The 115,343-nt window shown below is 70.7% G+C and carries 90 protein-coding genes (1 of these 90 cut by a window edge); 55 read left to right on the top strand and 35 right to left on the bottom strand.

Going from position 1 to position 115,343, the window contains the following annotated elements; genetic code table 11:
* Together WMF14_RS13680 and glgX are read right to left on the bottom strand one after the other, a co-directional pair.
* On the bottom strand, positions 1–1,258 hold the 5' portion of the coding sequence (locus tag WMF14_RS13680; protein ID WP_437801411.1) for a serine/threonine-protein kinase. Its footprint begins 311 nt before the window's first position; the window shows 1,258 of its 1,569 coding nt (coding positions 1–1,258); the start codon lies at positions 1,256–1,258; its stop codon lies beyond the left edge, outside the window.
* A 252-nt stretch (positions 1,259–1,510) separates the two neighbouring features.
* Positions 1,511–3,850 (bottom strand): glycogen debranching protein GlgX, encoded by a 2,340-nt coding sequence (glgX, locus tag WMF14_RS13675; RefSeq protein ID WP_437801410.1) that lies wholly within the window; start codon positions 3,848–3,850, stop codon positions 1,511–1,513.
* A 292-nt stretch (positions 3,851–4,142) separates the two neighbouring features.
* Here glgX and WMF14_RS13670 point away from each other — a divergent pair, with 292 nt between their 5' ends.
* Both WMF14_RS13670 and WMF14_RS13665 read left to right on the top strand, forming a co-directional pair.
* Positions 4,143–5,795, top strand: coding sequence for a 4-alpha-glucanotransferase (locus tag WMF14_RS13670; RefSeq protein ID WP_437801409.1), 1,653 nt, complete (start codon positions 4,143–4,145; stop codon positions 5,793–5,795).
* Positions 5,796–6,025: 230 nt separating this feature from the next.
* Positions 6,026–7,333 carry an ammonium transporter gene (locus WMF14_RS13665; protein WP_437801408.1) on the top strand — a complete coding sequence of 436 codons (1,308 nt, stop codon included), beginning with the start codon at positions 6,026–6,028 and terminating at the stop codon, positions 7,331–7,333.
* A 102-nt stretch (positions 7,334–7,435) separates the two neighbouring features.
* Here the strand turns inward: WMF14_RS13665 and WMF14_RS13660 are convergent, their stop codons facing one another.
* Positions 7,436–8,155 (bottom strand): hypothetical protein, encoded by a 720-nt coding sequence (locus tag WMF14_RS13660; RefSeq protein ID WP_437801407.1) that lies wholly within the window; start codon positions 8,153–8,155, stop codon positions 7,436–7,438.
* Positions 8,156–8,540: 385 nt separating this feature from the next.
* Here WMF14_RS13660 and WMF14_RS13655 point away from each other — a divergent pair, with 385 nt between their 5' ends.
* The 4 genes from WMF14_RS13655 to WMF14_RS13640 all read left to right on the top strand — a co-directional run bounded on the left by WMF14_RS13655 (position 8,541) and on the right by WMF14_RS13640 (position 13,714).
* Positions 8,541–9,092 carry a hypothetical protein gene (locus WMF14_RS13655; RefSeq protein WP_437801406.1) on the top strand — a complete coding sequence of 184 codons (552 nt, stop codon included), beginning with the start codon at positions 8,541–8,543 and terminating at the stop codon, positions 9,090–9,092.
* 115 nt (positions 9,093–9,207) lie between these two features.
* Positions 9,208–10,539, top strand: a complete 1,332-nt coding sequence (locus tag WMF14_RS13650; RefSeq protein ID WP_437801405.1) for a Dyp-type peroxidase — start codon at positions 9,208–9,210, stop codon at positions 10,537–10,539.
* A 193-nt stretch (positions 10,540–10,732) separates the two neighbouring features.
* The gene (locus WMF14_RS13645) at positions 10,733–11,986 is read left to right on the top strand and encodes a tetratricopeptide repeat protein (protein ID WP_437801404.1); all 1,254 of its coding nucleotides are present in this window, start codon (positions 10,733–10,735) and stop codon (positions 11,984–11,986) included.
* Positions 11,987–12,133: 147 nt separating this feature from the next.
* Positions 12,134–13,714, top strand: a complete 1,581-nt coding sequence (locus tag WMF14_RS13640; protein ID WP_437801403.1) for a DUF4331 family protein — start codon at positions 12,134–12,136, stop codon at positions 13,712–13,714.
* A gap of 204 nt (positions 13,715–13,918) precedes the next feature.
* Here WMF14_RS13640 and WMF14_RS13635 read toward each other — a convergent pair whose 3' ends face one another.
* The 4 genes from WMF14_RS13635 to WMF14_RS13620 form a co-directional block, all read right to left on the bottom strand.
* Positions 13,919–14,827 carry a sterol desaturase family protein gene (locus tag WMF14_RS13635; protein WP_437801402.1) on the bottom strand — a complete coding sequence of 303 codons (909 nt, stop codon included), beginning with the start codon at positions 14,825–14,827 and terminating at the stop codon, positions 13,919–13,921.
* A complete protein-coding gene (locus WMF14_RS13630) occupies positions 14,809–15,963 on the bottom strand; it encodes a 2Fe-2S iron-sulfur cluster-binding protein (protein WP_437801401.1) in 1,155 nt (384 codons plus the stop codon). Before WMF14_RS13630 ends, WMF14_RS13635 begins: the two co-directional genes overlap by 19 nt.
* A 236-nt stretch (positions 15,964–16,199) precedes the next feature.
* Positions 16,200–16,469 carry a LysR family transcriptional regulator gene (locus tag WMF14_RS13625; protein ID WP_437801400.1) on the bottom strand — a complete coding sequence of 90 codons (270 nt, stop codon included), beginning with the start codon at positions 16,467–16,469 and terminating at the stop codon, positions 16,200–16,202.
* Between the two features lie 95 nt (positions 16,470–16,564).
* Entirely contained in the window at positions 16,565–18,745 is a 2,181-nt protein-coding gene (locus WMF14_RS13620) for a substrate-binding domain-containing protein (RefSeq protein ID WP_437801399.1), read from the bottom strand.
* Between the two features lie 229 nt (positions 18,746–18,974).
* Between WMF14_RS13620 and WMF14_RS13615 the strand changes: the two genes are divergently transcribed.
* The 7 genes from WMF14_RS13615 (at position 18,975) to WMF14_RS13585 (ending at position 26,665) form a co-directional block, all read left to right on the top strand.
* Complete coding sequence (locus tag WMF14_RS13615; protein WP_437801398.1) at positions 18,975–20,057, top strand: hypothetical protein; 1,083 nt, start codon at positions 18,975–18,977, stop codon at positions 20,055–20,057.
* A gap of 35 nt (positions 20,058–20,092) precedes the next feature.
* On the top strand, positions 20,093–20,662 hold the full coding sequence (locus WMF14_RS13610) for an RNA polymerase sigma factor (RefSeq protein WP_437801397.1): 570 nt from the start codon (positions 20,093–20,095) through the stop codon (positions 20,660–20,662).
* Positions 20,659–21,420: a hypothetical protein gene (locus WMF14_RS13605; protein WP_437801396.1), complete on the top strand. Its 762-nt coding sequence runs from the start codon at positions 20,659–20,661 to the stop codon at positions 21,418–21,420. Before WMF14_RS13610 ends, WMF14_RS13605 begins: the two co-directional genes overlap by 4 nt.
* Before the next feature lie 529 nt (positions 21,421–21,949).
* A complete protein-coding gene (locus tag WMF14_RS13600) occupies positions 21,950–23,944 on the top strand; it encodes a hypothetical protein (RefSeq protein ID WP_437801395.1) in 1,995 nt (664 codons plus the stop codon).
* Between the two features lie 225 nt (positions 23,945–24,169).
* On the top strand, positions 24,170–24,736 hold the full coding sequence (gene ssuE / locus WMF14_RS13595) for an NADPH-dependent FMN reductase (RefSeq protein ID WP_272103182.1): 567 nt from the start codon (positions 24,170–24,172) through the stop codon (positions 24,734–24,736).
* An 11-nt stretch (positions 24,737–24,747) separates the two neighbouring features.
* Complete coding sequence (locus tag WMF14_RS13590; RefSeq protein ID WP_437801394.1) at positions 24,748–25,884, top strand: sigma 54-interacting transcriptional regulator; 1,137 nt, start codon at positions 24,748–24,750, stop codon at positions 25,882–25,884.
* A gap of 301 nt (positions 25,885–26,185) precedes the next feature.
* A complete protein-coding gene (locus WMF14_RS13585) occupies positions 26,186–26,665 on the top strand; it encodes a hypothetical protein (RefSeq protein ID WP_437801393.1) in 480 nt (159 codons plus the stop codon).
* A 49-nt stretch (positions 26,666–26,714) separates the two neighbouring features.
* Here WMF14_RS13585 and WMF14_RS13580 read toward each other — a convergent pair whose 3' ends face one another.
* Complete coding sequence (locus WMF14_RS13580; protein ID WP_437801392.1) at positions 26,715–27,224, bottom strand: hypothetical protein; 510 nt, start codon at positions 27,222–27,224, stop codon at positions 26,715–26,717.
* 260 nt (positions 27,225–27,484) lie between these two features.
* Here WMF14_RS13580 and trxA point away from each other — a divergent pair, with 260 nt between their 5' ends.
* Positions 27,485–27,877 carry a thioredoxin gene (trxA, locus tag WMF14_RS13575; protein WP_437801391.1) on the top strand — a complete coding sequence of 131 codons (393 nt, stop codon included), beginning with the start codon at positions 27,485–27,487 and terminating at the stop codon, positions 27,875–27,877.
* Here the strand turns inward: trxA and WMF14_RS13570 are convergent.
* The 5 genes from WMF14_RS13570 to WMF14_RS13550 form a co-directional block, all read right to left on the bottom strand.
* Positions 27,874–28,290 (bottom strand): GFA family protein, encoded by a 417-nt coding sequence (locus tag WMF14_RS13570; protein ID WP_272103177.1) that lies wholly within the window; start codon positions 28,288–28,290, stop codon positions 27,874–27,876. The genes trxA and WMF14_RS13570 overlap by 4 nt on opposite strands.
* A 96-nt stretch (positions 28,291–28,386) precedes the next feature.
* Entirely contained in the window at positions 28,387–28,779 is a 393-nt protein-coding gene (locus WMF14_RS13565; protein ID WP_437801390.1) for a DUF2809 domain-containing protein, read from the bottom strand.
* Positions 28,780–28,951: 172 nt separating this feature from the next.
* Positions 28,952–29,497, bottom strand: coding sequence for a hypothetical protein (locus tag WMF14_RS13560; protein WP_437801389.1), 546 nt, complete (start codon positions 29,495–29,497; stop codon positions 28,952–28,954).
* Positions 29,487–30,029 (bottom strand): RNA polymerase sigma factor, encoded by a 543-nt coding sequence (locus WMF14_RS13555; protein ID WP_272103174.1) that lies wholly within the window; start codon positions 30,027–30,029, stop codon positions 29,487–29,489. The genes WMF14_RS13560 and WMF14_RS13555 overlap by 11 nt, the downstream gene beginning before the upstream one ends.
* 13 nt (positions 30,030–30,042) lie before the next feature.
* The gene (locus WMF14_RS13550) at positions 30,043–30,174 is read right to left on the bottom strand and encodes a hypothetical protein (RefSeq protein WP_272103173.1); all 132 of its coding nucleotides are present in this window, start codon (positions 30,172–30,174) and stop codon (positions 30,043–30,045) included.
* Positions 30,175–30,409: 235 nt separating this feature from the next.
* On the opposite strand from WMF14_RS13550, the gene WMF14_RS13545 reads away from it, so the two are divergent.
* Positions 30,410–31,900 carry a L,D-transpeptidase gene (locus WMF14_RS13545; protein ID WP_437801388.1) on the top strand — a complete coding sequence of 497 codons (1,491 nt, stop codon included), beginning with the start codon at positions 30,410–30,412 and terminating at the stop codon, positions 31,898–31,900.
* Between the two features lie 49 nt (positions 31,901–31,949).
* Here WMF14_RS13545 and WMF14_RS13540 read toward each other — a convergent pair whose 3' ends face one another.
* The gene (locus WMF14_RS13540; RefSeq protein ID WP_272103171.1) at positions 31,950–32,825 is read right to left on the bottom strand and encodes an STAS domain-containing protein; all 876 of its coding nucleotides are present in this window, start codon (positions 32,823–32,825) and stop codon (positions 31,950–31,952) included.
* Between the two features lie 154 nt (positions 32,826–32,979).
* On the opposite strand from WMF14_RS13540, the gene WMF14_RS13535 reads away from it, so the two are divergent.
* The 5 genes from WMF14_RS13535 to WMF14_RS13515 all read left to right on the top strand — a co-directional run bounded on the left by WMF14_RS13535 (position 32,980) and on the right by WMF14_RS13515 (position 38,823).
* Positions 32,980–33,669, top strand: a complete 690-nt coding sequence (locus tag WMF14_RS13535) for an NUDIX hydrolase (RefSeq protein WP_272103170.1) — start codon at positions 32,980–32,982, stop codon at positions 33,667–33,669.
* A gap of 305 nt (positions 33,670–33,974) precedes the next feature.
* Positions 33,975–34,805, top strand: coding sequence for a protein phosphatase 2C domain-containing protein (locus tag WMF14_RS13530; RefSeq protein ID WP_437804203.1), 831 nt, complete (start codon positions 33,975–33,977; stop codon positions 34,803–34,805).
* Positions 34,806–34,938: 133 nt separating this feature from the next.
* Positions 34,939–36,879: a hypothetical protein gene (locus WMF14_RS13525; protein WP_437801387.1), complete on the top strand. Its 1,941-nt coding sequence runs from the start codon at positions 34,939–34,941 to the stop codon at positions 36,877–36,879.
* Between the two features lie 58 nt (positions 36,880–36,937).
* Positions 36,938–37,984 (top strand): nicotinamidase, encoded by a 1,047-nt coding sequence (locus tag WMF14_RS13520; RefSeq protein WP_437801386.1) that lies wholly within the window; start codon positions 36,938–36,940, stop codon positions 37,982–37,984.
* A gap of 14 nt (positions 37,985–37,998) precedes the next feature.
* Positions 37,999–38,823 carry a hypothetical protein gene (locus WMF14_RS13515; RefSeq protein ID WP_437801385.1) on the top strand — a complete coding sequence of 275 codons (825 nt, stop codon included), beginning with the start codon at positions 37,999–38,001 and terminating at the stop codon, positions 38,821–38,823.
* A gap of 84 nt (positions 38,824–38,907) precedes the next feature.
* Here the strand turns inward: WMF14_RS13515 and WMF14_RS13510 are convergent, their stop codons facing one another.
* Positions 38,908–39,876, bottom strand: a complete 969-nt coding sequence (locus tag WMF14_RS13510) for a hypothetical protein (protein WP_437801384.1) — start codon at positions 39,874–39,876, stop codon at positions 38,908–38,910.
* A gap of 270 nt (positions 39,877–40,146) precedes the next feature.
* On the opposite strand from WMF14_RS13510, the gene WMF14_RS13505 reads away from it, so the two are divergent.
* The 3 genes from WMF14_RS13505 (at position 40,147) to WMF14_RS13495 (ending at position 42,734) form a co-directional block, all read left to right on the top strand.
* Positions 40,147–41,634: a D-arabinono-1,4-lactone oxidase gene (locus WMF14_RS13505; protein WP_437801383.1), complete on the top strand. Its 1,488-nt coding sequence runs from the start codon at positions 40,147–40,149 to the stop codon at positions 41,632–41,634.
* Between the two features lie 168 nt (positions 41,635–41,802).
* On the top strand, positions 41,803–42,348 hold the full coding sequence (locus tag WMF14_RS13500) for an NUDIX hydrolase (protein WP_272103165.1): 546 nt from the start codon (positions 41,803–41,805) through the stop codon (positions 42,346–42,348).
* Positions 42,349–42,557: 209 nt separating this feature from the next.
* Complete coding sequence (locus WMF14_RS13495) at positions 42,558–42,734, top strand: hypothetical protein (protein WP_437801382.1); 177 nt, start codon at positions 42,558–42,560, stop codon at positions 42,732–42,734.
* A gap of 52 nt (positions 42,735–42,786) precedes the next feature.
* On the opposite strand, the gene arfB is transcribed toward WMF14_RS13495, so the two are convergent.
* Complete coding sequence (gene arfB, locus WMF14_RS13490; protein ID WP_272103163.1) at positions 42,787–43,218, bottom strand: alternative ribosome rescue aminoacyl-tRNA hydrolase ArfB; 432 nt, start codon at positions 43,216–43,218, stop codon at positions 42,787–42,789.
* Positions 43,219–43,346: 128 nt separating this feature from the next.
* Between arfB and WMF14_RS13485 the strand changes: the two genes are divergently transcribed.
* On the top strand, positions 43,347–44,906 hold the full coding sequence (locus WMF14_RS13485) for an SLC13 family permease (protein WP_437801380.1): 1,560 nt from the start codon (positions 43,347–43,349) through the stop codon (positions 44,904–44,906).
* An 84-nt stretch (positions 44,907–44,990) separates the two neighbouring features.
* Here WMF14_RS13485 and WMF14_RS13480 read toward each other — a convergent pair whose 3' ends face one another.
* From WMF14_RS13480 to WMF14_RS13460, 5 genes are all read right to left on the bottom strand, one after another.
* Positions 44,991–45,395: a hypothetical protein gene (locus WMF14_RS13480; RefSeq protein ID WP_272103161.1), complete on the bottom strand. Its 405-nt coding sequence runs from the start codon at positions 45,393–45,395 to the stop codon at positions 44,991–44,993.
* 225 nt (positions 45,396–45,620) lie between these two features.
* Complete coding sequence (locus WMF14_RS13475) at positions 45,621–46,439, bottom strand: SRPBCC family protein (protein ID WP_437801378.1); 819 nt, start codon at positions 46,437–46,439, stop codon at positions 45,621–45,623.
* Complete coding sequence (locus WMF14_RS13470) at positions 46,430–47,044, bottom strand: ArsR/SmtB family transcription factor (RefSeq protein ID WP_272103159.1); 615 nt, start codon at positions 47,042–47,044, stop codon at positions 46,430–46,432. The genes WMF14_RS13475 and WMF14_RS13470 overlap by 10 nt, the downstream gene beginning before the upstream one ends.
* A gap of 112 nt (positions 47,045–47,156) precedes the next feature.
* Positions 47,157–47,981: an N-formylglutamate amidohydrolase gene (locus tag WMF14_RS13465; protein WP_437801377.1), complete on the bottom strand. Its 825-nt coding sequence runs from the start codon at positions 47,979–47,981 to the stop codon at positions 47,157–47,159.
* Between the two features lie 91 nt (positions 47,982–48,072).
* Positions 48,073–48,609, bottom strand: a complete 537-nt coding sequence (locus WMF14_RS13460) for an RNA polymerase sigma factor (RefSeq protein ID WP_437801376.1) — start codon at positions 48,607–48,609, stop codon at positions 48,073–48,075.
* A gap of 100 nt (positions 48,610–48,709) precedes the next feature.
* Between WMF14_RS13460 and WMF14_RS13455 the strand changes: the two genes are divergently transcribed.
* The gene (locus tag WMF14_RS13455; RefSeq protein ID WP_437801375.1) at positions 48,710–49,081 is read left to right on the top strand and encodes a thioredoxin family protein; all 372 of its coding nucleotides are present in this window, start codon (positions 48,710–48,712) and stop codon (positions 49,079–49,081) included.
* 90 nt (positions 49,082–49,171) lie between these two features.
* Here the strand turns inward: WMF14_RS13455 and WMF14_RS13450 are convergent, their stop codons facing one another.
* Positions 49,172–49,567, bottom strand: a complete 396-nt coding sequence (locus WMF14_RS13450) for a hypothetical protein (RefSeq protein ID WP_437801374.1) — start codon at positions 49,565–49,567, stop codon at positions 49,172–49,174.
* A gap of 285 nt (positions 49,568–49,852) precedes the next feature.
* Here WMF14_RS13450 and rarD point away from each other — a divergent pair, with 285 nt between their 5' ends.
* Entirely contained in the window at positions 49,853–50,779 is a 927-nt protein-coding gene (rarD, locus tag WMF14_RS13445; RefSeq protein ID WP_437801373.1) for an EamA family transporter RarD, read from the top strand.
* A gap of 81 nt (positions 50,780–50,860) precedes the next feature.
* Here rarD and WMF14_RS13440 read toward each other — a convergent pair whose 3' ends face one another.
* Complete coding sequence (locus WMF14_RS13440) at positions 50,861–51,772, bottom strand: inositol monophosphatase family protein (protein ID WP_437801372.1); 912 nt, start codon at positions 51,770–51,772, stop codon at positions 50,861–50,863.
* Between the two features lie 134 nt (positions 51,773–51,906).
* Here WMF14_RS13440 and WMF14_RS13435 point away from each other — a divergent pair, with 134 nt between their 5' ends.
* Positions 51,907–52,998 (top strand): TauD/TfdA family dioxygenase, encoded by a 1,092-nt coding sequence (locus WMF14_RS13435; protein WP_437801371.1) that lies wholly within the window; start codon positions 51,907–51,909, stop codon positions 52,996–52,998.
* A gap of 321 nt (positions 52,999–53,319) precedes the next feature.
* A complete protein-coding gene (locus tag WMF14_RS13430) occupies positions 53,320–54,378 on the top strand; it encodes a lysylphosphatidylglycerol synthase domain-containing protein (protein ID WP_437801370.1) in 1,059 nt (352 codons plus the stop codon).
* A gap of 47 nt (positions 54,379–54,425) precedes the next feature.
* On the opposite strand, the gene WMF14_RS13425 is transcribed toward WMF14_RS13430, so the two are convergent.
* On the bottom strand, positions 54,426–55,265 hold the full coding sequence (locus tag WMF14_RS13425; RefSeq protein ID WP_437801369.1) for a Uma2 family endonuclease: 840 nt from the start codon (positions 55,263–55,265) through the stop codon (positions 54,426–54,428).
* A 705-nt stretch (positions 55,266–55,970) separates the two neighbouring features.
* On the opposite strand from WMF14_RS13425, the gene pepN reads away from it, so the two are divergent.
* Both pepN and WMF14_RS13415 read left to right on the top strand, forming a co-directional pair.
* Positions 55,971–58,586, top strand: coding sequence for an aminopeptidase N (pepN, locus tag WMF14_RS13420; protein ID WP_437801368.1), 2,616 nt, complete (start codon positions 55,971–55,973; stop codon positions 58,584–58,586).
* A gap of 35 nt (positions 58,587–58,621) precedes the next feature.
* Positions 58,622–59,269 carry a class I SAM-dependent methyltransferase gene (locus tag WMF14_RS13415; protein ID WP_437801367.1) on the top strand — a complete coding sequence of 216 codons (648 nt, stop codon included), beginning with the start codon at positions 58,622–58,624 and terminating at the stop codon, positions 59,267–59,269.
* Between the two features lie 275 nt (positions 59,270–59,544).
* Here the strand turns inward: WMF14_RS13415 and WMF14_RS13410 are convergent, their stop codons facing one another.
* Positions 59,545–60,135 carry a hypothetical protein gene (locus tag WMF14_RS13410; protein ID WP_437801366.1) on the bottom strand — a complete coding sequence of 197 codons (591 nt, stop codon included), beginning with the start codon at positions 60,133–60,135 and terminating at the stop codon, positions 59,545–59,547.
* 718 nt (positions 60,136–60,853) lie between these two features.
* On the opposite strand from WMF14_RS13410, the gene WMF14_RS13405 reads away from it, so the two are divergent.
* From WMF14_RS13405 to WMF14_RS13390, 4 genes are all read left to right on the top strand, one after another.
* Positions 60,854–62,728 (top strand): hypothetical protein, encoded by a 1,875-nt coding sequence (locus WMF14_RS13405; protein ID WP_437801365.1) that lies wholly within the window; start codon positions 60,854–60,856, stop codon positions 62,726–62,728.
* A gap of 34 nt (positions 62,729–62,762) precedes the next feature.
* Positions 62,763–63,944, top strand: coding sequence for a phosphatidylserine decarboxylase (locus WMF14_RS13400; protein WP_437801364.1), 1,182 nt, complete (start codon positions 62,763–62,765; stop codon positions 63,942–63,944).
* 250 nt (positions 63,945–64,194) lie between these two features.
* On the top strand, positions 64,195–64,725 hold the full coding sequence (locus WMF14_RS13395) for a hypothetical protein (protein ID WP_437801363.1): 531 nt from the start codon (positions 64,195–64,197) through the stop codon (positions 64,723–64,725).
* 81 nt (positions 64,726–64,806) lie between these two features.
* Positions 64,807–66,435, top strand: coding sequence for a tyrosinase family protein (locus WMF14_RS13390; protein ID WP_437801362.1), 1,629 nt, complete (start codon positions 64,807–64,809; stop codon positions 66,433–66,435).
* Positions 66,436–66,561: 126 nt separating this feature from the next.
* Here WMF14_RS13390 and WMF14_RS13385 read toward each other — a convergent pair whose 3' ends face one another.
* On the bottom strand, positions 66,562–67,002 hold the full coding sequence (locus tag WMF14_RS13385; RefSeq protein ID WP_272103138.1) for a CBS domain-containing protein: 441 nt from the start codon (positions 67,000–67,002) through the stop codon (positions 66,562–66,564).
* Between the two features lie 204 nt (positions 67,003–67,206).
* Here WMF14_RS13385 and WMF14_RS13380 point away from each other — a divergent pair, with 204 nt between their 5' ends.
* Positions 67,207–67,740, top strand: a complete 534-nt coding sequence (locus WMF14_RS13380) for an N-acetyltransferase family protein (RefSeq protein ID WP_437801361.1) — start codon at positions 67,207–67,209, stop codon at positions 67,738–67,740.
* A gap of 88 nt (positions 67,741–67,828) precedes the next feature.
* Here the strand turns inward: WMF14_RS13380 and WMF14_RS13375 are convergent, their stop codons facing one another.
* Positions 67,829–68,248: a hypothetical protein gene (locus WMF14_RS13375; RefSeq protein WP_437329064.1), complete on the bottom strand. Its 420-nt coding sequence runs from the start codon at positions 68,246–68,248 to the stop codon at positions 67,829–67,831.
* Between the two features lie 469 nt (positions 68,249–68,717).
* On the opposite strand from WMF14_RS13375, the gene WMF14_RS13370 reads away from it, so the two are divergent.
* The gene (locus WMF14_RS13370; RefSeq protein WP_437801360.1) at positions 68,718–72,731 is read left to right on the top strand and encodes a serine/threonine-protein kinase; all 4,014 of its coding nucleotides are present in this window, start codon (positions 68,718–68,720) and stop codon (positions 72,729–72,731) included.
* 21 nt (positions 72,732–72,752) lie between these two features.
* On the opposite strand, the gene WMF14_RS13365 is transcribed toward WMF14_RS13370, so the two are convergent.
* The gene (locus WMF14_RS13365) at positions 72,753–75,626 is read right to left on the bottom strand and encodes a PQQ-dependent sugar dehydrogenase (RefSeq protein ID WP_437801359.1); all 2,874 of its coding nucleotides are present in this window, start codon (positions 75,624–75,626) and stop codon (positions 72,753–72,755) included.
* A gap of 733 nt (positions 75,627–76,359) precedes the next feature.
* Here WMF14_RS13365 and WMF14_RS13360 point away from each other — a divergent pair.
* Genes WMF14_RS13360 through WMF14_RS13350 form a run of 3 tightly spaced genes read left to right on the top strand, consistent with a single transcriptional unit; the run spans position 76,360 to position 79,719 of the window.
* Positions 76,360–76,884: a hypothetical protein gene (locus tag WMF14_RS13360; protein WP_044964684.1), complete on the top strand. Its 525-nt coding sequence runs from the start codon at positions 76,360–76,362 to the stop codon at positions 76,882–76,884.
* Positions 76,865–77,242: a hypothetical protein gene (locus tag WMF14_RS13355; RefSeq protein ID WP_437801358.1), complete on the top strand. Its 378-nt coding sequence runs from the start codon at positions 76,865–76,867 to the stop codon at positions 77,240–77,242. Before WMF14_RS13360 ends, WMF14_RS13355 begins: the two co-directional genes overlap by 20 nt.
* 17 nt (positions 77,243–77,259) lie before the next feature.
* A complete protein-coding gene (locus WMF14_RS13350; RefSeq protein ID WP_437801357.1) occupies positions 77,260–79,719 on the top strand; it encodes a SpoIIE family protein phosphatase in 2,460 nt (819 codons plus the stop codon).
* A gap of 19 nt (positions 79,720–79,738) precedes the next feature.
* Here WMF14_RS13350 and WMF14_RS13345 read toward each other — a convergent pair whose 3' ends face one another.
* Positions 79,739–81,907, bottom strand: a complete 2,169-nt coding sequence (locus WMF14_RS13345) for a serine/threonine protein kinase (protein ID WP_437801356.1) — start codon at positions 81,905–81,907, stop codon at positions 79,739–79,741.
* Positions 81,908–82,084: 177 nt separating this feature from the next.
* Here WMF14_RS13345 and WMF14_RS13340 point away from each other — a divergent pair, with 177 nt between their 5' ends.
* The 3 genes from WMF14_RS13340 (at position 82,085) to WMF14_RS13330 (ending at position 84,823) form a co-directional block, all read left to right on the top strand.
* The gene (locus WMF14_RS13340) at positions 82,085–83,002 is read left to right on the top strand and encodes an SIMPL domain-containing protein (protein ID WP_437801355.1); all 918 of its coding nucleotides are present in this window, start codon (positions 82,085–82,087) and stop codon (positions 83,000–83,002) included.
* A gap of 148 nt (positions 83,003–83,150) precedes the next feature.
* Positions 83,151–83,849: a hypothetical protein gene (locus WMF14_RS13335; RefSeq protein ID WP_437801354.1), complete on the top strand. Its 699-nt coding sequence runs from the start codon at positions 83,151–83,153 to the stop codon at positions 83,847–83,849.
* 92 nt (positions 83,850–83,941) lie between these two features.
* Positions 83,942–84,823, top strand: a complete 882-nt coding sequence (locus tag WMF14_RS13330) for a tRNA1(Val) (adenine(37)-N6)-methyltransferase (RefSeq protein WP_437801353.1) — start codon at positions 83,942–83,944, stop codon at positions 84,821–84,823.
* 100 nt (positions 84,824–84,923) lie between these two features.
* Here the strand turns inward: WMF14_RS13330 and WMF14_RS13325 are convergent, their stop codons facing one another.
* On the bottom strand, positions 84,924–85,601 hold the full coding sequence (locus WMF14_RS13325) for a hypothetical protein (RefSeq protein ID WP_437801352.1): 678 nt from the start codon (positions 85,599–85,601) through the stop codon (positions 84,924–84,926).
* A 233-nt stretch (positions 85,602–85,834) separates the two neighbouring features.
* Between WMF14_RS13325 and WMF14_RS13320 the strand changes: the two genes are divergently transcribed.
* Both WMF14_RS13320 and WMF14_RS13315 read left to right on the top strand, forming a co-directional pair.
* Positions 85,835–86,272 (top strand): nucleotide triphosphate diphosphatase NUDT15, encoded by a 438-nt coding sequence (locus WMF14_RS13320; RefSeq protein ID WP_437329054.1) that lies wholly within the window; start codon positions 85,835–85,837, stop codon positions 86,270–86,272.
* Positions 86,273–86,781: 509 nt separating this feature from the next.
* Positions 86,782–92,277: an AAA family ATPase gene (locus tag WMF14_RS13315; protein ID WP_437801351.1), complete on the top strand. Its 5,496-nt coding sequence runs from the start codon at positions 86,782–86,784 to the stop codon at positions 92,275–92,277.
* Here WMF14_RS13315 and WMF14_RS13310 read toward each other — a convergent pair.
* Positions 92,246–92,617 carry a response regulator gene (locus WMF14_RS13310; RefSeq protein ID WP_437592446.1) on the bottom strand — a complete coding sequence of 124 codons (372 nt, stop codon included), beginning with the start codon at positions 92,615–92,617 and terminating at the stop codon, positions 92,246–92,248. The two genes, WMF14_RS13315 and WMF14_RS13310, sit on opposite strands and share 32 nt — an antisense overlap.
* 603 nt (positions 92,618–93,220) lie before the next feature.
* On the opposite strand from WMF14_RS13310, the gene WMF14_RS13305 reads away from it, so the two are divergent.
* From WMF14_RS13305 to WMF14_RS13285, 5 genes are all read left to right on the top strand, one after another.
* A complete protein-coding gene (locus WMF14_RS13305) occupies positions 93,221–93,451 on the top strand; it encodes a hypothetical protein (protein WP_437801350.1) in 231 nt (76 codons plus the stop codon).
* Positions 93,452–93,563: 112 nt separating this feature from the next.
* Positions 93,564–95,057, top strand: a complete 1,494-nt coding sequence (locus WMF14_RS13300) for a protein kinase domain-containing protein (protein ID WP_437801349.1) — start codon at positions 93,564–93,566, stop codon at positions 95,055–95,057.
* Positions 95,058–95,181: 124 nt separating this feature from the next.
* Complete coding sequence (locus tag WMF14_RS13295; protein WP_437801348.1) at positions 95,182–96,411, top strand: ATP-binding protein; 1,230 nt, start codon at positions 95,182–95,184, stop codon at positions 96,409–96,411.
* A 464-nt stretch (positions 96,412–96,875) separates the two neighbouring features.
* A complete protein-coding gene (locus WMF14_RS13290) occupies positions 96,876–100,196 on the top strand; it encodes a beta-propeller domain-containing protein (protein ID WP_437801347.1) in 3,321 nt (1,106 codons plus the stop codon).
* A gap of 389 nt (positions 100,197–100,585) precedes the next feature.
* Complete coding sequence (locus tag WMF14_RS13285) at positions 100,586–101,683, top strand: hypothetical protein (protein ID WP_437801346.1); 1,098 nt, start codon at positions 100,586–100,588, stop codon at positions 101,681–101,683.
* 136 nt (positions 101,684–101,819) lie between these two features.
* On the opposite strand, the gene WMF14_RS13280 is transcribed toward WMF14_RS13285, so the two are convergent.
* Entirely contained in the window at positions 101,820–103,787 is a 1,968-nt protein-coding gene (locus tag WMF14_RS13280) for a RecQ family ATP-dependent DNA helicase (RefSeq protein WP_437801345.1), read from the bottom strand.
* Positions 103,788–103,867: 80 nt separating this feature from the next.
* Between WMF14_RS13280 and WMF14_RS13275 the strand changes: the two genes are divergently transcribed.
* Positions 103,868–104,113, top strand: a complete 246-nt coding sequence (locus WMF14_RS13275) for a hypothetical protein (protein WP_437801344.1) — start codon at positions 103,868–103,870, stop codon at positions 104,111–104,113.
* Positions 104,114–104,623: 510 nt separating this feature from the next.
* The gene (locus WMF14_RS13270) at positions 104,624–106,534 is read left to right on the top strand and encodes an ATP-binding protein (RefSeq protein ID WP_437801343.1); all 1,911 of its coding nucleotides are present in this window, start codon (positions 104,624–104,626) and stop codon (positions 106,532–106,534) included.
* Between the two features lie 168 nt (positions 106,535–106,702).
* Here the strand turns inward: WMF14_RS13270 and WMF14_RS13265 are convergent, their stop codons facing one another.
* The 3 genes from WMF14_RS13265 to WMF14_RS13255 all read right to left on the bottom strand — a co-directional run bounded on the left by WMF14_RS13265 (position 106,703) and on the right by WMF14_RS13255 (position 110,004).
* On the bottom strand, positions 106,703–108,181 hold the full coding sequence (locus tag WMF14_RS13265) for an FAD-dependent monooxygenase (protein ID WP_437804201.1): 1,479 nt from the start codon (positions 108,179–108,181) through the stop codon (positions 106,703–106,705).
* A gap of 205 nt (positions 108,182–108,386) precedes the next feature.
* Positions 108,387–109,373, bottom strand: coding sequence for an RNA polymerase subunit sigma-70 (locus WMF14_RS13260; RefSeq protein WP_437801342.1), 987 nt, complete (start codon positions 109,371–109,373; stop codon positions 108,387–108,389).
* A complete protein-coding gene (locus WMF14_RS13255; RefSeq protein ID WP_437801341.1) occupies positions 109,363–110,004 on the bottom strand; it encodes a glutathione S-transferase family protein in 642 nt (213 codons plus the stop codon). Before WMF14_RS13255 ends, WMF14_RS13260 begins: the two co-directional genes overlap by 11 nt.
* A gap of 331 nt (positions 110,005–110,335) precedes the next feature.
* On the opposite strand from WMF14_RS13255, the gene WMF14_RS13250 reads away from it, so the two are divergent.
* The 4 genes from WMF14_RS13250 (at position 110,336) to WMF14_RS13235 (ending at position 115,330) form a co-directional block, all read left to right on the top strand.
* Positions 110,336–110,707: a cupredoxin domain-containing protein gene (locus tag WMF14_RS13250; protein ID WP_272103114.1), complete on the top strand. Its 372-nt coding sequence runs from the start codon at positions 110,336–110,338 to the stop codon at positions 110,705–110,707.
* A gap of 267 nt (positions 110,708–110,974) precedes the next feature.
* Positions 110,975–111,835, top strand: coding sequence for a BPTI/Kunitz domain-containing protein (locus WMF14_RS13245; RefSeq protein ID WP_437801340.1), 861 nt, complete (start codon positions 110,975–110,977; stop codon positions 111,833–111,835).
* A 151-nt stretch (positions 111,836–111,986) separates the two neighbouring features.
* A complete protein-coding gene (locus WMF14_RS13240; RefSeq protein WP_437801339.1) occupies positions 111,987–113,357 on the top strand; it encodes a sigma 54-interacting transcriptional regulator in 1,371 nt (456 codons plus the stop codon).
* Between the two features lie 221 nt (positions 113,358–113,578).
* Entirely contained in the window at positions 113,579–115,330 is a 1,752-nt protein-coding gene (locus WMF14_RS13235) for a hypothetical protein (protein ID WP_437801338.1), read from the top strand.
* Positions 115,331–115,343: the final 13 nt, after the last annotated feature.

The following is a 115,343-nucleotide window of genomic DNA, read 5'->3' as shown; positions in this document are numbered from 1 at the left end:
GCGCCACGAGAGCGCCGCGGCTGGCGGCGAGCACCTCGCCGCTCATCGCCCGCAGCCCGGCGGCGGCTTCCAGGCGCTGCGCGGGCAGCGCGGTGGTGAGCGAGAGCCCCAGCCCGAGCGCCACGACGACACCAGCCGCAGCGAGGTGCAGCCGCGTCCGCCGCGCCGGCGCGGCGGGCGCGGGCGCGGTCGCCGCCTCCGAAGCGCCGACCGCGGCAACGAAGGCGGAGATCATCGGCGAGATCGAGGGGAATCGCTCCGCCGGATCGAGCGCGAAGGCGCGCGCGAACCACGTCTCCAGCTCCGGCGGCGCGCCGGGGCACAGCGTCGACAGCGGGGGGCGCGCGCCCTGGAGGATGGAAGAGAGCACATCGGCGATGGTGCGGCCGGCGAACGGCTGCTGGCCGGTGAGCGCCACGTGCGCGACCACAGCGAGGGCCCACATGTCGAGGTGCGGGTCCGCGTGCCCGTCGCACGTGTGCTCCGGGCTGAGGTAGCCCGGCGTGCCCAGCACCACGCCCTCCGCGGTCTGGCGGGGGAAGTCGGCCGCCAGATCCTGGCGGATCCACTTGGCGATCCCGAAGTCGGCGACCTTGGCCCGCTGGCGCCCGTCGCGCCCCTCGCGGAGCAGGATGTTCGACGGCTTGATGTCGCGGTGCACGATCCCGAGGCCGTGCGCCACCGAGAGCGCCTCTCCGATCTGACGGAGGAGCGCGGCCAGCTCGGCCGCGGGCACCGGCCCGCGCTCGTGGATCAGCTGCCGGAGGGACCGGCCGCGCACGTACTCCATGACGAGGTACGGGCCTGCCTCGGCGTCCTCGCCGGCGTCGTGCACGGTGACGATGAAGTCGGTCTTCCGCCCGAGCTGGGCCGCGACCTGCGCCTCGAAGCGGAAGCGCTCCATCGCGTCGATGGCCAGGTTCTGGCGCGGGAGCACCAGGAACTTGAGCGCAACATCGAAGCGCCGGACGCTGTCGTGCGCGCACCACACCTCGCCCATCGCGCCCTGGCCGAGCGGATGCACGAGCCGGTACCGCCCCGCCACGACGCGGCCCGGAAGGAGCGCGGCGCGCGCCTCGTCCCGCCCTGCGCCGCCCGGAGCAGGTGGACCGAGCGGCGCAGGCTGCCCGCCCAGCGTCGTGGCGTCGCGCGCGGCGTCTCTCGCCGAGGAATCGGGCGGTCGACCGAGGGAGGGCGGCTGCAGCACGCCGGTGATCTTCGTGCCGCCACCGTTTCCCGGACCGGTCGATGCGTCCATGGGACAACGACCTGAGGAGAGGGGTGACGACATGCCCTCAGCGTATCGCGAATGCCGATGCCTTTGAACGGCGAAGACCCCGTCCTCCTCGCGCACGTGCGCCTGTTGGCCCACGCGGCAGCGTCGCGAGGCGCAGCGCTGCTGTACTTGTTGATGGTTGGCGCCGAGGGTACGCGCAGAGGTCCAGGGTAAGCCTTGCGAGCTTGTATGCCTGCTCGTACGACCTCAGCCAGCCGCACAGCGTCGGGACGACTACGCCCGCTGCGCCTTCACCCGCTTGACCTTCTTCTTCTCCTTGCGCTCCAGGAGCCGCAGCACCGCCACGGACCGGTCGACGAGCAGGTAGCGCTCTCCCCCTGCCCTCGCAGGCACCGTACGCGCCGGCTCCCCGGCGGTGCGGGTGTCGATGAGCACCTCCCACCGCTCGCCGAACTCGATCGCCGGCAGCACGAACTCCAGCGGCGAGTGGTTCGCGTTGATGAGCACGAGCAGCGTATCGCCGGAGATCGGCTCGCCGCGCGTCCCGAGCGCCGAGAGGGCGTCGCCCCCGAGCAGATAGCCGATCGCCCGCGCGTTCGGGTGGGTCCAGTCCTCCGGCGTCATCTCGGCGCCGTCGGGGCGGAACCACACGATGTCCTTGAGCCCGCTCCCGTGCACGTAACCGCCCGAGAAGAACATCCGCCGGCGCAGCACAGGCTGGCTCCGGCGCAGGGCGATGAGGCGGCAGGTGAACTCGAAGAGCTGCTTCCGCCGCTCGTCGAGGTCCCAGTCGTGCCAGGAGAGCTCGTTGTCCTGGCAGTAGGCGTTGTTGTTGCCGAGCTGCGTCTTTCCGATCTCGTCGCCGGCGTTGATCATCGGCACCCCCTGCGAGAGGATGAGCGTCGCGAGGAGATTGCGCTTCTGGCGCTCGCGCAGCTCGACGACAGCGGGGTCGCTGGAAGGGCCCTCGACGCCGTGGTTGTAGCTGTGGTTGTTGTTCGTGCCGTCCCGGTTGCCCTCGCCGTTCGCCTCGTTGTGCTTCTCGTTGTACGAGACGAGATCGTTCAGCGTGAAGCCGTCGTGCGCCGTCACGAAATTGATGCTCGCGTAAGGGCGGCGCCCGCTCGACGCATACAGATCGCTCGACCCGGTGAGCCGATACCCGAGGTCGGCCGCCAGCAGATCCCCCTTCCAGAAGCGGCGCACCGAGTCGCGGTAACGGTCGTTCCACTCCGTCCAGAGGACCGGGAAGTTGGCGACCTGATAGCCACCCTCGCCCACGTCCCACGGCTCCGCGATGAGCTTCGTGCGCGAGAGGACCGGATCCTGGTGGATGATGTCGAAGAACGAGCTCAGGCGATCGAAGTCATGGTGACCGCGGGCGAGCGCCGACGCGAGATCGAAGCGGAAGCCGTCGACGTGCATCTCGGTCACCCAGTACCGCAGGCTGTCCATCACCAGCTGCAGCGTCTGGTAATGACGCGTGTTCACCGTGTTCCCGCAGCCCGTGAAGTCCATGTAGTAGCGCGGGTTGTGCGGCACGAGCCGGTAGTAGGTCCAGTTGTCGATCCCCTTCAGCGAGAGCGTCGGGCCGAGGTGGTTCCCCTCCGCGGTGTGGTTGTATACGACGTCGAGGATCACCTCGATGCCGGCGGCGTGGAGCGCCTTCACCATCGCCTTGAACTCGGTCACCTGCTGACCGAGCCGCCCGCTCGACGAGTAGCGGCCCGCGGGCGCGAGGTACGCGAGCGTGTTGTAACCCCAGTAGTTGACGAGCCCGCGCTCCCAGATCTCGCGCTCGCTCGCCATCTCGTGCACGGGGAGCAGCTCGAGCGCCGTCACGCCGAGCTTCTTGAAGTGGGCGATCGCCGCCTCGGAGGCGAGCCCGGCGTAGGTGCCGCGCAGGTTCGCCGGGATGCCCGGGTGCCGCTGGGTGAAGCCCTTGACGTGGACCTCGTAGAGGATCGTGTCCTGCCAGCGCGTCGCCGGCGGCCGGTCGCCGTCCCACGCGAAGCGGTGGTCGACGACGACGGACTTCGGCGCGCCCCAGGCGCTGTCGCGGTGGCAGATCTCCAGGTCGTCGAGCGGGGCCGGCGGGGGCGGTGGCGTGGAGTCCTTCCCGCGCGCCTCGGCAGCGCGGCGATCGCTCGCCGTCTTGCCCCCGCGCCCGCCCTCGCCCTTCTCGGGCGCCGCGCCGTCCCGGCCCGCCTCCTTGGGCCGGCCGGCGCCGCCCTCGCCGCGCTCGGGGTGCCCCCCGCGGTCGTAGGCGAAGAGCGGCGCCTTCCAGTTCGGCTCGCCGGCGAGCGCGTACGCGTACGGGTCGACGAGGAGCTTCGCCGGGTTGAAGCGCTGCCCGGAGCGCGGGTCGTAGGGCCCGTGCACCCGGTAGCCGTAGAGCTGGCCGGGCTTGAGCCCCGGCACGTAGCCATGGAAGATGTGGGCCGTCCGCTCGGGGAGCTCGATGCGCTCGCGCTCCACGACATCGTCGACGGCCTCGAAGAGGCAGAGCTCGACCTTGGTGGCGGACTGGGAGAACAGCGTGAAGTTGACGCCCTCGCCGTCAAAGACGGCGCCGAGTGGGGTGGGCGTGCCGGGCCATATGCGTCTGGTCATCTGAAAAACCTGTGAAGCCGCCCTATTCGCGAGATCGGCGCCGCTGTCGAGACACAAGCGCGCGCGGCCTGATTTTTCGGTCGCCGCCCCCGGAAACGCCCGGCGCCGGGCCGCTCGGCGGGCCCGCCCTCGCGCCGTGCGCGATGTCGCGGCCCGCCTGTGCGAGCTCGGCAGCGGCCGCGGCGGCGGAGGCGCGACGGCGCTACCGCACGGTCGCAGAAGGAGCATCCAGGGCGGCGCGACCCGCGATAGACTCCGCCCCTGAACGCCTGGAGCCAAGCGAAAAACGCCCATGTCTTCCCCCTCTGCTGAAAATCAGTCCCAGAGCACGCCGTCCCCTTCCGGTCCCGCTTCCGGCGCGCGCCGCCGCACCGCCGGCGTGACGGTGCCGCTCTTCTCCCTGCGCAGCGATCGCTCGTGGGGCATCGGTGAGATCGGCGATCTCCCCGAGTTCGCCGCGTGGATGCGCACCGCGGGCCTGCGCCTCGTGCAGCTCTTGCCGCTCGGCGAGGTGTCGGGGGGCGAGACGTCGCCGTACATGGCGCTCTCCGCGTTCGGGATCGATCCGATGTTCATCTCGCTGTCCGCCGTGCCCGAGCTCCCCGAGGAGCGGCTCGGCGAGGCGCTCGGCGACGACCTCGGGGCGCTCGATCGGGCGCGGAGCAGCGCGCGCGTCGACTACGATCTCGTCCGCCGCGTGAAGCGGCGGGCGCTGCGCTTCGCCTTCGACGTGTTCGAGCGCGAGCACCACGCGAAGCAGACGCCGCGCGCGGCCGAGCTGGCCGAGTTCGTGAAGCGGCAGTCGGACTGGCTGCCCGACTACGCGCAGTTCCGCGCCTTCAAGGACGCCTTCGAAGGCGTCGCGTGGTGGGACTGGCCCGAGGCGATCCGCGAGCGCAGGCCGGAGGCGCTCGAGTCGCTGCGGCGCGAGCGCGCGCGGGACATCCTCTATTACGAGTACGTCCAGTGGCTCGCGCACGCGCAGTGGGAGGCGGCGCGCGCGGATCTCCGGGGCAAGGGCGTCGAGATCATGGGGGATCTCCCGTTCATGGTGGCGCGCGACAGCGCCGACGTGTGGGCGCACCAGGGCGAGTTCCGGCACGACATGACGGTCGGCGCGCCGCCCGACCAGTTCGACACGGAGGGGCAGCGGTGGGGGCTCCCGCCGTACTTCTGGGCCCGGATGCGCGAGAACGACTTCGCGTGGCTCCGGCGGCGCTGCCGCTACACCGGGCTGCTCTACGACCGGTTCCGCATCGATCACCTGGTCGGCTTCTACCGGACGTACATCTTCCCGGAGCAAGGGCGGACGGCCCCGGAGGGCGAGCGGCCCAGGGCGACCTTCGATCCGGCGGAGGAGCCGGAGCAGCGCGAGCACGGCGATCGGGTCGTGCGGGCGATGCTGGCGGGGGCGGCGGAGACCGGGGCGCAGCTCGTGGCGGAGGATCTCGGCGCGGTGCCGGGGTGGGTCCGGGAGTCGCTCTCGGAGCTCGGGGTGCCCGGCTACAAGGTGCTGATCTGGGAGAAGGACGACGTCGTGTTCCGCGATCCGGCGGAGTATCCGGCGCTCTCGGTGGCCTGCTTCGGGACGCACGACACCGACTCGGTGGTGGTGTGGTGGGAGTCGCGGGACGACCGGGAGCGCGCCGGGGTCCTCGAGCTGCCGCAGCTCGCGCCGCGCCGGCAAGAGCTCGGCCCGCAGTTCACGAAGGAGACCCACCGCGCGCTGCTCGACCTGATCCTCGGCTCGAAGAGCGAGCTCGTGCTGCTGCTCCTCCAGGACGTCCTCGCCACGCGCGATCGGATCAACGTCCCGGGGACCGTGGGGCCGCAGAACTGGTCGCTCCGGCTGCCGGCGCCGCCGTCTGCGCTCGATCGGGATCCCGAGGTGCGGGCCGCGCTCGATCGGGTGCGCGAGAGCGTCGAGGCCAGCGGGCGCGGTTAACGCGTCATCTCCCGCCGTCTCACGCCCCCTCGGGCCCACCGGCGATATAGTCTCACCAAAAATCCATCGATCCGCTGTAAGAGCGAGTCGGCCAGCGCGCTGACGGCGGAGGCGCCCACGCGCTGACTCGCTGCGTCGTCGGGGTATGTTTCGTGCAGTCGCGAAGTATATCCCGACGAAACATTCTGGAAAACTGCCTTCTCTTACTGTCGCGGTCGAGGAGGCCACCAGTGAACGAAATCAACGCCTCGGACACCACCTGGCTCCTGGTCTCGTCGGCAATGGTTCTGCTGATGACGCCAGCGCTGGCCCTGTTTTACGGGGGCATGGTCCGAACGAAGAACACGCTCAGCACATTCATGCACAGCTTTTTCGCCATGGGGATCGTGACCCTGGCGTGGGTAACGCTCGGGTACTCGATGGCGTTCGCCGAATCCAAGGGCGGGTTCATTGGCGGCTTCGACTACGCGTTCCTGAACGGCGTTGGCACCGAGCCGCGCGTCGGGACGACGGTGCCTCACCTCCTGTTCATGGCGTTCCAGATGATGTTTGCCATCATCACGCCGGCGCTGATCTCGGGCGCCTATGCGGAGCGCATCAAGTTCTCGTCGTATGTGGTGTTCACGCTGCTCTGGTCGCTCCTCGTCTACAGCCCGATCTGCCACTGGGTCTGGAACCCGGGCGGGTGGCTCCTCGCGCGCGGCGCGCTCGACTTCGCCGGCGGCACCGTCGTTCACCTCGCCTCGGGCGCGAGCGCGCTCGTGATCGCGATCGTGATCGGCAAGCGCAAGGGGTACCCGACGCGCAAGATCGTGCCGCACAACCTCACCATGACGCTGCTCGGCGCCGGCCTCCTGTGGTTCGGCTGGTTCGGCTTCAACGGCGGCTCCTCGCTCGCGGCGAACGGGCTCGCCTCCGTGGCGTTCGTGAACACGCACATCGCCGCGGCGATCGCGGCGCTCGCGTGGGCCCTCATCGAGGCCGTGCGCTTCGGCAAGCCGTCGCTCCTCGGCGTGGCGTCGGGGCTCGTCGCGGGCCTCGTCGCCATCACCCCGGCGGCGGGCTTCGTCGGGCCGATGGCGTCCGTCGCGATCGGGCTCGCCGCGGGCGCTGTGTGCTACGGCGCCGTGATGCTGAAGGGCAAGCTGGGTTATGACGACAGCCTGGACGCGTTCGGTATCCACGGCGTGGGCGGGCTGCTCGGCGCGCTGCTCACCGGCGTGTTCGCCTCCAAGGTGTGGAATTCGGCCGGCCAGGATGGCCTCATCAAGGGCAACTCGGCGCTGCTCACCGAGCAGGCGATCGCGGCCGCGGTCGCGGCGGCTTACGCTGGGGTGGTCACCTTCGTGCTCGTGAAGGGGATCAGCGCGGTGATGGGCTTCCGGGTCGACGAGGAGACGGAAGACGAGGGCCTCGACGGCGTCCTCCACGGCGAGGAGGCCTATTCGCTCGGTGAGGGCGGCGCTCACGCCGCCGAGAGCGAGCCCCCGGCCCCCAGGCCGGCGGCGGCGCCGGTCCTCGTGCGCGAAAGCGCCTGATCCAGCGCAGCGGAGGCTCGCTCATGGAGGCCGCCTGGCGGGTGCCAGGCGGCCTTCGTTGTTTTGTCCCCTTGGCCCCCTGCCCTTCCCGGCAGGGAGCAGTCACCTGCACGTGAAGGCGGGCTCGCCGGTCTCCTCGCAGCCGTGGTCGCACGTGACCTTGGCGCACCCGCAGCGGCGCAGCCTTCCGCGGTCGCCGTCGGCGCTGTGATCGCAGTCGTCGCTCAACGTGCGGCACTCGTCCTGGCAACGCTCCTTCTGCGCGGGCGACGGCGCGCAATCGATGACCGCCGCGCCGCCGGAGGAGCCCGCGTCGCTGCACAGCTCGACGGACGCGACCTGCTCGAGCAGCGGGATGATCCCCCCGATCATGCATTGAGCGTGCGGCTCGCAGACGTGGTCCCGCAGCACCGCCAGCACGCGGACGCGCTGCCCGGTCAGCTCGCGAAAGGAAGGACCGAGCCAGCGCTCGGCGTCCTCGCGCGACAGGATCCTCCCGGCGATGAGGGGCTGCGAGCCCTTCGTCAGCGTCATCGTGCCGACCCAGCGCTCGCGCGCCGGCGCGTCGCCAGGGCGCTCCCCCTCCGTCGGCGGCGACGCCGGCGGCGTGCCGGCGGGCGCGGCGCTCACGGCGAGCGCCGGCGCTGCGACCTGCGCCGTCGGGGCGACCCGCGCCGCCGGCACCGTCGAGGGGGGCGCGCCTTCCGCGCAGCCCATCGCCCCGGCGCAGCACGCGCCGGCCAGCGCCCTGCGAAGGCATCGCCGCAGCTCCGCCGCGACGGGGTGAAGCCGCGGGGCACGCACCGGATTCGTGAAATGCACAGGACATCTTACCATGCGCCGGCGTGCCAGCGCGCCAGCTCGCGCCGTGGAGAGCGCGTCCGCGGCGCGGCCAGCGCATCGTCCCCGCGAGACAGAGGCCGGGAACCATCGAGTACCGGAGGTTCCCGGATACCTTCGTCAAGGTGGTCGGACACTACCCTCCACGAGGCGCACCCCAAGTCGATACAAGAGGACCGCCTGCTCTTGCGCTTCTCGTCCGTGAGCTGCAGATCCTTCAGACGACGCCCGATGCATGGGATTGTATGCGATGGAATGCCTCCCGAACCAGCCGTTCGGCCGCCGCGGATAGCCGAACAGAAATGATGTACACCTCGAGGAAGCATTCTAGTATGAAAACAGCCACCGACCACGAAAGCGATACAACATGGACCGGACACGGAATTGCGCCGATATTCGACCGCGCGCAGAAGCGCTGCCAAGAGCGGGCGAAGAGATAGAGGCAGGGAGATTCGGCACGACGCTCCCCAGGTCACGCGGGTTCACGATCATCGCCAAGGTCATACCAGGACGGGAGGATGTGGTCCGCGCATACGGCAAGACCGTCGAAAACCTGATAAAGGATCAACCCCTGGCGCTCGCCCCGCTCGCGCTCCATTATCTGCGCTGGGCCACCTACAAGGAAGGTGACACCACGTGGTTCCTTTATATCGGATTCTTCGACACGGATTTTGACAAATATGTAGAGGACGCGGTGCTGCTCTTCAAACAGGCAGGCCTCAACACGATATTCGAGCAACTCGAAGGCTTTCCGTTAGACTGGAAGGAAAACCCTGCCTCGTTCGCCAAGTTCGCACGTGAGCACGCAGCCCAGCCATTCATGGAATACGCGGAGTATCCGGACGCCACCGGAGTCGAGGTGGTCAAGGCGCTCAAAGTCAAGTGCGCCCTTTCCACGATGCTCGACCAAATGCAGTAAGCTCATTCGCTGGTTGCGAGACAGGGAGCAGAGCTCCCGTTCCTGTCGCGACGAACCTGGAGGCGCTCTGGAGAAACATCGCGGCCAATAGGACCAATCGCGACGGAGGAGATCGATGCCCGAGTCAGTCAGCGGCCTGCTCGAACTGGATGACATACAGAGCGGGGTCTTGCGCCCACGGCCTGCGCCGTACGTGGCCACGTACCTCTTGCTCCGCATCGACGACCGCAAGGCAGGGCGGGAGTTGATGAGGCGGCTCAGCAATGTGGTGGCCTCGGCCGCCCACCGCGAGAGTCCGGCAGCCGATACTTGGGTGAGCGCATCGCTCACCTTCCAGGGCCTCAAGGCGCTCGGCTTGCCGCAGGAGTCGCTCGACAGCTTCGCGTGGGAGTTCCAGCAGGGGATGGCCGCGCGCGCGCGCCACCTGGGAGACACCGGCGATAGCAGCCCTGAGCACTGGGAGGCACCGCTCGGAACTCCAGACGTCCACGTCGTGATCACTGCGCTGTCGCCGGACGCGCACGGCCTGGAGGCGGCGCTTGAGCGCGCTCGAGAAGCGATCCAGGCGTTGCCGGGAGTTGCGTTGATCTGGCGCCAAGATTGCTATGCGCTGCCCGGTCCAAGGGAACACTTCGGGTTCCGGGACGGCATGAGCCATCCCGCGATCGAGGGCAGCGGCATTCCGGGAACCAACCCGGCGCAGCGTCCTTACAAGGCAGGTGAATTCGTCCTGGGCTACCCGGACGAGCTGGGCGGCACCCTGACGCCCCAGCCCGAGGCACTGGGCCGCAATGGGACCTACGTGGCTTTTCGTAAGCTGTACCAGCGCGTGGCGCTGTTCCGTCGATACGTGAAGGAGAACTCTCTCAGCCCGGACGACGAGGAGCTTCTAGCGGCGAAGATGATGGGGCGCTGGCGGAGCGGCGCGCCCCTGGCGCTCAGCCCATCCAGCGACAATCCCGAACTGGGAGACGACCCGCTACGCAACAACGCATTCCTCTATGGAGACGATCCGACAGGCTTCAAGACTCCTCTCGAATCACACATTCGCCGAGTGAACCCACGAGACTCGAATGTGGCGGGCATAGTCGGCCTGCACCGGATGATCCGGCGTGGAACGGTCTATGGTCCTCCGCTCGCGGAAGGGGTCCTGGAGGACGATGGTGTCGATCGGGGGTTCATATTTGCCTTCGTTGGAGCGCACCCGGGGCGGCAGTTCGAATTCGTGCAAACGGAGTGGATCAACAGCGGCGTCTTCATCGGGGCGGGCGACGCCAAGGACCCCATCGCCGGATCGAACGAGGGGGGCGGCGACTTTACAATTCCACGACGGCCGATCCCGCGGCGCCTCCACGGATTGCCTCGGTTCGTCGTGACAAGGGGCGGTGAGTACGCATTCATGCCGGGGCTGCGAGCTCTGCGCTGGCTCGCCGATCTCCAGACATGAGCTGCGCTTTCAGACTGAGGACCGTGTTTCCAGAGGCACCATGTCGACCGCCTGAATTCGTTCAGTACGGCATCGCCGATGTGCGCCGCCGTACCAATGATACTGGCGTGTGTTTTGCGGATGCTCGCGGATGGATGAGGCCACAAGGTGGCGCGGCGCGATCGCCGTCGGAACGTCCACGAGGAGGCAGTCGATGCCAGCCCACGCGATCAGGTCAATCGGGCTCTTTTTGGGGTTGCTCTTCTCGGGGATCGGGATCGTGCCGGGGGTACGCGCTTCGACCGTCGGGACAACGTCCGGAGACATCGCCGTCTCCAACCTGGAGAGCTCGCTCCGCGTGGCCTGGAGCGACTATCTCCGATCCCCCCGAAACAACGGCGCACCGGATCGCATCGTTCAAATCGAGCAGTTGAAGGCGCAGTTCCTGGGCGACATAGAGTCACCGGATCGCCTCGATCACCTCGCCGCAGAGCTTCGTCGCCATGAGCCCGAAGCCGGCGAGACCTACCTGCTATCGGCGAGGATCGCGGCGTACTTGCATCGATTCGAGGAGGCCGAAGCCGACCTCCGCCAAGCCGGGCGCCGCGGCGTCCGGGCGGCCATGATCGAGCCGGTGCGGCTCTCGATCCAGCAAGCGACCGGCAAGCGTTTGGCGGAGGTATTGGCTGTGCGTCGCAGAAGGGCGCAGACCATCTCCGGCATCGACGAGCTCCTCCCCCTTGCGGCCTTGCTCGTGGACCTCGGCGAGTACGAGGAGGCGGACCGTGTGTATGCACGGGCGCTCGCCCAGTACCGCGATGTCTCCCCGTTCCCGCCGGCGTGGGTCTGCTTCCAGCGCGGGGTGCTCTGGGGCGAGCGCATGCCCGCGCCGCAGCCCGAGAGAGCTCGGCGCTATTACGAAATGGCGCTGGCGTACTTGCCGGCTTACGTTCCGGCGCGCGTCCACCTCGCCGAGCTCTACGCCGGGCGCGGCGCCCTCGCCAAGGCGGAGGCCCTCCTCACACCTGGGGCACGCCGCGGCGACCCGGAGTCCAGGTGGCGCCTTGCCCACGTCCTGAAGGAGCAGGGCCGCGCTCAGGAAGCGCAGGAACAGTCGCTCGGGGCCAGGGCCTCCTACGATCGGCTCCTCGCGCGGCACGAGCTCGCCTTCGCGGATCACGCCGCCGAATTCTACCTCGGTGACGGCAATGACGTGCTCAAGGCGCTGTCGCTGGCTCGCCGCAACCTGGCCAACCGGCCGACGCTCCGCGCCTTCGAGTTGGCCCACGAGGCCGCCGTCCGCGTCGGTGAGCGACGACTCGCCGCCAATCTGCTCGCCGGGGCCCGGGCGCGCCTGGGCAACACGAAGGCCTTTCAGGTGTCTACTCTCTCTCTCGCGCGCGCAAGAACCGGGCACCCGACCGCGGCGCCGAGTGAAGGCGTGACTCGTCCGAGGAGAACTCCATGACGCGGTTGGACGACGCCTTGCAGGCCACAGCCGGCCGCGTCACCCTGCGCGGCGGTCCCGTGGACGCGTTACCGGCGGAGAAGAACCCCCATGTGTCATAGGCCCACATCGAGTGAAGCGGTCGCTCGGCGCCGGGGGAATACGGTCATGCGGCTCCTCCGTCTCCTGCTCGGGATCATCGGTCTCGGGCCCCTCGGCGTTCTTCCGGCCGTCGCATCGGATCACATCGACGGGCCGCGATCCATGGGCGATCCGGCGGCGGACCTGAATGATCTGTACGCTTTTCAGAGCCCGGAGCGAACCGACCACACGGTGCTCATCGCCAACGTCTTCCCGTTCGCGGGCGACTCCGCGTTCTTCTCCGACGCCGTGAACTACATCATCGCGATGCGCCGCGTCCATGTCGCCGGCACGGGGAACGAAGCCCGCTTTCAAGCCGCCAAGGAGGAGCTGAGGTTCACCTGCAGGTTCGGACCGCTCGAAGCCTCGACGAGCGGCGGCAAACCGCGCCAAAGGGGGGCGTGCACGTTGCCTGGCGGGAGGACCTTGCCGCTGGTCGTCGGCGACGCGCGAGGCGCTGCCACGCCCGATGGCGCCTTCCGTATCTTCGCCGGGCTGCGGTCGGACCCTTTTTTTTCCGGCTGGGGGCCGCCGCCCCGCAACGCGCTGCCGAAGGCCGTCCCCAATTCCCTCCAGGACAACAACGTCCTGAGCATCGTCGTCGAGCTCGACACGACCAAGGTGCTCGAGCCGCGCAAGGGGTCGCTGTTCGGGGTCATCGCGGAGACAACGCCCGGCGCCGCAGGGAGGGGGTTCACCAGCGACGTCCCGCGGATCGACCGGGTCGGACGGCCCGAGGTGACCAACCTCCACATGTTCGTCGATGGCGAGATCGACCTGCGGGACCTGTGGAATCAGGAGGATCCGTTCGCGGTCGACCCGAAGCGCCTGCCGCTCTACAGAGATCGCCTGCTCCTCTCGCTCGACCTCTGGGACAGGCGGGACGGCAAGATCGATTGGACAGAGGCCGGGCGCAGGGCCCTGGTGAACGTGCTCCTGGACGATTTCCTCCTGATTGATGTGACCAAGCCGACCACCGACGACAGCCATCGAGAGATCGAGCACAGCACGCTCGAGGGGCGGAAGTACGCCACGGGCGGGGGCAGGACCCTCGACGCCAATGTCATGAACATCTTCATCTCGTACGAGGTCAACCGTGGCAGAGGGCCTATGCTCCACGGCGGGGCCAAGGGCGCCACGCAGCCGGGGGGCAAGACGTTCCCCTACGTGCAGCCGCCCAACGTGACGCCGATCGAGATCACCCGCGCAGTCAACCTCGCCGCCAGCAGCAAGGAAGTATGGAAGGTGGTCGGGCGTTTCGACGGGCTGAGGGACTGGCACCCGATGGTCGTGCGGTTGAAGACGGTCGGGAGAGGGGTCGGCCAGCTGCGGAGGAGCTTCATGACGGACGGTTCTGAAGTCGTCGAACGGCTAGAGGAGCTCGACGACGCCCGGCGGCTCATGCGGTACACGATGGTGAGCGGGTTGCCAGCCTCGGATTACACGGGGGTCATCCAGGTCAGGGACAACGGCGCGGGTTCCACGGTGGAGTGGCGGGTGAGCTATCGGATCAAGGGCGCGGGTACCCCGTTCATCGGCGCAACGGTCAACACCATGATCTCGAAGGGCCTCGAAGGCTTGAAGACGCGCTTCGGCGTGCTCCAGTAAGGCCCTCCATCGTCTCCCGAGCTGAGCGAGCCAATCGGCCGGATCGACGGGGCCGTCCAGGCGCTGCGCACGATGAGCTGAGCTTAGACGCTCAACGCCCAGCCACGCAATAACCCGCGCTGGTACAGCCGTCGATGAGCAGCCCCACTGCGCCGTTGATGCAGACGTTCATCGGAAGATGACCGTAGCCGCCCGCCCGACGGCTCAGCTCACCACGACAGTGCGGCCATCGGCGGTGTAAATCACCGCCTTCGCCGCGGCGAGCGCGGCCGCCGGCGGCGTGGGCTCGATCGACGGGCGATGAGCCGCCACCTTCTTCGTCGGGCTCGTCGAGCGCACGAACGGCCAGAAGAGCTGCTCGGCCCAGGGCTCGACCGGCGCGTCGTCGGGTAGCCCGAAGCCCTCCTGCCGCGCGTGCGGGATCACGAGCGTGCCATGGATCACATCGAAGCAGATGAGGGCGACGCCATAGTTCTTCATGGCATTTCCGTAGCGACCGACGCCGTGGTGGACATGGTGGGTGTCCGGCAGCGAGATGACGCGCTCGATCACCCACATGAAAGGACGCGTGAAGCGGTTGCGCTGAAGCGGCAGATCCCAGCGAAGATCGCAGTGCTCCATCAACACCATCAGAGTCCTGAAGGCCAATCCAGCCGCGTAGGCACCAGGCTGGCCGAGCCAGATGACGGCCGGGCCCAACCACGCGCCCGGCACCAGCAGATGCCACAGCCAGTTTTGCCGGTAACCGACGCCGATATTCATATTGCGCGGGACGTGGTGCGGTTTGTGGATACGCCACAGCCACGGCCATTCATGGCTCTTGCGGTGGAACCAGTATACCGCGTACTCGTCGACGAGCACGTAGATCGGGAAGGCGAGCCAGAAGCTCACGCCCGCGAGCGCCCCCTCGGAGCGCGGCCAGAGAGCCTTGAACGCCCAGATCAAGGCTGCGAGGGACGCGCCGCGTACCAGCAGGAAGTTGCCGAGGCTCACGAGACTCGCGCCGAGCTCCCGCATGGTGAGCACACCGGGGCGCCGGTACAGGCCGAACGCGATCTCCAATGCGGCGAAGATCGCGATGAGAGCGAAGGCTATCAGAGCATTCCCGAGCATGATGACTCTCCTTCCGCGCGTCGTGTCCGGGCTCGTGCACCCGCCGAGGAGGCGAGGGCGATCGAGCCACGGTCCAGGAACCTGTCGCAATGCACGTGGTCCGGCGGGATCGTGCCGCGCAGCACGTCGAGCGCGGCGTCGATCATCCCGGGCGGCCCGCACAGGTAGGCCGCGCGATCGGCGTGGGCCACGGCGACTTCACGGAGGTAGTCGGTGACGTGCCCCTTTCGCCCTGTCCAGCTCGAGCCCTCGGGCTCTTGCGAGAGCACGGGCACGAAGGCGAACCGCCCTCGCCATCGCGCCTCGATAGAGGCGATGGCGTCGAGCGCGTAGAGGTCCTGCTGGGTGCGCGCGCCGACGACCAGAGTCACGTCGCGAGCAAGCCCGTCCGAGATCCCTTGCTCGAGGATCGCGCTTATCGGCGAAAGGCCAGTGCCTCCTGCCACACACAGGAGCGACCGCCCGCCTTCGTGGTAGCGGAAGCCGCCGTGTGGCCCCGAGAAGCAGAGGCGCGAGCCCGTGCGATCGGCGGCGAAGAGCCAATCGGTGAAGGCGCCGCCCGGGACGTGGCGGATATGAAAGAGCGCCCTTCGCGGCGAGGCCCGAGCCGGTGCCTCGGCGAACGAGTAGCAGCGCGGCTCGTGGAGCCCCGGGACCCCGGGCGCTGCGAGCTGCGCATACTGCCCGGCCACGTAGCGGATCTCCGCGGCGAGGCCGACTTCGATTGCGAGGATGCCGGGCGCGAGCGGCGTCACGCGCGTGATGTTCGCGTCCGTCTGCACTGGCTGCACCGGCGCAGGACCCGCCGAGCGCTCGCGGCCGGTGCCCGGGACCTCGACCGCCACGTCCTCGGACTCGGCCAGGCTCTGGCAGGCGAGGACGAAGCCGGCAGAGAGCTCCTCGGGCGTGACGTGGGGAGAGATATCCTTCTTGAGGCGGACATGCCCCTTGGTGAGCCGGCACTTGCACGTACCGCACTCCCCCACGTTGCACATCCGGGGGAACGGGATATTCGCGCGCGCGGCTGCGCTGAGCAGCGTCTCTCCGGGCTCGATGGTCGCTGCGCGCTCGCTTCCCAGGACACGAAGCGTCCCCCGTCGACCGCGCTCTCGGCGGACAGATGAAAATCCGAGCATGATGTGTTCTCTCCCTGTGGATGGCTACCCAGGTCCGCGGCACCTGGCCGCGAACTCGGGTCGCTCTTCGCTGGGCCGCCCCTCGCTCGTGCAGCCCTGAGCTCGCGGATTTCATGGGCGGCGATCCACGGAAAGCCCAATCAAGAAACGGTATGAGTCAGATGGCCTGCGCGAATATTCCGCTGAATCCGGGGTCGCGCGCCTCCTCCTGAACCAGCCCGCCCGCCGAAGACAGGTCAGACGCGGCTGCAGAGATCGATGAGCGATCGCATCGGGCCGGCGAGCGAGAGGGCACGCGGCGTCGGAGCCATCTCCTTGCCGCAACGCACGAAGAGATCGTCGTCGAGCAGGAGCCGCAGCCGGGCCAGCGCGCTGCTCACGGCTGGCTGGGTCATGCCGAGGCGCTCGGCTGCGCGCGTCACGTTGCGCTCGAGGATCATGACGTCGAGCACGGTCAGCAGGTTCAGGTCCACGGCGCGCAGGCGAGGAAGCGGCGGTGCGCTCATTCGACCCCCGCGGCCGCTGTCTGATCCGGCGCCACCGGCGCGCCGAGGGCGGGGGCCACAGCGCTGCGCGCGCGCTCAGCGCGGCGCGTAGAGCGTCACTCCGATCCTCCGCGACGCCGCAACTCCGAGATCGCGTTGCGCGACGACCGCAGCGGCGCTTCAGCCACGTCATTCCGTCTCGTGCGGAGCGAGGGGACCTCGGTCGACGCGAGGTCCTCGAGCGCCGACGCCAGCGACTGGTGGCAGGACAGATCGCCCAGCTGGATATCGAGGGCGACGAGGCGCATCGCGAGCTCGGGCCGCACACCGACGAGGCGGACGCGGGCGCCGAGCAGGGAGGCCGCGCGCTGCGTCTGCCCGAGCGCGTGGGCCACCTGGGCGTCGATGCTCGGGACGCCCGTGATATCGAGCAGCACGCAGCGCGCCCCGTGTCGGCTCACCCCATCGACCACCCGCTCGAGCATCTGCCGGGCACGATCTCCATCGAGCTCGCCGACGAGCGGGACGAGCAGCACGCCGGGCATGAGCGGGATGAGCGGGCAGCCGAGCTCGCGCACCGCGGCCGAGAGGGTGCGCTCGCGCTGATAGGCCTCCTGGAGGCTCGCGTGCTGCTCGGAGAGCGACTGCACGAGCGCGTCCCGCTCGAGCGCGGCGCCGAGGAGCGCCCCCCAGATGGAGATGGTGCCCTCGTCGCCGGCGACCTCGATCGAGCTCGGGCCGACGATCGCGAGGACCCCCCAGTCGTGGTGGAGCGTGCGGATCGGCAGGAGCGTCACCATGAACGGGCCGCCGGCGGTCGAGGGCGGCAAGTGCTCTGCGAGCGGGAAATCCTCCCGCGCGCAGAGGGCGCCGAGCGGGGGAGTCGGGCTGCCATCGCGGCTGTAGGCGCCTGCGATGACGAGGCGCGCGCGGGTCGTCGGGTCTTCCCAGAGCGCGAGGCAGCCCCAGACGGCGGCGGTCGAGTCGAGCCAGGAGAGCGAGCGCGACTCTTCCTGGGTGCCGCCGAGCAGCGCGAGGCTCACCTCGTGATCGGACCGCATGAGCGCCCCGAGGTCGTCGACGAACTGCCGCTCGGTCTCGACGCGAGCCAGCATGAGCGAGAGGCGTAGCCGCTCCTGGAACTCCTCGGCTCGCGCCTCCGCGGACTCCGCTGCTTCCCTGTCCAGGCGCGCGCGGCGTCGCATTCCGGACCGGCCGAGGAGGCGGACGATCCCCATGAGGCTCTCCACGTCAGGCGTGAGGCGGACGGCCTGCTGACAGGCCTCGTCGATCTCGGCCGCGGGCGGGGGCGCGGCGCCCTCGATCGCCGCGGCATACCCCGCGATCACGGCGGCGACGCCGGGCCACACCGACGCCGGGGGCGCCTCGGGCGGGAGCGGCAGGCGGAGGAGCAGCTCGACCATCTGCCGCTCGAGGTCGTCGTCGGGCGCCGCGCGCTTCGGGTGGAGCAAGCCATGGAGCGGGTCGCACCCGCACGTCCGCCGCCTGACGAACGTGGTCGGCGCGAGCACGGGCCCGGACGGGACGACCTGGCCCGCGACCTGCGCCAGCACGAGCTCGTACGCGAGCGCTCCGAGGGCGTCGAAGCGCTGGCGCACGGTCGTCAGCGGAGGGGCCGACCACTGCGCATCGGTGATGTCGTCGAAGCCGATGATCGCCAGATCGTCGGGGATGCGGTATCCGGCGGCCTGGAGGGCCGACATCATCCCGAGCGCGTTCTTGTCCGTGGCGACGACCGCGGCCGTGAGATCTCCCCTGCGCGCGATGAGGGCCTCTGCGGCGCGCTGGCCGCCGGAGTGCCAGTTGTTGTCGGCGTCGAAGACGAGGCCGGGATCGAAGGGGATCCCGCTCTCGATGAGCATCTCCATGTAGCCGTCGAAGCGCGCGCGGATGTCGTCCTGATCGATGCAGCCGACGAACGCGATGCGCCGATGGCCATGCTCGATCAGGTGGCGCACCGCGCTCCGGACGCCCTCGCGGTTGTCCGCCATGACGGTCGGACAGCCCGCCTCGGGGGCGCAGGAGCTGACCGTGACGAGCGGGACACGCGCCTGCGCGAGGAGCTCGATGCCATCCGTGGCGAGCACGACGATCCACCCGTCCACCTGGTCCCGGGCGAGCGAGGGCGCCTGGACGTAGGCCGGCGTGCCGCGCACCACCAAGACACGATGGCCGCGCTGCTGCGCCTCCTGATGGATCCCCCTGAGGACCGAGGTGAAATAGAAGCCGTCGAGGAAGGGCGTGAGGACGCCGATGGTGGTCGGGCGGGAGTGCATGGGCTGCGGGCTCGCGAATGGATGAATACCGGATCTCCGTCTCGCTCACCGACGGCCTTCACCGCCACCCGCCAGAAATTCCGGTGACTCGCGAATCGTCCGGGTGTACAGCATCGCCGATCCGTTTGGCCATCGATCGAAACATCCTCGCCGTCATGGCGCGCCCCCGTTACGAGCCCACGTCCTTCCCCGCAGAGGGATCGATCGGGCGAGAGGAAGGGAGCGGAGGGTGAGCGCGCCGGCCGTGCGTGCGCTCGTCTCGGCGCTCGGCGCCTGCGCGGCGCTCACGCCGGCCAGCGCGCGGGCCGAGTGCGATCGCGCGGCCGCGGACGTGTCGTGGGTGCGCCTCGCGGGCGCGGAGGGGCGGTGCCCGTCGGCGTCGCGGTTCCGCGCCGAGATCTCGCGGCGGCTCGGGCGGGAGCTCGTCACGATGGGCAAGGCCGCATCGATCGAGGCCGCGGTGCAGGGGCAGCCCGGGGCCTGGTCGGCCACGATCCGGACCGAGCTGTGCGACGGCTCCCCGCCGACGGTCCGCGAGCTCTCCGACAACACCCAGAGCTGCGATGGGATCGTGGCCGCAGCGGCGGTGCACATCCTGCTCACGATCGATCCAGAGGCCGGCCTCTCCCCCCCGACCGCCGAGGCGCCGCGCTCCCCGCAGGCCGCCGAGGCGCCGCGCCCTCCGGCCCCTCCTGCGCGCCCTCCGGCGGCGGAGCGGGCGCCGGAGCCGCCGTTCCCCTGGCCGGCGGAGGCCGAGACCACGCCGCCCCCGGCCGAGGGCCCGCCGCCCCCCGGGCTCTCGGTCGCCTGGCGCGGGCTCGCTTCCATGGGCATCGTCCCCTCGCCCGGGTTCGGCGCCGCCTTGTCGGGCGAATGGTCGATCCTGCCGCGGTGGACGCTCGAGACGGGCGTGCTGTGGCTCCCGGAGCAGCGCGCGGCCCAGCGGACGTTCGCCTTCGGGCTCACGGCGGGCTGGCTCGGCGCGTGCTTGGAGATGGTCCGGAGCCGCTCGGTCGCCCTCGGGCTCTGCGGCCGGGCGGTGGCGGGCGCCATCTACGCCGTCATCTACGGGGACGACGGCGTCCTCCCGACGATCCTGCCGACCGACGTCGGCTCGCGCGCGTGGCTCAGCCTCGGGGCCGGCACGCGGCTCGGCGTCCGCGTCCTCGGACCGCTGCGGCTCGAGACCGGCATCGACCTCTTCGTCCCCATGACGCGGTACGATTTCCAGCTCGAGGGCGGGCGGCCGACGGGCCTGGAGCAGGCCGCGCTCGCCGCCGCGGCGTTCGGGGGGGTCGGCCTCACGTTTTGATGAAGGATCCACGGGCTGCCGGCATTCAGTCTCCCGTGGAGCAGTGCTTACGAGCCGACGTCCTGCGCGACGCCAAGCAGCCGCCACGGAGCCTCGTCGCCCTGCACGCCGAGCACGGCAACTTCGTCTGGGCGACCCTCCAGCGGTTCGGCATCCAGCACCCTGACCTGGAGGATGCCTTCCAGGACGTCTTCGTCGTCGTCCAGCAGCGGCTCCCGTCCTTCGACTGGGCCTGCCCCATCACCACCTGGCTCTTCGCCATCTGCCGCCGCGTCGCCGCGTCGCACCGCCGCCGCGCCCACACGCGCCGCGAGCGTCTCGGCGAGGTGGTCGACGACGTGCCGGACCCCGCGCGCGGCCCGGAAGAGGTCACCTCCAGCCGCGAGGCGCGGCTGCAGCTCGAGGGCATCCTCGCGGCCATGGATCTCGATCGAAGGGCCGTATTCGTCATGTTCGAGATCGAGGAGATGCCGTGCGACGAGATCGCGCGCCTGGTCGGCGTCCCGATCGGGACCGTCTACTCGCGGCTCCACGCGGCGCGGAAGGAGTTCGCGACGCTCCTGAAGAAGTCCGAGGTCGAGCGCGCGCGCAGGGGGGCCAGATGAGCGATCCGAAGCGATGGAACCAGGAAGGAGGAGGCGCTCCGCCGGGCGCACGCGAGCTGCTCCGCGCCGCCGCGCCCATCCGCCCGATGACGTCCGCCGAGCTTACGCGCACCGCGGCCCGGGTGGCGCCGCTCGAGACGGCCGCGGGCGCGGCCGCCGGCGTCACGGTGCCGGCGTGGATCAAGGGGATCTTCCTCGCGGTGGGCATCGGGGCCGGCGGAGCAGGGCTCCACGCTGCCCTCGGCGAGGCCCCGAACGCCGCCGCGCCGATCGCGCCCCCTCCGGTGCTCACCGATCTGCCGCTGGAGCGGCTCCTCTCACGCGCGGGCGGCCGCGAGCCGGCCGGGTCGCCGGCGGCCGGGCCGCCGGCTGCCGAAGCACCGGTGGCCGAGGCGCCGCGCCCGCCCCCGTCCGCCCTCCGCCGCGAGGCGCCGCGGAGCCCCCGGCCGGCCGCGCCAGCGCCGGAGACGACCGCCTCGGCGGACGGCGACGACCTGGTCCGGGAGTCCAACCTGGTCGACGCGTCCAGAGCGGCGCTCGCGCAGGATCCGGAGGCCGCCCTCGCCGCGCTGGAGAGGCACCAGGCCGAGTTCCCGAAGGGGCGGCTGGCGGAAGAGCGGGAGTTCATCGCGATCCGCGCGCTGGTGCGCCTCGGGCGCGCCGATGAGGCGCGGGCGCGCGCGGCGGCGTTCTTCGCGCGGTATCCATCGAGCTCCTTCGCCGAGCCGCTGCGCCGCATCGTCGCTGCGGCTCGGTGATTGCTTCCACGACGACGGCTCCACCCGCGCACTCCACACGACGTTCGAGCAACCGAGCCGGATCGCCTCGCCTGTGCCAGCGGCGACGACATCGACGCTCACATGGACCACAAGAAATCGACATGAAACCGACGCAGACACGGACCGCGAAAAATTAACGCGAGTACAAACACGAGCGTTCATATCGCTTGCCCGGTACCTAAACAGTATTAACATACGCCCCACGTTCACGGGCGGCCGCGCCGAGAGGCGCCGGCGCCCTGGCGTTTCATCGAAGAACGGTGGATTCAGCGGCTCGATGAGGCCAGGCTGCCGTGGCAGCGCTGGCCGCGGCGAGGCACGCCGCCCATGCGGCGCGCGCCGAGCGTCGTCTCCTTGTGAACGACGCGCGCGCTCGCCGGCGGTCGTCCTCCTCGGGCCGCTCGTTCCATCCGCGAGCGCGCGTTCGCGCTCTCGCGCGGCTCCGCCGTTCTTCGTGGTCATCTCAGGAGGTTTCATGTCGTCGAAGCTGTCGAGTTCGAGCAGTCCGGTGCGCTCTCATTCTGATTCTGCCTCCCCCGGCGCGTGGCAGGGGGCGCGGCGCGCCGCGCTGGCCGCGCTCGCGATTCTGCCGATTTCTTGCGCGGATCTCGGGCCCACGGACGGCGCTCCTGCCGATCTCGCCGAGGGCGAGATCGCGGAGGCCGGCCAGGCGCTCTCGCTGACTTTCCCCATCAAGGAGCGGAGTTCGCTCGTCGTCACGAACACCGACATCGTCGGCGCGTTCAAGCTGAAGGACGTGCTCCAGCAGCTCATCGATCAGGCGGGCGTCAGCCTGACGCCCCTCCAGCTCTTCCGGCAGTTCATGGACACGAACCGGAAGGCCGCAGACGGGATCGGCCTCGGCCCGCACTGCGACGACGTGCTGATCCCCGGCTCGGCCGGGTCCATCAACGGGTGGCCGATCGACTGCCCCCGCGTCGTGGGCCTGGAGGCCGACAGGGATCCTTTCGCCGATGAGGAAGCCCCGAACGCCTACGTCGCCACGACCCTGTCGAACCGCTTCGACCTCGCCCCGCCGGACGGCGCCAACTGCGGCGAGTACCGCGTCGTCTTCGCCAGGCGCTCCGGCATCCCGGAGGGGGCGTTCCAGATGCGCAACTTCATCATCTTCGAGGGCCGGCTGCCCAACCCGACCCCGAGCCTTGGCCGGGAAGGGTGCCGCCCGGTCGTCGACTTCTGGTACCACCTGTCGGATCCGGCGAAGAGCCTGGCGGAACGGAGGGACGATCTGCTCGCCTTCTATTTCGACGGCCTGCCCGGGGGGTTCGAGCCCGTCTTCCACATCAATCATTACGGCCAGAACGCGGGGCCGTACGGCGGCCAGATCCGGACCAACGAGTTCCTCTTCGCCCCCGCGATCGACAACACTGCGCCCGAGCCCTTCACGACGTGGAACCTCCGGGAGTTCAGGCTCCTTCACAGCGGCTCGGGGAGCAGCGGCACGCTGGTCGTGACCCCGTCGTTCGTGAAGGACACCCCGGCCGCGCCGCTCTTCGATCCCGCCTCGACCGACGCGCGCGCCGTCGCCTTCAGGAGCACGTCGTTCCCGGGCCTCGTGGAGCGGCTCGCCGCGGCGGACGACATCAACCGCTTCGCCTTCGAGCCGAGCTATCCGACGACGATGAACGCCGGAGAGAGCCAGATGATCGGCCTCCAGAACAACTACTTCGCGCCGTTCGGCGCCGGGCCCTCGGCCCTCAGGACGAGCATCCAGAACAAGCTCACCGCGATGGGCAGCGCGCTCACCCCGGATCAGGTCGTGGGGCGCGCGTTCTCCCTGTCGTGCAGCGGGTGCCATGAGCCGATCGGCGACGCCACGGGCTCCCCGACCGTCGGGCTCGATCTCGGCACGACCGCGACGCTGGCGAAGCTGAGGCCGTTCACGCAGACCTCCGAGCAGCTGGAGGCCGATCCGGACGAGCCGGGCGGGCAGCGCTTCAAGATCTCGGAGGCCCTCACGGGCGTGTTCATCCCGTTCCGGAAGAACGTGATGGCGGACTTCCTCCTCAACAACCCGATCCTCGGGTTCGAGAAGCCGGGCGCGTGGACGTCGGCGCAGGCCCAGCTGTCGGTCCACACGGGCCGGGTTGTGGAGGGCATCTCGTCGCTCCAGGTGAAGACGCCCGCCGCGTTCAACGCGATCGTCAGCCCGAACTTCAGCTCGGCGAACCTCGCCCCGGTGGGCAACAAGATCACGCTCGATCTCTTCGTCTCTCCCGCCCAGCCGAACCCGAGCTGGGTCGGGAACATCGAAGTGCTGATCTCGATCCCTTCGGCCGGCATCTACAACCAGTGGGCCGGCAACGTCGCGCTCACCCCGCTCACCCGGGGCCAGTTCGTGAGGATCCAGTTCGCCCAGCTGCCGACGGCCACCAAGAGCGCGCTGAACGCAGGGGCCAGCGACGTGAAGCTGCAGTTCAACCTCAACGTGACCAGCAACTCCGGTCCGTACTACCTCGACAACGTGCGGTTCGAGAACTGACCGCGACGGGGCGCTCGTGCGCGTGAGAGCGAGCGTTCGGCCATGAAGAGGGCGCCGGCCCCCCACCGGCGCCCTCTTCTTCTCTTGCGCCCGGATACCGATCCTCCCACGCGCGCCCACACACGGCCCCTCCCCCGGGGCCGACCTCCAGCAGCATGATCCGCCCGGACGGATAATTCATCCGTTATAGTAGACATCGCTCTCGGGCCTTGGTATGCTGTGCTCATGTCAGGCATTGCCATCATCACCGGAAGCGTCTCTGCGCGCTCGAAGACCTCGGCGCTCGCGGCCCGCATCGCGGCGCGGCTCGTGCGCGAGGGGTTTCGCGTCACCACCATCCACGTCCGCGAGCTCCCGGCCGAGGATCTCCTGCACGGGCGCTTCGACTCCCCCGCCCTGGCGGACGCGGCGCGGGTCGTCGCGGAGGCGGCCGGGGTCGTCATCGCGACACCCATTTACAAGGCCTCGTACACGGGGGCGCTCAAGGCGTTCCTCGACCTCTTGCCGCAGTTCGGGCTCGCGGGGAAGGCAGCTCTCCCCCTCGCGACGGGCGGGACGCTCGCGCACGTGCTGGCGATCGATTACGCGCTCCGTCCGGTGCTCCAGTCGCTCGGCGCGCGGCACGTCGTCGCGGGGCTGTTCCTCCTCGACAAGGCGCTGCGGCTCGGGGAGGACGGGGTGCTCGACGTCGATGACGAGCTCGGGAGCAAGCTGGAAGAGATCGTGAGGCCCTTCATCGACAGCGTGATCCGGGAAGGCCTCCCGCTGCCGGCGCGCGAGGTGGCGGCCTGAGCGGTATACCCATGCGCTTGCTCACGCTCCCCACCCCCGAATCGACGGCGGCGCCGACAGAGCGCGCCAAGGCGCTCCTCTTCGAGGATCCCAGATCGCAAGAGCTGCTCCACCGCGCGAGGCAGGTCGCGGCGGGCGACGCGGCAGCGCTCATCACCGGCGAGATCGGCACCGGCAAGGAGATCATCGCGCGGCACGTGCATGAGCTCAGCGCGCGCCGCGGCCGGCCCTTCCTCGCCGTGAGCTGCGCCGCGCTGTCGCCCGCGCTCGCGGAGAGCGAGCTCTTCGGCCACGAGCAGGGGGCGTCCCCGAAGGCGCTCGCCATGAAGCACGGCCTGCTCGAGGCCGCCGAGGGCGGCACGCTCTACCTCGACGAGATCGGGGATCTCCCGCTCGGCGTGCAGGTCAAGCTGCTGCGCGCGCTGGAGGACCGCGAGGTCGTCCGGCTCGGCTCACGGACCCCGGTGCCTGTCGACGTGCGCATCATCGCGGCCACGAACGTCCCGCTGAACGACGTTGTCGCCGTCGGCGGGTTCCGTGAGGACCTGTTCTCCAGGCTGAATGGCGCCGCAATCCCTGTCCCCGCCCTGCGCGAGCGGCCGGGGGACATCCTGCCGCTCGCCCGCTATTTCCTTGGCACGTACGGGCGCCGCCTGGGGCCCACGCCGTGCGTGCTCACGTCGTCCGCGGTGGACCGGCTGCTCGCGCACTCGTGGCCGGGCAACATCCGCGAGCTCGAGAACGTCATTCACCAGGCGCTCCTCGTCTGCCGCGCAGGCCGCGTGACAGGGAAGGATCTGCGGTTCACGAGCCTCCGGCCGAAGGCGGCCGCGATCGAGCCGCCGGGCCGCATCGACGGGCTGATGGCGACGCTCGAGAACACGATCGCCGCCCTCTTCGACGCCAGCTTCCCGAACGTGCACGAGCGGGTCGAGGAGATCGTGATCCGCACCGCCTACCGCCGCTGCGACCGCAACCTGGGGCTGACGGCGGCGCGGCTCGGCGTCAGCCGCGATCTCGTGCGCGCGCGCCTCCTGCAATCCGGCGAGATCGCGCAGCCCTCCACGCCGGAGCCCCCAGCCGCGCCGTCGAAGGCCGGCGACGCAGCACGAGCGGCGGCGACAGCACTCCCGATCTCCCTGCCCTGATCGACGCCGCCGCGTCGCTCCTCCCCGCCAAGAGGCCCGCGCCTCGCACCGGACCAGCAAAGGTGCGAGATCGAGCGACAAGCCCCCCTACGCCCCCGGTGCGAGCGAGTCTCGCGGGCACGAGCCGATTGCGTGTCCTGAACAACAGATGCACCGATTGCGTGTCCTGCACAACAGACGCGCACGTGATGCGTGCTCCGAGCCTCGCAGAGCGCGTCGGGTCGCTCTTTTCACGTTGGCGCGCGGCGTGCGAGCCTGGGGATCGTGCAGGGCCGGACGGCAAGGCGAGGAGGGTGTTTGTATGAGCTCAATCCATCCCGGTGCGGCAACGAATGTAGTCGCAGCGTCCCTGGCGCGTCCCGCGGCGAGCGCCGGCGCGACCGTTGATCCCGGCGCAGGGGCGCCGGAGCTCTCCGGAGGGGAGCTCGAGCCGCCACCCAGCGTGACGCGCGCGCTGGCCGCCGCGGCGGAGTCGGAGGGCGCCGAGCGCGCCGCGTCCTGGGAGCTCTGTACCGCGATGCTCGCGATCGCCACCGGCTGGCTCGCGTGGACGCTGCCGGAGCCCAGCGCCCGCGACGTGCTGCTCGTCGCGCTCTGTCTGGCGCTCGTCACGATCGAGCGCCGCAGGGCAGGCGCGCACTTCAGGAAGGTGATCGCCGCGGCCGCGGGCGCGCGCGGCGCGACGGAGGGCGAGGCGTCGCGCGCGGCCTGGCGGCTGGACGCGGCCTTCTGCGCGGCGCGCGCCACGGGGCGAGGCGCGATGGGCAAAAGGCGCCGCTGAGCGGCCTTCCCCGCCGGAGAGGATCGGCGCGGCGGGGATCACCGGCGCATCACGAGCACGTCTCCCCTGGCGCTGACCCGCGCGCGCCTCCGGGCTCTCCCGCAGCGTCGAGCGCCGGGCCGGGCTGCCCGCACCGCGGGCGCCATCCGCCGCCCACGTCGCGCTCGCGGAACTCGGGGCGCAGCTCGCTGCGGGCGTCGGTCGCGAGCAGCTCGCACGGGTCGAAGTAGTGCGACGTCCGCGCCTGAGCGGCGATGGGCGGAAGGTCGCCAGAGAACTCCGGCACGCCGGGGCAGCGATGATGCCAGAGGGCATAACGCTCCGGGACATCGCCGAGGCAGAGCACTTCCTTGACCCCGCCGTTGCAGTTCGTGCTCACGACGAGCACCGGCGCCGGCAGCGGCGCGAAGCGGTGCACCCGGAGGACCACGTCGTGGTGGAACTCGCCCTGCTTCCAGTGGGCGAGGAGATCGAACTCGCCGTGTCGATCCCGGATCTCCTGCAGCAACGACCCGAGATCCATGGCATCGGCGAGGGATTGAACTGACGCGTTCGTCATGGCGCACTCTCCTTCGACGGTAAGCTGTGCCGATGGTGTAGCACGGCGCCCGCGCGGAGCCGGGACGCGGGGCTCTCCCTCGGTGGAGGAGCACGCTGGAGCGGTTCCGCCCGCGCCGCGACGTCGGGCGCGTACGCGTCGATCAGCTCCTCGTCGAGCCGATCGAGCCCATCCTCGCCTGCAACGCGCCCCGAGCGCCGCCGGCGGCGCCTGGCCGCTCGCTCCACGACACGGGCGTGCCCCGGGGGTATGCTCCGCGGATGAGTACCATCGAGCTCAGCGCGGAGAATTTCGAGAAGACGGTCGAGTCGAACGGCATCGTGCTCGTCGACTGGTGGGCGCCCTGGTGCGGCCCGTGCCGGGTCTTCGGGCCCGTCTTCGAGAAGGCCTCCGAGAAGCACGCGGACATCGTGTTCGGGAAGATCAACACGGACGACCAGAAGGATCTGGCGCAGGCATTCAACATCCGCTCCATCCCGACGCTCTTCATCTTCCGCGAGAAGGTGCTCCTTTTCGCGGAGGCGGGCTCGCTGCCCGCTTCGGCGCTCGATCAGGTGATCGAGAAGGTGCGCTCGCTCGACATGGACGAGGTGCGGGCGAAGATCGCCGAGGAGGAAGCGAAGGAGGCCGCCGGCGGAGACAGCGCCGGCTAGCTCTGGCTGCCGGCCTTGTCCCCGCGATAGTCCGTGGCCCCCTGGATGGGGGGCAGCCAGGGCACGCGGTGCACGGTCCAGAGCTGGAAGGACGGCGGCGGCACGTCGCCGGGCCTGTCCATCGTGCCGAGGAAGATGTCGAGTTCCCGCGCCCCGTCGCGGCGCCAGAACAGCGACGAGCCGCAGGTCGCGCAGAACTGGCGGACGGCGAAGCTGGATGAGCGATACGTCGCGGGCGCGCCCGAGAGCAGCTCGAACTGCTCGTCAGCGAAGGACGCGAAGGCCGGCATCGGCGCGCCGCTCTGGCGCCGGCACTGGCTGCAATAGCAAACATTGACGCTCACCGGCGCCCCGCGCGCGCGGTAGCGGATCGCGCCGCACAAACAGCCGCCGGTGTGGTGAGCCTCGGACATGGCCATCGCCTCCTGGTTCCTGGATCTCGCGATCGCCAGCCTGGCCCCTCACGGCATGCGCGGCAACCGGCGCGCGCGCTCGGCGCGGCGCTGGCTTCACGCGGGGGCCCGGAGCGGCCGGCAGAGCCCGTAACCCAGGACGCAGCCGAGGCCATACAGCGCGAAGTCCGCCGGATCGAAGCCGCCGTTCGCGCCGAGCAGGAGCCGCCCCGGGGTGGTGCTGCGCGCGGCCCACAGCCACGGCGCCTGGCTCAGCTGGAGCAGCTCGATCCCGCACGTCGCGGCGAAGACCGCGAGCGCCAACCGATGCGTGCGCGCGGAGATCCACACGATCTGCGCCGCGGCGATCCACACGACCTCGTAGAGCACCGCGCCGGCGCTGTTGCGCAGCCAGACCGGGCCGCCGTGGAACCGGGTGATCAAGCCGACCGGGATGACCGCGACGATCAGGAGGGCCAGCGCGAGGCGCTTGCGAGCGGCTTCCGGCATGCGCAGAGCCTACAGCGGTTTCCGCCCCCCTCTGCACCATGCCGAGCAGAGCGGCGGTCACCCGCACAGGAGACGGGCCCAGATCGGCGTTTTCGGCGCGCAAGCGCACTCCGGTGCGCTGAGCACCGAAAACGTCGAGGTGGGCCCGTATCCGAAGCGGGTGACCGCCGCTCTAGCGCGCAGGGCGGAGGGCGAGCGACGCGGTGCCGGTGAGCAGCCCCGCCGCGAGGGCGACGACGCCGCCGAAGCCGATGCAGGCGCAGCCGAGCGCGCCCGTCAGGGCGGCGATGCCGCACGCCGAGGCCCACGACGCCCCGAGCCGCTCCGAGCGGCGCAGCACCCGCGAGAGCAGCACGCCGGCGGCGACCCCGCCCGCCAGGCATGCAGGGACGCAGACGGATACGCACCCTTCCGGCGTGCACAGGTGACCGTAGATGCGCGCCGCGTGCGCCGCCGCGAAGGGCACGAGCCCCGCCGCGACGCCCGGGAGCACGCCTCGCCCGAGGTGCTGCCCGCGCCACGAGAGCAGCGCCGCCGCGACGTAGAGCGCCGCGCCGAGGATCGCGGTGGTGACCGGACGGTCGCTCATCAGCGACGCCACGAGCGCCACGGCGATCGTCGGTGTCGCTGCCCAGGCGGCCCTCCTCGCCCTCCCCCGCTCGTACGCGCGATAGGCCCTCTCCTTCAGGCTCAGACCCGCGAGCGCCTCACGTTCCATAGATCCTCCTCCACGCCTCCCGCAGGCGAGCAAATGCGCGCTCGCGGCGCTTGCGGAGCGCCGCGCCCGACACCGAAGGATCGCGCTCGCCCTCCAGCAGGGTCGCCCTCAGCGTCTCGCGATCCGCCTCGGCCAGCGTGCCGAGCACCTCGCGCGCCGCGTCGTCCAGATCCCTGGCGATCGCCGCCTCTTCCGGCGTCGGCGCGTCCGCCGCGATCGACGGGACATGCCCGTCCGGCGCCTCCCTCGACCGGGACCGCCGCCGCCGCGTCGTGCGGCACTCCCACGTCGCGATGGCGAGCGCCCAGGTCAGCGCGTCCCCGTCGGGATCGAACGAGCTGGCGCGGTCGAACACCTTCAAGAGCGCCTGCTGGGCCGCGTCCTCCGCGTCCGCTCCGCCCCCGAGCATGCGGCGGCAGAACGCGCCGATCGCCGGCAAGAGCGCGGCATAAACAGGCTCGAAAGCCGCGCGATCGCCGTCGGCGAGGCGCCTCATCGACGCGTTGAGCAGCGATCGCGCGCGCGGTTCCAAGGGCGCTGGGTCCTCAGCCGCAGGGGCAGTCCGGACACGGGCAATCCGCGCACGGACAGCCGCCCTTGAGCTGCGTCCCAGCATAGGCCACCGCCGGGATTCCGAGGACGGCCGCGATCAGGGTCACCTTGAGCCAACGACGCATGGGATCTCTCCTTGTCTTCTCTGGCCGGCTGTCCTCGCCGACCTTCCTCGGCTCTAGGCGCGAGCAGGGCGAGCGTGACACCCGCGGCGATCGAAATCCGGCGGCCCGGCGCCATGGCCGCAGATCGCCGCACGAGCGACGACCTCCTCTCCGCTCGCGTCGCGGCGCGAGCGCCTTCGTCCAGCCTGGCACGTCGTTCCGACGGGCGGGCTCGGCGTGCTAGGGTCTCGTGCCTATGCCTGGCCGCTCGTGGTTCGTTGCCCTCGGCGCCCTCTGGCTCGGGTGCACGCCGTCGCGGCAAGACGCCGGCTCGCGCGCCGACGCGGCCGCGAGCGCGGGCGTGGCGGTCGCGGAGCCCTCGCCCACCAGCGCGCCCGTCCCGCGCCCCGCCGCGCCGGACGCGCTGGCCGCCTCGACCTCGTCCGCGCCGGTCCCGGAGGTGGAGGCGGCGCGGGCGCGATCCGCGCGCGTGTACTCGAAGGGCCGCGAGGTGTGGATCCGGTCCGCGCCGCGGCCCAAGGCCCAGTGGATCGGCATGCTCTCGATCGGCGGCTCGGTCCGCCTGAAGAGCGTCGAGCCCCTCCGCGGCGCCGACGGCTGCCCGGCGTTCTACGCCGTGGAGCCGCGCGGTTACGTATGCGTCGACGGCGAGCGCGCCACCCTGGACACCGCCGATCCCGTGCGCCAGGCGCTGATCCCCCATGCCCCGCTCGCCGATCGGCCGCTCCCGTACCGCTACGGCGAGTCGCTCGGCCTCAAGCGCCTCCTGCGCGTGGACGGCTTCGACGCGCCTGCGTGGCCCGAGGGGATCCACGATCTGCGGCACATGCAGGTCCGCCCGCGCTCGTCGGTCGCCTGGACCGAGGAGGTCGAGGCCGGCGGGACGACATGGCTCTGGGCGTCGGATCTGACGTTCGTACCGAAGGACAAGGTCAAGCCGTACGAGCCCACCACCTTCGAGGGGGTGTACCTCGGCGCCGAGGCGCGCCTGCCGATGGCCTTCTTTCGCCGCAAGGCGCGCCCGAAGCACCGCCTCACGGAGGGAGGCCAGCCCGCGAAGACGGACGCCGTGTGGGACCGCCTCGCCCGGGTCGGGCTGACGGGCCGATCGAAGCGGGTCGGCGAGCTGACGTACCTCGAGACCCGGGACGACGGGCACTGGGTGCTCGAGCGAGACGCGGTGGTCGTCCGGCCGCGGAGGGCGCGGAACCCGTGGGGCCGCCCGATCCAGCTCGGCGGCGAGCCGCCCTCGGCGCCGGCCAACGGGCCCAGGAACACGTGGGTCGAGATCGCCGCCCTCGACGGCTGGCTCATCGCCTACGAGGACGACCGCCCCGTGTTCGCGACGCTCATCTCGGCCGGGCGCAACGGGGCCGAGGAGCCGGAGAAGATCGAGCCGTTCGTGCCGCCTTCCACGACCCCGCTCGGCCAGTACAGCATCGGCCGCAAATGGGTGACGAAGACGCTCATCACGCCCCACGTCGACGCGGACGACTGGATCGAGGCGGAGGTGCCGTGGAGCCAGCACTTCTTCAGCAAGTACCTCCTTCACGCGGCCTACTGGCACGACCGCTGGGGCGAAGGGCAGAGCGGCGGGTGCGTGAACCTCTCGCCGGTCGACGCGAAATGGCTCTTCCACTGGACCGAGCCCTCCGTGCCCGATGAGTGGTACGCGGTCCAGGCCACGCGCGACGACCCGTCCACGCGCGTCGTGATCCATCGCTGAGCCGCCGCCCGGCGCGGGGGCGCGCCTCGCGCGCGCCTGCCGCAGCCCGCTATTTCGCCGGCGCGCTGCCCGCCGCGGCTCGCTCGACCCCCTCGCCCGCCGCGGCCATGCGCCGCATGCAGAGCTTGAGTCCGGCGCGGAGGTTGCCGACGGTCGTGACGCCGGAGAGGTCGAGTCCGAGCGCGATCATCGTCTGCGCCACGTTCGCCCGGATCCCCGTGATGATCCCCTCCGCGCCGAGGAGCCGGATGGCCTTGATCATCTCGATGAGGTACCCGGCGGTCTGCGTGTCGACCGCGTCGACGCCGGTGAGATCGAGGATCGCGTACCGCGCATCCTTGTTCACGATCGCCGAGAGCAGGTTGTCCATCGCCTCGGAGATCCTCAGGCTGTCCACCACGCCCACCATGGGGAGGGTCAGCACCTTGTCCCAGACCTCGATGATGGGCGTCGAGAGATCGCGGATGACCTCCTGCTGCGTCTCGATGAGCTCGATCTTCGCCCGGAGCTCCTGCTCACGCCGCTTCGCCGCGGAGCCGTCCAGGCTGAGGGTGATCATGCCGTCGGGCTCCCCGTTGCCGTCGCGCACGGGGACGTGCCATGACTCCCAGGAGGCGCCGTACGCGTCGTAGACGTTGTATGCGCCTTTGCCCGCGAGCGCCTGCCGGTTGGTCTCCAGGGTCTCCGGCTCGTTCGCGAAGAGCTCGAGCACGTTCGCTCCGAGGAGCTGCCCCGGCTTCACGCCGACGGCCTCGAGCCCCTTGCCGTCGTGAAACGTGAAGACGCCCGCGCGGTCGTACCTGCACACGGTGATCGGAACGTGGTCGAGGATCGCGCGGAGGAGCAGCTGCGCCTCACGGAGCTTCGCCTCGAGCTCCTCCCGCGTCTCCGCCCCCGCCGCGCCCGACTCCGCGTCCCCCTTCATGGGAGCCTTCTACCGCGCACGCGCGCTGGCCGTCGAGGGGCTGTCGGTCGGTCGATGACGTTTCCCCCGCGCCGAGGAGCCGAGCCCCGCGGCGCGGGTTGACATGGTGTCCGATCGACACCAAGATTCATGTGCAAATTACACGGAGAGTTGAATGTCCGTCTCCTACGAGCACCCGCGGCCGGCGCTGACGGTGGATTGTGTCGTGTTCGGCCTCGATGAGGCGGATCTCAAGGTCCTCCTCATCCGGCGGGAGCTCGATCCGTTCCGCGGCAGGTGGGCGCTCCCGGGCGGGTTCGTGCGCGTCGAGGAGGCGCTCGACGACGCCGCGCGGCGGGAGCTCGCGGAGGAGACGGGGCTCTCCGGCGTGTTCCTGGAGCAGCTCTACACCTTCGGCGCCCTCGGGCGCGACCCGCGCGAGCGCGTGGTCTCGGTGGCGTACTACGCGCTGGTGAAGCTCGGGGATCACCGGGTCAAGGCCGCGACCGACGCGCGCGAGGCGGCGTGGTTCGCGGTGGACGACACCCCGGCGCTCGCCTTCGATCACGACGAGATCCTCGCGGTCGCGCTGGAGCGGCTCAAGGGCAAGGTCCGATACCGGCCGATCGGGTTCGAGCTCCTGCCGCCGAAGTTCACGCTGTCGCAGCTCCAGCGGCTCTACGAGGCGATCCTCGAGCGCCCGCTCGACAAGCGCAATTTCCGGAAGAAGGCGCTCGGCACCGGGCTGCTCGTGGAGCTCGACGAGGTCGAGCAGGACGTCGCGCACCGCGCGGCGCGGCTCTACCGGTTCGACCGCCGGAAGTACGAGCGGCTCGAGAAGGACGGCTTCAGCTTCGAGATCTGAAGCGGGCGCCGGCTCGTGTGTCGGCGACGCGCTCGAACGCCTCCGGAAGCGAGGCCGGAATGCCGGCGACCGGGTTGACAATGTGTACTACGAACACTAAGCTTGGTGTGTAGGATACACGAACGATCGGGTGCTCGCCTGGCGCGGGCGCTGACGGTCGGCGTTGACCGCCGAGCGGACGATGGAGCTCCGGCGCCGGGAGGACCGCGCGCCCCGGCCTCCGTCTGCCCGGGTCCGGCCGCAGCGCGCCCTCGCCGGGCGCAGAAGGGAACTCCATGCTTCGGGACGTCGCTTTCTTGGCTGACATGGGAGGGGGCTCGGCCTTCGAGGTCGCCGGAGGGACGGTGACCGGGACCGATCACCTCGCCGCGGGGCGGCCCAACCAGGACGCCTATGCCTTCCGGGCCGAGGGCGGCTCGCTCGTCGCCGTGGTCTGCGACGGCTGCGGCAGCGGCGCGCGCAGCGAGGTGGGCGCGGCGCTCGGGGCGCGGATCGTGACCGAGCAGGTGCTCGGCGCGCTCTGGAGCGGCGGAGACCTCGATTCGCCCGCGACGTGGGAAGAGGTGCGGCGCGGGGCGCTCGCGCCGCTCCGCACTGTAGCCGCCGGCATGGGCGGCAGCTTCGCCGAGGTCGTGTCGACCTTCTTCCTCTTCACCGTGGTCGGCCTCGCGATCTCCGGCGACAGGGCGTGCGCGTTCTCGCTCGGCGACGGCCTCATCGCGCTCGGCGACGAGCTCCTGCGGCTCGGCCCCTTCCCGAGGGACGAGCCCCCCTACCTCGCGTATGGCCTGCTCGATCGGCCGCCCGGCGGCGAGGCGCCGCGCTTCACCGTGCACCGCGCCTTCCCGTCGAGCGCGCTCCAGACTGCCCTTCTCGGAACCGACGGCGCGATCGATCTGCTGGAGTCGTCGTCACGGCAGATCCCGGGGGGCGGCGAGGTCGGCCCGCTGTCGAGGTTCTGGCAGGACGACCGGTATTTCCGGAACCCAGACGCCGTGAGACGGCGGCTCGCGCTCATCAACCGATCCGTGGCGCGGCCCGTGTGGAAGGAAGAGCGGATGGAGCGCGAGGGCGGGCTGCTCCGCGACGACACGACGGTGATCGTCGTGCGGAGGGCGCAGGGCGCCCGCGATTGAGGCGCGGCCCTGCGCGGAGGCGCAGGAGTCGCGGAGGGAAACGACAGGGCGACTGCGCTCGATTGCGCTCGACTGCAATCGAATGCATTCGATTGCGCTCGATTGCATTCGATTGCGTCCGGAGGAGGCAACGGTGGACGTAGTTCTTGGTTCAAAGCGGGTTCGGCTCGACCCTCGGTCCTCGATCGGCAAAGGCGGGGAGGCCGACGTGTTCGACCTCGGCGACGGCCGCGCGCTCAAGGTCTGGAAGACGCCCGATCACCCGGATTATGCCGGGCAGGACGCCGAGCAGCGCGCCGCCCAGGCCCGCATCGAGCGCCACCAGGACAAGCTGCGCGCGTTCCCGCCGGCCCTGCCCGATCAGGTGATCGCGCCCCTCGAGCTCGCGACCGACAGGACCAGGAAGCGGATCGTGGGCTACGCCATGCGCCTCGTGCGCGGCGCGGAGCCGCTCCTGCGCTACGGCGAGCCGTCGATGCGCCACGGCGGGCTGTCGTCGGCCGCGGTCTCCGAGGTGCTCGCGCGGCTGCACCGGGCGGTCGCGGCGATCCACGACCGGGGCGTCGTGATCGGCGACTTCAACGATCTCAACGTGCTCGTCGCCGGCGGCGAGGTGTTCGTCATCGACGCCGACAGCTTCCAGTTCGGCCCGTACCTCTGCCAGGTGTTCACCGAGCGCTTCGTCGATCCGCTGCTCTGCGACCCCTCCCTCCCGAGGCCGCTCCTGTCGAGGCCGTATTCGCAGGAGTCCGACTGGTACGCGTTCGCCGTGATGGTCATGCAGAGCCTGCTCTGCGTGGGGCCCTATGGCGGCGTCTTCCGGCCGCGGTCCGCGTCGGCGCGGGTGCCCGAGAGCGCGAGGCCGCTGCGCCGCATCACCGTGTTCGACCGCGAGGTGCGGTATCCGAAGCCGGCCATCCCGTACCGCGTCCTGCCGGACGATCTCCTGGACGCGCTCTACCGCATCTTCGTCGAGGACCGGCGCGGCGTGTTCCCGCGCCGGCTGCTCGACGCCCTCGCCTGGACGAGGTGCCCTTTGTGCGGCGTCGAGCACGCGCGCCCGGCCTGCCCGGCCTGCGCCGGCGCCGCGCCGGCCGCCGTGAAGGAGTCGACGGTCGTCCACGGCGAGGTGCTGGCGACGCGGATCCTGACCACGCGCGGGGTGATCCTGGCCGCGGCCCTCGGCCCGGGCGGGCTCTCGTATCTCGTGAACGAGGGCGGCCGCTTCCTGCGGGAGGATCGGTCCGTCGTGATGTCCGGCGCGCCACACCCCGCGACGCGCTTCGCGGTGCACGGGAGAGCCACCTTGATCGGCCGGGGCGGCGATCTCGTGGTGCTCTCGCCGGGGGCCGCGCCCGAGCGGATCCAGGTGGACTGCGTCGGGACGAGGCCGATCTTCGACGTCAACGCGCGCGCCCGTTACTGGACGCGCGGCGGGCAGCTCCTGCGCAGCGGGAGGCCGGGCGCCGCCGCGCTCTCGGGCGAGGCGGACGCGGTCCCGATGGGCGAGGTCCTCGCCGGGCAAACGCTGTTCTGGGTGGGCCAGAGCTTCGGGCTCGGCTTCTACCGCGCCGGGAACGTCTCGATAGCGTTCGTCTTCGACGCCGAGCGGCCCGGCCTCAAGGACACGGTCAAGCTGCCTTTCCCGGGCGGCAAGCTCACCGCGGCGACCTGCGTCTTCGACGCCGGCCCGAGCTCTCCGTCCCACGAAGGCCGCGGGCGCTCCCGCGCCGGGCGCGCATGGCTGTTCCTCGCCGCCGAGCAGGCCGGCCGGACCGTGCACCGGTGCGTCGTCGTGAGCGAGGACGGCGCGGTCGAGGCGGTCGCCGACGGCGACGGGGAAGGCGGCTCGTGGCTCGGCGCGCTGACCGGCAAATGCGCGGCCTCGGGGTTCCTGCTCTCGGCGACCGACAGCGGCGTCGTCCGCGTCGAGGTCCGCGGGGGCGCGCTCGTCGAGACGCGGCAGTTCCCCGGCACCGAGCCGTTCGTCACCCAGGCTTCCCGGCTGCTCGTCGGGCCAGAGGGCCTGTTCGTCGTCGACGCACAGGCGATCACATTGCTTCGCATCTCGTGAATCCACGCTGAGCTGACGGCCCGCGCTCACGGGCCGATCGAGAGGAGAGAGAGAGACCATGAAATCGACAGAGCTCCCCCTGCCCGCCTTCTATGACGCCAAGAACGCCGAGCGGTGGGGCTATCACCCCAATGAAGAGGCGCTGCACGGCGCCGCCGCCGCGTGGCGGAAGGCGCATGGCGTGAGGCCGTCGGCCGCGGACGCGCAGAACGTCCACGTCCTGCTCATCGACGTGCAGAAGGACTTCTGCTTCCCGCAGGGCTCGCTCTACGTCGCCGGCAGGAGCGGCACGGGCGCGGTCGACGACAGCCGCCGCATCGCCGAGTTCATCTACAGGAACCTCGCCTCCATCACGAACATCACGGTCACGATGGACACCCACTTCGCTTACCAGATCTTCTTCCCGGCCTTCTGGGTGGATCGCGAGGACCGCCCGCTGACCGCGCACCGCGAGATCACGACGGCGCAGATCGACGCGGGGGAGGTGCGGCCCAACCCCGCGGTGGCGAAGTGGCTCTGCGGCGGGAGCTACCCGTGGCTCATGAAGCAGGTCCGGTATTACTGCGAGGAGCTCGAGAAGGCTGGGAAATACAAGCTCTACCTGTGGCCGCCGCACTGCATCCTCGGGAGCGACGGCCACGCGCTCGCGGGCGTCGTGCACGAGGCGCGGATGTTCCACGCGTTCGCGCGCGGGGTGCAGTCGTGGGTCGAGGTCAAGGGCGGCAACCCGCTCACCGAGAACTACTCGGTGATGCAGCCCGAGGTGCTGACGCGGCACGACGGCCAGCCGCTCGCGCAGCGGAGCACGGGCTTCCTGAGGACGCTGCTCCACGCCGACGCGGTGATCATCGCCGGCCAGGCCGCGAGCCACTGCGTCCGCAGCTCGATCGAGGACATCTTGACGGAGATCGCGCTCACCGACCGCGCGCTCGCCAAGAAGATTTACGTGATGACCGACTGCATGTCGCCGGTCACCGTGCCCGACGGCAAGGGGGGCTTCGCCGTCGATTTCACCGCCGAGGCGGACAAGGCGCTCGCCCGCTTCGCCGCCGCCGGGATGAACCTCGTGAAGAGCACCGACCCGATTCCGTGTCTGGGCGCATGACCGTGGAGGATCCGATGAGCAAGAACAAGGAGAACGACAGCGGAACGAGCCGCGATGGCTCGCTCGACATCGAGCAGCTCTTCGAGGCAGCGCGGGACGACGGCGCGCTCTCGCCCGAGGCGATGCAGGCGCTGCACATCACCGACCTGGGCGCGCAGATCCAGGCCGGCTTCGGCGTGCAGGTGGACGACGTCGCGTCGTCGGAGGTGGTGCTGGTCACGGTGATGCCCGACGACTCGGGATCGATCAAATTCGCCGGCAACGCCCCGTCGGTGAGGGACGGGCACAACCTGGTCGTGGGCGCCCTCGCCGACTCCAGGCAGCGCGACTCCATCCTGGCGCACAACCGTTACCTGAACGGGGCGGTGCTGTATCCATACTGCCCGATCGCCCAGGCCGTGAAGATGGACACGAAGAACTACGATCCCATGCTCGGCACGCCCCTCTACGATCAGACGGTGGTATTGCTCGGAACGGTGATCGCGAAGGCGCAGGAGTTCGCGCTGAGCGGCGTCCCGGCGCGCACCGTCACGCTGATCATCTCGGACGGCGCCGACGCGGGCTCGACGTGGGCCAAGGCCAAGGACGTGTGCGCCCTCGTCCGTGACATGCGGCGGGCCGAGGCCCACATCGTGGCGGCGATCGGCATCGACGACGGAAACACCGATTTCCGCGCCGTCTTTCGCGACATGGGGATCGAGGACCGCTGGATCCTGACGCCGAAGAGCGACGCGGCGGACGTCCGCAAGGCGTTCGCGCTGTTCTCCCAGTCGGCGGTGCGCGCCAGCCAGGGCGGCGCGTCGTTCTCGAAGACGGCCGCCGGCGGCTTCGGAGGGTGAAGCGCGCGCCCCGGGCTCGCCGCGCGCCCCCTGCGCCGCGGCGAGCCCTCCACACCTCTCGGTGGATCCAGCGGAGGACCCGGATCAGGCCGCGGCCTCCCAGGGGACGACGCCGTAACGGCGGCGCAGCTCGTCCAGATCCACCGCCATGTCCGACCAGAAATCCCAGTCGTCCATCAGGTCGATGCTCATCTTCGTTCCGCGAACGAACGATCGCACGAGCTCGTCGGCGAGCCCGGGTGTCGCGAGCATCCCCTGCTGCGACGGCGCCAGCACGGTGAGCTGGATGCCCTGCTGGAGCTGCACCAGCAGGAACACGAGGATACCGAACGGGTTCTCGCGGCGATACCCCGCCTGAAACGCGATCGTCATCGCCTCTCCGCGCAGGTCGGTGCCGTAACCGGCGAGGATGTGGCTCAGGTCGTGGGTGAGCACGCCCTCGGGCACGCCGCGCTTCTCGCCGGGGAACGAGAAGCCGTTCTCTCGATAGAAGGTGAAGAGCGCCTTGCCGAGGGTGCCCTCGCTGTACGCCTCGAGCGAGCGGTAGCGCGCGGCGACTGGCTCGTTCTCCAGGATGCCCGCGAAGCTCGCGACGTTCCTTGCGAGCCCGTAGAGGCCGCCCTCATCGAGCATGCGCCGCACGTTCTTGCCGAGCAGCGAGCTCCGGCTGATGTCGATGCGCAGCAGGAGCAGCCGCCGCTCGTAGAGGTGGTGGAGCTGGCGGACCGCGTTCGGCCGCGCCCCGAGCGCCGCGGCGAAGCGCTCGACCTCGAGCAGCTCGCGCTCCTCGACGCGCTCGCCGCACAGGGTCATGGCGCAGAGACCGTTGACGAGCTGCTCGCGCAGAAGAGGGTCCTCGACGGCGCGCGCGAGCTCCTCGGGCGCTATCGGGGCGAGCGCGTCGATGTCGAAGTCGGTGTGGAGGAGGTGCCGCTGCACCGCGCCCATCGCGTCGCGCCGCGACCCGTCGAGGGGGCTGGCCGAGGTAAGGACGACCTTGATGGCACGCAGGCCCGCGTGCGCCTGTTCTTGGCTCGGGATGAGGTAGGTCATGCAGGGGAGGATGATGCCGAGCGCGCGTCCCGTCCTTGACCGGCGGCGCCAATGTCTTGACCGAGCGCGCCGCCTGGCCGAGGAGCAGGGTCCGCGGCGGCTCGACGCCGCGGACGCTCGACTCCGATCCACCTGCCATGCGCTGCGCGAACAGCGTCCGGGACATAGCCCGTCTCGATCTCCCGCTGTGCCCAAGGTTCTCGCTGGCCGGCCGCTCGCCGCTCAACTATTTGCGGGTGGGTGAGCCCGAGGGCGCCTCGCGGAGGTCTCATGCAGCCGAGATTCGTTGAAGGACACCAGAAACGTCTCGAAAACATCAAGCTTCCGAGCGCGATCACACAGGGCATCAGGAGGTTCTTCGCGACGTCCAATGCGCTTCGTCCGGATGGAACCTGGCGGAACTGGGGAGCCAACCATCAGTGCAAACCCGAGAGCTTCCATGAGCCCGGGTCGATCGACGAGCTCGTGGCGATCGTCGACGGCGCGAGGGCCAGGTCCAAGAAGATCCGGATCGTCGGCGCGGGACATTCCTGGTCCGACATCGTGTGCACGGACGAATGGATGGTCAGCCTCGCGCGCATCAACAAGCTGATCGAGCTCGATCGGAAGAACAAGACCGTCACCGTCCAGGCAGGGATGCGCGTCGCGGACCTCATCGATCACCTCGACGCCGCCGGCCTCGCGCTCGTCAACCTGGGAGAGGTCGACGCGCAGCACATCGGAGGTGTCATCGCGACCGCGACGCACGGCTCCGGAAGAACCGGCTCGTTCTCAAGCGCCGTGCTCTCCGCGAAGCTCTTGCTGTCGTCTGGCAAGGTCATCGAGATATCCAGCGCGCGCAACGCACAGTACCTCGATGCGGTCAGGACCAACCTTGGCTGCCTCGGGATCGTGGTCGAGGCGACGCTCGCGGTCCGCGAGTCGTTCAACGTGCTGAAGCATCAGAAGGTCTTCGAGACGAAGGCGGCGATCGCGAACGCCCCCCGCTTTCTCTCGCTCTCCGACCCGTACGCGATGAACAAGGTGTTCTTCTTCCCGTACGGCAGGCAGCACATCTACGCTGCGAAGGCGGAGGAGCTGTCGGAGCCGTCCCTCTGGGACAGGCTGCGCAACCCGGTCCTCGCCGTGGGCGACAGGCTCACGTTGAGCGTCTTGATGAACGCCGCGCGGCTGGTCCCGATCGACCTGAAGCCGCGCTTTTTGAAGGCGGCGCTGGCCGCGGTGAGCACGAGCTCCTACCAGGTCGGAAAATCGTACGATCTCCTGCTCTTCGCTCACGATCCTCGCTTCAAGGTCGTCGCTGGCCACATCGAGTCCGAGATCGCGATCCCGATCGAGGGCCTGGGGCCGGCGATCGCCTCGCTGTTCGAGCTCATGGAGCGGAGGACGTTCAAGATCAACGGGTACATCCTGGCGCGGACGGTCACCAAGGAGACGGCGTGGATGAGCCCCGCTTACGGTCGCGACTCGGTGTTCCTGACCTTCGCGCACTTCCCTTCCGAGGCGGAAGATTGGAAGGCGATCTTCGCCGAGATCGAGACCTTCATGGTCGAGCGCCATCAAGGCCGACCGCACTGGGGGAAGATCAATTTCACGAATCGAGAGTACGCAGAGAAGGCATATCCTCGCTACGCCGACTTCGCCGGCATCCGGAAGGAGCTGGACCCGATCGGCATGTTCGCGAACGACTTCATCCGGCGGCACTTCACCGTCGCGAGCGAGGCCGTTCCCATGAGCGCCCGGCCGGCCCCCCTCTGAGCGAGGGCGCCGGGGCCCCGGACGGGCTCATGCGACAGGGGCCCTCGCGCTCGCCCTCTTGATGTCCGCTGTCGCGCCTGGTAGCCGTCCTCGCCGTGCGGCCGTCCGTGCTCCTCGCCCCTCCGAGCGGCGGCGCCGGAGCGGTCGCGGCTGCGAGGTGGGTTGGTCATGACGGTCGTGCGGTGGAAGGCATTGGAGCGGCGCGTGGTCCAGCACTCGCCGTGGCGGAGGATCGAGGACGTCACCTTCGAGCTCCCGGACGGGCAGGTCCGCACGTTCTCGCTCAAGAAAGAAGGGCGAGTCGTCTGCGTCCTCGCGATCTCCCGCGAGAAGAGGGTGATCCTGGCGCGCCAGTACAGGCCGGGGCCCGATCGGATCCTCGACGAGCTCCCAGGGGGCGGCGTCGAGCCCGGCGAGGCCCCGGAGGAAGCGGCGGCGCGCGAGCTTCTCGAGGAGACGGGGTATGTCGCCGGGCGGCTCGTGCCGCTCGGCCGCCCGCTGGAGTGCGCTTACTCGACCATCGAACGACACGCGTTCCTGGCCGTGGATTGCGTGCGCGAAGGGGCGCAAGCGCTGGATGAGACGGAGTTCATCGACGTGGTCGAGAAGCCGATCGAGGACTTCGTGGAGCAGCTCAGGGAGGGCGCCTGCACCGACCCGGAGGTCGGGTGGATGGGGCTTTACGAGCTGGGCTGTCTGAGGGCGAGCGCCTGAGCCTCGCCGCGGGGCCGCGCGGCGGAAGCGCGCACGCCGGCGCCGCGATGCCCGCCGGTCGCTGGCTGCGCTATGGTGGAGCGCATGCGCAGGCACGACCACGTCCTCCGCGCTCCCGGTGGGCAGCGCTCGCGGAGGGCGAGGCGCGCGGCGAGGCGCGCGGTGAAGCCCGCGGCGAGGCGCGCGGTGAAGCCCGCGGCGAGATCAGGATGGCGCAGGAGGCCATCCTCACGGTGCTGAAGTCGCGCGGGATCGCCACGCCGGCCGAGATGGCCCGCGCGATCGCCGGCTGCGAGGATCTGAGCAAGCTGCGGCGATGGCTCACCCGCGCGGCGACCGCGACGACCGCCGCCGAGGTCGTCGCCGGCTCCCGGCGCAAGCGCTGAGCGAAGACCGCCGCGGCGAGGGCGCGCCGGGCGCCCTCCCCCGCGCGCCCCGTCACTCGTGATCGCCCCCGCCGCGGCGCACGTGCTTCTTCTCGCCCGTGCGCCGCTTCTCGTCGAGCCGCCGCGCCTTCGACGCGCGCGTCGGCCGCGTCGGCCTTCGCCGCACCGGCACCTCCAGCGCGCGCAGGATCAGCGCGCGCAGCTTCTCGCGCGCGTCGTCCAGGTTGCGCAGCTGGTCGCGGGTCAGCTGGCTCACGATGAACAGCCGCCCCTCGGCGTCGAGCCGGCCGCGCGCCAGCTCGCGCAGCCTCGCCTTGGCGTCATCGGCGAGCTCCGGCCACGCGCCGAAGTCGAAGCGCAGCTCCACCTTGGAGGCGACCTTGTTGACGTTCTGACCGCCGGGCCCCGACGCGCGCACGGCGCTCCAGCTGAGGAGCGCGGCCGGAGCGGTCAGCGCATCGTTGACGACGAGGGGATCGGACACGGCGGCTCTCCTGCCCTGCGGGCGGCGCGTGCGCCGTGCGGAGCGCCTGACGCCTAGCACGCGCCCGCCGCGCCCGCCGCGCTGCGCGCGCTCTGCCGGGGAGGAGGCGCGTGTGCGATAGAGTCGCCATGCAGTGCCCCCCCGATCCCGCCGCCGCGCCGCCGGGCGCCCCTCACCGAGGCCGGCCGCCGCCTGCGCGGCTCAGCATGCTGCGCTGCCTCGGCGTCGCTTCCGGTCCAGCCGCCGCCCTCGCGATCGCGCTCGTCCCGAGCGGGCTCCACGCCGTCCCCGGCTTTGGCCACCGCCCTGCGTACGCGGCCGCGGTCGCCGCGTGGATGGCGCTGTGGTGGCTCTTCGAGGTGCTGCCCGTCGCGCTCACCGCCTGCTTGCCGCTCGTGCTCTTCCCGCTGCTCGGCGTCTTCGGCCGCGGGCTCGCGGGCGACGCCGCCCGCGCCGCCGCGCCGTTCGTCGACGCGTACATCTTCCTCTTCCTCGGCGGCATGGCGATCGGCGCCGCCATGGAGCAGTGGAGCCTTCACCGCCGGGTGGCGCTCCACATCATGCGGGCGGTCGGCACGGACCCGAAGCGGCTCCTGCTCGGCATGCTGGTCGCGACGAGCGCCATCTCGCTCTGGATCTCCAACACCGCGACCGCCGTGATGATGGTCCCGATCGGGCTCGCCCTGCTCGCGCAGCTGGAGTCGGCCGCCGGGGGGCGCAGGCTCACGCACTACGGGACGGCGATCATGCTGGCGGTGGCCTACGCCTCCAACGTCGGCGGGATCGGCACGAAGATCGGCACCGGCACGAACTCCATCTTCTGCGGCTTCCTCGCCGACAAGCTGGGCCACGACCTCGGTTTTCTTCGGTACATGGCGATCGCCCTGCCGTTCGTGGTCCTCTTCGTCCCGCTGCTCTGGCTCGCCCTGTGGCGCGTGGGCAAGCGGGACGGCCTCGGCCCCGGCCACGCGCGCGACGCGCTCGACCGCGAGCTCGCGGCCATGGGCCCGATGAGCCGCGGCGAGAAGACCGTCGCCGCCATCTTCGCGGCGTCCAGCGTGCTCTGGATCCTCGGCGATCCGCTGCGCGCCGCGCTCGCGCCCCCTCTCCAGGCCGCGCTCAGGGGCCTCGGCGCCGCGCTCGGCTCGGGCGCCGCGGCCGGATTCAAGGTGCAGGGCAAGCACTACGAGGCGACCGTGGCCGTCCTGGCGGCGCTCGGCCTGCTCGCCCTGCGCGCCCTCTCCCTCGCCTCCCTGCGCCGGATGCCCTGGGGCACGCTCGCCTTGCTCGGCGGCAGCTTCGCGATGGCGGCCGGCATCGAGGGCGGCGGGCTCTCGGCGTGGATGGCCGCGAAGCTCGCGGTCGTCGCCGAGGCGCCGCTGCTCGCGCAGCTCGGGCTCGCCAGCAGCGGCACGATCGCCCTGTCGGCGCTGGCCTCCAACACCGCCACGGTGAACGTGGCGCTCAACGTGCTCCCGCAGGACCTCGGCGTGCTGTTCGCGGCCACGATCGCCGCGTCCTGCGACTTCATGCTGCCGGCGGGCACGCCGCCCAACGCCATCGTGTTCGGCAGCGGGTACGTGCGGCTCCCGGTGATGATCCGGACAGGCTTCCTGCTCGACGTGGCCGCCGCCGCGCTCATCACGGTCTACGTGTACGGCTACGCGCGGCACCTCATCGGCGGCTGAGCGCAGGGGCGCAGCGGCGTCCCGCGCGCCGTCGCCGGCCTGGTCGCCCGCGTCTCGCGGCCGGGGCCGGCGCCCGGGCGCGGCTCAGGAGACCTTGCGCCGCGCCGACTCCCACCCGCGCCGCACGGCGCTCTTGGCCTCGTCCCAGGTGCGCCCGCTCTTGAGGTCGTTCCACTCCTCCTTGAGCTTGCTCTCGACCCGATCGTCCCAGTCGGTGTGATCGCTGTAATGGCTCGCCGCGCCCCAGCCGTAGCGCAGCCCCGGCTCGACCTGGTTCCAGTCGGTGTTCGGCGCGTAGCGCGGCGGGATCGGCTGCTTGCCGAGCGCCTGCTTCACCGTATCGCCGACGTCCTGGTTGAGCTCCTGCCCCTTGGTGTCGGTGAAGTCCGCCTTGGTCTGCTCCCAGTCGCGGCGCAGCGCCTCCTTCACGCGATCCCAGCCGGACGTCTTGTGATCATCCCACCACCTCGGATTGACTGCATGGTTCATCGGTACCTCCATCGACTCCGTTGAACGAGCGCCGGCGCGAGGGCCGATCGCCGCGGTGAGCCCGGCGATACACGAACGGTGCCGCCCCGAGCATTTGCCGGAAACCGATGTGAATCGGGCTGTTCTCAGTGGCGTGTGCGGTCCCGGACTGACCCTCTCCACCGTCCCCGGCGGAGGCTCGCCTGCGTCAGGCCGTCACACATGAGACAAGGTGCCTCGGAGGTGTCAGCCGGGCGGGCGCACTGGAAAGCGCTCGGCCATCCATGCCTGCCACGCGGGCTCGTCGCGCACCGCCGCGGCAGGCGCCCTGTCGCCGTACAGGTACAGCCGGATCGGCAGGAAGATCTGCCCGGCCATGGGGAGGGCGAACAGGTGGGCGATGCCCGGCGCCGGCGCATCGAGCCGGAGGAGCAGCTCCGGGTGCTCGCTCGGGCCGACGCGCTCGACCACCCCGGCGAACGGCGGCGCGCCGGCGGCGGAGCTCACCCGCTGGCCCTCCGCGGCGCCGGCGAGCCCGAGCGGGCCGATCAGCGCGTCCCATGTCGCGGATCGAGGCTCGGATCCGGCGCCCATCAGCTGGAACGCCGCGCAGGGCTGGCCGCGGAAATGCGACAGATAGAGCCGAAGGATGCGGAAGAAGGCCGCCCAGCCGTGCATGTGGCCCTCGAACTGGTTGTCCCAGTCGTCCGTGCTCGCGAACCAGCTGTGCACCACGCGCACGACGCACGTCCCGCCGGACCGCGCCTCCACGATCCACTCCGTGGCGACCTTGGGGCCGCCTGGTCCCATGTCCTCCGGGGCCTCGGCGGAGAACCGGCGAGGCGGCTCCCAGGCCGTGATGGTCGCGACCGCATCCATGCTCGTGCCCGGGCCGAAGTGAGAGACGGTCGCGCCGCCTTCGCGCTCCTCGACCTCGCTCGGCACGAACCACGACGAGATCCCGGGCCCGGTCGCGATGGCGCTCCACACCTCTTCGGGGCTGCCGGGGACCTCGACTTCGGCCTCGACGCTGCGACGGCCGGACGCGTCTTTTCTCACGGGCATGATGACTCCTTTCGTGGTGCTTCGTTCGGTGTGGGTGTGGGGTGAGCGACGATCACCAGGCGGTGCGATCGCCCGCCTGGCGCCGAATCATCGTGGTAACGCGCGACGAGCGCCGTCACCGCGCGGGTGAGCTCGCCGGTGAAGGCGGCGCGCTCCGCCGGGGAACGGAAGCGGACCTCGGCGTCGATCGACAGCGACGCGAGGCGCTTGTCGGCCTCCCGCGAACGCCGAAGGAGATCGCTGACCTCGCGCACGACGCGCGCGCCCAGGGCGATGAGGTAGGTCGCGGAGAGGCGGTCCGAGGCGCGCTCCGGGTCCGCGGCGACAGGCCCGAGCGCGCCGGGCGACACGACGTAGGAAGCCGCGCTCGCGACCAGCAGGCGCTCCGTCAGCCCGCCCCATTTGCGCGTCCCGGCCATGCGCACGAGCCCGTGCGCCTCGAGGGCGCGCAGGTGGTAGTTGATCTTCTGGCGCGCGATCCCGAGGCGCGTGGCCAGCGTCGCGGCGGAGGCGGGCGCCGAGAGCTCCGAGAGCAGCCGGCTCCTGACAGGCTCGAGCGCTGCCGCAGCCGCGGCTGGATCCTCAATGACGTCGACGTCGAGCACACCGCCGTGGGTATCATTGACAATTTTTTTTGTCAATGACCGCAGGCCGTACTTTCCCCGCCACGGCGAGGGGCGCGATCCCCTCGCCGTCGGGCACCGAGCCCCGCCTACGTCACCCGCCGGTGGCGGCGTCCGGGGGGAGAGCGTTCAGATCGCCACTTGCCTCGATGGCCCGGTAGCTCGCCGCGAGGCGCTGCGCCCAGACCTCCACGCCCTCGTCGCTGATCAGGCCATCCTGGCGGATCTCGAGGAGCACGCAGGGCAGGCCGCGGGCCTCGCCGTGCGTGGGGATCCCGTAGTCGCCGCCCTCGGTCACGCGGTAGGGCTCGTTGTCGCCGACGCAGAGCCCGGGCTCGCGCCGCAGCGCCTCGAGGAACGGCGCGGCGAGCCTGCGGTCGCGCCCGTAGAGGACGGCCGCGTGCCACGGCCGCTCCTGACCGGGCATCGCGGGCGTGAAGCTGTGGATGCTGAGGATCGCGGTGCGCTTCCGGCGTTCCCGCCGCGCGTCGAGGAGCGCGGTGATCGCATGGTGGTAGGGCCAGAAGCACGCGTCGGCGCGGGCGCTGGCCTCCGCGGCGTCGATGGCGTTGCCGGGGATGGGCACGCCGCAGCTGATCTCGGGGATGGACGTCGGGGAGCCCAGCGGCCGGTTGCAGTCGATGACGAGCCGCGAGTAGCCGGAGAGCACGAGCGGCGCGTCGAGGAGCGCGGACATGCGGCGCGAGAGGCGCGCCGCGCCGATGTCCCAGCCGGTGTGCTCGCGGAGCGCCTCGTGCTGCCTGCCCAGCTCGGGGAGGCTCCTCGGAACCGCGTTGGACGCGTGGTCGCAGAGCAGGACCGCGCTGGAGCGGCCCTCGGGGTTCACCACCTCGAACGCGGGCGGCTCATCGGGCGCGAGGAGGCGCAGGGCTGGCGAAGCGGACGAAGAAGAGCTCATGACGTCTCGGCCAAGACATAGCAGACACCGGCGCGCCCGCGCCGCGCGCGCTCTCGGCGAGGGCGCGCGGCGGCACGCGCGGCGCGCGGGCTCAGTGCGGCGACGTCATGCACGCGCGCAGCGCGAGCTTGGCCCGGTGCAGGAGCACCGCGACGTGGCCGGCCGAGATGCCCAGCGCGCGCGCCACGTCCTCTCCGGGTTGCTCCTCGAGCATGCGCAGCGTCACGACGGCCTTCTGGATCTCGCAGAGCTCCTCGACGCACGCGCGCAGGCGGACGTGCTCCTCGGCCCGCGCGATCGCCTCGTCGGTCGCCGGCGCGTCCCCCACGGCCTCCGGGTGCGCGTCCACGTCGTCGTGCGGCCGGGCGCGGAAGTGACGGCGGCGCCGGTTGCGCGCGGCGTTCCGCACCGTCCCCGCGAGCACGCCGCCCCACGCGCCGACGTCCTCCGGGAGCGCGCCCCGCTGCGCGAGCGTGAGCAGCGTGCAGAGGCCCTCCTGCACGCAGTCGACAGCGTCTTCCGGCGTCACCCCCTCCGCGCGCGCCAGCGCCGCGAGCGCCGCACGTTCGGAGCGCACAAGGTGCGACACATGGTTCAGGATGTCGTCCGCGTCCTTGATGGCGTCCATGGTCCAGGAGGTCAGGTGTCGAGCCGCGCCCACATTACAACGGGCGACCGCTGTAATGGAGGCCGCCCTCGAGACCTGCCAGGGCATGGAGGTTCACGCCATGTCCACGAATGCTGTCCGCGAGATCGATGAGGCGAGCTTCGACGCCGAGGTGCTGGAGGCGGGGGTGCCCGTCCTCGTCGAGCTCACCGCGCAGTGGTGCCCCCCGTGCCGCGCGCTCGCGCCCATCCTGCACAAGCTGGCGGAGGAAGGCGCGGGGCGCCTGAAGGTGGTGGCGGTCGACGGCGATCGGTGCCCGGCGATCGCCCGCCGCCTCGGCATCCGCGCGTTTCCGACCGTCGTCGCGTTCGCCGGGGGCAAGGAGGTGGCCCGTCACGTGGGGCTGACCACGAAGGACAAGCTCCTCCGGCTGATCGAAGGGAGCGGGCTCCCCGGCGGGGCGGGGAGGGACCGGGCGCCCTCGCCGCCGTGAGGGCGGCGCGATCGGGCTCCTCCGCCGGCGTGCGGCAGAGATCGGCGCGCGGATCTCCTACGGCGCGCCGATCTCGGGCTCACCCGTGGCCTATCGTCGTGGCCTCTCGTGACGCCGGTGCGGTTCGCGCTGCCCCTCGGCGGGGAAGGTGACCTTGCGCGTCGTCGCTTCGGACGCGGAGACATCGAACGGCCCCACCGGCAGCGGCTCGCTGACCGCCTTGCCGTTCTCATCGACGAGCGAGATCGTCCCGACATACTTGTCGGCGGCGACCTGCACGCTCGCGTCGAATCGATCGCAGGGGACCACCTGCCGCGTGACCTCGTTGTTCTTCGTGTTGATGAGGACCAGCTCGACCGCTTGCGCGCCGCGCGCCTTGCACTGCGCGGCGTCGGTCTTGTCCCCGATGGACCACTGGACGGTGGCGAACCCCATCTCTTCAGGGTGCGCGCCTCCAGGCTCCGTCTCGCCGGTCGTTCTTTCCATGCACGCGACCATCATCACTGCACATAGCCCTGCCAGACCGTAGACACTTCGCATACCTACCTCGCTGTGCTCGGTGCGGACTCCAACGCCGCGCCCCGCGTCCAGCAACGCGAGTGCCATGCGACCTCCCGGCGAGCCTGCGAGCCCGGCCCTCTCCGCAGGGCTTGAAATGGCCGAGCAGGTTCGCCATGTTCGCCGTCCGATCGAACGCGAGCGGCGCCCCGCAACGGCGGCGCCGGGCGACGGGCGGCGTCGAGCGACGCCCGCCGAGGAAGCACGACCCCGATGCGCACGCCCGAAGATGCTCGCGACAGCCCCCGGGAGGCCGCGTGGGGCGTGGCCTACGGGATCGCGGCCTACAGCTCCTGGGGCGTCGTCCCTGTCTTCTGGAAGCAGCTCCGTCACGTCGGCGCGGTCGAGCTCCTGGCCCATCGCACCGTGTGGAGCCTGCTCTCGTTCGTGGCGCTCACGCTGGCCGCGGGGCAGGGCCGCGCGCTCGGCGCGGCCCTGCGCGACCGGCGCGTCGTCGCGGCGATGGCGGTGACCGGCGCGCTCGTGTCGGCGAACTGGGTCCTCTTCATCTACGCCGTCGCGGTGGGGCGCGTGCTCGACGCCAGCCTCGGCTACTTCATCAACCCGCTGCTCAGCGTGCTCCTCGGCATGCTCTTCCTGCGCGAGCGGCTGCGGCCCGCCCAGTGGCTCGCGCTCGGCCTCGCCGCCTCGGGCGTCGTGTACCTGGCGGTGCGCGCCGGCTCGATCCCCTGGATCGCCCTGGGCCTGGCCGGCACGTTCGCGGTGTACGGCCTGCTGCGGAAGGTCGTCGCCGTCGGCTCGCTCCCCGGCTCCACCCTGGAGACGTCGTTCATCGCCCCGCTCGGCGCGGCCTACCTGGCCGCCCTCCACGCCGAGGGCGCCGGCGCCGCCGGCCACGCCGATCTGCGGACCCACGTCCTCCTCGCCGCGACGGGCATCATCACGGCCCTGCCGCTCGTCTGGTTCACGAACGCGGCGCGCCGCCTGTCGCTGACCACCGTCGGCTTCCTCCAGTACCTCGCGCCGAGCGGGCAGTTCCTGCTGGCCGTGCTGGTCTATGGCGAGCCGTTCACGGCGGCCCAGGCCGTGAGCTTCGCCTTCATCTGGACCGGGCTCGCGGTGTTCAGCGCCGACGCCGTGCTTCGCGCGCGCCGTACGGGAAGGACGAGCCCATCCTGAGCGCGCCGAAGGCGACGCAGGAGGACGTTGAAACGCCGAGATGCCAAGCGAGAGACGCGCTGTCGTGGCGGACTGGCCCCTTCAACGTTTTTCCTTGAGCACGCTGACGCCTGGCAGGCCTTCGCCTCCGGACGGGCACGACCCGTCCTGGCCGTCGCCTCCGGCGCAGAGCACCCGCCGGACCCGTTCGGCGATGTCCCGGGTCCGGGCGACGATCGTCACCCGGCTCTCGCTGGTCACCGCATAGCTCGTCCCGTCGAGGTGCTCGACCACGCCGTTCACCTCGCGGAGGATCTGCGATCCTGGGGCGTGGTCCCAGGGAAGCACGCGATAGTAGACGTAGAAGTCCTTCTCGCCTCGCGCGACGCTCGTGTAGTCGACGCACGCGCTGCCCGCGTTGCTCGCGTCGCCCGCGTCGTTCGTGACCGGCAGCCGGCCCCGCGCGCGGGCCTCCACCGTCGCGCGCACCTCGCTCGGCATGTATCGCGCGTAGATCGTGCCCGCCAGCTCCTCCGCGCTGGCCGCAGGATCGGCGCGGAGGCGCGCGCCGTTCAGGAAGGCGCCAGCCCCCTCCTCCGCGAAGAACGTCTGCCCCCGCGCCGGCAGGTGGATCCAGGCCGCGCGCGCCCTGGCGGCCCTCACCAGCGTCACCATGATCCCGAAGCGGTCGTTGCCTTCGACGAAATTGCGCGTCCCGTCGAGCGGATCGACGAGCCAGATCCAGCCGTCGCCGCCGAGCGCGTCGAGCACCCGCGGGTCGGCGTGAGCCGCCTCCTCGCCGACCATCGCCGACCCCGGCAGGAGCGCGCGCAGGCCCTCGGTCAGGCGCCGCTCCACCGCGAGATCCACCGTCGTCACGACGTCGCCGGGGTCAGCGACCGTCGCCTTCGATGTCACGTCGCCCGGCGCCAGGCGGCGCCAGAACGGCAGCATGTGCTCGCTCGCGACCTCCTCCAGGAAGGCGCCCACGCGGGCCAAGTCGGGGATCGGCATCGCGGCAAGATACCTCTGCTGGTACCGTCCCCTCCAGGCAAAGCCGCGCGAGGATCGCCTCGCAGCGAAAGCCGCAGCGCGCCGGGCGCTCGCCCGCGGCTGGCGCCCCGAGCGCCGTGGCCCGAGGCCAGACGATGAGCTCCGAAGAGACCGCACCGAGCACCGACCTCTCGCAGATCCCGGCGCAGATCCCCGGCCCCGCGGCCTGGTACGGCCCCGCGATGGCGCAGAGCGACGGCTGGATCGAGCACATCACACAGGCGGAGCTCGAGGAGGTCGAGGCCGCGGTCCGCCGCTTCGCCGAGACGGGCAAAGACCCGGCGCACCTCGGCAGCGAGGCCTTCCCGCTGCCATCGCTCGCCGCGCGCCTCCGCCGCGTGCTCGCGGAGGTGCTCGACGGCCGCGGCTTCGTTCTGCTCCGCGGGCTGCGCGGCCCGTGGCTCGACCGCGGCGACCTCCGCGCGGCAGCGATCGCGTTCCTCGGCATCGGCAGCCACCTGGGGAGCGCGCGCTCGCAGAACGCGCGAGGGCACATCCTCGGTCACGTGAAGGACCTCGGCCTGTCGAGCCAGGATCCGAGCGTGCGCATCTACCAGACGCGCGAGCGGCAGACCTTTCACACCGACTCGTGCGACGTCGTGGCGCTGCTCTGTCTGCGGACCGCCAGGGCGGGCGGGCTCTCGGCGCTGGTCAGCTCGGTCACGCTGTACAACGAGATGCGGCGGGCGCGCCCGGACCTGGCGGAGTCGCTGTTCGCGCCGATCGAGACCGATCGCCGGAGCGAGGTGCCCGCGGGCGAGCGGCCCTATTTCCGCATCCCGGTGCTGAGCTGGCACGCGGGGCTCCTGTCCGCCATCTACCAGCGGCAGTACATCGAGTCGGCCCGGCGCTTTCCCGACGTCCCGCCGCTCACCGCGCGGCAGATCGAGGCGCTCGACCTGTTCGACGCCCTCGCCGACGACCCCGCGCTCCACATGACCATGGAGCTCCGCCCGGGCGACATCCAGCTCGTGCACAACCACGCGCTGCTCCACGATCGCACGGCCTTCGAGGACTGGCCCGAGCCGGATCGCAAGCGGCACCTGCTCCGCCTCTGGCTCGCTCCGCCCGGGGCGCGGCCGCTGCCGCCGGTGTTCCGCGAGCGCTACGGCTCGCTGACCCCCGGGGACCGCGGGGGCATCGTCGTGCCCGGCACGCGGCTCCACGCCCCGCTCGATCCGGCGTGAGCGGCCGCGCCCGCGAGCGCCGGGCGCTCACCGCGGCTCGTGCGGAGGTCCCCACGTGAGCTCCCGCTCGCCGAGGAGCTCGACACCTCACCGCCGCGTGCGCGCGCTGCATGCCCATGGCGCGCGCGCTCCGCGAGGCAGCCCACCGCCGCGTGCGCGCGCTGCATGCCACGGCGCGCGCTCCGCGAGGCAGCTCACCGCCGCGTGCGCACGCTGCATGCCATGGCGCGCGCTCCGCGAGGCAGCTCACCGCCGCGTGCGCGCGCTGCACCCACACGGCACCGGCACGCTCCTCGCAGCACCCCCCTTCCCATGGCTCCCTTGCCTCCGGCCCGAGCGGCAGAGGAATGCGCCGGCGGCGATCCCGGGCCCGCGTCCAGCGGCGAGGCGCGCGTCCATGCCGCTCCGCCCGCCGCCCCGGACGCGCCCGTCGCCCGCCGCGCACGGCGAAAGGCGCTGCTCCACGCGGCGCTCGGCGGCCTCGGCCTGGCCGCCCTGGCCGCGCTCATCCGCCACGTCGGCGCGGCGGAGATGCTCGCCGCGGTGACCCGCGCCGCGCCGTTCGTGCCTTTTCTGATCGTGCTGGAGGCGGCGCGCATCGGCTGCGAAACGCTCGCGACCGGCGTGCTCTGCGCGCCGCGGCGCGTCCCGATTGCAGAGCTCCTTCGCATCCACGTCGTCACCTACCCTGTCATCACGCTGATGCCGGCCGGCCGCCCCGCGGGTGAGGCGGTCAAGGCCGCGCTGCTCTCCCCCCACGTCGGCGCCGCGCGCGCGGCAGCGATCGCCACGGCGAACCAGTCGCTCGCGCTCCTGTCCTCGGCCCCGCTGTCGCTCCTCGCGGCCCTCGCCCTCTTCCACCTCGGCGGCGGCGCCTCCCCGCTCGCCCTCGGCGTGCTCGCGCACGCCGCCCTCCTCGTCGTGAGCGGCCTCGGCATCGCCTTCGCCGCACGGCAGCGCACCGCCTCGGCGTGGATCACCCGGCGGTTCGCCCGGGCCGGCCAGCTCGCCGCCGCCTTCCAGGAGGCCGTCCACGAGCGCCCGCCCGTCCCGGCCTGGCCGTTCGCCGCCTGCCTCGCGGGCCGCGCGCTCCAGGCAGTGCAGTACGGCGTGCTGCTCGCCGTCGTCGGCGCCGAGAGCGGCCCCCTCCGCGCGCTCGCCGCGTACGGCGTGGGCGCCGCCGGCACGGCGGCCGGCGACCTCATCCCGGGCCAGGTCGGCGCCACGGACGGGGCCTTCGCGCTCGCCGCCTCGCTGCTCGGCCTCACCGAGAGCTCCGCCATCGCGATCTCGCTGCTCGTCCACCTCCTCCAGGCGGCCTTCGCGCTCGCAGGGATCGCCGCCGCGCTCGTGTGGCGCCGCAGCCCTCCGGCGCCCTGAGCCGAGCTCGGCTGGGACCAGGGGAGTCGCGCGCCTCGGGCGTGCGCTCAGCCGCGCTCGCGCTTCAGGCGCTCCAGCTCAGCCAGGGCCTCGGCCAGCCGCCGCTCGGCCTCGTCGGCGCGCTGCCGCTCCGCATCGAAGCGGCGCCGCTCTTCATCGAAGCGGCGCCGCTCTTCGTCGAGGCTCGTCTCGGTCTCCTCGATGCGCGCCTCGAGATCGCCCACCATCGAGCCCAGCCGGGCGAGCAGCTCGTGCGTCTCCGGCAGCGGCGCCAGCCCGTGGAAGAAGCGCAGCCGGTCTCCCTCCAGGCTCAGGTCGAGATCAAGCACCGTGCTCGCGAGCCGGCCCTCCTGCGGGACGATCGGCTGGTACCGCGCGCTGCCCTCGGCGAGCCGGAAGCCGCGCAGCCGCCTGCGCTTGCGGTCGAAGACGAAGTACTCGGAGATGCCCAGCGACGCGTAGCGGGTGACGTTGTCCTCGAGGTCCTTCTTGCTGCTCCCGCTCCAGAGGATCTCCAGCGCGAAGTCGATCCCCTTGCCCTCGGCGCTCACCGACCAGCGGGCACGCTCCTTCACCTCGACCTCGAGCACCGCGATGACGTCGGGCGCGAAGATCCGCTCGGCCGGGTAGTAGACCGGCAGCTCGCATGCGAGGTACACGCGCCGGCCGATGCGCTGGAAGTACCCGCCCAGCGCGTCCCTGGCCGCCACCTTCGGGTTGAAGTGGAAGTCGCCCTCGGGAGGGCACGCCTCGGAGATCTCGAACTCCGACGGGAGCGTGTCGAGGACGCGCTGCCGTTCCTCCGGCGTCATGCGGTCCCAGAGCTCCTGCGGAGGGGCCCGCGGATCGTCGGGGTCGATCACCCAGGACGTCGGCGCGCGCTGCATGGTCCGAGCATAGCGGGCCCGCGCAGGTGCAACCACGGCACACGCACGGCATCGGCCCCTCGAGGGCGCTCCAGGTCCAGGCGCGCTCCAGACCACGCCGAGCCGCGCACCCCCGCTCGCGCGCCTTACGCCCGGGAGGAGCTCTGGCACCCTGGCAAGCGCTCTGCTCTGCGGTCCGGAGGGGTCCGGCACCCCCTTGTGGCACAACGAGGAGGGTGCACGCTGGGTCATTGGCACAGAATTTCGCCGAGAAATGCGTTTTCTGGCACAACCTTGCCCTGAAAATCGCTGGACCAAGCGTTATCGAGGGGTCCGGACCCCGGTGTGTCGCAGTGCACTGCGTTTGAGCCAGTGCCGGACCCCCTCCCCCCGGCACAGCGCCGCCCCGTTCTGGCACAGAACCAGGGCGTACGGCTCTCTCCGGAGGCCGCCCGCGGCGTCGGGCATCCCGGCGGCACGGGTGAGGCCGACGCCCCGGGATCGCTCCACGCCCCCTCGAGCATGCGACGTCGGCCGTGCAGGGCGGCCTAGTCGCCCGGTCGCTCCCTCGCACTTCGCCCGGCCGCCTGGCAGGCGCCCCCCTCGTGCGCCTCGCGGCCATGCGGCAGCCGGACACGCGGCGCGGCGGTCGCCCGACGGCGCAGCGACCGCGACCGCGGCAGATCGCTGGCCACCCTCCGGCGGTTCGTCCTACGGTGTCCAGTCATGACGGAGACGACCGGCGGCCCTGGACGGGACGTGCTCACCCAGACAGAGGCCGAGGAGCGCGCCGCGCGCATCGGCAATGCGCGCTACGAGCTCTCGCTCGACCTCTCGCGCGACGCCCGCGGTTACCGCGGCGAGGCGATCGCCTACTTCGACGTCCGCGGCCACGGCGACACGTTCATCGACTTCCGCGGCCGGCGCATCGAGCGGCTCGAGATCAACGGCGCCCTGGTCGAGCCCGCGTGGTCCGACTGCCGCATCGTCCTCCCGGGGCGGCTGCTCGCCCCGGAGACGCGCGTGCGCGTCGTCTACGAGAACGACTACGATCACACGGGCGACGGCTTCCATCACTTCCGCGACCCGGAGGACGGCGAGGACTACCTCTACTCGGACCTCGAGCCGTTCAGCGCGCACCGCGTGTTTCCCTGCTTCGATCAGCCGGACATCAAGGCGAGCTACCGGCTCTCCGTCACCGCGCCCGAGGACTGGGAGGTCATCGGCAACGCCCGCGTCAGCCGCACGTTCGGCGCGGGCCTCGGCCGTATGACGCGGGTGTTCGAGGAGACGACCCGGTTCAGCACCTACGTCTTCGCGCTGATCGCCGGCCCGTACAGCGGCGTCCGCGACGAGCACCGCGGGATCCCCCTCGGGCTCTACTGCCGCAGGTCGCTCGCGAGGCACCTCGACGCCGAGGAGCTCTTCACGATCACGAAGCAGGGCTTCGACTTCTACCCGGAGTTCTTCGACTACCCCTACCCCTTCAGCAAGTACGACCAGGTCTTCGTCCCGGAGTTCAACGCCGGCGCCATGGAGAACGTCGGCGCCGTGACCCACAGCGAGCGCATGATCTTCAGGGACCCGCCGACGGACCACCAGCGCCTCACGCGCGCGGAGGTGCTCCTCCACGAGATGGCCCACATGTGGTTCGGCAACCTCGTGACCATGCGGTGGTGGAACGATCTCTGGCTGAACGAGAGCTTCGCCACGTACATGGCCTTCCTCGCGATGGACCAGGCGACCCGGTTCCAGCCGGCCGTGTGGAAGGCGTTCAACGTCATGAAGAGCTGGGCCTACCGGCAGGACCAGCTCGTGACGACGCACCCCATCGCCGGGGAGCTCGCCGACACGGAGCAGACGTTCCTCAACTTCGACGGCATCACGTACGGCAAGGGCGCCGCCGCGATGAAGCAGCTCGTCGCGGCGATCGGCCTCCCGGCCTTCCGCGAGGGGATGCGCCGGTACTTCAAGCGCTACCAGTACGGCAACGCGACGCTGCGCGAGTTCCTGTCCGCGCTGGAGGAGGGCTCCGGCCGCGACCTCGGCGCGTGGTCGCGCCTCTGGCTCGAGCGGGCGTCCCTCAACACGCTGACGGCCGAGTGGGAGCCCGAGGGCGACCGCATCGGCCGGCTCCGCGTGCTGCAGACGGCGCCGGCCGACTACCCGATCCTCCGGCCGCACCGCATCGACGTCGCGCTGGCGCGCGAGGAGGACGGCGCGCTCGTCGTCGACTCCGTCCCCGCGGAGATCGACGGCGCGGCGACCGAGATCGCCGCCGCGCGGGGGCAGCGGGCGCCGCTCCTCGTGTTCCCCAACCACAACGATCTCACGTTCGCGAAGATCGCGCTCGACCCGGCCTCGCTCGCGTTCGTGCGCGAGCACATGGGCCGCGTGGAGGATCCGCTCCTGCGCCAGCTGCTCTGGTCGTCGCTCTGGAGCATGGTGCGCGACCAGAAGCTCGCCTCCCCCGCGTACCTCGCGCTGGTGAGGGACAAGCTGCCCGCCGAGCCGGACCTCTCGCTCGTCGACCCGGTGCTCACGAACGCGGCGACGGCGCTCGCGCGCTACGTGCCGGATCCGCTGCGCGAGGCCGAGGCGAGCGCGTTCACGGGCCTCGCCCTCGCGGCCCTGCGGGCGGCCCCCCGCGGCGACGCCCAGATCGTGTGGGCGCGGGCGCTCTTCAACGCGGCGTACTCCGCGCCGGATCTCGCGCTGGCCGCGCGCCTCGCGGACGGCGAGATCGAGGTGGAGGGCCTCGAGATCGACCAGGAGATGCGCTGGACGGTGGCCGTGAAGTGGATCGCGCGCGGCATGAAGGGCGCGGAGGAGCGGCTCGCGGCCGAGCGCGAGCGCGACCCGTCCGATCGCGGCCAGCGCGCCGCGCTGCGCGCCGAGACGGCGCGGCCGGATCCGGCGGCGAAGGCCGCGGCGTGGGCGCGCTTCCACGAGGACGGGTACGGCTCGCTCCACCTCACCGGCGCGGCGATGTCGGGCTTCAACTGGTCGTTCCAGCGCGCGCTGCTCGAGCCGTACGCGCAGGCGTTCTTCGAGCGGGTGCAGCAGGTCTTCGAGACGCGGACGCACGAGCTCGCGTCCGCGTACTTCACCCATCTGTTCCCCTCGTACCGCGTCGATCGGGACCTCCTCGCCCGCGCGGAGGCGCGGACCGCGGCGCTCGGGCGGGCCCCGGACGGCGCGCCGGCGACGCCGCGGCTGCCGATGCTGGTCCGGATGCTCCGCGAGGCGAGCGACGACCTCGTGCGGGCGCTCGCCTGCCGGGAGCTCGCGGCGGCGAGCGCCGCGGGGCACCGCCCGGGGGGCGGGGGCGCCCCCGGCTGAGCGAGGAACCCAGGAGAGCGGCGCTCGAGGCGACGATGATCGTGCAGTTCGGCAAGACGTCCCTCACGTGGACGCGCGCGGACCTCGAGGCGAAGCTCGCCGGCCACGCGCGCGTCCTCATCGACGTCGGTACGGGCGACGGCCGCTTCGTGTACCGCTCGGCCGGCGCCCACCCCGACACGTACTGCATCGGCGTCGATCCCGCGGGGGAGCGGATGCGCGAGGTGTCGTGGCGCGCCAGCCGCAAGGTCGCCCGAGGCGGCCGGCCGAACGCGCTCTTCGTCGTCGCGTCCGTGCAAGCGCTGCCGGCGGAGCTCACCGGGCTCGCCCACACCCTCACGCTCAATTTCCCCTGGGCCTCGCTGCTCTCGGCCCTCGTGCTGCCCGAGGCGCCGGTGATCGAGGCGCTGCGCCAGCTCGTCCGGCCGGGCGGAGAGCTCATCGCGCTGCTCAACCAGAGCGTCTTCGACGACCGGCCCTACGCGGCGCGACTCGGGCTCCCCGAGCTCTCGGACGCGTGGGTCGACGACACGCTGCGCCCCGCCTACCGCGCCGCGGGCTTCGAGATCCGGGCGAGCGAGATCGTCGAGGGGGACATGCCGCACCAGACCAGCTGGGGACAGCACCTCACGCTCGCGTCGGGCCGGAGGACGCGCCTGCTCACGGCCGAGGCGATAGGCTGAGCACCGGCAGCCGTTCACCAGCTCGAACTCGCGGAGCAGCCGCCTGCGCTCGATGAACGAGCTGGTGCGGATCTGCCCCGTCGAGTCGCCGTACCCGCCGGAGCTCAGGTTGGCGCCTTGGCGGTCGATCTGGACCACCGGCCCGAGCTCCGGTGGTCCATCGAAGTAGAACGCGCGCAGCAGCTTCGCGCGTCGCCTCGTCGTCGATCGTGGTCAGGTCCGACCAGAAGCAAGGGGGAGTCCTCGGGCGGCCCGGCTGACGCCGGCGCCCGTGGTCACTGCGGTGCTGCGATCGTGATCGAGGGATCGAACCAGTAATTACCGATATATTCTCCGCCGATCGCGCAATAGAACTCGAGACCGTACTGCAGCGTACCCGCAGTGGTGAGCGCCGGAACGAGGACGTACGGGTTGCGCTTCACGGGCGAAGTCAGGTTCGCGTCATGGCGAGTGACCAGGTATTGGCCGTCATTCTCCGGCCCCCACGGAGAGTTCGAACCGACGACATAGTCATAACCATACGAGTTGACGCGAGTGTCCCGGAAGCTGATGTCTCCGATGACCGCATCCCCGCCGGTGAGGTCACCGAGGGTAATCGCAGCGCGCTCCCAGGCCATCGCGACGAAACCCACCGGGGCGCAAGCCACACCGATGTTGGAGTTCGAGTCCTGGACGGAGATGAGGACCTCCTCGTTGAAGTACACAGTCACGGGAGTGTCCCCGCTTTGGTTGGTGTAGGTATTGGGGTCGTTTCCTCTCCCGTACTTGAGAGGAGGGTGCGCCAGCGGCTGGGGATTGCCAAACTGGCCTCCAGGATTCTGCTTGAGAGCATTGCTATCGACCAGAAAAATGATGTGCATTGTCATGTTGTTCTCTTCTGTTCCTCGGGGTTTACCGCGCAGACCTGGTACGTAGGCGCGGCAGCAGCGCTCCCCTGAGCCAGGTAGCATCGCCTGCGCGCCTCGCCTCGCTGGCGCAGCGTCGAGAGCAAGACGAGCAAGCGACGTGCCACTCGACCTGCTCTTCGGGCCCCGAGCAAAAGGGCGCTTCCTCCCCAGGAGCCACCCACAGGCGCCAGGTCGTCCGACCTTCCGGGCACGCCTCGCCGCCGTCGTCGCGCTGCCGGCCTTACTTCCCGTCGGGAAGCGCCGCTTCATTTCGGGACGCAAGGCCTCGTCGCCCCCGCGCGGGTCCCGCTCGATGCGCCTGCCGCATGTCCACCTGGATCCATGGCGGCGTTCCACCGGTCGGATCGGCCCGAGATCGCCATGAAGCCTCCCAGAGGGCCGCGCCGAGCTGTCCAACGGCGGCTGGCATCGTCATTGCAACATTCACATCACGGTGGTTGCCCTCGGCCAGGACCCGAACCTCGGCCAATCAGAACCCGAAACTTCAAATCCTCGATATGCAGGAAGCGCAGCGATCATGACAAGATTCTCTCGAATGCTCAGGGCGGCGACGGCCTTTCCCTTCATCGCGGGTGGAGCGATGGCCACGATGGATTGCTCTTCGAGCGGCCTGACGAAAGACCCCCAGCAGCCGCCGCGGTCGGATGCAGCGGCGCAGCCGGGCGCTCATGCAGACATGGCGAAGAACGTCCTGGCGGCGGCTCAAAATGGCTTGCCTCAGTCGCTGCCGCGGCCAAGCAGCCTGGTGTACAGCGCCCAGTTTGCCTGGCAGCAGTTCCTCGCATTGAACCGCGTAGCTGCGCAGCCGGACGGCCAGACCATCCGGCGAGGGACCGCCCAGAGCGATGCTCTCGGACAATCGAACGATCTCCTGGTCTGGCAGACCTATGCCCACAAGACCGAGCTACGGCCCAATGGACCGCTCACGCTCCCCTGGGACAAGCTGGGCACGCCCACGTATACGAATGCTTACCAGGTGACGCTCTCGAAGGGGACCAGCGACGCACAATTGGGTCTCTGGAATAACCTCGACGAGGATAGCGAGATCGCCTCCTGCCAGATCTTCGGCCAGTACGCGCAACAGCCGCGCGCTCGGAGGCAAGATTCGCTGATCTTGTTCGAGGCGAAGGTGAACCGGGACGAGTACGAGTACATCCGCAACAAGTACCCTGATCAGAACACGGGCAACGTCGGCGATCCCGCAAATTGCGATGGAACCGGAGCCCACGGGAGCCTGTGCGAAGCCCAGCTCAACGGGCGGAACGACATACGGAACGGGAAGTACGACCATGCGGCTCAATGCAGCTGCCCGCCAAGTCAAGCGATCTGCCTCCCCTGCGGCGACGGCACGAACGAGGGGGCGATCGAGATCAAGGCCGCATGGCGAAAGCTGCTGCCGTCCGAGAAGGCCACCCAGTATTACACCTCCAAGGCCGTCTACTATCAAGACGAGTACGATCCGGCGTCGCAGACCTACAAATACAAGTACCACAACGATACGTTCGCGCTGATAGGGCTTCATATCATCAGAAAGCTGCAGAATTACCCGGACTTCGTCTTCACCTCCTTCGAGCACGTCGGAGAGTCGAATGCAGGCGATGAGTACGTCACGCTCGACGGCGACGGAGCGGAGACGTCAGCGCCGACGCCCGCGACGCGGCAGAGCCCTGACCCCAATACGGATCGCACCAAGAACCACGCGATCCCCGGGGATATCCAGAAGGTGAACGATCTCATGCGCCAGCAGCTGCAAGGCTTCAGCTCGGTCTGGGCGAACTACCAGCTCATCGGCGTGCAGGCCGACGTGACCGACTGCGAGATCACCGGCGCCCCGCCCCCGAAGGCGAACCCCACCGACTCGGATGCCACAAAAATGGCCGCAGGGCTGGCCTGCATCAGCGCGCAGGACGGCAGCGCGGCCAAGTGCCTGCAGGACGATGCCAATTACTACATGGCCAACCTGTTCGTCGAGTCGGACAAGTTCCTCAACAACTTCAGCGGCCCAGGCTTCGGCGGCAACACGTTCGGGAACTGCGACAACACCGTGTACAACAAGACGACGTACGACATGGGGGGCTGCAAGGGATGCCACGGCGTCGCGCAGACCGCGTTCGGGACTGATTTCAGCTTCCTGCTCGACTTTGGCAACGGCAAGCCGGGCGTGGCGCCGGATACGCTCCAGCCGCCGTATGCCGACCTCCAAGGGTTGAGGGTCTCGTCGAGCAAGGCCAGCGTCACGCCCGTACCAGGCTCCGGGCAGGTGTGTGCGTCCTTGACCGACTCCTTGACCGACCCCTCGACCGACAAGTGCCTCGACTACTGCAGACACCAGTGCGACACGAAGGCTTGCATCGCTTACAACGCCAGCAAGGCGGGTTGCGAGCTCTTCACCCCGGACGTGCCGATGTCGTCGCTGTCGCTGGCTGACGCTCAGGGGTACTTCGCCCTCCTCGCGCCGGGGACGATCCGTCCTCCCACGATCAAGACCGGACAGCCGCAGAAGGCGGTCTTCCCCGGGGGGTATCTCCATCGCTCCAGTCGCAAACATTGAGTCCAACTTCGACAACGTTCCCAAGGAGCCAGCCATGGCGATCCAGCAGACCCATCAGCAGATTCCGCTCACGCCCGCGATGCGTGAATTGATCGACGAGCTCAAGCGCCTCATGGCCAACCCCGTGATCGAGGCGGCGTTCAACGAGGCCGTCGCGCACGTGCAGCCCTTCGTGGAGGACGGGTCGAAGAACCCGTGGGTCGGAGCGACCGCCGAGTACTTCGTGCGCTACTTCGAGCAGTGGTTCACGTTTCTGCCCGAGCCCACGGGAGGCCTGGGGAAGATCGTACCTTTCACCTACTTCTACCTCGACAACAAGTCCGCGTTCGCCTTCCTGAACACGTTCAAGAGCCGCACCACAAGCAGGGAGTACACGACCGAGATCTTCAACTGGACCGTCAAATTCATCAAGGAGCGGGGGCGGTTCATGGACTCTCCGGAGTCGCTCAAGTTCATCGAGGCCTGGCTGAAGGATCCGGGGACTCACATCGAGGACTTCATCGTCCCCGAGGGTGGCTTCAAGTCCTTCAACGAGTTCTTCACGCGCAGGCTCAACCCCGCGAGGAATCCCCGGCCCATCGCGGCGCCTGACGACGGTTCGGTGCTCGTGGCGTCCGCCGACTCGGAGATCAACTTCATCCTCTCGGACCTCACGCTGACGAAGAAGCTCGACGTGAAGTCACGTCAGCTCAACATCACGCAGCTCCTGAACGGGTCGAAATACGCAGCGAAGTTCGAGGGCGGCACGGCCGTCTCCTGCGTCCTCATGCCCCCCAACTACCATCGCTACCACGCTCCTGCCTCCGGCCGGATCGTCGAGGGGGTGGAGGTGCCTGGAATTTACAATGGCATCATGGACGGGGATCACTGGTTCAACACCATCTTCAACGTCGGCGAGAGCACGACGGACTTCAGCATCTTCGAGGACTTTCATCGCTCCTACTTCGTCATCAAGACCGAAAAGCACGGGTACATCGCCGTCATCCCGGTCGGCCTGAACACGATCAGCGCGATGTACCCGTCGCTCGTCAACAACCGGTCGACCCTGGTCCCGGTCGGAGGCGAGCCGGTCCCGGTCAAGAAGGGCGACGAGCTCGGGCACTTCGCGTACGGCGGCTCTCTGAACATCCTGCTCTTCCAGAAAGGCGTGTTCAACGCCGTTTCGGTCCTGATGGGGAGCCGCCTTGGCTCTCTGGGCACACCATCCACCCCCTGAGGCACTCCCAAGGACTTGAGGAGTTGAGCAGAGCCGCGCTCTCACGACGGCGCACGTGAGACAACCGAACTCCAGCGCGGCCCCAGGGCGGTCTCGGGGCTGTCGAGCAGGACCTCGAAGATTGAGGGCGTTCGAGCGCGTTCTTTGCGGGACGTGCAGCAGCGCACGGCGAAGCCCTTGCGCTCGACGCGCACCGGAAGGCCGCCTCGCGACGCCGGACCACCCGCGAAGCACCACCGGGAGACCCACGATGGCGATCAATGAGAGACCGAGCCTCACGGATTCCTCGCCCCCGGCGTGCACCTGCGGGCGCGCTGCTCCTTCGCCGCGCTCGTCCGGCGCCTCCACGCTGGCCAAGCGCGCCGGCCGGCACATCCCGCTCTTACCCGCCATCGCGCTGGTGCTGCTCCCGAAGTGCCCTTTGTGCGTGGCGGCCTATCTCGGGATCTTGGGCTCGCTCGGCGCCAGCGCCTGGCTGCGCGACGCATGGGGGCTGCCGCTCGGCGCCGGGCTGCTCGCCTTCGCGCTCAACGCGCTCGTGCTGCGCGCGCTGGCGAGCCAGGACTACCGCCCCATGCTCGCAGGCCTCGCCGGCGCGTCGGCCGTGCTCGGGGGCAAGTTCTGGCTCGACGCGCCGCCTCTCCTCTACGCGGGCGCTCTGCTCCTCATCGGCGCCTCGCTCTGGAGCGTACACCTCGCCTCCCGGACGAAGGGGCCGTCCCCCTCACAAGGCGGTGCGGCGGAGGGAGCGCAGGGCTCGTCGCTGCCTTCGCCGCCGTGAAGCACGGAGCGCGCGGAGAGCCCCGCGCCGCTCCGATACCGTACAGATTAGGCTCGCTCTGACAGAAGAAAAGGCGCTGACATGACCACAGGGATACGGCAGTCCATCTATGTCCTCCAGCAAGAATACGCCAAGGGAAACACGAAACCCCTTGAAGACGTGCTCTATGCCTGGAGGGGCATCCAGCGGCTCGACCCGCGTGAATGGAACTCGTTCTTCGCCTTGGGGGGCCTCCACGGAGAGCCTTTCTTGCTGCGACGCGCGGTCGATCGACTGCCGCCGGAGGATACATACGCCTACTGGGGAGGGTACTGCAACCACGGCAACATCCTGTTCCCGACCTGGCACAGAGCATACCTTTACTGCATGGAAAAGGCGCTGCAAACCATCGTACCGGGCGTGATGCTGCCTTTCTGGGACGAGACGGACGACTATTCTCTCCATCAGGGCGTCCCGGCCATTTTTACCCAGCCGACGGTCGACCTCCCGAGCTACGGCCTGATGGGTATCCCCAACCCGCTGCGGTCGTTCACCCTGCCCATCTCGGTCTCCGACAACTACTGGGGGGACCAGAACGCAAATGCCGACGAGGCGCACCCGTACTACAAGCGGGCCGGCTACACGACCGTGCGGTACCCGCTCTCGGGGCTGGTGGGCAACTTCGGGGACTCCGAGCTGACGTACGCCCACAACCAGAAGTATCCCGACCAGAACACGAACGACACGCTGCTCAACAACAACATCATGGCCTGGCTGAACGGCCCCGAGCCCACGGTTCCACCTCCTCCCGAGGGCGCCAACCTCTACGCATCGTACAGGGCGTGTCTATTCGCGCCGAACTACGTGGTCTTCTCCAACACGACCTCGGCGGCGGCCTGGAACGCGGATATCCCCCCCCATCAGCCCATGGTGGTGCCCCTGGAGGACCCCCACAACGACCTCCACCTGGCCGTCGGCGGGTTCGACGCACCGCAGATAGCTGCTGGTGGCACGGGGCTGGTCACCGGCTCGAACGGGGACATGGGAGAGAACAACACGTCCTCCTTCGATCCGATCTTCTTTTTTCATCACTGCAACATCGACCGCATGTTCTGGCTCTGGCAGAAGCTGCATGGCCAAACCACGGCGCTCGAAGTCTCCGACGACATGGCAGACTACCCGGGCACCAGCTCGAACGACCTGCAAGGGCCGACCCCCGGCGTCCCGCCCGGCGCTCCGCTGACCCTCGATGGAACCGCGCTCAAGCCGTTCAAGAGCCCGCTCACGAGCAAGCCCTACGTCAGCACGGACTGCGTGGACATCGAGAACCAGCTCGGCTACACGTATGGGCCAGGCTCATTCGACGATCTATCGCTCAATGACCAGGCCCGCGAGGCAGCGGTAAAGCCCGGGTTCAGCGCCAAGAAGCTCATGGTGAGGGGCATCGATCGCGCCCTGTTCCAGGGGTCGTTCCTGCTGACGGCGCACGCGACCGTCGCGGGCGACGGCGGCAAGGCCAAGGAATACTACCTGGGCTACCACTCTGTCTTGAGCCGTTATAGCGTGAGCAACTGCGCGAACTGCCGCACTCACCTCGAGGTCATCGCCCACTTCTCCCTGAAAAACATGCCGGAGGACGAGGTCGATCGCGCGATCTTCACCGTGAAGGTTCACCACCGCGGGTCGGTGCTCCCTGCCGGCTTGAAGACCGTTCTCAAGATCCGCGGCTAAGCGCGCCGGCGGCGCCGCGGCACGCGCGGCCGCCGCGGCGGACGATGCGCGGGGCGAGGGCGAACGTCGCAGGTTCGTCGCCCGCGCCGCGCGCCGCCGCGAAGCTCGGACTATCGCCCGGCGAGCCTATCGCGTGCTCTCGTGCTGCACCGCCTCCCGCTCGGTCACCCGGCGGACGGTCTGCGCGGTGTGCCTGTCGTCCTCGCTCTGCGCGATGTCCGACAGGCTGATGATGCCGACCAGGCGGCCGTCCGCCTCGGTGCACAGGACGCGCGACTTGTGGTGCTGCCCCATCAGCTGCTCCGCGCGCTGCACGTCGTCGTCGGGCCGGCACGCGACCACCCCGCGCGTCATGACGTCGCCCGCCTTCGTGCTCAGCGGTCTGCTGTGGGCCAGCACCCGGATGGCGAGGTCGCGGTCCGTCAGCGCCCCCAGCACCCTCCCGGCGCTGTCGCAGACAGGAAGGAAGCCGACGTTCGCGTCGCGCATCTTGCACGCGGCCGTCTGGATGGTGTCGTCGGCCAGGACGCTCTGGATGTCTTGCTTCATGATCTCCTTGCACAGCATGGTTCCCTCCTTCGGTTCCTTTTGCAGCGCCCGGTAGCGTCACAGCGCACAAAAGGACCTTAGGGGACCATCGCCGGCGAGGGATGGAGCATCATGATGAATGCGGCGTCGGGCACCGCTTGATCGCGCCTCCGGCCGGCGAGCGCGCCGGGCGGCGGCCTGGCGGAGCGCCGCGGCGCCAGCCAAGCTGAGGTGCGAGACACCATGTCAGAGCGGATCACAGGGGCGGTCATCCGCCGGGCGCAGCCGGCAGACGCGGCCGTCATCGCGCGCATCGAGGTCGACTCCTGGCAGGCGGCCTACCTGGGCCTCATCCCGGCGGCCGATCTCAACGCCCTCTCCGTGCCGGCGCGCGAGGCGAGCTGGCGGCACATCCTCAGCCGCGACCCCGCGACCGGGACGCGGACCTGGATGCTCTGCGCCGAGGACGCCGGGCTCGGCTTCGCGAGCGCCGGGCCGACGCGCGACGACGACGGCCCAGGTGACGTCGGCGAGCTCTACACGATCTACCTCCTGCCCGCCGCGTGGGGGCGCGGGCTCGGCGCCGCGCTGCTCGACACGGCGCAGGCCGACCTGGCCCGGCGCCGCCACAGGACCATGACGATCTGGGTCCTCGAGGGGAACACCCGCGCGCGCCGCTTCTACGAGCTCTCCGGCTTCACCCGCGACGGCGCGCGGCGGTGGGCGCGGGTCGGCGCCGGCAGCCTCCCGGAGATCCGCTACCGGCGAGCGCTGTAGCGCGCCCCGGATGCCGGATGCCACGCCGAGGGCGGCGCCGGCGCGTGGACCGGCGACCAGCGACGCCCTGGGCCCCAGCGCGCCGGCGCTAGCCGAAGCGCACGACGATGCTGCTGTAGCCGCCCCGCGGGTCGTACTGGGAGGTGATCTTTCCCCAGGGATACTCGTAGGGCGGCGCGCCGAGGATCGACGCCAGCCAGGCGTCGTGGCTGGCCTTGCGCTCCGCCTCCTCCTTCTCGGACCAGTCGTTCCAGAACGCCTTCGACTCGGCGCCGACCTCGAACAGCTCGACCCACGCGATCTTGCCGCTGCAGAAGTGCAGCGTGATGCGGAAGGTCCGGAAGCCGATGCGCTGGCGCGACGTCCGGTATCCGCTCCACGGCTGCGTCTCGCTCAGGGCGTTGGCCATCCGCGCGAGCGGCGACGACAAGAACTGCGCTTCCGAGTACGAGGGTCCGATGCGAAGCCCGGATGTGAGCTCGATCTCGCCCGTCTGTCGATGGATCATCCAGCCCTCCGACCGCTCGGAGCAGCATACACCACGGCTCGCGGATCGGCGCGGCTCTGCCGAGCCCCGCCGACGTCCGCGCGCGACAGTCACGCGAAGACCCGATTCCACGTCTCCGAAGGTGGGTGTTCGACGGAGATTCACCCCCTGCCGTTCGCGCGCCCGGCTTCTCGGAGGACAAGAGCCGCGGTCCCTCCCACGGAGCGCGACGGAGGCCGCCGCTGTCCTCCGGTGTCGACACGACGCCCACGATGTCGCGGGTGACCGAGCAAACCGAGCAAACCGAGCAGGCCGAGCAGACCGAGCACGCACTTTCGCTATGGGCATAAGGCGGTGTGGCGCAATGCGGTTTTCCTGCTCGTGACAACCCCGATAACCGGTAATATCGGTCACGGATCGCGCCGGGCCCCACCCGAGGTCATCCGAGGTCTTCTTGCCGCGTTGCCCTTCCTGCCATCGCCGACTCGCAGTGCTCACCTCCTGCCCGACGGACGGAGCCACGGCGCCGTCCCGCCCAGCGCCGGTCGATCTCGGCGCCGAGACGCCGCCGTCCGTCGCGGGCTTCCTCGTCGGCCCGCCGCTCGCGGCGGGCGCCTTCTCGGTCATCTGGGCCGCGACGCGCGCGGAGGACGGCGCCCCCGCCGTGCTCAAGGTCAGCAGGGCCCACTCGCTGCTCGCGCGCGAGCGGTTCCGCAGCGAGGCGTGGGCGCTCGAGCAGCTCGGCCCCCCGGCCTCGCCTCGCCTGCTCCAGAACGGCGTGCTCGAGGACGGCCGCGCGTACATCGCGATGGAGCGGCTCCGCGGCGAGACGCTGGCGGCCCACCTCGAGGGCCTGCCCACCGGGCCCGACCTGCGCTCCGCCCTCGACGTCGCGCTCGGCGTGCTGAGCTGCCTGCAGGTGGTGCACGAGCGCGGCCTGGTCCACCTGGATCTCGCGCCCGAGAACGTCTTCCTCGAGCCCGACGGCGGCGTGCGGCTCCTCGACTTCGGCCTCACGCAGCGCGAGCGCGGCGTCGTCTGCCACCCGGCGGACAGCGCGCTCACAACGCTGGGCGCCATGCTCGGGACGCCCGAGTACGCCGCGCCCGAGCGGCTCCGGGGCGAGCCGCTCGACGCGCGCGCGGACCTCTACGCGTTCGGCGCGCTCCTCTTCGAGCTGCTCACGCTGCGCCCTCCGTTCGCGGGCGATCGCGCGAACGTCGCGCAGGGGCACCTCGGCCGGCTCCCCCCGAGGCCGAGCGAGATCGCCCCGGTCCCTCCGTCCATCGAGGCCCTCGTCCTCGCCTGCCTCGCCAAGGAGCGCGCGCTCCGCCCGGCGGACGCCGCGGGCCTGCGGGCCGCGCTCGCGTCGGCGGGCGCCGAGGCGCTCGCCCTGGCCGGCGGCGCCGCGGCGACCGCGGGAGACGACGTCGCCACGGGCTCCACGGACCGGCACGACACGGTGGTGCTCGCCCTGGAGGCCCGCGGCGCCGAGGCCGAGGTCCGCGCCGCCGTGGCCCGCCACGACGGGCACCTCGCGCGGCAGCGCGGCTACCGCTTCGTCGCGATCTTCCCCGGCCCGAAAGAGGCGGCCGCGGAGCGCGCGCTCCTCGCGGGGCGGGAGATCGTCGCTTCGGTCGGCGCGCCCCTCGCGATCCACATCGCGCCGTTGAAGCTCCGCCGTGACGCCGAGAGCATGCACGCCGCCGGGATCGCCGTGGAGCGGCCCGAGTCGTGGCTCCCCGCGGATTCGTGGCGGGGCATCGCGCTCAGCGCCGAGCTCGTCACCGCGCATCCCGGGTTCGACGTCGTCGCGGCGAGCGAGGACGGCCGCTACTTCTTCGCCCCGGACGCGCCCCCGCCCTCGGGCCATCGCGGCGCCGCGCGCGCCGCGCCGCCGCTCGTCGGGCGCGGCGACGCTCAGGGCGCCGTCGAGGAGAGCCGCGAGCGCGCGCTCGCGGGCCTCGGGCCCGGCCTGTGCGCGCTGATCGGCGAGCGCGGCGTCGGCAAGTCGCGGCTCGCCGAGGAGATCGCCGAGAGCAGCCGCCGCGCCCACCCGGGCGCGCTCGTGATCTCGCTGCGCGCCGAGCCGGAGCTCGGCGCGCGCCCCGGGGGCGGCTTCGGCCAGACCGCGGCCGCCTTGCTCGCCGAGGTGCTCGGCGCGAGGGACGGCGCCCCCGCGGCGCCCGACGACCCGCGCGCGTTCTGCGCCGAGCGGCTCGGAGAGCCGCTCGGCGGCGAGGTGTGGCCGGCCGTGGCCGCGATCCTCGGCTGGACGGGCGGCTCCGCAGGCCGGCCGCCGCCGCGCCGCGGGAGCGTGATCCGGGCGCTCGCCGAGGCGCTCCGCCGCCGAGGGATGGAGCGGCCCGTCGTCGTGATCGTCGACGACGCGCACCTCGCCGACGGCGCCACGCTCGACGCGCTCGACCTCGCGACGCGGCGCGAGGCGTCGGTCGCGCTCTGGGTGCTGCTCGCCGGCGCGCCGGCGCGCTGCTCGCCGACGCCGCGGCGCCACGCGCTGAGCGCCCGCGGCCACGCGCGCGATCACGTCGCGCTCCCGCCGCTCGACGACGCCGCCGGGCTCCTGCTCTGCGCGGAGCTCCTCCGGCCCGCGGAGCCTCCGCCGAGCGCGACGCTCCGGCGCATCTGCGCGTGGGCCGGCTACAACCCCCGCGGCCTCGTGGAGCTCACGCGGGCGATCAAGCGGGCGGGCCTCGTGCGGCTGCGGGCGAGATCGAGCGGCCACCAGCTCGCGACCGCCGAGCTGGAGAGGCTCCCGCCGTCGCCCGCGTGGCAGTGGTTCGCCGCGCGGCAGCTCGAGGCGCTCCCGCCGGAGCTCGCCGCCTGCGCGAGGCTCTGCGCGGTGCTCGGCTTCGAGGTCTCGGAGGACGTGGCGGCGAGCGTGCAACGCGCGTTCGAACGCGAGGGCGCGCCGGCGTACGTCGACCACGTCGACGTCCCGAGCGCCCTGCGCGCGCTGGTGGCGCGAGGGCTCCTCGTGCCCCGCGGCGCGCACGACGCCGCGCCGCGCGAGGGCGCCCTCTGCGGCGGCGCCAGCTACGCCTTCCGGAGCGCGCTCTTGCAGGAGGCCATCTACGCGCTGCTCCCGGAGGAGGAGCGCGCGGCGATGCACCGGCACGCGCTCGCCGTCTGGGAGCTCAGGGCCGAGGCCCGGCCGAGGGCGCCGGAGCTGCTCGAGCCGATCGCGCGCCACGCCGCGGCCGCCGGGGCGCGCGCGCGCGCGGCGCACGCGTACCTGCTCCTCGGCGATCTCCAGCGCGACCGGCACAACAACGCGGTGGCAGAGAGCCACTACGCGTCCGCGCTCCTCTGGGCCGACGGCGACGATCAGCGCCAGCGGTACCTCGCGCTCCTCGGCCGCGCGCGCGTGCGCTACCGCGTCCTGCGCACCGGCGAGGCGCTCGACGATCTCCGCTCCGCGGGGGCGCTCGCCCGGACGATGAAGGACCCGCGGATGATCGCGGAGGCGCTGCTCGAGGAGGCGACCGCGCTCGACTGGGCCGGCTCCTGGGAGGAGTCGGCGGCGCGCGTCGAGGAGGTGATCCCGCTGCTCGACGTCCGCGAGGGCCGCGCCGACGCCGCGCTCGCCGCGCGCTTCGAGGTCGCGGCAGGCCGCTCGGCGTTCCGCAAGGGCAACCTGGACGACGCGCTCGAGCGGCTCACGCAGGGCGTGGAGCGCGTCCGCGAGGCCGATCACGACACGCACGTGACGGGGCTCACGCTGCTGGCCTGCGTGCTCGCGCGGTCCGGCCAGCTCGAGGAGGCGGAGCGGCGCTTCGACGACGCCGTGCGCAGCTGCGAGGAGCGCGGCGACCGGGGCCACCTCTGCGCGGCGCTCGTCCGCCGCGCGGAGCTCTGGCCGGCGCTCGACGCCCCGGATCGCGCGATGGCGGACCTCCGGCGCGCGGTCCAGCTCGCCCGCGAGGAGGCGAGCACCCTGGCGGAGCGCGACGCGACGATCAAGCTCGCGGAGCTGCTCTACCTCTGGGGGCACGAGGACGAGGCGCTGCCCCTGGTGCGGCAGGCGCGCTCGCTCGACGAGCAGCTCAAGGACAGGCCGGCTTACAGGAGCGCGCTCCTGCTCGCGCGGATCCATGCGATGCGCGACGAGCACGCGGACGCGAGCCGGCAGCTCCGGTGGCTGAGGGCGCAGGGGGCGATCGCGGATCTGCCGCCGTACGCCCAGGCCCTCCTCGGCGTCATGCAGCTCGCCGTGAAGGATCCGAGGTCCGGCATGGAGAGCCCGCGCACGCGGGCGACGGTGCGCGAGGAGGGGGAGCCGCCCGGCGAGCTGGGCGGCGGCCTCAGCGCCGATCAGCGGGTCGAGCTCCTCTACTGGCGGGCGCGCGCCCTGCTCGACGCCGGCCGCCCCGAGGATCTGGCGCTGCTCCTCGCGCGCACCGCGCCGCTGCTCGCCGAGAGCCGGGCCTGGCGCCCGCGCTTCGCGAAGCTCCGGGCGGGCGACGGGCAGCTCGCGGGATAGCGCCGCTCGGGCGCGGGGCCTTCACCTCGGATCGACGCGGAACACCTCGCCGGTCAGCATGACGACGTAGAGCTCGCCGGCGGCGTCCTCGCCGAACGAGGCCGCGGGCAGGCGCGACTCGAGGTCCGCCGTGATCTCGACGTGATCCCGCACCCGCGAGCCGTCCCACCGCAGCGTCCAGAAGCGGTGCGTCCCGTAGTCGCCGTAAACGTACCTTCCCCGGAGGCACGGGATCGCCGACCCGCGGTAGACGTAGCCGCCCGTGATCGAGCCGCCCTCCCCGCTCGAGTGGCTGTGCTCCACGGCGGGCGCGACGCCGACGCGGGAGCACCCGGCGGCGACGCAGTGGTCGCCCTCCATCGCCGGCCACCCGTAATTGCGCCGCCCGGTGCGCGCGGGCTCGATGTCGAGCTCTTCCCACGCGTTCTGTCCCACGTCGGCAATGTAGAGATCCCCGGTGCTCCGGTCGAAGCTGATGCGCCATGGATTGCGCAGGCCGTAGTCCCAGACGAGCGGGTTCACGCCCGCGCCGGAGAGGTTGCCTGACGGGCCGAGCCCGCTGTCCACGTCGATCCGCAGGATCTTGCCGAGCGGAGACGAGAGGTCCTTGGCCGGAGAGGCCGAATACGGCGTGACAGCCGAGTCGCCCACGGACGCGTAGAGGTAGCCGTCGGGGCCGAACGCGAGCGTGCCGCCCACGTGGTTCCAGCCGCCGTGATTCGCGTCAAGGAGCGTCCGGACAGGCACGCTCCCCGCCGACGTGTCCGCGACATCGGGGTTCGAGGCCGAGCGGCGGAACTCGGCGATCGTGACGTTGCCCCTCGGCGCGGCGGTGTAGAAGAGCCAGAACCTGCCGTTGCTCGCGTAGCCCGGGTGAAACGCCATCCCGAGCAGCCCGCCTTCCGCGGTCGGGCTGGGCGCGCACACGAGCGGGTTCGCGCTCGCCGGCCGCGCCGGCGGGCACGAGGCGCCGCCCCGGAGTTCGAGGAACGGGGTGGACCGGAGGACACCGTCCTTGATCAGGCGGACGATGCCGTCCTTTTCGAGGACGAACATCCTCGATCGGTCGCCCGGCGGGCTGGCGAGGAAGACGGGGGTCGCCAGGCCGGCCGCGACCTGCGTGAGCTTCAGGCGCGGCACCCCGGCGCACGCGGCGCCGGAGCCGCCGCTGCTGGCGCCGGAGCCGCCGCTGCTGGCGCCGGAGCCGCCGCTGCTGGCGCCGGAGCCGCCGCTGCTGGCGCCGGAGCCGGAGCTCGCGCTCGTGCTGCTGACGCCAACGCTCGCGCCGCCTGCGCCGCTGCCTGCGCCGCTGCCGCCGCTCCCTGCCTCGGGCGGCGGCCCGAGGCCCTCGATCCAGGAGCGGACAGCCGCGAGGCCCGCCGCGTCGGCGGCGTCCGACGCGATCGGGGGCATCTGGGCCCTGGAGCCGCGGTTCTCCATCCGGCGCACGACGGCGCTCGACTCGGGATCTCCCGGCGTGATCCGGTAGAGCGCGCCGGGCTCCCAGAAGCTGGGCGTCACGCGCACGCCGGTCGTGTACGTATCGGTGCTCTCCACCGTGGTGTTCGCCGCGAGGAGGCGTGTCCGCAGGGTCGCGACGCCTGTGCTGTTGTGGCAATTGCCGCAGTTCGCATGGAGATAGCCGAGCGCGGCGGCCGCCCGGGCGTCGCCCGGCGGGCGCACCCCTCCCCGCATCGGGACGGTGAGCCACCCGGCGTCGCTCAGGGACACGATCGTCTCGCCCGGTCCATCGTGGCTCAGCTGCAGCGCGCTGAAGCCGAGGACGCGCTCCGGGAGCTTGCCGTGGCACTCCCAGCAGTCCGCGGTCCGGGGGATGTCGTGCGCGGTCCCGCGCGCGTCCTCGACGCCCTCCTCGACGAGGAACGCGTCGTTCCTCGTAGGATCCCACGCGTACGCCGCGAACAGCCAGTCATCGATGCCCGGCCCGAACCGGTGGATGAACCGCGTCTCCACGGCCACGCCCTCCGCGCGGAACTCCTTCCAGAAGCGCGCGCCGACGGGCAGCGACCAGTGATCCATGTCGCTCGTGTCGACGGTGGAGCAGGGCGGCAGGTACACGAAGCGCCGCTTCGCGGCCCCGTCCGACCAGAGCTCGTAAGCAGGACGAAACTCGCGCGTGCCCGCCGCCCGCGATCGGGTCGTGATGTCGGCGTAGAGCCCGGTCTCGGAGAGCCGCGCGGGCGGCAGCGGATCGGGCGGCAGCGCGGCCCCGTCGGCGCACGGATCATCCCCCGCCGCGCTCGACGCGCCGGTCGAGCTCGACACGGCGGCGCTCGACACGGCGGCGCTCGACGTGCCGACCGTCGCGCCCGTGCAGGGAGCGCAGCGCGGCCCTCCGCAATCGAGGCCCACCTCGAGGCCGTTCATCACCCCGTCCGAGCAGGTCACGTAACAGACGTCGAGCCTGGGGCGCTCCTGCGCGCTGCCGATCTCGCTGCTCCTCAGGTAGGTCGTGTGGGCGCGCTCCTCGTCGCCCTCGGCGAGCAGCACGCCGTCGTTCCGCGCCGTCCCGAGCGCCCACGACTGCACGAGCGCCGACACGTCCGCCGCCCGAGCGCCGACGCCCGCCTCGGCCGCGATGGTCGCCGCGCTCTCGCCTTCAAAGCCGCTGTCCCCGAGGCTCGACCAGGTGACGGTGCGCTCGTCCCACGGGATCGTGACGCGGTGTACGCTCACAGCGCTGCTCTCCACCGCGTACGTCTGATGGAAGACCAGCGAGGCAGAGAGGACCGTCGCGCCGACCGGCACGGGAGAGAGCCCGAAGTACACGACAGACCGGCGGCGGCCGGCGCCCGCGGCCCACCCCGTCGAGAGGTTCGGAGATGCGGAGTCGTTCCACCCCGGAGCGTTTTGCCACAGTGTCGCATCTCTCACCGTGCCGAGAGCTCCACGCTGGATGGTGACGCACACGGCACCATCGCTCGAGAGCGCTGCTGGGGCCGCTCCGAGCGCCACCGAATCGCCCTCTCCGACACCGTGACTCGCGCCGGCGGGGCGCCCGGGCTCGCCCTCCGTCCCGGGCGCGGTGCTGCAGCCGATCGCCGCTGCCGCCGCGGCGGCGCCGGCCAGGACGCCGCGCACCACGAGAAAAGGGAGGCCCGTCATCGCCGCCAAGCGACGCGGGCGGCGGCGCGACAGCCCGAGTGGCCAGGGCGGCCCGAGCGAGAAGCATCGTTGTTTCATTCAGCAATACCCTCCTTGCAGGGTCGCCCGGCGGGATCTTTCCCTCAGGTGAAGGCGTATGTGCGCGAGGGGCGCGGTGGCCGCACCGGATCCATGGACACACCTGGGCGCCGATGGACGCCACGTTCGTCATCGACGAGCAGGATCAACGAGCATGCCACTCCGCCTCGGACAACGCGTCGCGTTATGCCCTGGCGCGAAGTGCGCCGCCGCGCGAACTGCGAAGCGCATCACATTCCGAGGTGAGAACCGCATCACATCGGAAGCTCAATGGCGAAGGCGGAGCTCGCTCCGGGCGCCCTCTCCGTTCCGCGCTCACGCTCTCACGGGAATCACGAGAGCCACGAGAGCCACGGGAAGAAGCCGCGCCGCCCGCGGAACTAGTGGTTGGATCCTGCGCCAGGGCGGCGTAACATAACAGATTGTGTCATCCCCCGAACCGACGCAGAGCGCCTCGCTATTCCTCTGCATCACCTTCTTTCCGAGCGAGCGCCTGGCGACGGCGGTGCTGCGGCTGGTGTCCAGCTTCTGCGGCGCCGTGCTGGACGACGCGAATGTGAGCTCGCGGTTCTACATGGCCGCGCACGAGCTCGCCGAGAACATCACGAAATACTCCACCGGCCCTCGCGTCAGCCTCGAGCTCGCGCTGGAGGAGGACGAGAGGTCGCACATCATGAAGATCCGCGCGCGCAACGAGGCGTCGCCGGAGCGGCTGCGAGAGGTCGAGAAGCGGCTGCTCGACCTGAAGACGGCGAGCGACCCGCTGAAGCACTACGACGACCTCATCACGGAGACAGCGATGGTCGAGGGCGTCTCCGGCCTGGGCCTCGCGCGCGTCCGCGCCGAGGGCGGGCTCGACGTCGACTACAAGATCGAGGGCAACGAGCTCACGATCATCGCGCACGCGCCGCTCGAGCGGTGGAGGATGAATGGACAGCCTAAGGGTTGATCGCGTCACCACGGACAGCTTCGGCATCGAGCCGGCGCTGCTCGGCGATCGCCTGAGTATCAAGCTCACCGGGACGGGCGACATGGCGGCGGCCGCGCCGCTCGGCGCCTATTGCAAGGAGGTCCAGCACGAGGTGCGGCGCCTCTCGCTCGCAGCCGTGGAGTTCGACATACGCGCGCTGTACTTCCTGAACTCGAGCTGCCTGAAGGCCTTCATCGCCTTCATCGCCGGCGTCACCGGCGAGGGCCCCAAGTGCAAGGTTCGGTTCATCACGGACGCGAGGCTCGGGTGGCAGCGGCGGAGCCTGGCGGCCCTGGAGCGCATGTCCCCCGGCCTCGTCTCCATCCACGACAAGTGAACGGGGAGCGATAGATCATGGCGGCGAAGCGCCACACGATCGCCCTCCTGACCGACTATCTTTGCGGCGAGTACCAGTCCGAGGCGCGCTTCGGGGTCGAGCGCGCGGCCGAGGCGCACGGCGTCAACCTCATCGTGGCCTTCGGCGAGACGCGCGCCCGCCAGGGCTACACGCTGGACGCCCGGGGCGGGATCTATTCGCTCATCGGCGCGACGACGGTCGATGGGGCGGTGATCATGTCGTCGGCGCTCACCAACTACGTCGGCTCCGAGGGAGCGCACGAGTTCTGCCGAGCGTTCGCGCCCTTGCCCGTGTGCAGCGTGGGGCTCGCGCTGGACGGCATCCCGAGCGTCATCGTCGACAACGCGGTCGGGGGGGAGGCGGCGGTCGCGCACGTGCTCGACGATCACGCGTGCAAGCGCGTCGCCTACATCAGCGGGCCGGCCAACAACGAGGAGGCGAAGCTGCGCGCCGGGGCGTACCGGAGGGCCCTCGAGGCGCGCGCGCTCCCCTATGACGAGCGCCTCTTCGTGTACGGCGATTTTCTGATCGACGGCGGCCGCCGCGCGATGCGCGAGCTCCTCGGGCGCAGGGTCGAGTTCGATGCCGTCGTCGCCGGCAACGACAACATGGCCCTCGGCGCGATGGACACGCTGAAGGCGCACGGCGTCGACATCCCTGGCGACGTCCTCGTGTGCGGGTTCGACGACGTCGCCGTCTCGCGCGTCACCAGGCCGTCGTTGACGACCGTCCGCCATCCGATCAAGGAGCTCGGGGCGCTCGCCGTCGAGACGGTCGTGCGCCAGCTCCGCGGCGAGCGTGTGCCGGAGTGCAGCCTCCTTCCCGTCGAGCTCACGCGGCGCGAGTCGTGCGGCTGCGGCTACTATGCTGCCCTCCCGCGCCCGACCGGGGCGCCTCCGCGCCGCGAGCCGCTCTCCGTCGCCGCGCAGCAGGAGCCCCTGGAGCGCGCGCTCGCGCGGTGCGTGACGGTCCCAGCGGCGTCGCTTCAGGCCTGGCCCCGAGAGCTGCTGTCGGCGCTCGAGGAGGAGCTGACGGGGCGGGAGGACCGCTTCCTGACGGCGCTCCAGGACGTCCTCGACGCGGCGGCGCGCGAGGGCGTCGCCCTCGACCAGTTCCAGGGCGCGATCACGCTGCTCCGCGCGAAGATCGGCCGGGCGCCCGGCCGCGCCTCCGACGACCGCCTCGAGCGGCTCTGGCACACGTGCCGCGTCCTGATCAGCAACGCCTCCGTGCGCGCCGAGGGCGAGAAGCGGCTGTACCTGGAGCGCGCGTCGGTCAACCTCAGCTGGACCGGCATGTTCTTCTCGACCTGCCTTGGCATGCCCACCCTCCGGCGCACGCTCGCGGCGGAGCTGCCGAAGCTGGATCTCACGCACGTCGCCATATCGCTCTTCGACGACCCCCAGCGCGCCACCTTGCAGTCGCTCTTTCTGATGGAGAACAGCCGCGAGGTGGAGCCGCCGCCCGGGACCTTCGCGTCCGCGTGCCTCGCGCCGCCCGGATTCCTGAGCTCGTCGGAGCGCTGGAGCGTCGTCGCGATGCCGCTCACGTTCGGGGAGACGGAGCACTACGGCATCGCGCTCGTCAACAGCGGCGCGAACGAGACGGTCTACGACGCGGTGCGCCTCCAGATCGGCTCCGCGATGAAGGCGGTGTCGATGCACCGGGAGATCGTCCGGCACGTGGAGATCCGCGAGCGGCTGGAGCAGGAGAGGGTCGATCAGGAGACCCTCGTCGCGAAGCACATCCAGACCACGCTCGTCCCGGCGCACCTCTTGGTGGACGGGCTCGAGCTCTCCGCGATGATGCGGCCGGCCGCGGAGGTCGGCGGCGACTACTACGACGTGCTCCCGACGCGGGATGGCGGGTGGCTCGGGATCGGCGACGTCGCGGGGCACGGGCTCGTGGCGGGCCTCGTCATGTTGATGATCCAGAGCATGGTCGCGGCCATGACCCGCAGGGATCCGAGCGCCCGCCCGAGCGAGGTCGTCTCGGCGCTCAACCGGGCGATCTACGACAACATCCGCGACCGGCTGAAGCGCGACGAGCACGCGACCCTGCTGCTGCTGCGCTACGAGCGCGGCGGGCGGGTGACGTTCGCGGGCGCGCACGACGACATCATCGTGTGCCGCGCGAGGACGCGGAGGAGCGAGTGCATCCCGAGCTCCGGCGTGTGGGTCGGCGTCCTGCCGTCCATCGACGCGATGACCAGGGACGCCGAGCTCCTCCTCGAGGACGGCGACCTGCTCGTGCTCTACAGCGACGGGGTGACGGAGGCGCGCAACGCGCACCGGGAGCAGTTCGGGCTCTCGCGGCTCTGCTCCACCGTCGAAGCCGCCCAGGACACGCCTGTCGACGACATCCGCGACCGGATCCTGCGGGAGGTCGACGGCTGGTGCCCGAGCCCGGACGACGACATCACGCTCGTCGTGGCCAGGTACCGCGCGCCGCGGTGATGGCGGCTCGCCGGGCTCGTCAGCCCGTGACGCGGCCCTCGATGATGCCGCCGTCCGCGGTGATGGCGACGACCACCTCGCCGTCGACGAACAGCGACACGACCGGGCCGACCCACGCGTCGTTCTCCCAGACGCACTCCCACACCCCCGCCATGGGCGGGATGCCGCCGCGCCGCACCCAGATGCGCCCCGCGCTGCCCGCCCAGGCGCGCCCCTCCGCGTCGATCGTCGCGGCCGACAGGGCGCGCCGCGGCTCGATGTTCTCCGTGAAGATGCTCTGCCCGTACCGCCAGACGACGCTCCCCTCCGCGCCGACGGCGATGCCCACGCCGAGATCGGGCCGCCCGGCGCACGCGACGAACGCCCGCGCCGGCGGCGCCGGGATGCGCTCCAGGTGCCAGTCGAGCGGCGCGTAGAGCGCGACGAGCCCCTCGCCCTTGCTCGACCGGCCGACGACGAGCCACCGCTCGTCCTCGACGCGCGCGACCGCGGCGAGGAGCGCGACGCCGTCGGCCGGCATCGGCCGCAGCCAGCGCTTGGCGATGAACGCGTGGAGGAGCGGCCGCGGATCGTTCGGCGTCGTCGAGACGAGGATGCCCATGTCCTCGAGGTCGCCGCTCAGCGCGACGTGGCTCTGCGGCTCTCCCGGCAGCTGGAAGACGCCCGTCACGCCGCCCGTCGTGTACACAGCGAGCGTCGAGGCGTCGCCGCCGATCAGCCACCGGCCGGGCCCGATCCGGTGCACGAAGCGCACGCCCTGCGGACTGGGGAGTCCGCCGGACGACGCCTCGCTCCAGCTCGTCCCGTTCCAGAAGAGCAGCCCCCCCGTGGCCGCGGCGAGGCACCGGCCATAGCCGTCCCAGGCCACGCTCCGGATGACCGAATCGAGGCTCGGGTGGTGGAGCACGCTCCACGTCCAGCGCTCGACGACCGCCGACAGGCGCGGCGCGGGCTCCCGCGAGGCGCGCGGGGGCACAGGGATGATCTCGGCCTCGATCGGGCGGTCCTGGCTCGGGCGCTCGGCGGCCTTGGCGTTTCGCGGCGACAGCAGCGTCTGGCCGAGCTCCCCCTTGAGCAGCACCGGCGCCTTCAGGTGCGTGGACGGGACGGTCATCGGACCGACCTCCTCGGCGGCGCGCACGCGCTGCTCGCCGGCGCTCGCCACGATCCGCTGCTCCAGCGCGGAGATCGGCGAGGCGGGGCGGAGGTACGGCGAGAGCATCGCGGCCACGGCCACCGCCTCCTGGAGGCGCTCCTGCGCCTCGCCGGTGGACGCCCAGCGGAGCGCGAAGTCGATCGACTTGCACGCCTGCTCGTTGGCGCGCAGCGCGGGGTGGAGCCACCGCGTCTCGACGATGCTCCGGCGCGCGCGCGCCATGGCGGCCATGAGCGCCTGCGCCTGCGACTCCGCGATGATGTACTCCTCGCCCGTGAGCAGGAAGAAGATGACGGACGCGAGGTTGAAGATGTCGGTCCACGGGCCGATCGTGCTCGGATCCGCGGACAGCATCTCCGGCGGCGCGACCCCGGCGTTGCCGACGACGCCGGCCATGATCGTCTCGCGGATGCCGCGCGGCCGCGCCATGCCGAAGTCGCTGATCTTGAACAGCTCGTCGTCGCCGGAGCCGCAGCAGAGGATGCTCTCCGGCGTGAGCTGCCGATGGACGACGCCGACGTCGTGCACCGCCGACAGCCCGCTCGTGATGCACTCGATGGCGCGCGTCGCGCGCGCAGGATCGAACGCGTGGCCCGTGGCCTGGATGGTCCCCTGCACCCGCTGCCGGAGCGTCACGCCCTGCACGCCGCCGTGCACGTACTCGATGGTGATCCAGGGAAGATTGAGCGCCTTCGTGCCGCGGCGGACCTCGAACGTGCCGGTGTCGATGAGCCGGACCACGAAGGGGGTCGGAGGGACCTGCTCGTTGAGGCGGCCGAGGGACACCGCCTCTTTCTTCACGATGACGGCCGCTGACGGACCCATCTGCCTGAAGAGCGACGGCCGGAGGATCTTGACGACCACGGGCGTCTCGCCTTCGGGCGCGGTGCGGACCGCGTAGAACGAGACGAACATCGCCCCGGCCCCGGCGCGCGACACGATGCGGTAGCCGATGCTTGACGAGAGGTCGCTGGCGATCGTGGCACCCTGCAGACCTCCGAGGGCCTCTTCATCGCTGGGTATTGTGAGCACGTGAACGACCATAGCGCACCCGGCGCGGCGTGGAACAACTTGCCGAGGGGGAGCAACGCCGCCGCCTCGGGCATCGCCGGAGCGCCTCGGGGAGCGGCCCGTCGGTCTGCTCGCGGCGGCGAGCGCCGAGGGGGCGCCCCCCTGTAAGCCGCCGTGGGCGGCGCGCGTTGCACGGGCATGAAGAACCAGCGCTCCCTGTCCCGCACGTGCCTCGCCGGGCTCCTGCTCTCGGTCACACCGCTCCTCGCCGCGTGCGCGGCGCAGGCGTCGCCGCCCCTGGCCAACGCTCCGGAGGTCAACACCATCACGGTCGTCGGCCGCGGCGACGTCAGCGCGAGGCCTGACGTCGCCCGGGCCCAGATGGGCATCGAGGTGATGGCGCCGACGGTGCACGAGGCGACGAAGATGGCCGCGGCCCGCATGACCGAGATCCTCGGCGCGCTCAAGAACGCCGGCCTGGCCGAGAAGGACATCCAGACCAGCAACTACTCCATCCAGCTCGTGCGGCAGTCCGACGTGCCGCCCTGGATGGCCATGGGCTACGCGCCGCCCGCGACCGCGCCCGCGCAGGCGGCGCCGGCAGCGCCGCCCGCGGCTCCCGCGGGGCGCGGACCGAAGCCGACGCCGACGCCCGCGCCGAAGCCGCCGCCTGCCGACCTGGCGCCGGCAGCGCCGCCTCCGCCGACGCACTTCTATCAGGTGAGCAACACGGTGATGGTCGTGATCCGCAAGCTCGATCAGGTCGGGGCGGTGCTCGACGCGGCCGTGGCCGCCGGCGCGAACAACGTCTGGGGCGTCTCGTTCGGCCTCGACGAGACCGACCCGCTCGAGGCGCGCGCGCGGGAGAAGGCGATCGCGGACGCGCGGGCTCGCGCCGAGGCGCTCGCCAGGCTCCAGGGCGTCTCGCTCGGCCACGTCGTCTCGATCAGCGAGGTCGTCGAGCAGGGCCCGATCTACGCCCCCCGCCCCATGGCCGCCTCCGGCGGGTACTCCGCGGACATCGGTACGCCCGTGTCGTCCGGCGAGGTCCCGTTCGGCACGCAGGTGAAGGTCGTCTACGCGCTGGAGAGCGCGCCGGCGACCCCGCGCAAGTGACCTCGCGGCGCAAGTGGCGGGGCCGCGTGGGCCCCGCCCTGCGCGGCGGCCGCCAGATTCCAGCTAGATCAACCGCACATCGCCCCAGCAGGTAGAGTCCCAGAATCCAGCACGGCCCCAACCCCATCGGTCCCTGCACAGCGCCACCATGATCGCTCCGTCCCGCCCTTTCCCTCGCCGCGCTGCCGCCTTCGCGGCGCGCTCGCGCTGCCCCGCCGCGCTCGTCCGCTCGCTCGCGGCGGCAGCGCTCGCCGCCTCGACCACGGGCTGCCTCGTGGTCTCGCCGCCGGTGTACGAGCATCCCGAGCAGACCGCGCCGGTGCTCACGGCGGTCTCCCCTCTCCCGCACAGGCCCATACACGTCACTCCGGAGGACAAATCCAACTACAGATCGAAGGATTTCGTCGCGACGGTGCTGTCCGAGGACAGCGGTGATCCCGTGCGGATCGCCCTGTACGTCGACTACGGGAGCCGCACATCGGAAGACTACCCGTATCCGTACCGGAGGTTCGCGGAATTGCCCTCGTTCCCGGCCGGGGCCATCGCCGACGGACAGCGCGTCATCACGGCCACGTTGAACTTCGGCCTCGTGGCTTTCCCGAACGACGGAGCGACGCCGGTGCGGGAGTGCCATACCGTCACCATGGTGGCAACACACGCCTTGAACGCGAACAAGTGCAATTGTCCGGACAACCCGGACGACATGGGCTTGCTCACCTGGCAGATCATCGACTGTGACCCGAGCGAGCCGACATGCCCCAAGTCGTGCCCTCCGCTGGACTGCGAGACCATCCCGTGCCTCTTCTGCGATGATCCCTCGCTCGAGGATCGCTGCGCGAACCGCTGAAGCCGCGGGGCCGCCGCGCTCCACGCGGGGCCGCGCGCTCGAGGGGGATGGCGCGCGCCCCTGGCGCCGCAGGGGCGTGGTACATGGGGTCGATGATCGCTCCCCCTGATGTCCAGCCGTCCCTCGCGCCGCGCGGCGGGGTCGTGCGCCCTGCGCGCCGGCCGCCCGGGTGGGTCGCCCCCGGGCCGCAGCCGGCGACGCCGGATCGCCCGGACGTCTGGCCCGGCCCCGGCGAGGACCTCTGCTATCTGTCGGGCGACTTCCGGATCCTGCAGCGGCTCGACGGGCACCGCTGGTCGGCCGACGACCTCGTGACCGCCTGGTTCGCGGCCGAGCGAGTGGCGCACGCGCCCCCGCTCCGCACGGTCGACCTGGGCTGCGGCATCGGCACGGTGCTCCTGTTCACCGCGTGGCGCTTCCCGGACGCGCGCTGCGCGGGCGTGGAGGCGCAGGAGGTGAGCGCCTCGATGGCGCGGCGCTCGGTCGCGTGGAACGGTGTCGACGCGCGCGGCGAGGTCCGGTGGGGGGACCTGCGCGATCCGGCGGTGCTCGACGGGCTCGCGCCTGCGGACCTCGTGACGGGGACGCCGCCGTACCTGCCGGTCGGCACCGGCATCGAGTCCGGTCGGGTCCAGTGCGGGCCGTGCCGCTTCGAGCACCGCGGCGGCGTGGAGGACTACTGCCTCGCGGCCGCGCGGCTGCTCGCTCCCGGCGCGCCGTTCGTGGCCTGCGCGGCGGCGCGGCAGCGGCCTCGCGTCGAGGCGGCGGCGGCTGCGGCGGGGCTCGCGCTCGAGGCGTGGCGCGACATCGTCCCCAAGGACGGCAAGGCGGCCCTGTTCTCGGTCTATGCCCTGCGCCGCGCCGAGGCCGTGACGTCGTGCCACGACGAGCCGCCGCTCGTTCTGCGAGGCCAAAACGGGCGCTTCACCGAGGAGTTCGACGCGCTCCGCCGGACGATGGGAATGCCGGTGTAGCCGGGCTCCTGCGCGGGTGTCGCGCCGGTGGCTCACCGCTCTTGGACAGCACTCGTTACCGGCAGATCCGCACCGGCAGATCCGCCTCTTTCGGCGGCGGTCAGCTCGGCTGCGACACGAGCGGAAGGGTCATGGTCTGCGCGCGGAACAACGGCCGTCCGTCGCGCGACGCGGGCGCGTCCTTCGCCTGCTGGCCCTGGGCCGGGCGCGGGCGCGCCGGGCGCGCCGGCTTGTCTCCAGGCTCTGGCGCAGGCGCAGGCGCAGCGGACACGCTCTCGACCGGGGCCTCCCATGCGTGCCGGGTCCCGCCGGCCTCGTTGGCCTGGAAGAACACGGCGCGGAGCGCCCTCCCCTCGACGTCCGTCTCGACGGCCATCATCCAGAACCACGGGCCATCCGGCTCGGTTTCTCCCCCCATGAACGAGAAGGCCATCTGTCGCGACTCCGCGCGGCGACCGTGCTCGCTGCGCGCGGCCTCGAGGTGCCGCTGCGAGGGTTTGTCGGCCGGACCGCGGTACACGCGCACGGCGACGCCCTCGATGTGCGGCATGAAGTACAGCCCATCTCGATGGACGGAGAGCCAGGGGTGTTTTCCGCTCTCTTCCAGCTTGCAGAGGGAATGACCGAACCGCTCGTGCGCCTTGCAGCCGATGCCCCAGCTGGTATCGCCCTCCTCGCGGTTCGCCTCGCTGAACGCCTTGTTGCGGACATCGACCGCCGTCTGCGCCAGGAGGACGAGCCGACTCTGCTGGAGGACGGGGTTCAGCTCCCAGGGCAAGGACGCATCCATCGGGTCTGGCACGGTACGCGTGTTCACTGAAAAGTCAATCGGTACCGGCGCTTGCACGTGCGCGAGGTGGCTCGGTGCGCCGCGCGGGCGGCGCGGCTCGCGCAGCGGGAGCGGCGGGTCGACCGGACGCCTTCCGAGCGGCGCCGCTGCGCGCCGTGCCAGAGCGCGCCGTGCTAGAGCGCGCGCCACGCACGACGGGTGCCGCGTGCGGGGAGGTGTCCTTGGGAGAGGCGATCGTCGGAGGGAACGCCGCTGAGCGGCCGCTGGTCGGCGTGGGCGTCATGCTGGTGCGCGACGGGCGCGTGCTGCTCGCGCGGCGGCGCGGCAGCCACGGCGACGGCAGCTACTCGTGGTGCGGCGGCCACCTCGAGCTCGGCGAGTCGTTCGAGGACTGCGCCATCCGCGAGGTGCGCGAGGAGAGCGGCCTCCTCGTCAGGAAGCTCTCCTTCCTTTGCCTCAGCAACATCCTCGCCTACGGCAAGCACTACGTGGACATCCAGCTCCTCGCGGAGGAGTTCGACGGCGAGCCCGAGGAGCGCGAGCCCCACAAGATCGCCGGCTGGGGCTGGTACCCGCTCGACGCGCTGCCCAGCCCGCTGTTCCGGCCGGTGGAGCTGGCCATCGCGAGCTACCGCAGCGGCCGCCGCTACAATCCATGATCCCGGCCGCATGCGCGCCGCCCCCCGGCGCCTTCATCCTGGGAAGAGGAGATGGAGACGGCGGCAGCGGCGGACCGGGCTGCGGTGGGGGCGCCGGTGGTCGAGGCGGCGGCGGCAACGGCGCGGGCGGCGACGCCGGGTTCGGATAGCGGGGCGTAAGGGCGGGGTGTGGGCTCGCCGTCCGGGCAAGCGTAGCCGGACCCGCCTTGCCTGGTTGGCTGCTTTTCCTTTTCCTTTATGGAACGCAGACTCATGACGCCTGCGACGTGAGGGACAAGATCCACACTCATGTCGACAGCGCATGGCATCACGGTCCGTCACGTCTTCACAGGATCCTGCCGGCACGGGGCGCTGAGCCCGGCTGGTATGGATTCGAGCCCCCGTGATGCGCTCAATCACGTTCTCGGTCCGGCTCGGCGGCCCGGCCGGCGATGGCCGAGCCCTGTGGAGCACCGCGCACGCGGCCCCATCGTCCCCGCCGAGCGTGTCGCGCATCAGGAACCCTCTCCATGCCCCTCGCCTCCCCGTACACGATCACCATGCCTCTCTCCCTCGATGGCAGAGCCGTCGTCTATCGTGCGGTCAGGAGCGCCGATCGCTGCCCGGTAATCCTCAAGGTGCTCGATCCGCGGCGCAGCCGCCCGAAGGACCGCGAGCGGCTGAAGCACGAGTATGAGCTCGGACAGCTGCTCGACGCCCGAGCCGTCATCAAGCCGCTCGCCCTCGAGACGTACCAGGGCATGCCGGCCCTCGTCCTGGAGGACTTCGGCGGCCAGTCCCTCGATCGCCTGCTCGGGACGCCCATGGGGATCGAGCGCTTCCTCCCCCTCGCGATCCGCATCGCGGCGGCGGTCGCGGACGTTCACCAGCAGGACATCATCCACAAGGACCTGAAACCCGGCAACATCCTCGTCAACCCCGCCTCCGGCGAGGTCAGGATCGCCGACTTCGGGTTCGCGTCCCGCCTCCCCCGCGAGCAGCAGCGCGCGCAGCCGCCCCGGCTCATCGAGGGCTCCTTGCCCTATCTATCGCCGGAGCAGACAGGTCGGACGAGCCGCGCCATCGACAACCGCACCGATCTCTACTCGCTCGGCGTGACGTTCAATCAAATGCTCACCGGCAGGCTCCCCTTCGAGGCGCGCGACCCGGTCGAATGGGTCCATTGCCACGTGGCCCGCGTTCCCACGTCGCCGTCGGAGCTCGTCCCCGAGGTGCCCGAGACGATCTCGCGCATCACCCTGAAGCTCCTCTCCAAGATGCCCGAGGATCGCTACCAGAGCGCTCGCGGCCTCCAGCGCGACCTGGAGAGGTGCCTCGCAGAGTGGAGCGCGAGCGGGCGGGTGAAGCCGTTTGCGCTGGGCGAGCGAGACACGACAGGCCGGCTCCAGATCCCGCAGAAGCTCTATGGCAGAGAGGCGGAGATCGCCACCTTGCTGCAGGCCTTCGGCCGCGTGGTCGCCACGGGGACGCCGGAGCTCCTGCTCATCTCCGGATACTCCGGGATCGGCAAGAGCGCGCTCGTCCATGAGCTGCATAAGCCGATCATTCGGGAGCGGGCCTTCTTCCTTTCGGGCAAGTTCGATCAATACAAGCGCGACATCCCCTACGCCACGCTCGTCCAGGCCTTCCAGGAGCTCGTGATCGAGCTCCTCGCCGAGAGCGAGGAGCGGATCGCGGCGTGGAGACGGCAGCTGCTCGACGTCCTCGGGGTCAACGCCCAGCTCATCGTGGAGGTGATCCCGCAGGTCGAGCTGGTCATCGGACGGCAACCGCCGGTCCCCGAGCTGCCGCCGACCGAGGCGCAGAACCGCTTCCGCATGGTGTTCCGGCACTTCATCGGGGTGTTCGCCCAGAAGGAGCACCCCCTCGCGCTCTTTCTCGACGATCTCCAGTGGGTCGACGCGACCAGCCTCGGGCTGCTCAAGGACCTCTTGGCCCACCCTGAGATGCGCTATCTCCTCATCATCGGCGCCTACCGCGACAACGAGGTGTCCCCCACCCACCCGCTCCTGGTGACGTTGGACGAGGTGCGGAGAGACGGCGCGCGCGTCTCGAACATCGTGCTCGGCCCGATACCGCACGAGCACCTCGCCGCATTCGTCGGCGAGGCGCTTCGCTGCCGCCTCGAAGACGCCGCACCGCTCTCCGATCTCGCCTACGAGAAGACGGCCGGCAACCCCTTCTTCGCCATTCAGTTCCTCCTCTCGCTCCATGAAGAGCGCCTGATCGAGTTCGACGAGCGCACGGAAGCCTTTCGGTGGGACGTCGCGAAGATCCGCGAGAAGGGCTACACCGACAACGTGGTCGACCTGATGGTCGGCAAGCTCAGGCGGCTGCCCGCGAAGACCCAGGAAGCGCTGAAGCAGCTCGCCTGTCTGGGAAATACCGCCGAGGTCGCCCTCCTGGCGATGGTTCGCGGCAGCGTGGAGCACGACGTACACGCGGACCTCTGGGAGGCCGTCCGCGCGGGCCTCGTCATCCGCGTGGACAGCACATACAAGTTCCTCCACGACCGCATCCAGGAAGCGGCCTATTCGCTCATCCCGGCGGAGCTGCGCGCCGAGAAGCATCTTCAGCTCGGCCGGCTCCTTTTGTCTCGGTTGCCAGAGCAGGGGTTCACAGAGCGGGTCTTCGACGTCGCAAACCAGCTCAATCACGGTGCCCACCTCCTCACCGATCCGCGCGAGAAGGAGGCGCTCTGCCGGCTCAACTTCCAGGCGGGGACCAAGGCAAAGGCCTCGGTGGCCTACGCGTCGGCTCGCAGCTACCTGGCCCAGGCGACATCCCTGCTGCCACCGGACGCCTGGAGCGCACGGTACGAGGATGCATTCACGCTCCACCTGGAGCTCGCCGAATGCGAGTACCTCGTCGGCCGCTTCCAGCGGGCCGACGAGCTGTTCGACCTGATTCTCCAGAACGCCCGCTCCAAGCCCGACCGATCCAGGGCGTACCGATTGCGCCTGCGGCTCTACCAGATCGCCGGACGGCACCGCGATGCCGTGGCGGTCATGATCCAGGCCCTGCAGCTCTACCGGGTGATGCTGCCGGAGTCCGACGAGGAGCTCCAGATTGCCGCGGAGGCCGAGATCCGGCAGGTCTCGATCAACCTGCAGGGGCGCCCCATCGCCGACCTCGTCGATGCGCCTGTAGCCACCGACGAGAGCGTGCGGGCCCTCATCGGCCTGATCGCCGAATCGTTCCCCATCGTATACACCTCGCGACCAGCGCTCTGGGTCCTGCTCACCGCCAAGGGGGTGAGCGTTTCCCTGCAGCACGGGCACGCCGAAGAGTCCTCTTTCATCTACAGCAATTACAGCATGGTGCTGGTCTCGATCTACCGCGACATCCCGCGCGCGCTTCAGTTCTCCGAGATGGCGCTCAGGTTGAATGAAAAATTCAAGAGTGCCACGGCAAAACTGAAAGGGAAGCTGCTCTTCCAGAACGCGAGCGTCATCAAGGTCTGGTGCGGGCGCTTCGCAGCGAGCCTCCCGCTCATGGAGCAGGCTTTTCTCGCTTGCCTCGACATCGGAGATCTCGTCTTTGCCGGCTACTTGACCTACAACATGACATGGCTTGTTCTGGAGAGCGGAGAGCCGCTCGTTCATGTCATCGATGTCGCGCGGAAGCACATCGCGTTCGCCCAGAAGGCCCACAATGACGTGGTGTACCATATCCTCCGGCTCGAAGAGCAGTTTGCAGCGAGCCTGAAGGGAGCGACGCAGGCGCCCACGAGCTTCAGCGACGGCACCTTCGACGAGGAGAGTTGTATCGCGGCTCTCAAGAAGGCGGGCTATGGCGTTGGAATTACATACTACCACATCATGAAGCAGATCGCGACATTTACCCATGAATGCTATGCCGAAGCGCTGGAGTCCGCGACCAGCGCCACGTCGACGCTGCACCAGGTGGCATCCATGGCGATCGAGGCGATGCATCACTTCTACCACGCGCTCACGCTGACGGCGCTCTATGCGCAGGCCCCCGCCGAGCAGCAGCGGCAGTTCGCGCAGACGCTGGAGAAGCAATTGCAGAAGCTGGAGCACTGGGCCGACAACTGCCCCGAGAACTTCCGGCCCCGCTACGCCCTGGTATCAGCCGAGGTCGCCCGCACCGAGGGCCGGGACCTCGACGCCATGCGCTTCTATGAAGAGGCCGTCCACTCGGCGCGCGACAGCGGCTTCGTGCACGTTGAAGCGCTTGCCTACGAGCTCGCATCTCGGTTTTACCGGGCGCGAGGGTTCGTGCGCTTCGCCGACACCTACCTGCGCGAGGCCCGCTCCTGCTATGTCCGCTGGGGCGCCGACGGCAAGGTCCAGAGCCTCGATCGATGCTACCCCGAGCTCGTCGAGCGACCCTCGGTCGCGCTCACCGCCACGTTCGTGGCCGCGCCCGAGCAGCTCGACCTGTTCTCGGTGGTCAAAGCCTTGCAGAGCATCTCGTCCGAGATCCTCTTGCCGAAGCTCAGCGAGACGCTGCTGCAGATCGTGCTCCAGCAGGCTGGCGGGCAGCGAGGGGCGCTGATCCTGGTCCGCGACGGCAAGCTCGCCGTCTACGCCGAGGCCACGACCGACGGGACGGAGATCCGCGTCGCGAGCCACAAGGGCGTCCCGGCCTCGGCGGCGGCGTTCCCGATGTCGATCCTCCACTACGTCGCGCGGACGCGTGAGCCCGTCATCCTGGACGAGGCCGCCGTGGCGACGCGGTTCGCTTCGGACGAGCACCTCACCCGGAGACGGCCGCACTCGCTGCTGTGCCTCCCCATCGTACGGCAGGCGCGCCTGAGCGGCCTTGTCTACCTGGAGAACAACGTCGCGACGGGGGCGTTCACGGCCGGCACGATCCGGGTGCTCGAGCTGCTCGGCGCCCAGACGGCCATCTCGCTCGACAATGCCATGCTCTACGCCGACCTCGAACGGAGCCAGATGGAGATCAAAGCGGTGCTCGACAACATGGTCGACAGCGTCTTCGTCGTCGACCGGAACGGGCGCGTCACCCTGGCCAACCATGCGGCGGCGCGTCTCGCAGGGCTCGCGAGCCCGGACGAGGCGCGCGGGCCCATCGCGGAGCTGGTGCGGCGGCTCCGCTTCGACCGCCCGAACGGGACGCCCTATGAAGCGGAGCAAACGCCGCTCGTGCGCGCGCTCGGCGGCGAGACGGTGACCCTGGATGAGGGGACGATCTCGCTCCCCGGCGCGGAGCGGACCCGCTACGTGCACACGAGCGCGTCGCCCATCCGCGACGCGGGGGGGCAGGTGGTGGGCGCGGTGGCGGTCGTGCGGGACGTCACCGAGCTCGTGGAGCTCGACCGGCTCAAGGACCAGTTTCTCCGCGTGGCCGCGCACGAGCTCAAGACGCCCGTGACGGTGATCATGGGCTATGCCGAGATGCTCTTGCGCACGGCGACGGAGCTGCCGCCGAGCCAGCGCCGGATCCTGGACGGGCTGCTCCGGGGCGCCGACCGGATCGAGCGGATCGTGGCCGATCTGCTGTTCCTTTCGCAAGTCCAGCTCGGCCGGCTGGATCTTGTGCTCGAGCGCGTGGATCTCGGGGAGCTGGTCGACCGCATGGCGGCGCGCCTGGAGCAGGGGGCGCGGTCGCGCCGCATCCGGGTCACGTGCGCCGAGCCCGTGGTGCTCCAAGGTGACCGCGAGCTCTTGGAGCGGGTCGTGGCGCACCTGCTCGACAACGCCCTGCGGTACTCACCGGATGGCGGCGAGGTGGAGCTGGAGGTGCGGATGGCGGACGCGCTCGACGCCCTGGTGTCCGTGCGCGATCGAGGGGTGGGGATCCCCGTGGAGAAGCAGGCGCGGATCTTCGAGCGCTTCCATCGCGCCCACACCGATACGCCCCACGATTACGGAGGGATGGGGACGGGGCTGTACCTCTCGCGCGCGATCGTGGCGCGCCACGGAGGCGAAATGTGGTTCGAAAGTGAGGAAGGCCGTGGCAGCACGTTCCACGTCCGCCTGCCCCTTACATGCGAAGGTGCGACCGTACCATCCTGACCAGCTGGTCGCAGTGAAAGGGCTTCGCGATCCACCCTGCGGCGCCGATCTCCTGGGCTCGAAGGGCGGCGTGCTCGGCCGCGGTCAGGACCATGATGGGCACCGACCGGCCGTATCGGATCTGAAACTCCCGCGCGAAGGTCCGACCGTCCATGACCGGCATCTTCATGTCGAGCAGGATGAGGTCGGGCATGTGTTCACCGATCCTCTCCAGAGCTTCTTGTCCGTGCCGCGCTGTCTGCACATGGAATCCCTCCACCGAGAGCATCATTGCCACGAGCTCGCGCAGATCGTCGTCATCTTCCGCAACGAGAATATTCATCGTTACCTTGATCTCCATGGCGCCAGAGTGACCGATAGGGCTCAGGCCACCTTTCCGTTCACTCAGCGCGGGAGCCCGATGACTCCGTCGAGCTCTCTTTACTATCGATCCGCTAGCCGTTATCCATCAACACTCATTTTCTATATTGTACTGCACTGTACAGCCGTTCCTCGCTCCCGGCGCGCCGGCACAGACGGACTCAACCGAGAGCGTCCTAGTGGCCATTTGGGTATAGCCATTCCGATTCACGTCGGCCTTCAAAAAACCCCTCATCGCCGGACGGTTACTCCCTCGGTAACCGCCTTTCCGCCGACAGGCAGGTCCGACGGCAGGCATGCGGCCTGGCTCTGCCTGCAAGCCCACGACCGAGGTGATCGTGACGACCCTGCCGCCATGCTGGCTCGCCCGTATGCTCGGCGGGGAAGAGGCGAAGCTCGCCATGGATTGACGAGAGGGATCGCTGCTGGACGGCTGAAACAATCGAGGCCGGCGACACGCGTCAAGGCCATCGCTTCTTCGGCGTGCACCGAGCAGCGTGAGCCAGCCGCCCGCCCGGCCCCCCCCCCCGCGCGGTGCCGCGCCTCGCCGCGGCATGATTGACCCCAGTTCAATAGCTCTGGTATGAACGCGGCTCGGCGCCCGTGCCCCGCGCTGCGCTGCCGCTCGCCCGGGACGGGCTCCCCAGGCCCCGCGCACGAGCGGTTCTTCGACCTGCTCCGCGGGCAGGGCTACGAGATCGACCGGTTCCTCCGCGCCTACGAGCGCGACGGCCTGGCCGGCCGGCGAGCGCGGCGCAAAGCCACGCTCGCCGCGCAGCGTGGCATCCTGCCACAGCAGCGACATCCCGCTTGACCGTGACGCGTCGGCGACACGCCGGAAGACCGCCGCGTGCACCGCGGTTCGCAGCTGCAGCGCATGACGCTCTCCGTTGATAGCCATGCGCAGGGCACGTATCATGCGCACCATGGCAGACGCGGCGGACGGCTCGCCCGGCTTCAGCACTGGAAGCGCGAACGGCGGCGATCCCCCCGCGCCGCTCGTGCCCGACGTCGCGGATACGCTGCAGGGCGTCGACACCGTGGTACGCGACCGTCCTCCCGGGCGGGCGGAGCCGCCGGCCGAGCGGGACGGCGACGGCTCCACGCTGAGCGACGAGGACCTCTGGAAGGCCGCGGCGCGCTCGAGCATGCACGAGGGAGGCAGCGCGGTTCAGGTGCCGCCCGAGGGCACCTTGCTTGGAGGGGTCTACCGCGTCCTCGGTCGCCTCGGAGAAGGGGCGATGGGCGTCATCCTCCTGGCGCGCGACGAGCAGCTCCAGCGGGACGTCGCCATCAAGCTGCTCCGGCCCGAGCAGCTCGACAACGCGCAGATGCAGGCCCGCCTGCTGGCGGAGGCGCGGGCGATGGCGCGCGTCCACCACCCGAACGTCGTCGAGATCTATGCGTTCGGCGAGTACGAGAACGCGCCGTATTTCGTCATGCAGTACGTGCCCGGGGTCACGCTCGACACGCATGTCCACAACAAGGGAGGCCGGCTCGGCCTCGACGAGGCCCTGAGCGTCCTCGACCAGGCCTGCCTCGGCGTCTCGGCGATCCACGCCTCGGGCATCGCCCACCGCGACGTCAAGCCGAGCAACATCCTCGTCGGCCAGGCCCTCCGCGTGGTGGTGGCCGATCTCGGGCTCGCGAAGCGGATCCCCCGCGGCGATCGGATCGAGCTCGCCTTCTCCGGCACCCCGGCGTACCTGGCGCCGGAGGTGGCGCTGGGCCGGCAGCTCGATCCCGCGCTGCTGCCGCGCATCGACGTCTACGCGCTCGGGGTGGTCGCGTACTACCTGCTCGCCGGCCGCCTGCCGTTCCAGAGCACGAGCACCGTCGATCTGGTCATGCAGCACGCGTATCAGCCCCCGATCCCGCCGAGCGAGCTCTGCACGGATCTGCCGGCGTCGTTCGACGCGCCGGTGCTCGCGGCGCTGGCCAAGGAGCCCGACCAGCGCACGGCGAGCGCGGAGGCGCTGCGCGAGGCGCTGCTCGACGCGCGCGGCGCCATGCCGGCGTACGCGCGCACGACGCGCGTCATGGTCGCCGACGACAGCCCGTCGTTCCGCAGCTTCCTCACCAGCGTCCTCGCGGAGGCGCTGCCCGGCGCGGCCATCGAGACGGCGCCCGACGGCGCCGCGGCGCTCGCGGCCATCGAGGCGAACCGCCCTTCCCTCGGCGTGTTCGACCTCGACATGCCCGGCCTGGATGGCATCGCGCTCACGGCGGCGGTGCGCAAGCTCCCACAAGGGGATTTCCCGATCATCGTGGCGACGGGAACCGGGGGCGCGGCCGACTGGCAGTGCCTGTCGCGCCTCGGCGCGTCGGCGTTCCTCGTCAAGCCGTTCGACGCGGGGCAGCTCATCACCCTGGCGCGCGCGCTCGTGGGCGTCGCCGAAGAGCAGAAGCGCCGGCAATGAAGGTCGGGGCGAAGACCCTGGCCCCCGCCACGGTGGGGGTGGAGCAGGCGGCGTGGCGCGAAGCTTGCCGGCGGGAGATCGCCGATGTCCGGCGTGGGCGAGGCCCCCGATGAACGACAGCGAGATGAAGGTCCTGCTTGTGGATGACGACGAGGTCGACCACCTCGTCACGCGGAGGCTCCTCCGCGACGCTCCCCGCACCCGGTACGACGTGACGTGGCTGAGCAGCTCGGACGAGGCGATCCGGGCGCTGCGCGCCGGCGGCTACGACGTCTGCCTCCTCGACTTCCGGCTCGACGCTCGGACGGGCCTCGACGTCGTGCGCGAGGCCAACCACCTCGGCTGCGCGATCCCCATCATCATGCTGACGGGGGTCGGCGACGACGAGATCGACATGGCCGCGATGAGCGCAGGCGTCGCGGATTACCTCGTGAAGGGGAGGTTCGACGCGCAGATCCTCGAGCGCACGATCCGCTATGCCATCGAGCACAAGCGGAGCCAGCTCAAGCTCAAGCAGTACGCCGACACGCTGGAGGAGAGCAACCGGCAGCTCGTCCAGATGCACGAGGAGCTCGCGGCGAAGAACGCGGAGCTGGTCCGGCTGAACGAGGAGAAGAACCGCTTCGTCGGCATGGCGGCCCACGACCTCAGGAACCCGCTCGGCGTCATCCTGGGCTACAGCGATTTCATGCTGATGAGCCACCGGCGCGGGGAGCCGTCGTCGCTGCTCAAGGAGGGTGGCGTCGAGATCGTCAACATGATCAGGAGCTCGAGCAAATTCATGCTCTCGCTCATCAACGATCTGCTCGACGTGTCGATGATCGAGCTCGGCAAGCTGAACCTCGACAGGAAGAGCACGGATATCGTCCAGCTCGTCGAGTCGAACGTGGCGCTCAACATGGTGCTGGCGGGGCAGAAGAACATGAAGCTCGTCGCCGAGAGCGACGAGGGCGTCCCGCGGGTCGAGGTCGACGTCCACAAGCTGGAGCAGGTGCTCAACAACCTCATCAGCAACGCCATCCACTACTCGCCTCCGGGCACGACCATCCGCGTCCGGGTCGAGGGGGGCCGCGGGGGCGACGCCGGTGGAGGGGCCGAGGTGATCCTGTCGGTGAGGGACGAGGGGCCCGGGATCGCGGCGGAGGACCTCGGGAAGCTCTTCCGGCCGTTCGGGCGGGCGAGGACGGTCAGCACCGGCGGCGAGCGCTCGACGGGGCTGGGGCTCGCGATCGCGCAGCGGGTCGTCGAGGGCCATGGCGGGCGTATCTGGGTGGAGAGCGTGGTCTCCAAGGGGTCGACGTTCTTCGTGGCGCTGCCGGTGGCGCGATTGGAAGAGAAGGAAGAGGCGGCCTGATCGGCGAGCGAGAACGCGAGTCCCGCGCCGCTCGACGTCACGATAGAGGGCGTTGAGCGCCCGCAGACCGGCACGAGCCGAGGTCGACCAGCGCCGCGTCGCGTGGGCAGACGCCGCCACATGTAAGCGTTCGGCGCTCCACTCCACCCAAGACACCCTGCTGCGCCACGCCGAGCGATCCGCTCTGCCGCCGTTCCGTCACAGCATTCCACGTTGAGCGGCTCCTCCAGAAGGTGGATACTCCGCTGGATGCAAGCTTACGGTCCGCCGTAGCACGAAGGCGCGAAGATCGGCTCGATCGCGGGCTGCGCCGTGCCGGACGCGCCCTCGACCGCTCGCCGGGGACTCGCCGCACCGCCGCCCTCGGGCCGCGACGTTCCGACCACGTTGAACCGTGGTCGACCCATCGATGTGTGCAGTCTCCGTACCTCGAGCGAGGTACCAGGGAGGAGTGAGCCGTGGTGATGAGAAGAGCACTGTTCAGAGGCGTGCTGTCGGCGCAGGCCAGCGTGATGGCCGCGCTCCTCTTGATGCTCGGACAGGGATGCGGGCACGACGAGACCAAGCCCGTGCCCCAGGAGCAGACCCCGCCGGAGCCGGACGAAGAAGAGAACGAGAACCCTCCGCCCGAAGAGGAGGAGCCTGATCCCGATCCTCCCAAGGAAGAGCCCGAGGAGCCAGAGCCCGAGACCCCACAGGGGCCCACCGATTTCGTGTCGGCCGATGATCCGTTCACCGAGGGCTACCTCGGCGAGGAGGAAGAAGAGGAAGAAGAGGAGGAGGAAGAGGAGGAAGAGAGCCGCGAGCTCGAGGAAGGCGACATCTACCGCGTCCTCGGCGGCGGGCAGCTCCTCAACCTCAACACCTTCCGCGGCCTGCAGGTCATCGACATCCAGGACCCGTCGGACCCGAAGTTCCTGGGCCAGATGCAGATCGCCGGCACGCCTGTCGAGATGTACGTCGTCGGCGACCGCGCGGTCGTGCTCCTGAACGACTGGGCCGGCTACCAGCTCAAGGCCGATGGCCTCACCGTGGAGCGGCGGACCGGCGGGACCGTGCTGTTCATCGACATCGCCGACCGCGCCGCGCCGAAGCTCCTGTCGCAGTACCCGGTCACGGGCGCCATCATGACGAGCCGCCTCGCGCGCGGCGAGAGCGCGAGCTCGCTCTACATCGCCTCGAACGGCTCGGAGCTCGAGGAGATCAACCCCGGGCAGTTCCAGTGGGTCAACAAGACCCTCGTCCGGAGCTTCGATGTCGGCGTCGACGCGCTCGTCGAGAGGAGCGAGATCGAGCTCGGCGACACCGTGACCGCCATCCACGCGGAGGCGGACGTGCTCCTCGTGGCGCGCAACAGCGGCAGCTGGTCGCAGGATCCCAGCGAGATCTCGATCATCGACATCTCGAACCGCGACGGGTCCATGGTGCTGCGCGACAGCGTGAGCGCGGCCGGCTACGTGCGCTCCCAGTTCCACATGGACTTCCGCGACAACATGCTGCGGGTCTTCTCCGGTCCGCAGTGGGCCGACGGGTCGCCCAGCTACCTCGAGACGTGGAACGCGGCCGATCCCGACAACATCGTGCCGATCGACAGCGAGGATTTCGGCGCCGAACAGTCGCTCTACGGCGCCATCTTCCTGGACGACAGGGCGTTCGCGGTCACCTACCGGCGTCAGGATCCGTTCCACGCCTTCTCCATCGATCCGAGCGGGAACATCACCGAGGAGAGCGAGTTCATCGTGTCCGGGTGGAACAACTTCTTCCGCCCGGTCTTCGGCGCGACCCGCCTGATCGGCATCGGCGTGAACGATCAGAACGGCCGGAAGCTCGCGGCCAGCCTCTACGACATCACCGATCTGACCAGCCAGGATCCGCTGGTGGCGCGCGCCGAGATCGACGGCGGCGCCCAGGGCTGGAGCTGGTCCGAGGCCGACTGGGACCACCGCGCGTTCACCGTGCTCGACGACGCGGTGGACGCCGTGGCGCCGAGCGGAGAGCCCGAGACGGGCCTCGTGCTGCTCCCGTTCTCCGCGAGCAGGACCGTGGACAACTACCGGCGGCCGTTCTCCGGCGTGCAGATCTTCACCTTCTCGGACACCACGCTGACCCGCCGCGGCGTGATGGAGCACGGGACGCCCGCGCGCCGCACGTTCCGCGCCGAGGACATCGCCACCGCGAACGTCTCCGATGAGGAGCTCACCCTCTATGCGCAGGACAAGCTCGACACGCCCGAGAAGCTCGGACACCTCGATCTCGCCCCGGATTATGTGAAGGTCTTCGCGTTCGGCGAGCACCGCGTCCGCGTGAAGATGCCTTACGATCTCTACTGGACCCCCGCCGAGAACCGGAAGATCAAGGCGGAGGTCGTGCCGAGCACGGGGCTCACCCAGCTCGCGCAGCCGATCGCCACCTTCGATCTGCCGGCCGACGCGCAGCTCCATCAGGTGGGCGACCTGCTCGTGTCGCTGACCACCACCTTCGAGAACTGGGTGGGCAAGGTGACCCACCTCGAGGTGATCGACCTGTCCGATCCGACCGCGCCGCGGCGGGCGGGCACGCTCGACACGAGCGATCTCCCCGCCACGGGCGGCTACTACGGCGGGGCGAGCTCGTTCTCGACCGTGCACCCCGGGCGCGATGCCCTCGCCTTCCTGCGCGTCATCGGCCACTCCGAGGACCTCGGGGTCGGCTGGGCGTGCCGGACCAACTCGGTCGAGGATCCGGGCTGCTTCGGGCAGGAAGGCTGCACGTACATGGCCGGAGAGCGCACGTGCCGCAACATCGGCGGCGAGGAGTACTGCAACGGCGGGTTCGCGGAGTGCACGGACCACCCCGGCGCGGACACGAGCTGCACGCCGGTCGAGGTCGACCGGAACGACATCGTGGGGATCACGTCGACGTATTGTTATGAGTACGTCCCGCGCCGCAGCTGGGCACAAATCGAGGTCCACGTGGTCGACCTCTCCGACCCGGACCACCCGACGGTGACGCCGGCCGTCGCGCTGCCGGACGACAACGAGACCGTGAATGTCCTCAACGACAACGGGGAGCTCTACTTCAATATCAAGCGCTCGATGAGCGGGCTCGCGCCGGACGATCCGCGCCCGCGCACGCAGTACTTCCTCACGCACCTCGATCTGACCAACCCGTCGCAGCCCGCGCTCGATCCGGGGATCAACGTGCCCGGCGAGGTCCTCGCGATCCAGGGGGCGTCGATCTACGCGAGGGACAGGGTGTGGGGCCAGCAGTTCATCGAGACGGCGATCGCGCGGCTCGAGGTGCACGAGGGGCTCGCGTACCTGCAGGAGTACCAGAAGTTCCCCGACCGCCAGGTCAACGCGATCTCCATCGACGGCCGCGGGCTGCCCGTCCTGTCCCACAGCCTGATCTGGCGCCCGGGCAACGGGTGGTACGGCGGATGGGATCCGAACCAGAAGCTGACCACGCTCTCGCCGGCAAGTGAGGCGCCGCCGCCCGAGCCGGAGAACGAGAACGAGAACCCCGCGATCCCCGAGTTCGACGTGCTCTCCACCGTCCGACTCGCCTCGTGGGCGTCGCTGCGCCACACGGCCGACATGCGGGCGCTCTTCGAGGTGCCCGGCGGCGCCCTGGCGATCTCGCTCGAGGAGCCGGAGGCGCCGAAGGCACAGGCGTTCTTCCCCACGTGGGGCTGGCCGGAGAGGTTCGTGACCAGCGGCGAGGAGGTCCTGTTCGCCGCCGGCCGATTCGGGATTCACCAGCTCGACCGCGAGACCGTCAACCTCGTCCCCTACCTGGGCGAGTAGCCGGGCCGCAAGGCAAGCCGGCCGGGGCCGAGCGCCCCCGGGCCGGCTTGCCGCGACGGCGCGCGGCGCGCAGCTCCGCACGGCGCGGCCGCCTCATCCCTCTCTTCGCTCTTCGAACGACACGCATCGCGCAGGCTACGCGCCGCGGCCCTGCCGACCTGCTCCGGCGTCGGCTTGCGCCTGGAACGAACGCCTCGCACCGCGCCGGCCACGCGCCGCGAGAGGTCGACGGGCCGTCACGGGCGCGCGCTCGTGGGTTCGCGCGCCGACCCTCGATGGGCTCGCGCGGTCCGCGGCACACGCAGGGCAGCGGGCCGCGCCCCCGCCACGCGTGCGAGGCGGTGAGATCCGGTTTCGCGGAGCGCCCGACAACGCTATGGAGGAGCCCCATGGTCGAGCAAAGCACAGCGGAAAACGGGGAGGGGCAGCCGGAGAGCGCGGGGCCCGTCGAGGAGCGCGCGACGGAAGCCGCCGGAGGGGCGGCGGAAGCGAGCGTGGAGGCCTCTTCCGGCGGCACGGCGACGACCACGACGGCGGGCGCAGCGAGCGCAGCAGACGCCGTGGTCGTGCCGGCCGACGCTGCGCCCGCTGCACCCTCCGCCGCTGCGCCCGCTCGATCGCGGCCGCCGCGGGTCATCGACATGCGCCGACCGCGCACGCCAGCGCCCGCGCAGGAGCCGCCGCCGCGGCGCTCGGCGCGGCCGGCGGAGCGTGGACCTGCCGACCGTGGAGCGCACGAGCGCGGGCCGGCGGAGCGCGCAGGACGCGACGGCGGCCCGGCCGAGCGCGGGGCGCGCGACGGCAACGCGGCCGAGCGCCGCTCGCCGGACAAGGCCAGGTGGCCGCGGGATGGGGCGACGCCGCGCGGCCGGACAGGCGCCGGGGGCGCTACCCAGACCCACGCGCCCGCCGCCCCTCCAGCACAGGGCGCCGCCACGCGAGAGCAGCGCGCGGTTGCCGCCGCGGATCCCGCGCAGAACGAGGCGGAGCGCGCCGCCCTCGCCGACGCGAAGCGCGCGCCCGCCGCCGGAGAGGCCAACGCTTCCCGCAAGTCGTCGCGGCAGTCGCAGCCCGCCGAGACGCGCGGCGTGGCTCCGGCGCCAGAGACGACGGCGACTCCCGAGCCGCGCCGGGACGCCGCGTGGGTGCCTCCCCCCAGCGCCGCATTCCCGCGGAAGAAGAAGCCCGCGCTCACCGCGAAGGAGGCAATGAAGGCCAGAGTCCAGGCGCGGGCCGACAAGAAGGCAGGGAAGCAGGCACCGAGCCGCGCGGCCGAGCGCGCCGTGGACCAGAGCGTGGAGGCCGCCCGTGAGGAGCCCGGAGCGCCTCCTGCTGCAGCAAAGCCCCGCGACGCCGCTGTAGCCAAGCCCCGCGATGCGGCGCCAAGGTCAGCACGCCGCGACCAGGCGGAACCGGCGGCGGCCGCGCCGACCGCGAAACCGGGGCTGCTCAGGCGATTGATGAGCCTGTTCCGGCGATCCGGCTAGCACCGCGGGACAGAGACCCCGCCAGAGAAAGCGGCCGACGGCGAGCGGCCGCCGGAAATGGTAGCGATTTTCATAGCTTCCGCCTGTTTTGCCGCCGAGGGCGGCTCCTGTGTGGCCCAACGGGAGCCGGCCTTGGTCAGGTCGCTGCTGCGGCGCCGGCGAGGCGGGGGAGCCCGGCGCACCAGTCGAGCACCTCGGCGAACCGGCGCGTGATGAGGACGCCGAAGAGCGGATCGCGCGCGAGCTTGGCGTGGGTGGTCGCCGGGCTCGAGAGGCCGCAGAGGAAACGCGCCGCCTGGCGAGGATGGCCCAGGGCGCCCGCGTGCGCCGCGCGCAGCGCCGTGAACGCGGCGACGTCGAGCCCCACCGGCATCGGCGGCGCGTGCGCCGGCTCCGGCAGCGTCACCGCGACGCCGGCGCGGCAGAAGGTGCAGCGCCCGCACGCGGCGTCGAGGCGTTCGCCGAAGTACGCGGCGAGCGCGGCGGCGTGACAGCGCTCCGAGGTGAGCAGCTCGATCACCTGCCGCACGCGCCCGATCTCGGCGTCCTCGCGCCTCGCGAAGCGCGCGAGGAGCTCGCCGACGAGGGCGCCCGCGTCGTCCGTCGAGGCGACGCGCACGAAGCGGTGCCGGATGTCCGACGCCTTGAGCTCCGCGAGCCCCTGCCGCTCGAGGTACTCGAGCGCGCGCACCACCCGCTCGCGCGGCTGCTCCAGCGCGGCGGCGGCGGCGGCCGGGTCGACCGCGTACAGGACTCGCCCCTTCCTCGCATGGCCGAAGAGCGCCTCGAGGAACCGCGCCGGCTCGCCCTTCACCGACGCGATGACCTCCTCGAGCCTGCGGTGGAGCCGCACCTCGTAGCCGGCGTAGTGCGGCGTGAGCTGCCGGACCGCGCCCATCAGCTCGAGGTAGGTCAGCGCGGTGCGGAGCACGAGCGGCCGGACGTCGTGGCGCGTCCCCAGCGCGTGCAGGCCGAGCTCCACCTGGGGCGCGGCGAGCACGGCGCCGACCACCCCGTGGAGCGCGTCCTCGGTCGGCGTGTCGCCGTAGGCGAAGTTCTCGAGGACCGGCAGATCGTCGCCGCACACGAAGACCTCGACCACCGAGTGCGCCTGGTCCCTGCCGGCGCGGCCGATCTCCTGACTATAACTCTCGAGGCTCTTCGGGAGATTGTAATGGTCGACATAACGCACGTCGGGCTTGTCGATCCCCATCCCGAACGCAATGGTGGCGACCACGATGCCGCGGTCGCTCTGCATCCAGTCGTCCTGCACGCGCGCGCGCTCCGCCGCCTCCATCCCGGCGTGGTACGCGCGCGCCGGCAGCCCCGCAGAAGCGAGCTTCTCGGCCACGTGCTCGGCGGTCTTCTGGAGCGTGACATAGACGATGGTGGAGCCGGGCGGCCGGGATCGCAGGCGCTCAATCAGGACCCGGTCGCGCGCGGTCGCGCTCACCGCCGTCGCGCGGAGCTCGAGGTTCGGTCGGTAGAAGCCGGTGATGACCGTGTGCTCCTCGCGGATGCCGAATGTGGCGCAGACGTCGCGCACGACCCCGGGCGTCGCGGTGGCCGTCAACGCGAGCACGCGTGGCACACCGAGCGCCCGGGCGGTGTCCGCGAGCCTCAGGTAGTCGGGGCGGAAGTTGTGTCCCCACTCGGAGATGCAGTGGGCCTCGTCCACCGCGAAGATGGCGATCTTGAGCTCTTTCAGCAGCGACATGAACCGCTCGCTCACGAACCGCTCGGGGGCGACATAGAGCAGCTTCGTCTTGCCCGAGCGCAGATCCCTGTGCGCCTCCGCCGCGCCGTCGGCTGACAGCGACGAATCGAGCCGGACCGCGGCGATGCCGCGCGCGCTGAGGAAATCGATCTGATCCTTCATCAGCGCGATCAGCGGAGAGATGACGATCGTGACCCCGTCGAGCAGGAGCGCGGGGAGCTGGTAGCAGAGCGATTTGCCGCCGCCTGTCGGGAAGACCGCGAGCGCGCTGTGGCCCGAGAGCAAGGCATCCATGACCGCGCGCTGGCCTGGGCGGAGCTCGCGGAAGTTGAACCGCGCCTCGAGGACGTCGAGCAGATCGGGGCCGTATGGTGTGGGCTGATTCAAGAGGGCATCCTACACCTCGCTCGCGCCGAGGAACACCCCGCCGTCGCGCGCTCCGGACCGTTGCGGCGAAGAGCGGCGCCGTGCTTGTTCGCTGCTCCTCGCTCGACCTGGAGTTCGCCGCGTGGAAGATCCGCGCAGCGCCGCGCCCCGCCGAGCTGGTCGTCGTCTGTCGCCGCGCACGTCATCCAGCCTCGCGCGCCGTCCTCCTCGCGCTCGTTGACCGGGGCGCGCTCGATCACGCGAGCGGCGGGCTCGACGTTCGGCCCAAGCTTGCTCACCTCTCCGGTGCCAGCGGCAGCCCGAGCCGCCGGCCGATCGCCTCGTGAACGACCCGGGCCGCTACCTCATCCCCGAGGGCGACGGCGCGGCTCAGGGTGCTGGCAAACGAGGCGACCACTGCAGCCGCCTGCGCTGCCGACGGGCTCGCACGCCGATGTCGTCCCGCGACGGGTATGCCCGACGAAGGCTCCGGGAGCAGGCGTCCGGTGGATGACGGCGGCGGGGCGGTTACGTCGGGCCCGACCATCCGCTGACCGCTGGACCATCGTCTCTCAAAAAGCTTCGAATACGCCAGTCTCAGGCGAATTCTCCGACCTCGCCCTGGTCGCGATTTCCTGAGCTCTACAGATCGGACTGCCGGGCTGCGGAGACGACATCTTCCCTCTTCCCTGACGTGTAGGGCCTGCGCCCCGGCAGCCATGCGAGAGAACACGACCATGCGGCCAAGCAGCCGCACGACGCCGACCACGCTCCGCAGCATGGTGACGTGAACGGCGAGTTATCGGGTCAGCAGACTCGTGCTTTGGTGCAGCTCTCGTGTTACGAGGTTGGTGTTCATGGGGGATGCTGGAACGCCGGGCGCCACGGTCGCGAAAGAACGGTTCCGCAACTGGAATGACTTCGTCCGCGAGCTGGATCTCGCCGACCCGCTGCGCCGTCTCGTACTCGACTCATGGGAGCGCAGTCGGGCGGCGGCGGTCGACCCCGTTCGTCCGCCCTTCCGGCGGATCGACGACGAGGAGCTCGCGAGAAGGCTGGAACGGAGCGCCGACCTGGTCCGGGCCGCCATCCCTCACCTGCACTGGGCCGCCGCGCTGCTACGGGCGTCGGAGCCGGCCGTCTACCTCGTCGATGGGGACGGCATCGTCCTTCACTCGGTCGGCACGTCTCGTTCGATGATGGAGACATTCGGCCTCCTGCCCGGATTCGACTGGTCGGAGCGGACGATGGGGACCAACGGCGCCGGCACCGCCATTGCAGCCAATCGCCCGGTCGCGATCGTCGGACCGGAGCATTTCGCGAGCGCATTCGACGATTGCACGTGCACCGGCGCGCCGATCCACGCGCCCGACGGTACGATCATCGGCGCGATCGACGTCAGCACGTCCGTCGCGACCGGCAGCCCCGAGCGGCTCGCGCTGGTGGCGCACATCGCCTACACGATCGAGCGCGAGCTGCAGGCGTCATGGGAAAGCCGCCGCCGCGAGGCCGAGGAGGCGGGCCGGATCCAGGCAGAGGAGGCGCGCGAGCAGCTCGCCCGCCTGCAGGCCGTCACGGCCGCGCTCGCCCGCACGTGCAGCGCCGGAGAGTCCGCCGGCGTCGCGATCCGCGCGATCGGCGCGATCCTTCAGGCCCAGGGCGCGCGGGCCTACCTGCGAACGGACGACCCACGAGGGCTGCGCCTCGTGGCCTCGACCGGCGACAACGGGACGTCGCCCTTCCCGTCGATCCCGTCCGATCCGGAGCAGCCGGTCGTCCTGGCCCTGTGCCGCGGCGAGCTGGTCATCCTGCCGGACCCCAACGAGGTCGAGGGGGCCGCCACGCGCTTCGCCCCGCGCCCCACCATGTCCGCCATGGCCTCGCCACGCCTCGTGGCGCTGCCGCTCCGGATCCACGGTCGGGATCTCGGCGGCCTGGTGTTCATCATCGAGGGTTCGTGCCGCCTCGATCCGGCGATGCGTAAGCTGGTCGCCACGATGGCGGATCAGTGCGCTCAGGCGGTCGAGCGCAATGCCCTCTTCGAGTCGGAGATGCGCGCCCGCGCCGAGGCACAGGATGCGGTCCGGAAGCGCGAGCAGATGCTCGGCATCGTGGCCCACGATCTCCGCAACCCCCTCAGCGCGATCATGCTCCGGGCGGCCCTGCTGAAGCGGGAGCTGGCGTCCCGCGTCGACGAGGAGAAGTTGCGGGACGGCGTACGGACGATCGAGCGCGCAGCGCGCCACAGCAACCGCCTCATCGCCGACCTGCTCGACGTGGCGAGCATCGACGCTCGCCGATTGTCGATCCTGCCCGCCCCCCACGAGGTCTCCGACCTCGTGGCGGATGCGACGGAAACAGCGCGCTTCGGCGAGACCGGCCGCTCGTTGTCGATGCACGTGAAGGTTCCGACGGATCTGCCGCCGGTGCTCGCCGATCGCGACCGGATCGTCCAGGTCCTCTCCAACCTGCTCAGGAATGCCCACAAGTTCACGCCCGACGGCGGGGCGATCTGCGTGCGTGCCGAGGCGCTCGACGGGGAGGTGGGGATCCACGTCCGGGATTCCGGTGTCGGAATCGCGGCCGAACATCTCCCACTCATCTTCGACCCGTACTGGACGCGCCCGAACAACGGGCAGCGCGGCACTGGCCTCGGTCTGGCGATCGCGCGGGGGATCGTGCAGGCGCACGGTGGGCGAATCTGGGTGGAGAGCCGGGTTGGCGACGGGAGCACCTTCTCGTTTACCTTGCCGCTCGCCGATCGCTGAAGCGCACCTCGCGCCCGCACCGGGCCGACGCCGAGCGGGAACGTTCGCACCGCGTCGGTCTGGCGCTACCTGAACGACGACATGGTCGCGCCCGCGAACGTCGTCGCAGACGGCAGCGTTTCCCTGAGCGCGCACGCGGATCGCGGCAGCTACGCCCCACGGTTCTTCCTACGCGGTGGCGCTCCGCTGCGTGGGCGGACCGAACCAGGTGGTGAGGGCGTCGCGAAGGCCGTGGTCCGTCCCCTCTCCGACCCACGCGACGTGTCCGTCGGGTCGAATCAAGACAGCGGTCGGCGCAGCTACCGCGCCGAGCACCGGGAGCTCCCACACACCAGCGGGGCGGGCTTCGAGCAGCCGAACACGAGCGGCCCAGGGAGTGATGTCGAAGGCCCCCGGCTCACCGAGGTTGAGCAAGACCGGCCTTGCCTCGTGCAGCAGCGTGAATGCGCGCAGCGGTCCGCTCTCGGTGACCAGGTCGAGATCGGGCATCCGACGTCCGAGCAGCGGGTGTCCTTCACCGAGGTCGTAGCGAATGTCGAGACCAGACATCATCGCGGCGTAGCGCTTGCGCGGCTCGTCGATCTTGAGCAGCTCCGTCACGGTCTCGCGCAGGGCCTCCGTTCGATCGTCGCCGCGACCGAGCGCGGTTTGTGCCATGGTCAGGCGCAGCACGCGAGCAGCGATGGGGTGCCGCTCGGCGTGATAGGTATCGAGCAGGCTGTCGGGCGATGTGCCGCTCACCACCTGGGCGAGCTTCCATCCCAGGTTCACGGCGTCCTGGACGCCGATGTTGAGCCCCTGTCCACCTGCCGGCGCGTGCACGTGCGCCGCGTCGCCCGCCAGGAGGACACGCCGGTCTCGGTAGGACGCCGCTTGCCGAGCCATGTCGCTGAATCGGGATAGCCAGGTCGGGTTACGAACACCGAAGTCGGTGCCGTAGACCGCGACGAGCGCGTCGCGCAGGTCCTGTAGCGTCGGCTTGTCGGCTTTGCCGACGTGCGGCTCCACGAGCACGACGCCGACACGCTTTCCGTCCTCCAGCCTACCCAGCGCGTTGACGCCCTTCTCGCCGCGGCGGACGCCCCACGCGGGCTCGTCCACCATGTCCACCTCCGCGATCAGATAGCTCGTCGACGCGTCCCATCCGACGAAGTCGATGCCCGCCTTCTTGCGGACCAGGCTGCGGCCGCCGTCGCACCCGACGAGGTACCTCGCTCGTAGCGTCACGCCGTCAGACAGCTCGACGTCGACGCCCGTGTCGTCCTGCGCAAACCCCGTCACGTCACGCCCGCGATAGAGCTTCACCGGCAGCTCGGAGACCCAGTCGGCCAGGATGCGCTCGATCCGGTTCTGGCGGAGCGCGAGCCCGTAGTTGTGGCGAACGGGGAAGTCGCTGATGTCGAGAGGGATGAACGAGAAGCCGGCGACCTGCATCGCCTGCCCTTGTGAGAGGAAGCGCTCCGCGACGCCACGCTGATCGAAGACCTCGATCGTGCGCGCGTGCAGACCGCCCGCGCGCGAGCCGGCGAGGTCCTGGTTTTCGCGCCGCTCGACGATGGCCACATCGATCCGCGCCAGCGCCAGCTCGGCCGCCAACATGAGTCCCGTCGGACCTCCACCAGCGATCACCACGGCGTGCTTCGGCATCTTCATGGTGCAGCATGGTGCGGCATGCCTGGGGGCTTCCGGCAAGCCCCCGTGTCTGGTATACGCTGGGGCTGGAGACGGACGGGGGGCGCGCTCGTTTCCTCGCCGCACGCGCGCCTCGCGGCACACGGCGGCGCGCCGAATTTTCCGATCGTGCGGCGTTCGTGGGGGATCGTGGCGACGGGCCCCCCAATGCACTCGCTCATCAGGTGGGCAGCTCCGACGGCACGCCGAACAGGGGGTACACCTCGGGCAGCATGAAATGGTCGACGGTCGCGATAGCGCCGTCGCGCGTGGTGACGAGCTGAATCGCCGACAGGGTGTGTGGCGCGCCAGCGGCTCGGGGACGATAGAAGGCCAATGCCGGTTGTCCGTTCGCGGCGATGCGCAAGTGCAGGAATTGCCCAGGGACGATGCTGCCGAACATCCGCCGGTAGAAGCGCTCGTTGGCGGCGCGCCCGGAGACCCAGGTTGGCGCCGGCGGCATGGTGGTGCGCATGTCTTCGTGGAATAGCGCGACCAGGGCGTCGAGGTTCGCGTCCTCGAAGGCGCGCACGTACTGTTCGAGCAAACGCGGATCCACTTGCGTGGTCGTCGCGATGTCGACCGGCTCCGCCCCGCCGAGCTTGCTGCCGATCGCGGTGCGGGCGCGGAACAAGGCGCTGTTCGCGGCCTCCACGCTCGTGGCGAGCGCTTGCGCCGTCTCCGCCGCCGACAGTCCGACCACGTCGCGGAGCAGCAGCGTCGCGCGCTGCAGCGGGGACAGGCATTGCAGGGCCGCCACGAAGGCCAAGGCGACGCTCTCCTTGAGCGCGTAGCGCGCCTGGGGGTCGCGCTCCTCGACGCCTTCCAGCCAGGCACCGGGCATCGGCTCCAGCCAGACGGGCTCTTCGACGCGCGGCAGCGGGGGCCTGGCGTCCTCCGTCGCGGGGAACGCGTCCGTCGGAAACAAGCGCCGCGGCCGGCGCTTCAGCTCGTCCAGGCAGACGTTGGTCGCGATGCGGAAGAGCCACGGCTTGACGAGCGCCTCGTCCTCCAACGAATCCTTGGCGCGCCAGGCGCGCAGCCAGGTCTCCTGCACCACGTCGTCGCCGTCGTGCGCGGAGCCGAGCATGCGGTAGCAGTGCAGGCGGATCGCGCCCCGCAGGGGCTCGACCGATCGCAGGAACGTGGCGTCGTCTTTAGGCGGCATGGGGCCTCATGGCGGCTTGGGCGTCGGCGAGGGCGCGGCGCATGCTATCGCGGCCGAGCACGCGCGTGAGCCACGACTCGAGGCGCGGAAACTCGGCCAGCGAAAGCCCGCACAGGGGCGCCAGGCTGTAGTGCGACGCGAGCGCGAAGTCGGCGAGCGAGAGCGATCCGGCCAAGTAGTCGCGCCCGGAAAGCGCCGCATCGAGCACCCTGCTGAGGTGCGCGAAGTCGGCGCTGCTGGTGGCGATGACCGCCTCGTTGGGCGCCCCCTGGCCGGTCAGGCGCTTCACGATGCGCTCGAACGCGACCGCGGTCATGGCCGGTCCCAGGTGCGCGAGCTGCCAGGCCAGCCAGCGATCCAGCTCGGCCTGGGCGCGCGCCGTGGCCGGCACCAGTCCGCCGCCGCATTTTGCGGCCAGGTAGCGCATGATGGCTGTCGACTCCCAGAGCACCAGGTCGTCGTCCACCAGCACCGGGACGCGCCCGTTCGGGTTCAGCTCGAGAAATTCGGGCGCGCGGGAAGCTCGTTGAAAGAGGTCGACGTGGACCGGCTCGAACGAGACGCCGAGCTCGTAGGCGACGGCACGGACCTTGCGACAATTGGGAGAAAACGCAAAATCATAGAGTTTCATGGCAGTTTTGGCCTCTCCTCTCCAAGACTGCCGCCGGGGCCGAAACTGTTCGGGGCCCCGAAGTTTTTTCAACCGCGGCCGGCCGAAGCGCCCGCGCCCAGTCGGGCCAGGAGCTCGTCCACCTGCTCCTGCTGCCCATCCCGGGGGCGAGCTCGCTCGCGCACCTGGAAGAAAGCTGGGCGGCGCGACGCATCGCGCTGGAGCCGGGCGAGATAGCGGCTCTCGCCCCCTCCGGCTCCGCCGTTCCGGCGCGCGGGCTGAAATCCGCGTTCGACCGTAATGCGGCGGAGGCCCGCGCGTCTTCCACCCAGAACCTCAAGGAGATTCTCGCATGAAGATCAGACACGCAATCTTCTCGATCGCGCTCGGCATCACCACGGTCGCCTCCGCGCTCGGCTGCTCGCAGCCCGCGAGCGCCGAGCCGCAGAAGGCGCCGCGCGTGGTCGAGATCATGATCCACGGCGCCTTCGTGCCCGACAAGATCGCCGCGGTCGAGGGGGAGCGGCTGGAGCTCAGGCTCGTCCGCCACGACAGCGGCGACTGCACCAAGGAGGTCGTCTTCCCGAGCCTCGGCATCCGCAAGGAGCTGCCGACCGGACAGCCGGTGACCATCGACCTCCCCGAGCTGAAGGCAGGGGAGCTCAAATTCGAGTGCGGCATGGGGATGATCAAGGGCACCATCGCGGTCGCGCCGAGGAAGTGAGCAGCAGACGGGAGCGCTCCCTGAGTCACCGCGAGCGAGCCCTCCGGCTGGCGGATCCGTCGACAGGTGGGACACGGTGCCTCCACGTAGGCAGCGCGCCGTGACCGACGCGCCGCACCTCGAGCACGTCGTCACGGCATGCAGCGTCGCCTGGCACACCACCGCCTGACATGCCATCGAAGACGGATGCATATCCTACGATCGATTGTCTTATCCTCAGGTAACCGGACGTGCGCCGATTGCAACGTATTTGAAATATACCGGCGCTTGTCCATCGGGCTCGGCTTGCTCACCTCTCTCCTGCTCGCGGCGGGCTGCAGCGGCGCGGGGAACGACGGTGGATCGGGCGGCAGCGGCTCGGTCGCTGGCAGCGGCGCCGGCCCGGTCGCTGGCAGCGGCGGCGGACCGGTCGCCGGCAGCGGCGGCGGCTCGGTCGCGAGCAGCGGCGCCGGCGGCGAATCGCCGGACCGTTGTACGCTGCCGCAGGAGACCGGGCCGTGCGACGCGTCGATCCCGAGCTACTGGCACGACCCCGGCACCGGCGAGTGCGTTCCGTTCATCTATGGTGGCTGCGAGGGCAACGAGAACCGCTTCGAGTCGCTCGCGGCGTGCCTGGAGGCCTGTCAGGGCACCACGACGGACATGGATGCATGCGCGGCGCCGGGGGATTGCGTCCTCGCGCCGCCGCGTTGCTGCGCCTCCTGCGACCCTGTCGATGCCAGCGCGTTCGTCGCCCTCCACCGCGACGCGGTGGCGGATTTTTGGAATGCCAGCGGGTGCGGGGACACGCAGTGCGCGCCATGCCCGGAGGTCGGCGAGGCCGAGCGCACCTCCCAGTACTTCGCCGCCACATGCGAGAGCGGGCGCTGCGTCGTCGTCGACGTGCGCGAATCCCCGCTGACGGAATGCACGAAAGACACGGACTGCGCCCTGCGCGACGGCGTCGGGTGCTGCGAGTCGTGCGATGGGAAAGGCATCGTCGCCCTCAACCAGAGCGCGGATCTCGGTGCCCTCGTTTGCCCCGAAGAGATCGTCGCGTGCCCTCCCTGCGCGCCCGTGTACCCGGAAGGAATGGCGGCTGTGTGCTCGGAGGGCAGGTGTAAACCGCAGCTCTCCGAGGCGCCCTGACCGACGGGTATTCGTTCCTCTCCTTCGCGCTCGTACAGGCCGGGAGACGGCGGCGCCGATCTCGAACGATCTCCGCGAGCGGGTGGTCGCGGCGTACAGGGCGGGTCCGCCGCGGAGAGCCGCCGCTCGGCGCCGTGGTAGCCTCGACCCGATGTCGCACGGCCAGCCATCGCCCTCCTCGCCCGACGAGACCCGCGCGCTCGTGTCCCGCTCCACGGAGCTCGTGTTCAGGCGCTTCCGGCTCAAGGTCCTGGAGGGCCCGGAGCGCGGCCTCACGCGGGACTCGGACGAGCCGGAGCTCGTGATCGGCTCCGCGCCGGGGACGCACCTCACGCTCACCGATCCGACCGTCTCCCGCCATCACTGCGCCATCACCGCGACGGCCGAGGGGTTCCTGCTCCGCGATCTCGACAGCAAGAACGGCACGACCATGGCCGGGTACCGCGTCCGCTCCGCCTACCTCAAGGCCGGGACCGTGCTCGGCGTCGGCGAGACCTCGCTGCGCTTCGAGCACCTCGACGAGGAGGTCCGCCAGCCGCTCAGCCACGAGGAGCGCTACGGCCGCGCCCTCGGGCAGAGCGCCGCCATGCGCCGCCTGTTCGCCCTGCTGCCCCGGATCGCCGGGAGCGCCTCCACCGTGCTGATCGAGGGCGAGACCGGCACCGGCAAGGGCCTCGTCGCCGAGGCCATCCACCAGAGCAGCCCGCGCGCGGGCGGGCCCTTCGTCGTCGTCGACTGCTCCGCGATCCCGCCGAACCTCATCGAGGCCGAGCTCTTCGGGCACGTGAAGGGCGCCTTCACCGGCGCGGTCGCGTCGCGCCCGGGCGCCTTCGAGGCGGCGCGCGGCGGCACCGTCTTCCTCGACGAGATCGGCGAGCTGCCGCTCGACATGCAGCCCAAGCTGCTCCGCGCGCTCGAGGAGCGCGTCGTCAAGCGCGTCGGCAACCTCGATCCGGTGCCGCTCGACATGCGCGTCGTCGCGGCGACCCACCGCGACCTCCGGAAGGAGGTCAACCGCGGCCGCTTCCGGGCCGATCTCTTCTACCGCCTCAACGTGGTGCGGATCCGCATCCCGCCGCTGCGCGAGCGGATCGAGGACATCCCGCTGCTCGTCGCCCATTTCTACGAGCAGCTGGTCACGGACGGCGATCCGAGCCCGCCCGCCGAGCTCCTCCAGGCGCTCGCGCAGCAGGACTGGCCCGGCAACGTGCGCGAGCTGCGGGCCGCCGTGGAGCGCGCGGTCCTCCTCGGCGACGCGGCGCCGTGGCGCGACGGCGGGGACGACGAGGGGGACGCGCCGGACAGCGCCGCGCCGCCCGCGGCCGAGGACGCGTTCGACCCGGCGCTCTCGTTCCGCGCCGCCAAGGAGAAGGCCACGTCGCGCTGGGAGCGCGCGTACCTCCGGGGGTTGCTCCGCGCCCACGGCGGCAACCTCTCGGCGGCCGCGCGCGCGGCGCGCATGGACAGGAGCCACCTCCACGAGCTGCTCCGCCGGCACGACCTGTCGGCCCGCGAGGAGTAGCCGCGTAGGCGCGCGCCTACACCTGTGGGCGCCCGCCTACGGGGACAGGGGCGCGCGGCGCGGAAAGCGCCGCCGGAAGGAGGACGGCAGCGCCGGCGATCCGCGAGATCCGCCGCCCGGCACGGGCAAGCATGAACGCTGCGCGCCCGGCACGAGCGCTGCGCGCCCGGCACGAGCGCTGCGCGCCCGGCACGGGCGCTGCAAGGAAGAGCCGCGACACCATGACAACGCAAGGCACTCCCCGATACCTGCTCCTCGCACTCCTCGCATCGAGCCCCGCCGCGCTCGGCTGTGTCGCGGCGACGGACGACGCCCCCGCCGCGCTCGGCGAAGCGGCGCAAGCCGTGCTCAGCGGCGATGAGCCGCCGGAGCCCGAGCCGGTGCCGGTGCCGGTGCCGGGCGGCGACCCGGGGCCTACGGTCATCTCGTTGAACGGCATCGACGCCGATTTCACGCGGGACCCCGGCGTCCTCGACTTCCTCCGCGAACTCGCGGCTGCCTCCCTCGCCAGCAAGTCCGAGAGGATCTTCAAGCGGGTGACCGGCGAGGGGAACGGGCTGCGCCGCAAAGCGATGGCGTACATGATGTCGTGCGCCCTGAGCCAGGGACAAAAGCTCGTCGTAGCGAATCCGCAACGGGTCGTAGGGGATCCGCGACCGACAGATTTCGTTCAGTTCAACGGCCTCCACGGCCTTGCCCCGTCCTGGAGTGACAAGCAGCTCACCGACCAAGAGCAGCGCTGGGTGAGCGCGTGCCTGCTCGCGCACGCGAACAAGCTCGGCGAGCCGGTCCGCATCTCGCTGCGCGCGCCGCGCATGACCCTCACCCCCGAGGAAGGGATGGACTATACCGCTCAAGAGGCCACGTACTTCGGCAACCTCTTCGACCTGGAGCCGAAGAAGTTCGCGTGTATCGGCGCGACGAGCAGCATAAAGGCGATGGGCCGAGGGCGGACTTGCCACACGTCAGTCGAGCAGTGCGGGTTCCAGGTCCTCGGCCCCTGCGCCGAGCATTGCTCCAGAGACGGGGACATCTTCGGGCAGTGCGGGGGCGGCGGCGTCACGTACCCGGAGGTCATCACGGTCTACAACGAATCGCGCAACGCTCTCGCCCCGAGCATGCCTGGAGCCACCGGCGTCGGCATCTTTCGTGCAGGCGCCTGGGCGCTCGATCGCAACGGCAATGGATACGACGGCGATGCGCCGATCCAGCTCTCCGTCGCCGGCAGCACGCCTGTCGTGGGCGACTGGACCGGTGACGGCCACTCGAAGCCCGGCGTGTTCCGCGACGCCGACGGGATGTGGTTCCTCGATCTCGACGGCAACGGCTGGTCGCCCGGGGTCGATCGGCAGATCCAGTTCGGGCTGCCCGACGACGTGCCCGTGGTCGGCGACTGGACCGGCTCCGGCAAGACGCGCGTCGGCGTCTTCCGGGCCGGCGTCTGGGTCTTCGATCTCGACGGCAACGGCTACGACTCGTCCGATCGCGTCGTCCACTGGGGCAATCGGAAGGACACGCCGGTCGTGGGGAGCTGGGACGGCAGCGGGAAGGCGCGCCCCGGCGTCGTCCGCGTGCTGTCCGATGGATTGATGTACTGGTACCTCGACATGAGCGGCAATGGGACGGACGGCGGCGCCTACAGAGCGCTCCAGTTCGGCCTGCGCGGCGACGTGCCCCTCGTCGGCGACTGGACCGGCACCGGCAAGACGCGCGTCGGCGTCTTCCGGAACGGAGAATTCTACCTCGATCTCAACGGCAACGGATACGACGGCGAAGTGCCCATCCGCCTCGGCCAGGCAGGCGATATCCCCGTGGTCGGGCGCTGGAGCGGCACCGCCCGGAGCCTCGTCGGCGCCTGGCGGCCGTCGGACGGGATGTGGCTCCTCGACATGAACGGCAACGGCTGGGACGGCGCCGACCGCGCCCTCCATTTCGGCCTGCCCGGCGACGTCCCTATCACCGGCTCCTGGTAAGCGAGAGCGGCGG

The sequence above is a fragment of the Sorangium sp. So ce693 genome (assembly GCF_051521375.1).
GTDB classification, from domain to species: Bacteria; Myxococcota_A; Polyangia; order Polyangiales; family Polyangiaceae; genus Sorangium; species Sorangium atrum.
The sequence above is the reverse complement of the archived record's forward strand: the minus strand, read 5'-3'. Positions and strand labels throughout refer to the sequence as shown.

Excerpts from the sequence above, each read along its gene's own strand:
- WMF14_RS13315 (WP_437801351.1), top strand. The coding sequence starts at position 86,782 with ATGCCCCTCGCCTCCCCGTACACGATCACCATGCCTCTCTCCCTCGAT.
- WMF14_RS13440 (WP_437801372.1), bottom strand. The coding sequence starts at position 51,772 with ATGCCGATCCCCGACTTGGCCCGCGTGGGCGCCTTCCTGGAGGAGGTC.
- WMF14_RS13290 (WP_437801347.1), top strand. The coding sequence starts at position 96,876 with ATGAGAAGAGCACTGTTCAGAGGCGTGCTGTCGGCGCAGGCCAGCGTG.
- ssuE (WP_272103182.1), top strand. The coding sequence starts at position 24,170 with ATGTCAGGCATTGCCATCATCACCGGAAGCGTCTCTGCGCGCTCGAAG.
- WMF14_RS13260 (WP_437801342.1), bottom strand. The coding sequence starts at position 109,373 with ATGCCGCCTAAAGACGACGCCACGTTCCTGCGATCGGTCGAGCCCCTG.
- WMF14_RS13495 (WP_437801382.1), top strand. The coding sequence starts at position 42,558 with ATGGCGCAGGAGGCCATCCTCACGGTGCTGAAGTCGCGCGGGATCGCC.
- rarD (WP_437801373.1), top strand. The coding sequence starts at position 49,853 with ATGCGCACGCCCGAAGATGCTCGCGACAGCCCCCGGGAGGCCGCGTGG.
- WMF14_RS13265 (WP_437804201.1), bottom strand. The coding sequence starts at position 108,181 with ATGCCGAAGCACGCCGTGGTGATCGCTGGTGGAGGTCCGACGGGACTC.
- WMF14_RS13335 (WP_437801354.1), top strand. The coding sequence starts at position 83,151 with ATGATCGCTCCGTCCCGCCCTTTCCCTCGCCGCGCTGCCGCCTTCGCG.
- WMF14_RS13535 (WP_272103170.1), top strand. The coding sequence starts at position 32,980 with ATGTCCGTCTCCTACGAGCACCCGCGGCCGGCGCTGACGGTGGATTGT.
- WMF14_RS13645 (WP_437801404.1), top strand. The coding sequence starts at position 10,733 with ATGCCAGCCCACGCGATCAGGTCAATCGGGCTCTTTTTGGGGTTGCTC.
- WMF14_RS13240 (WP_437801339.1), top strand. The coding sequence starts at position 111,987 with ATGTCGCACGGCCAGCCATCGCCCTCCTCGCCCGACGAGACCCGCGCG.
- pepN (WP_437801368.1), top strand. The coding sequence starts at position 55,971 with ATGACGGAGACGACCGGCGGCCCTGGACGGGACGTGCTCACCCAGACA.
- WMF14_RS13570 (WP_272103177.1), bottom strand. The coding sequence starts at position 28,290 with ATGTCCGAGGCTCACCACACCGGCGGCTGTTTGTGCGGCGCGATCCGC.
- WMF14_RS13530 (WP_437804203.1), top strand. The coding sequence starts at position 33,975 with ATGGGAGGGGGCTCGGCCTTCGAGGTCGCCGGAGGGACGGTGACCGGG.
- WMF14_RS13505 (WP_437801383.1), top strand. The coding sequence starts at position 40,147 with ATGCAGCCGAGATTCGTTGAAGGACACCAGAAACGTCTCGAAAACATC.
- WMF14_RS13305 (WP_437801350.1), top strand. The coding sequence starts at position 93,221 with ATGAACGCGGCTCGGCGCCCGTGCCCCGCGCTGCGCTGCCGCTCGCCC.
- WMF14_RS13450 (WP_437801374.1), bottom strand. The coding sequence starts at position 49,567 with ATGGAAAGAACGACCGGCGAGACGGAGCCTGGAGGCGCGCACCCTGAA.
- WMF14_RS13295 (WP_437801348.1), top strand. The coding sequence starts at position 95,182 with ATGAAGGTCCTGCTTGTGGATGACGACGAGGTCGACCACCTCGTCACG.
- WMF14_RS13460 (WP_437801376.1), bottom strand. The coding sequence starts at position 48,609 with ATGGACGCCATCAAGGACGCGGACGACATCCTGAACCATGTGTCGCAC.
- WMF14_RS13670 (WP_437801409.1), top strand. The coding sequence starts at position 4,143 with ATGTCTTCCCCCTCTGCTGAAAATCAGTCCCAGAGCACGCCGTCCCCT.
- WMF14_RS13500 (WP_272103165.1), top strand. The coding sequence starts at position 41,803 with ATGACGGTCGTGCGGTGGAAGGCATTGGAGCGGCGCGTGGTCCAGCAC.
- WMF14_RS13390 (WP_437801362.1), top strand. The coding sequence starts at position 64,807 with ATGACCACAGGGATACGGCAGTCCATCTATGTCCTCCAGCAAGAATAC.
- WMF14_RS13380 (WP_437801361.1), top strand. The coding sequence starts at position 67,207 with ATGTCAGAGCGGATCACAGGGGCGGTCATCCGCCGGGCGCAGCCGGCA.
- WMF14_RS13270 (WP_437801343.1), top strand. The coding sequence starts at position 104,624 with ATGGGGGATGCTGGAACGCCGGGCGCCACGGTCGCGAAAGAACGGTTC.
- WMF14_RS13560 (WP_437801389.1), bottom strand. The coding sequence starts at position 29,497 with ATGGAACGTGAGGCGCTCGCGGGTCTGAGCCTGAAGGAGAGGGCCTAT.
- WMF14_RS13355 (WP_437801358.1), top strand. The coding sequence starts at position 76,865 with ATGGACAGCCTAAGGGTTGATCGCGTCACCACGGACAGCTTCGGCATC.
- WMF14_RS13435 (WP_437801371.1), top strand. The coding sequence starts at position 51,907 with ATGAGCTCCGAAGAGACCGCACCGAGCACCGACCTCTCGCAGATCCCG.
- WMF14_RS13625 (WP_437801400.1), bottom strand. The coding sequence starts at position 16,469 with ATGAGCGCACCGCCGCTTCCTCGCCTGCGCGCCGTGGACCTGAACCTG.
- WMF14_RS13465 (WP_437801377.1), bottom strand. The coding sequence starts at position 47,981 with ATGAGCTCTTCTTCGTCCGCTTCGCCAGCCCTGCGCCTCCTCGCGCCC.
- WMF14_RS13630 (WP_437801401.1), bottom strand. The coding sequence starts at position 15,963 with ATGCTCGGATTTTCATCTGTCCGCCGAGAGCGCGGTCGACGGGGGACG.
- WMF14_RS13480 (WP_272103161.1), bottom strand. The coding sequence starts at position 45,395 with ATGAACCATGCAGTCAATCCGAGGTGGTGGGATGATCACAAGACGTCC.
- WMF14_RS13405 (WP_437801365.1), top strand. The coding sequence starts at position 60,854 with ATGGCGAAGAACGTCCTGGCGGCGGCTCAAAATGGCTTGCCTCAGTCG.
- WMF14_RS13255 (WP_437801341.1), bottom strand. The coding sequence starts at position 110,004 with ATGAAACTCTATGATTTTGCGTTTTCTCCCAATTGTCGCAAGGTCCGT.
- WMF14_RS13540 (WP_272103171.1), bottom strand. The coding sequence starts at position 32,825 with ATGAAGGGGGACGCGGAGTCGGGCGCGGCGGGGGCGGAGACGCGGGAG.
- WMF14_RS13635 (WP_437801402.1), bottom strand. The coding sequence starts at position 14,827 with ATGCTCGGGAATGCTCTGATAGCCTTCGCTCTCATCGCGATCTTCGCC.
- WMF14_RS13285 (WP_437801346.1), top strand. The coding sequence starts at position 100,586 with ATGGTCGAGCAAAGCACAGCGGAAAACGGGGAGGGGCAGCCGGAGAGC.
- WMF14_RS13640 (WP_437801403.1), top strand. The coding sequence starts at position 12,134 with ATGCGGCTCCTCCGTCTCCTGCTCGGGATCATCGGTCTCGGGCCCCTC.
- WMF14_RS13455 (WP_437801375.1), top strand. The coding sequence starts at position 48,710 with ATGTCCACGAATGCTGTCCGCGAGATCGATGAGGCGAGCTTCGACGCC.
- WMF14_RS13410 (WP_437801366.1), bottom strand. The coding sequence starts at position 60,135 with ATGACAATGCACATCATTTTTCTGGTCGATAGCAATGCTCTCAAGCAG.
- glgX (WP_437801410.1), bottom strand. The coding sequence starts at position 3,850 with ATGACCAGACGCATATGGCCCGGCACGCCCACCCCACTCGGCGCCGTC.
- WMF14_RS13340 (WP_437801355.1), top strand. The coding sequence starts at position 82,085 with ATGAAGAACCAGCGCTCCCTGTCCCGCACGTGCCTCGCCGGGCTCCTG.
- WMF14_RS13550 (WP_272103173.1), bottom strand. The coding sequence starts at position 30,174 with ATGCGTCGTTGGCTCAAGGTGACCCTGATCGCGGCCGTCCTCGGAATC.
- WMF14_RS13400 (WP_437801364.1), top strand. The coding sequence starts at position 62,763 with ATGGCGATCCAGCAGACCCATCAGCAGATTCCGCTCACGCCCGCGATG.
- WMF14_RS13510 (WP_437801384.1), bottom strand. The coding sequence starts at position 39,876 with ATGACCTACCTCATCCCGAGCCAAGAACAGGCGCACGCGGGCCTGCGT.
- WMF14_RS13585 (WP_437801393.1), top strand. The coding sequence starts at position 26,186 with ATGAGCTCAATCCATCCCGGTGCGGCAACGAATGTAGTCGCAGCGTCC.
- WMF14_RS13415 (WP_437801367.1), top strand. The coding sequence starts at position 58,622 with ATGATCGTGCAGTTCGGCAAGACGTCCCTCACGTGGACGCGCGCGGAC.
- WMF14_RS13250 (WP_272103114.1), top strand. The coding sequence starts at position 110,336 with ATGAAGATCAGACACGCAATCTTCTCGATCGCGCTCGGCATCACCACG.
- WMF14_RS13350 (WP_437801357.1), top strand. The coding sequence starts at position 77,260 with ATGGCGGCGAAGCGCCACACGATCGCCCTCCTGACCGACTATCTTTGC.
- WMF14_RS13520 (WP_437801386.1), top strand. The coding sequence starts at position 36,938 with ATGAAATCGACAGAGCTCCCCCTGCCCGCCTTCTATGACGCCAAGAAC.
- trxA (WP_437801391.1), top strand. The coding sequence starts at position 27,485 with ATGAGTACCATCGAGCTCAGCGCGGAGAATTTCGAGAAGACGGTCGAG.
- WMF14_RS13235 (WP_437801338.1), top strand. The coding sequence starts at position 113,579 with ATGACAACGCAAGGCACTCCCCGATACCTGCTCCTCGCACTCCTCGCA.
- WMF14_RS13515 (WP_437801385.1), top strand. The coding sequence starts at position 37,999 with ATGAGCAAGAACAAGGAGAACGACAGCGGAACGAGCCGCGATGGCTCG.
- WMF14_RS13650 (WP_437801405.1), top strand. The coding sequence starts at position 9,208 with ATGCCCGAGTCAGTCAGCGGCCTGCTCGAACTGGATGACATACAGAGC.
- WMF14_RS13485 (WP_437801380.1), top strand. The coding sequence starts at position 43,347 with ATGCAGTGCCCCCCCGATCCCGCCGCCGCGCCGCCGGGCGCCCCTCAC.
- WMF14_RS13590 (WP_437801394.1), top strand. The coding sequence starts at position 24,748 with ATGCGCTTGCTCACGCTCCCCACCCCCGAATCGACGGCGGCGCCGACA.
- WMF14_RS13545 (WP_437801388.1), top strand. The coding sequence starts at position 30,410 with ATGCCTGGCCGCTCGTGGTTCGTTGCCCTCGGCGCCCTCTGGCTCGGG.
- WMF14_RS13655 (WP_437801406.1), top strand. The coding sequence starts at position 8,541 with ATGGACCGGACACGGAATTGCGCCGATATTCGACCGCGCGCAGAAGCG.
- WMF14_RS13300 (WP_437801349.1), top strand. The coding sequence starts at position 93,564 with ATGGCAGACGCGGCGGACGGCTCGCCCGGCTTCAGCACTGGAAGCGCG.
- WMF14_RS13385 (WP_272103138.1), bottom strand. The coding sequence starts at position 67,002 with ATGCTGTGCAAGGAGATCATGAAGCAAGACATCCAGAGCGTCCTGGCC.
- WMF14_RS13375 (WP_437329064.1), bottom strand. The coding sequence starts at position 68,248 with ATGATCCATCGACAGACGGGCGAGATCGAGCTCACATCCGGGCTTCGC.
- WMF14_RS13475 (WP_437801378.1), bottom strand. The coding sequence starts at position 46,439 with ATGCCCGTGAGAAAAGACGCGTCCGGCCGTCGCAGCGTCGAGGCCGAA.
- WMF14_RS13605 (WP_437801396.1), top strand. The coding sequence starts at position 20,659 with ATGAGCGATCCGAAGCGATGGAACCAGGAAGGAGGAGGCGCTCCGCCG.
- WMF14_RS13330 (WP_437801353.1), top strand. The coding sequence starts at position 83,942 with ATGATCGCTCCCCCTGATGTCCAGCCGTCCCTCGCGCCGCGCGGCGGG.
- WMF14_RS13565 (WP_437801390.1), bottom strand. The coding sequence starts at position 28,779 with ATGCCGGAAGCCGCTCGCAAGCGCCTCGCGCTGGCCCTCCTGATCGTC.
- WMF14_RS13395 (WP_437801363.1), top strand. The coding sequence starts at position 64,195 with ATGGCGATCAATGAGAGACCGAGCCTCACGGATTCCTCGCCCCCGGCG.
- WMF14_RS13620 (WP_437801399.1), bottom strand. The coding sequence starts at position 18,745 with ATGCACTCCCGCCCGACCACCATCGGCGTCCTCACGCCCTTCCTCGAC.
- WMF14_RS13580 (WP_437801392.1), bottom strand. The coding sequence starts at position 27,224 with ATGACGAACGCGTCAGTTCAATCCCTCGCCGATGCCATGGATCTCGGG.
- WMF14_RS13310 (WP_437592446.1), bottom strand. The coding sequence starts at position 92,617 with ATGGAGATCAAGGTAACGATGAATATTCTCGTTGCGGAAGATGACGAC.
- WMF14_RS13425 (WP_437801369.1), bottom strand. The coding sequence starts at position 55,265 with ATGCAGCGCGCGCCGACGTCCTGGGTGATCGACCCCGACGATCCGCGG.